The 115343-nt window shown below is 65.8% G+C and carries 84 protein-coding genes and 2 rRNA genes (2 of these 86 cut by a window edge); 32 read left to right on the forward strand and 54 right to left on the reverse strand.

The annotated features are described in order from the left end of the window. Nucleotides 1-1724 (forward strand): 23S ribosomal RNA (locus tag PSEEN_RS12185) (it extends 1169 nt beyond the left edge of the window). A gap of 133 nt (nt 1725-1857) precedes the next feature. Continuing rightward, nucleotides 1858-1973: ribosomal RNA gene (rrf, locus tag PSEEN_RS12190) — 5S ribosomal RNA — on the forward strand. 153 nt (nt 1974-2126) lie between these two features. Here rrf and PSEEN_RS12195 read toward each other — a convergent pair. Further along, the gene (locus PSEEN_RS12195; protein WP_011533816.1) at nt 2127-2930 is read right to left on the reverse strand and encodes an isocitrate lyase/PEP mutase family protein; all 804 of its coding nucleotides are present in this window, start codon (nt 2928-2930) and stop codon (nt 2127-2129) included. Nucleotides 2931-3098: 168 nt separating this feature from the next. Then, nucleotides 3099-4013 carry a LysR family transcriptional regulator gene (locus tag PSEEN_RS12200; protein ID WP_011533817.1) on the reverse strand — a complete coding sequence of 305 codons (915 nt, stop codon included), beginning with the start codon at nt 4011-4013 and terminating at the stop codon, nt 3099-3101. Nucleotides 4014-4219: 206 nt separating this feature from the next. Here PSEEN_RS12200 and PSEEN_RS12205 point away from each other — a divergent pair, with 206 nt between their 5' ends. Continuing rightward, nucleotides 4220-5242, forward strand: a complete 1023-nt coding sequence (locus PSEEN_RS12205) for a zinc-dependent alcohol dehydrogenase family protein (protein WP_011533818.1) — start codon at nt 4220-4222, stop codon at nt 5240-5242. Between the two features lie 408 nt (nt 5243-5650). After that, on the forward strand, nt 5651-7141 hold the full coding sequence (locus PSEEN_RS12210; protein WP_011533819.1) for a hypothetical protein: 1491 nt from the start codon (nt 5651-5653) through the stop codon (nt 7139-7141). Here PSEEN_RS12210 and PSEEN_RS12215 read toward each other — a convergent pair. The 9 genes from PSEEN_RS12215 to PSEEN_RS12255 all read right to left on the reverse strand — a co-directional run bounded on the left by PSEEN_RS12215 (nt 7047) and on the right by PSEEN_RS12255 (nt 18829). Next, complete coding sequence (locus PSEEN_RS12215) at nt 7047-8102, reverse strand: hypothetical protein (protein WP_011533820.1); 1056 nt, start codon at nt 8100-8102, stop codon at nt 7047-7049. The two genes, PSEEN_RS12210 and PSEEN_RS12215, sit on opposite strands and share 95 nt — an antisense overlap. Nucleotides 8103-8191: 89 nt before the next feature. Then, complete coding sequence (locus tag PSEEN_RS12220; protein WP_011533821.1) at nt 8192-10588, reverse strand: hypothetical protein; 2397 nt, start codon at nt 10586-10588, stop codon at nt 8192-8194. Between the two features lie 10 nt (nt 10589-10598). Further along, nucleotides 10599-11753 carry a hypothetical protein gene (locus PSEEN_RS12225; protein WP_011533822.1) on the reverse strand — a complete coding sequence of 385 codons (1155 nt, stop codon included), beginning with the start codon at nt 11751-11753 and terminating at the stop codon, nt 10599-10601. Beyond that, nucleotides 11732-13168, reverse strand: coding sequence for an alkaline phosphatase family protein (locus PSEEN_RS12230; RefSeq protein WP_011533823.1), 1437 nt, complete (start codon nt 13166-13168; stop codon nt 11732-11734). Before PSEEN_RS12230 ends, PSEEN_RS12225 begins: the two co-directional genes overlap by 22 nt. After that, the gene (gene eboE / locus PSEEN_RS12235; protein WP_011533824.1) at nt 13155-14390 is read right to left on the reverse strand and encodes a metabolite traffic protein EboE; all 1236 of its coding nucleotides are present in this window, start codon (nt 14388-14390) and stop codon (nt 13155-13157) included. The genes PSEEN_RS12230 and eboE overlap by 14 nt, the downstream gene beginning before the upstream one ends. Next, on the reverse strand, nt 14387-15271 hold the full coding sequence (locus tag PSEEN_RS12240; protein WP_011533825.1) for a TatD family hydrolase: 885 nt from the start codon (nt 15269-15271) through the stop codon (nt 14387-14389). The genes eboE and PSEEN_RS12240 overlap by 4 nt, the downstream gene beginning before the upstream one ends. Nucleotides 15272-15330: 59 nt before the next feature. Next, nucleotides 15331-16071: an EboA domain-containing protein gene (locus PSEEN_RS12245; RefSeq protein ID WP_011533826.1), complete on the reverse strand. Its 741-nt coding sequence runs from the start codon at nt 16069-16071 to the stop codon at nt 15331-15333. Next, entirely contained in the window at nt 16068-16958 is an 891-nt protein-coding gene (locus PSEEN_RS12250) for a UbiA family prenyltransferase (RefSeq protein ID WP_011533827.1), read from the reverse strand. The genes PSEEN_RS12245 and PSEEN_RS12250 overlap by 4 nt, the downstream gene beginning before the upstream one ends. Beyond that, the gene (locus PSEEN_RS12255; protein ID WP_011533828.1) at nt 16955-18829 is read right to left on the reverse strand and encodes a 3-dehydroquinate synthase; all 1875 of its coding nucleotides are present in this window, start codon (nt 18827-18829) and stop codon (nt 16955-16957) included. Before PSEEN_RS12255 ends, PSEEN_RS12250 begins: the two co-directional genes overlap by 4 nt. 443 nt (nt 18830-19272) lie before the next feature. Here PSEEN_RS12255 and PSEEN_RS12260 point away from each other — a divergent pair, with 443 nt between their 5' ends. From PSEEN_RS12260 to PSEEN_RS12275, 4 genes are all read left to right on the forward strand, one after another. Continuing rightward, entirely contained in the window at nt 19273-20925 is a 1653-nt protein-coding gene (locus PSEEN_RS12260; protein ID WP_011533829.1) for a VRR-NUC domain-containing protein, read from the forward strand. Further along, a complete protein-coding gene (locus tag PSEEN_RS12265) occupies nt 20922-23177 on the forward strand; it encodes an ATP-dependent DNA helicase (RefSeq protein ID WP_011533830.1) in 2256 nt (751 codons plus the stop codon). The genes PSEEN_RS12260 and PSEEN_RS12265 overlap by 4 nt, the downstream gene beginning before the upstream one ends. Nucleotides 23178-23255: 78 nt before the next feature. Then, entirely contained in the window at nt 23256-24893 is a 1638-nt protein-coding gene (gene pgm / locus PSEEN_RS12270; protein ID WP_011533831.1) for a phosphoglucomutase (alpha-D-glucose-1,6-bisphosphate-dependent), read from the forward strand. A 219-nt stretch (nt 24894-25112) separates the two neighbouring features. Next, on the forward strand, nt 25113-26000 hold the full coding sequence (locus tag PSEEN_RS12275) for a pirin family protein (protein ID WP_011533832.1): 888 nt from the start codon (nt 25113-25115) through the stop codon (nt 25998-26000). Nucleotides 26001-26128: 128 nt separating this feature from the next. Here PSEEN_RS12275 and PSEEN_RS12280 read toward each other — a convergent pair whose 3' ends face one another. Both PSEEN_RS12280 and PSEEN_RS12285 read right to left on the reverse strand, forming a co-directional pair. Beyond that, nucleotides 26129-26545, reverse strand: a complete 417-nt coding sequence (locus tag PSEEN_RS12280; protein ID WP_011533833.1) for a RidA family protein — start codon at nt 26543-26545, stop codon at nt 26129-26131. Next, nucleotides 26545-27861 carry a flavin-containing monooxygenase gene (locus PSEEN_RS12285; protein WP_011533834.1) on the reverse strand — a complete coding sequence of 439 codons (1317 nt, stop codon included), beginning with the start codon at nt 27859-27861 and terminating at the stop codon, nt 26545-26547. Before PSEEN_RS12285 ends, PSEEN_RS12280 begins: the two co-directional genes overlap by 1 nt. Nucleotides 27862-28279: 418 nt before the next feature. Between PSEEN_RS12285 and PSEEN_RS12290 the strand changes: the two genes are divergently transcribed. Together PSEEN_RS12290 and argE are read left to right on the forward strand one after the other, a co-directional pair. Next, nucleotides 28280-28957 (forward strand): DUF1028 domain-containing protein, encoded by a 678-nt coding sequence (locus PSEEN_RS12290; protein WP_011533835.1) that lies wholly within the window; start codon nt 28280-28282, stop codon nt 28955-28957. Next, the gene (gene argE, locus PSEEN_RS12295; RefSeq protein ID WP_011533836.1) at nt 28950-30110 is read left to right on the forward strand and encodes an acetylornithine deacetylase; all 1161 of its coding nucleotides are present in this window, start codon (nt 28950-28952) and stop codon (nt 30108-30110) included. The genes PSEEN_RS12290 and argE overlap by 8 nt, the downstream gene beginning before the upstream one ends. 166 nt (nt 30111-30276) lie before the next feature. Here the strand turns inward: argE and PSEEN_RS12300 are convergent, their stop codons facing one another. Both PSEEN_RS12300 and PSEEN_RS12305 read right to left on the reverse strand, forming a co-directional pair. Further along, nucleotides 30277-30606 (reverse strand): hypothetical protein, encoded by a 330-nt coding sequence (locus PSEEN_RS12300; protein WP_011533837.1) that lies wholly within the window; start codon nt 30604-30606, stop codon nt 30277-30279. A gap of 74 nt (nt 30607-30680) precedes the next feature. Continuing rightward, nucleotides 30681-31331 carry a DUF998 domain-containing protein gene (locus PSEEN_RS12305; RefSeq protein WP_011533838.1) on the reverse strand — a complete coding sequence of 217 codons (651 nt, stop codon included), beginning with the start codon at nt 31329-31331 and terminating at the stop codon, nt 30681-30683. A gap of 167 nt (nt 31332-31498) precedes the next feature. On the opposite strand from PSEEN_RS12305, the gene PSEEN_RS12310 reads away from it, so the two are divergent. Further along, nucleotides 31499-32248 carry a FadR/GntR family transcriptional regulator gene (locus PSEEN_RS12310; protein ID WP_011533839.1) on the forward strand — a complete coding sequence of 250 codons (750 nt, stop codon included), beginning with the start codon at nt 31499-31501 and terminating at the stop codon, nt 32246-32248. 90 nt (nt 32249-32338) lie between these two features. On the opposite strand, the gene PSEEN_RS12315 is transcribed toward PSEEN_RS12310, so the two are convergent. The 12 genes from PSEEN_RS12315 to PSEEN_RS12370 form a co-directional block, all read right to left on the reverse strand. Then, nucleotides 32339-33919 carry an aldehyde dehydrogenase (NADP(+)) gene (locus PSEEN_RS12315; protein ID WP_011533840.1) on the reverse strand — a complete coding sequence of 527 codons (1581 nt, stop codon included), beginning with the start codon at nt 33917-33919 and terminating at the stop codon, nt 32339-32341. A gap of 143 nt (nt 33920-34062) precedes the next feature. Further along, nucleotides 34063-35616: a galactarate dehydratase gene (garD, locus tag PSEEN_RS12320; RefSeq protein WP_011533841.1), complete on the reverse strand. Its 1554-nt coding sequence runs from the start codon at nt 35614-35616 to the stop codon at nt 34063-34065. Between the two features lie 77 nt (nt 35617-35693). Continuing rightward, entirely contained in the window at nt 35694-37043 is a 1350-nt protein-coding gene (locus PSEEN_RS12325) for an MFS transporter (protein WP_011533842.1), read from the reverse strand. 115 nt (nt 37044-37158) lie between these two features. Further along, nucleotides 37159-38076 (reverse strand): 5-dehydro-4-deoxyglucarate dehydratase, encoded by a 918-nt coding sequence (gene kdgD, locus PSEEN_RS12330; protein WP_011533843.1) that lies wholly within the window; start codon nt 38074-38076, stop codon nt 37159-37161. 375 nt (nt 38077-38451) lie between these two features. Then, on the reverse strand, nt 38452-39261 hold the full coding sequence (locus PSEEN_RS12335) for a gamma-glutamyl-gamma-aminobutyrate hydrolase family protein (RefSeq protein WP_011533844.1): 810 nt from the start codon (nt 39259-39261) through the stop codon (nt 38452-38454). A 321-nt stretch (nt 39262-39582) separates the two neighbouring features. Further along, nucleotides 39583-41223 (reverse strand): hypothetical protein, encoded by a 1641-nt coding sequence (locus tag PSEEN_RS12340; RefSeq protein WP_011533845.1) that lies wholly within the window; start codon nt 41221-41223, stop codon nt 39583-39585. A gap of 358 nt (nt 41224-41581) precedes the next feature. Next, on the reverse strand, nt 41582-42373 hold the full coding sequence (locus PSEEN_RS12345) for an amino acid ABC transporter ATP-binding protein (RefSeq protein WP_011533846.1): 792 nt from the start codon (nt 42371-42373) through the stop codon (nt 41582-41584). A 24-nt stretch (nt 42374-42397) separates the two neighbouring features. After that, nucleotides 42398-43642: an NAD(P)/FAD-dependent oxidoreductase gene (locus tag PSEEN_RS12350; protein ID WP_011533847.1), complete on the reverse strand. Its 1245-nt coding sequence runs from the start codon at nt 43640-43642 to the stop codon at nt 42398-42400. 16 nt (nt 43643-43658) lie between these two features. Beyond that, the gene (locus PSEEN_RS12355; RefSeq protein WP_011533848.1) at nt 43659-44369 is read right to left on the reverse strand and encodes an ABC transporter permease; all 711 of its coding nucleotides are present in this window, start codon (nt 44367-44369) and stop codon (nt 43659-43661) included. Continuing rightward, a complete protein-coding gene (locus PSEEN_RS12360) occupies nt 44366-45085 on the reverse strand; it encodes an ABC transporter permease (RefSeq protein WP_011533849.1) in 720 nt (239 codons plus the stop codon). The genes PSEEN_RS12355 and PSEEN_RS12360 overlap by 4 nt, the downstream gene beginning before the upstream one ends. A gap of 167 nt (nt 45086-45252) precedes the next feature. Beyond that, entirely contained in the window at nt 45253-46005 is a 753-nt protein-coding gene (locus tag PSEEN_RS12365) for a transporter substrate-binding domain-containing protein (protein WP_011533850.1), read from the reverse strand. A gap of 26 nt (nt 46006-46031) precedes the next feature. Then, nucleotides 46032-46895, reverse strand: coding sequence for a MurR/RpiR family transcriptional regulator (locus tag PSEEN_RS12370; RefSeq protein WP_044488066.1), 864 nt, complete (start codon nt 46893-46895; stop codon nt 46032-46034). A gap of 143 nt (nt 46896-47038) precedes the next feature. Here PSEEN_RS12370 and PSEEN_RS12375 point away from each other — a divergent pair, with 143 nt between their 5' ends. The 8 genes from PSEEN_RS12375 (at nt 47039) to PSEEN_RS12410 (ending at nt 60917) form a co-directional block, all read left to right on the forward strand. Then, complete coding sequence (locus PSEEN_RS12375) at nt 47039-48064, forward strand: Ldh family oxidoreductase (RefSeq protein ID WP_044488068.1); 1026 nt, start codon at nt 47039-47041, stop codon at nt 48062-48064. A gap of 244 nt (nt 48065-48308) precedes the next feature. After that, nucleotides 48309-49505: an amino acid aminotransferase gene (locus tag PSEEN_RS12380; protein WP_011533853.1), complete on the forward strand. Its 1197-nt coding sequence runs from the start codon at nt 48309-48311 to the stop codon at nt 49503-49505. Between the two features lie 240 nt (nt 49506-49745). Next, a complete protein-coding gene (locus PSEEN_RS12385; protein ID WP_011533854.1) occupies nt 49746-51026 on the forward strand; it encodes a serine/threonine transporter in 1281 nt (426 codons plus the stop codon). A 168-nt stretch (nt 51027-51194) separates the two neighbouring features. Further along, nucleotides 51195-51695 (forward strand): thiol peroxidase, encoded by a 501-nt coding sequence (tpx, locus tag PSEEN_RS12390; RefSeq protein WP_011533855.1) that lies wholly within the window; start codon nt 51195-51197, stop codon nt 51693-51695. A gap of 246 nt (nt 51696-51941) precedes the next feature. After that, nucleotides 51942-53234: an MdtA/MuxA family multidrug efflux RND transporter periplasmic adaptor subunit gene (locus PSEEN_RS12395; RefSeq protein ID WP_011533856.1), complete on the forward strand. Its 1293-nt coding sequence runs from the start codon at nt 51942-51944 to the stop codon at nt 53232-53234. Beyond that, a complete protein-coding gene (locus PSEEN_RS12400) occupies nt 53231-56329 on the forward strand; it encodes an MdtB/MuxB family multidrug efflux RND transporter permease subunit (RefSeq protein ID WP_011533857.1) in 3099 nt (1032 codons plus the stop codon). The genes PSEEN_RS12395 and PSEEN_RS12400 overlap by 4 nt, the downstream gene beginning before the upstream one ends. Next, nucleotides 56326-59436 carry an efflux RND transporter permease subunit gene (locus PSEEN_RS12405; protein ID WP_011533858.1) on the forward strand — a complete coding sequence of 1037 codons (3111 nt, stop codon included), beginning with the start codon at nt 56326-56328 and terminating at the stop codon, nt 59434-59436. The genes PSEEN_RS12400 and PSEEN_RS12405 overlap by 4 nt, the downstream gene beginning before the upstream one ends. Continuing rightward, nucleotides 59433-60917: an efflux transporter outer membrane subunit gene (locus PSEEN_RS12410; protein ID WP_011533859.1), complete on the forward strand. Its 1485-nt coding sequence runs from the start codon at nt 59433-59435 to the stop codon at nt 60915-60917. Before PSEEN_RS12405 ends, PSEEN_RS12410 begins: the two co-directional genes overlap by 4 nt. 152 nt (nt 60918-61069) lie before the next feature. On the opposite strand, the gene PSEEN_RS12415 is transcribed toward PSEEN_RS12410, so the two are convergent. From PSEEN_RS12415 to PSEEN_RS12430, 4 genes are all read right to left on the reverse strand, one after another. Next, a complete protein-coding gene (locus PSEEN_RS12415; protein WP_011533860.1) occupies nt 61070-61381 on the reverse strand; it encodes a hypothetical protein in 312 nt (103 codons plus the stop codon). A gap of 114 nt (nt 61382-61495) precedes the next feature. Further along, nucleotides 61496-62800 carry an MFS transporter gene (locus tag PSEEN_RS12420; protein ID WP_011533861.1) on the reverse strand — a complete coding sequence of 435 codons (1305 nt, stop codon included), beginning with the start codon at nt 62798-62800 and terminating at the stop codon, nt 61496-61498. 307 nt (nt 62801-63107) lie between these two features. Next, entirely contained in the window at nt 63108-63317 is a 210-nt protein-coding gene (locus PSEEN_RS12425; protein ID WP_011533862.1) for a hypothetical protein, read from the reverse strand. A 248-nt stretch (nt 63318-63565) separates the two neighbouring features. Further along, nucleotides 63566-64198, reverse strand: coding sequence for a hypothetical protein (locus PSEEN_RS12430; RefSeq protein WP_011533863.1), 633 nt, complete (start codon nt 64196-64198; stop codon nt 63566-63568). Nucleotides 64199-64432: 234 nt separating this feature from the next. Here PSEEN_RS12430 and ppk2 point away from each other — a divergent pair, with 234 nt between their 5' ends. Further along, nucleotides 64433-65251: a polyphosphate kinase 2 gene (gene ppk2 / locus PSEEN_RS12435; RefSeq protein ID WP_011533864.1), complete on the forward strand. Its 819-nt coding sequence runs from the start codon at nt 64433-64435 to the stop codon at nt 65249-65251. A 216-nt stretch (nt 65252-65467) separates the two neighbouring features. Continuing rightward, complete coding sequence (locus PSEEN_RS12440; protein ID WP_011533865.1) at nt 65468-65686, forward strand: hypothetical protein; 219 nt, start codon at nt 65468-65470, stop codon at nt 65684-65686. A gap of 123 nt (nt 65687-65809) precedes the next feature. On the opposite strand, the gene PSEEN_RS12445 is transcribed toward PSEEN_RS12440, so the two are convergent. Together PSEEN_RS12445 and ahr are read right to left on the reverse strand one after the other, a co-directional pair. After that, on the reverse strand, nt 65810-66772 hold the full coding sequence (locus PSEEN_RS12445) for a ribonuclease Z (protein WP_011533866.1): 963 nt from the start codon (nt 66770-66772) through the stop codon (nt 65810-65812). A gap of 84 nt (nt 66773-66856) precedes the next feature. Then, nucleotides 66857-67876: an NADPH-dependent aldehyde reductase Ahr gene (gene ahr, locus PSEEN_RS12450; protein WP_011533867.1), complete on the reverse strand. Its 1020-nt coding sequence runs from the start codon at nt 67874-67876 to the stop codon at nt 66857-66859. Between the two features lie 146 nt (nt 67877-68022). On the opposite strand from ahr, the gene PSEEN_RS12455 reads away from it, so the two are divergent. Next, complete coding sequence (locus tag PSEEN_RS12455; RefSeq protein WP_011533868.1) at nt 68023-69039, forward strand: transporter; 1017 nt, start codon at nt 68023-68025, stop codon at nt 69037-69039. On the opposite strand, the gene PSEEN_RS12460 is transcribed toward PSEEN_RS12455, so the two are convergent. Together PSEEN_RS12460 and pmrG are read right to left on the reverse strand one after the other, a co-directional pair. Further along, a complete protein-coding gene (locus PSEEN_RS12460; RefSeq protein WP_011533869.1) occupies nt 68990-69823 on the reverse strand; it encodes a phosphatase PAP2 family protein in 834 nt (277 codons plus the stop codon). The genes PSEEN_RS12455 and PSEEN_RS12460 overlap by 50 nt on opposite strands. A 1-nt stretch (nt 69824) precedes the next feature. Then, entirely contained in the window at nt 69825-70511 is a 687-nt protein-coding gene (pmrG, locus tag PSEEN_RS12465; protein ID WP_044488071.1) for a lipopolysaccharide core heptose(II)-phosphate phosphatase PmrG, read from the reverse strand. Between the two features lie 295 nt (nt 70512-70806). Between pmrG and hflK (PSEEN_RS12470) the strand changes: the two genes are divergently transcribed. From hflK (PSEEN_RS12470) to PSEEN_RS12485, 4 genes are all read left to right on the forward strand, one after another. Continuing rightward, nucleotides 70807-72771, forward strand: coding sequence for a protease modulator HflK (gene hflK / locus PSEEN_RS12470; RefSeq protein ID WP_011533871.1), 1965 nt, complete (start codon nt 70807-70809; stop codon nt 72769-72771). 68 nt (nt 72772-72839) lie between these two features. Further along, nucleotides 72840-73790, forward strand: coding sequence for a protease modulator HflC (gene hflC / locus PSEEN_RS12475; protein WP_011533872.1), 951 nt, complete (start codon nt 72840-72842; stop codon nt 73788-73790). After that, the gene (hflK, locus tag PSEEN_RS12480; RefSeq protein WP_011533873.1) at nt 73783-74817 is read left to right on the forward strand and encodes a protease modulator HflK; all 1035 of its coding nucleotides are present in this window, start codon (nt 73783-73785) and stop codon (nt 74815-74817) included. The genes hflC and hflK (PSEEN_RS12480) overlap by 8 nt, the downstream gene beginning before the upstream one ends. Nucleotides 74818-74872: 55 nt before the next feature. Beyond that, nucleotides 74873-76810, forward strand: coding sequence for a heavy metal translocating P-type ATPase (locus PSEEN_RS12485; RefSeq protein ID WP_011533874.1), 1938 nt, complete (start codon nt 74873-74875; stop codon nt 76808-76810). 46 nt (nt 76811-76856) lie between these two features. On the opposite strand, the gene cprA is transcribed toward PSEEN_RS12485, so the two are convergent. From cprA to PSEEN_RS12510, 5 genes are all read right to left on the reverse strand, one after another. Beyond that, on the reverse strand, nt 76857-78014 hold the full coding sequence (gene cprA / locus PSEEN_RS12490) for a cationic peptide resistance protein CprA (RefSeq protein ID WP_011533875.1): 1158 nt from the start codon (nt 78012-78014) through the stop codon (nt 76857-76859). Nucleotides 78015-78392: 378 nt separating this feature from the next. Continuing rightward, nucleotides 78393-78821, reverse strand: a complete 429-nt coding sequence (locus tag PSEEN_RS12495) for a hypothetical protein (RefSeq protein ID WP_158020249.1) — start codon at nt 78819-78821, stop codon at nt 78393-78395. A 233-nt stretch (nt 78822-79054) separates the two neighbouring features. Beyond that, nucleotides 79055-80239, reverse strand: a complete 1185-nt coding sequence (locus tag PSEEN_RS12500; RefSeq protein ID WP_158020250.1) for a sensor histidine kinase — start codon at nt 80237-80239, stop codon at nt 79055-79057. After that, the gene (locus PSEEN_RS12505) at nt 80239-80928 is read right to left on the reverse strand and encodes a response regulator transcription factor (protein ID WP_011533878.1); all 690 of its coding nucleotides are present in this window, start codon (nt 80926-80928) and stop codon (nt 80239-80241) included. The genes PSEEN_RS12500 and PSEEN_RS12505 overlap by 1 nt, the downstream gene beginning before the upstream one ends. Nucleotides 80929-81087: 159 nt before the next feature. After that, nucleotides 81088-81279: a hypothetical protein gene (locus tag PSEEN_RS12510; protein ID WP_011533879.1), complete on the reverse strand. Its 192-nt coding sequence runs from the start codon at nt 81277-81279 to the stop codon at nt 81088-81090. Between the two features lie 244 nt (nt 81280-81523). Here PSEEN_RS12510 and PSEEN_RS12515 point away from each other — a divergent pair, with 244 nt between their 5' ends. Then, nucleotides 81524-84496 carry an RHS repeat-associated core domain-containing protein gene (locus PSEEN_RS12515; protein WP_011533880.1) on the forward strand — a complete coding sequence of 991 codons (2973 nt, stop codon included), beginning with the start codon at nt 81524-81526 and terminating at the stop codon, nt 84494-84496. Nucleotides 84497-84593: 97 nt separating this feature from the next. Here PSEEN_RS12515 and PSEEN_RS12520 read toward each other — a convergent pair whose 3' ends face one another. The 12 genes from PSEEN_RS12520 to PSEEN_RS12575 all read right to left on the reverse strand — a co-directional run bounded on the left by PSEEN_RS12520 (nt 84594) and on the right by PSEEN_RS12575 (nt 96859). Next, entirely contained in the window at nt 84594-85031 is a 438-nt protein-coding gene (locus PSEEN_RS12520; RefSeq protein ID WP_011533881.1) for a bleomycin resistance protein, read from the reverse strand. Beyond that, nucleotides 85015-86574: a sensor domain-containing diguanylate cyclase gene (locus PSEEN_RS12525; protein WP_011533882.1), complete on the reverse strand. Its 1560-nt coding sequence runs from the start codon at nt 86572-86574 to the stop codon at nt 85015-85017. The genes PSEEN_RS12520 and PSEEN_RS12525 overlap by 17 nt, the downstream gene beginning before the upstream one ends. Nucleotides 86575-86852: 278 nt before the next feature. Then, the gene (locus tag PSEEN_RS12530) at nt 86853-87335 is read right to left on the reverse strand and encodes a DUF2878 domain-containing protein (protein WP_011533883.1); all 483 of its coding nucleotides are present in this window, start codon (nt 87333-87335) and stop codon (nt 86853-86855) included. A 5-nt stretch (nt 87336-87340) separates the two neighbouring features. Continuing rightward, nucleotides 87341-88597 carry an SAM-dependent methyltransferase gene (locus tag PSEEN_RS12535; RefSeq protein ID WP_011533884.1) on the reverse strand — a complete coding sequence of 419 codons (1257 nt, stop codon included), beginning with the start codon at nt 88595-88597 and terminating at the stop codon, nt 87341-87343. Further along, on the reverse strand, nt 88572-89381 hold the full coding sequence (locus tag PSEEN_RS12540) for a DUF1365 domain-containing protein (protein WP_011533885.1): 810 nt from the start codon (nt 89379-89381) through the stop codon (nt 88572-88574). Before PSEEN_RS12540 ends, PSEEN_RS12535 begins: the two co-directional genes overlap by 26 nt. Then, the gene (locus PSEEN_RS12545) at nt 89378-90625 is read right to left on the reverse strand and encodes an NAD(P)/FAD-dependent oxidoreductase (protein WP_011533886.1); all 1248 of its coding nucleotides are present in this window, start codon (nt 90623-90625) and stop codon (nt 89378-89380) included. The genes PSEEN_RS12540 and PSEEN_RS12545 overlap by 4 nt, the downstream gene beginning before the upstream one ends. A 6-nt stretch (nt 90626-90631) precedes the next feature. Then, nucleotides 90632-91384 (reverse strand): SDR family NAD(P)-dependent oxidoreductase, encoded by a 753-nt coding sequence (locus PSEEN_RS12550; protein ID WP_011533887.1) that lies wholly within the window; start codon nt 91382-91384, stop codon nt 90632-90634. Beyond that, the gene (locus tag PSEEN_RS12555) at nt 91381-91803 is read right to left on the reverse strand and encodes a nuclear transport factor 2 family protein (protein ID WP_011533888.1); all 423 of its coding nucleotides are present in this window, start codon (nt 91801-91803) and stop codon (nt 91381-91383) included. The genes PSEEN_RS12550 and PSEEN_RS12555 overlap by 4 nt, the downstream gene beginning before the upstream one ends. 110 nt (nt 91804-91913) lie before the next feature. Beyond that, nucleotides 91914-93422 carry a DHA2 family efflux MFS transporter permease subunit gene (locus PSEEN_RS12560; protein ID WP_231845319.1) on the reverse strand — a complete coding sequence of 503 codons (1509 nt, stop codon included), beginning with the start codon at nt 93420-93422 and terminating at the stop codon, nt 91914-91916. A gap of 53 nt (nt 93423-93475) precedes the next feature. Next, a complete protein-coding gene (locus tag PSEEN_RS12565) occupies nt 93476-94606 on the reverse strand; it encodes an HlyD family secretion protein (protein WP_044488077.1) in 1131 nt (376 codons plus the stop codon). Between the two features lie 5 nt (nt 94607-94611). Further along, entirely contained in the window at nt 94612-95151 is a 540-nt protein-coding gene (locus tag PSEEN_RS12570; protein ID WP_011533891.1) for a winged helix-turn-helix transcriptional regulator, read from the reverse strand. A 157-nt stretch (nt 95152-95308) separates the two neighbouring features. After that, nucleotides 95309-96859 (reverse strand): winged helix-turn-helix domain-containing protein, encoded by a 1551-nt coding sequence (locus PSEEN_RS12575; protein ID WP_044488079.1) that lies wholly within the window; start codon nt 96857-96859, stop codon nt 95309-95311. A 196-nt stretch (nt 96860-97055) separates the two neighbouring features. Here PSEEN_RS12575 and PSEEN_RS12580 point away from each other — a divergent pair, with 196 nt between their 5' ends. Next, nucleotides 97056-97799, forward strand: a complete 744-nt coding sequence (locus PSEEN_RS12580; protein WP_011533893.1) for an SDR family oxidoreductase — start codon at nt 97056-97058, stop codon at nt 97797-97799. A gap of 40 nt (nt 97800-97839) precedes the next feature. After that, nucleotides 97840-98268 carry a cupin domain-containing protein gene (locus PSEEN_RS12585; RefSeq protein WP_011533894.1) on the forward strand — a complete coding sequence of 143 codons (429 nt, stop codon included), beginning with the start codon at nt 97840-97842 and terminating at the stop codon, nt 98266-98268. A gap of 16 nt (nt 98269-98284) precedes the next feature. Here PSEEN_RS12585 and PSEEN_RS12590 read toward each other — a convergent pair whose 3' ends face one another. Together PSEEN_RS12590 and PSEEN_RS12595 are read right to left on the reverse strand one after the other, a co-directional pair. Continuing rightward, nucleotides 98285-98878 carry a DUF4274 domain-containing protein gene (locus tag PSEEN_RS12590; protein ID WP_011533895.1) on the reverse strand — a complete coding sequence of 198 codons (594 nt, stop codon included), beginning with the start codon at nt 98876-98878 and terminating at the stop codon, nt 98285-98287. A 287-nt stretch (nt 98879-99165) separates the two neighbouring features. Beyond that, nucleotides 99166-100095, reverse strand: coding sequence for an NAD-dependent epimerase/dehydratase family protein (locus PSEEN_RS12595; RefSeq protein ID WP_011533896.1), 930 nt, complete (start codon nt 100093-100095; stop codon nt 99166-99168). Between the two features lie 649 nt (nt 100096-100744). Between PSEEN_RS12595 and PSEEN_RS12600 the strand changes: the two genes are divergently transcribed. The 3 genes in view from PSEEN_RS12600 to PSEEN_RS12610 are tightly spaced (each overlapping or abutting the next) and all read left to right on the forward strand, a layout consistent with a single transcriptional unit that may run on beyond the window. Next, nucleotides 100745-109717, forward strand: coding sequence for a non-ribosomal peptide synthetase (locus PSEEN_RS12600; RefSeq protein WP_011533898.1), 8973 nt, complete (start codon nt 100745-100747; stop codon nt 109715-109717). After that, entirely contained in the window at nt 109714-113829 is a 4116-nt protein-coding gene (locus PSEEN_RS12605) for a non-ribosomal peptide synthetase (protein ID WP_011533899.1), read from the forward strand. The genes PSEEN_RS12600 and PSEEN_RS12605 overlap by 4 nt, the downstream gene beginning before the upstream one ends. Next, nucleotides 113829-115343 carry the 5' end (the start) of a non-ribosomal peptide synthetase gene (locus PSEEN_RS12610; RefSeq protein ID WP_011533900.1) on the forward strand. It continues 7518 nt past the right edge of the window, so only the first 1515 of its 9033 coding nucleotides appear in the window; it begins with the start codon at nt 113829-113831; its stop codon lies beyond the right edge, outside the window. The genes PSEEN_RS12605 and PSEEN_RS12610 overlap by 1 nt, the downstream gene beginning before the upstream one ends.

Consider the following 115343-nt stretch of genomic DNA (forward strand, 5'->3'; position numbering starts at 1 on the left):
TGATGCGGTAGAGGAGCGTTCTGTAAGCCTGTGAAGGTGAGTTGAGAAGCTTGCTGGAGGTATCAGAAGTGCGAATGCTGACATGAGTAACGACAATGCGAGTGAAAAACTCGCACGCCGAAAGACCAAGGTTTCCTGCGCAACGTTAATCGACGCAGGGTTAGTCGGTCCCTAAGGCGAGGCTGAAAAGCGTAGTCGATGGAAAACAGGTTAATATTCCTGTACTTCCAGTTATTGCGATGGAGGGACGGAGAAGGCTAGGCCAGCTTGGCGTTGGTTGTCCAAGTTTAAGGTGGTAGGCTGAGATCTTAGGCAAATCCGGGATCTCAAGGCCGAGAGCTGATGACGAGTGCTCATTAGAGCGCGAAGTGGTTGATGCCATGCTTCCAAGAAAAGCTCCTAAGCTTCAGATAACTGGGAACCGTACCCCAAACCGACACAGGTGGTTAGGTAGAGAATACCAAGGCGCTTGAGAGAACTCGGGTGAAGGAACTAGGCAAAATGGCACCGTAACTTCGGGAGAAGGTGCGCCGGTGAGGGTGAAGCACTTGCTGCGTAAGCCCACGCCGGTCGAAGATACCAGGCCGCTGCGACTGTTTATTAAAAACACAGCACTCTGCAAACACGAAAGTGGACGTATAGGGTGTGACGCCTGCCCGGTGCCGGAAGGTTAATTGATGGGGTTAGCGCAAGCGAAGCTCTTGATCGAAGCCCCGGTAAACGGCGGCCGTAACTATAACGGTCCTAAGGTAGCGAAATTCCTTGTCGGGTAAGTTCCGACCTGCACGAATGGCGTAACGATGGCGGCGCTGTCTCCACCCGAGACTCAGTGAAATTGAAATCGCTGTGAAGATGCAGTGTATCCGCGGCTAGACGGAAAGACCCCGTGAACCTTTACTATAGCTTTGCACTGGACTTTGAGCTTGCTTGTGTAGGATAGGTGGGAGGCTTTGAAGTGGGGACGCCAGTTCTCATGGAGCCATCCTTGAAATACCACCCTGGCAACCTTGAGGTTCTAACTCAGGTCCGTTATCCGGATCGAGGACAGTGTATGGTGGGTAGTTTGACTGGGGCGGTCTCCTCCCAAAGAGTAACGGAGGAGTACGAAGGTGCGCTCAGACCGGTCGGAAATCGGTCGTAGAGTATAAAGGCAAAAGCGCGCTTGACTGCGAGACAAACACGTCGAGCAGGTACGAAAGTAGGTCTTAGTGATCCGGTGGTTCTGTATGGAAGGGCCATCGCTCAACGGATAAAAGGTACTCCGGGGATAACAGGCTGATACCGCCCAAGAGTTCATATCGACGGCGGTGTTTGGCACCTCGATGTCGGCTCATCACATCCTGGGGCTGAAGCCGGTCCCAAGGGTATGGCTGTTCGCCATTTAAAGTGGTACGCGAGCTGGGTTTAGAACGTCGTGAGACAGTTCGGTCCCTATCTGCCGTGGACGTTTGAGATTTGAGAGGGGCTGCTCCTAGTACGAGAGGACCGGAGTGGACGAACCTCTGGTGTTCCGGTTGTCACGCCAGTGGCATTGCCGGGTAGCTATGTTCGGAAGAGATAACCGCTGAAAGCATCTAAGCGGGAAACTTGCCTCAAGATGAGATCTCACTGGAGCCTTGAGCTCCCTGAAGGGCCGTCGAAGACTACGACGTTGATAGGTTGGGTGTGTAAGCGCTGTGAGGCGTTGAGCTAACCAATACTAATTGCCCGTGAGGCTTGACCATATAACACCCAAGCAATCTGCACATGAACGCAGATTGTGGTGGTGAAGACGAAAGAACCGAAAGTTCGCAACATCACAAATCACATATCCGAATTCGCTGGAGTATCCATCTGGATCTTCTGGCAACAGAATTTCTTGACGACCATAGAGCATTGGAACCACCTGATCCCATCCCGAACTCAGCAGTGAAACGATGCATCGCCGATGGTAGTGTGGGGTTTCCCCATGTGAGAGTAGGTCATCGTCAAGATTCATTTCGCAAAACCCCTATCTGCGCATGCAGGTAGGGGTTTTGTCTTTGCGCCCAAGAAACACGCGCCCGTTGTAGGAGCCGGCTTGCCGGCGAACACCGGCCATGCCGGTGCCATCCACCGCGGCGCGGCCTTCGCCGGCAAGCCGGCTCCTACAGAGGGGCCATCAGCGAATTCAGCTCGCCGTAGGTATGGGCTTTCAAGGCATGGGTGTCGAGTTGCCCACTCTCCAGGAAGCTGCGGGCCAACCCGCCCATGGCGCCATACAAGAACTCGGCGATGCTCGAACCGGCACTCAGGCGCCTGACACCAAGGCGTTGCAGTTGGTCGGGAGCGGCCAGGCCTGTGCGCCAGAGCAGGTTGACCGGCAAACTCGACTCTCGGCACACGGTGGCTATTTCATGCGGTTCGACCACACCGGCGGCGAACAATCCGTCCGCGCCAGCGTTGGCATACTGTGCAGCGCGTTTGAGGAGTTCTTCGAGGCGTTGCTCGGCCGGCACCAGGTTTTTCAGGTAGACGTCGCAGCGCACATTCACAAACAGGTTGACCCCGTGCTGATTGGCAACCCTCCTGGCGGCGTCAATCTTGTGCACGAGCAGCTCGGGCGAGGCCACGCCGTCTTCGATATTGACGCCAACCGCACCCGAGGCGATGACGGCCTCGACGACTTTGGCGACCTGTTCGGGATCGTCCGAATAGCCCCCTTCGATATCCACCGTCAGGGGTACGCCGAGTACCCGAGTCATCGAGCCGATGGTGGCACTGAGCAACTGCAGCGGAAGCTTGTTGCCGTCCTGGTAGCCATGGGACCAGGCCATCGCCGCGCTGCTGGTGGCGACGGCCTTGCTGCCCAGGCGCTCGACGAGGCGCGCGCCGCCAGCGTCAGCCACGTTGGCCAGAACCAGCAACCCTTGCCGGTGCAGACCATGAAAAACGTTATCCAGTGCTGCCATGAAATCCTGCTCCTTTGAACATCATGTTGATGGATCACTGCGTGCGAATTCAGTGCTCAAGGCTCTCGTTCAAGCGAATTGCTGGCTCAAGCGAGGTCCCAGATGTGGATTGTCCATCGGCGGTTCAATGGAAATGCCAGCTGTTCCGACCAGTACGTGGAGGGCGCTTTACAGACTGTCCGGGTCGCCAAAGAACATCTGTATCCGCGACCTCAACCATTTCTCCGCCGGATCGTTGTCCTGCGCCCCGCGCCAGGCCATGTGCAATTCGAACGTCCGCACCTCCAGCGGCAGGTCCTCCGCCCGCAACCCGCCCGCCGCCGTCAGCGCATCGGCCGTGTAGTCCGGCACCGTGGCGACGATATCGGTTCCCGCCAGCAAGCTCCCCAGACCGTTGAACTGCGGCACCGCCAGCACCACATGGCGCTTGCGGCCGATCTCGTCCAGCGCTTCGTCGATGAACCCCGACAGGTCGCCGGCGAACGACACCAGCGCATGGGGGCGTTCGCAGAAATCGTCCAGAGTGATGCTGCCGGGCATGCTGTCGGCGCGCAGCAGCTTGGGCATGCTGCGGCGCAGCACCTTGCGCTTGGCGTTGGCGGGCAGTTCGCTGGTGTAGCTCACGCCCACCGAAATCTCGCCCGAGGCAAGCAGGGTGGGCATCAGCAGGTAGTTGACCCGCCGTACTACCAGCACGATGCCGGGGGCTTCGGCGCGGATACGCTTGAGTAATTGCGGCAGCAGGGCGAATTCGGCGTCGTCGGACAAGCCGATGCGGAACACCGCGTTGCTGGTGGCCGGGTCGAACTCGGCGGCGCGGCTGACGGCGGTGGAGATCGAGTCCAGCGCCGGCGACAGCAGGGCGAAGATCTCGTGGGCCCGGGCAGAAGGCTCCATGCTGCGGCCGGTGCGCACGAACAACGGGTCGTCGAACAGGCTGCGCAGGCGCGACAGCGCGGCGCTGATCGCCGGCTGGCCGAGGAACAGTTTCTCGGCGGCGCGGGTCACGCTGCGTTCATGCATGAGCGTTTCGAACACGATCAGCAGGTTGAGGTCTACGCGACGCAAGTCGTTACGATTCATTCGATGCGGCTCGCTTTAGTGGGGCAGGGGTGAATCTTAAGGCCAAAGGCTGGTACCCTGCACCGATTTCCGGGTGCCAATGCACAGATTTGTCAGGGGCCCAATCAATGACAGGCATGTCGACTATTAACAGCCACTGATGGCCCAACCGTGAAAGCCCGGATAAAGTCCGTGGTAATACGAGATTCACATAGGCGAGGTATGCGATGTCCCGCATGATCCGTTTCCACAAGTTCGGCCCGGCCGATGTGCTCCGCTGCGAGGAGCAGGCCGAACCGACCCCGGCTGTCGGCGAGGTGCAGATTCGCGTCGAGGCCATTGGCGTGAGCTGGTACGACGTGCTCTGGCGGCAGAACCTGGCACCGTCCCAGGCGCACCTGCCGGCAGGCATTGGCCATGAGATGGCCGGTGTGGTCACGGCAGTCGGCGCCGGCGTGGATGATATTGCGGTGGGCGACCGGGTTGCCAGCTTCCCGGCCACCAGTGCCAACGACCACCCGGTGTACGGCGACGTCATTGTGCTGCCGCGCATGGCCATCACCCGTTACCCCGATGTGCTGACCCCCATCGAGGCCAGCGTGCACTACACGCCGCTGCTGATCGCCTATTTCGCCTTCGTCGACCTGGCCCGGGCCAAGGCCGGGCAGACGGCGCTGGTCACCGATGCCAGCCACTGCGCGGGGCCGGCCTTCGTGCAATTGGGCAAGGCGCTCGGGTTGAAAGTGTTCGCCGCCACCAAGGAGCCGGAGCAGCGCGATTATCTGCTGGGCCTGGGCGCGGACAAGGTGATCGTCACCGAAGAGCAGGACCTGCTGATGCAGATCGGCAAGTACACCGATGGCCGTGGCGTGGACATGGTCCTCGACGGCATGGGCGGGCCGCAGATGTCGCTGCTTGGCGATGTGCTGGCACCCCGTGGCAGCCTGGTGCTGTATGGCCTGCAGGGCGGCAACCAGACACCGTTCCCGGCCTGCGCGGCGTTCAAGAAGAACATTCAGTTCCACGTGCACTGTATCGGTAACTTCACCGGCAAGCCGGAGCTGGGTATCGACCAGGACCAGGTTGCCTTGCAACGGGCCTTGCGCGATATCAACCAGTTCACCGCCGATCATCTGCTGACGCCGCAGATCATCAAGGTGTATCCGTTCGCAAAAGTGGTCGAGGCTCATCGCCATATGGATGAATGCCCTTGTGGCGGGCGGGTGGTGTTGGATATGAAGGCGTCCTGACAGGTATCGAACTTCGCTCAGGTACTCCAGATACGCCAGATGTTCCAACTTGATGGGGCTGCTTTGCAGCCCTTCGCCGGCAAAGCCGGCTCCTACGGATGTTTGCACAGCCCGAAGGCGACGCGTCACCTGTAGGAGCCGGCTTTGCCGGCGAAGGGCCGCAGGGCGGCCCCATTCATTTTAACGAATCAGTAAGGTGTTTAAGTTAAAGGAAACTTATAGGATGCGTCCTACAAACTCAGGATGGATTAAGCAGCGTATGTCGGTCCTCTCCGCTAGTTTGAGATTATTCAATAATTACCTAAGCGTCTTACTTTAGTTTAGGAAGTTTCCTTCAAGCGCAACGCTATATTCATCTGCCAGAATTTACGCTTCAGCCTGAACCGTTCAGGCAAGTGGAGCGAACGCATGAGTAATACCCACGACCAAGCCATGCACTATGTTTACCAACAGGTCCTGCAACGCCTGTTCGAGCATATGAACCAGGCCCAGCGCGCGTCGGTGCAACTGTTGATCCAGCGCTTGCTGGTGGTGGCAGGTGGCCATGAGCACGTCGGCCGATTCCAGCTGATGGTGCTGCACGGGGCCGATCGGCGCAGCGCCCATTTGCTGGCCTGCCTGCGCGCCGCGCAACTGAGCATTTCCCTGCGCTATGTCGACACCTTCCGGATGAGAGTGTTGGTGGCCAGGCATCCGACCCTCGACGACACCACCCTGGCCAGTCACGAGCGCTGTTTCAGTGCGCTGTTCCTGCACGACGACCCGCGGGTCGAGCTGCTGCGTACCGACGGTGGCCAGATCGGACGATTCAGCGCCCGCCCGAGCTGTTCGTCCGAACAACGTGCCGCCAGCGGCAAGGCCTGGTTGCTGTTTGGCCACCTGACGGGAGGTCAGCCCGAAGCGGTGCTGGGCGCGAGGGCCTATCTGGAGTTGGCGGCAGGCCTGGGCAAGGCGTTGGCGATGCCCGGTGATGTCGATGCATTGGTGACTGTCGTGCCGGCAAGCCAACGCCGCCGCCTGCTGGCCTGGAGCAGGCATTGCCTGCGCCAGTTGGTCGAAGCGGGATACAGCGCGCCAGGCAACGACATCGATGCCCTCGCCGCAGGGCTGACGCGCCTGGGCCTGCTGCTGGCCGATCCCTTCGAGGCACCGACACCCCGCACACAGGACGGGGGCCGGCAAGGCTTGCGTGTGGTGACGGTCGAGGATGTGCTGCAGCATCTGGATGATAGTGGCCCCCTCGATCAGATGCTGGGGCGCCAGGACGCCTTACCGTGCTCGGCCCAGGGCCCGGCAGGTCTGTTCGATCCCCTGCCACTGGCACACCTGCATGGCCTGCAAGCGCAGCATGTCGGGGCGCGTGGTTATCGCGAGGGTGCCCAGGCATTCTTCCGAAGCCTTGAGCCAGCACAGGAGGCTTGGCCTCAGGGCCAGGCATTGCGCGAAGTGGCCCAGGCGCGCCTGTTCGATGCCTATGGCGTGGGCGAGGATCAACTGGTCTGCCAGCTGTTTTGCCCCTTCGAAGCCAGGGGCCGCAACCTGGAGGCGTTCGTGCAACGTTGCCATCCAGGCATGCGCGTCGCCTTGCCTTACCTGCACCAGGCGTTGCAGGGCCGGCCTTGCCCGGAGCCGGTCAGGCAATGGCTGATCGACACAAGCGGCCTTGATTTGACGCTACTGCGGTCAATCTACGCAGGCCGGCCGGGGGCGACGATCCAGCACCTGCTGCAGATGCTGGGCAGGCGTGACAGGTGGTTGCGGGTCATGCAAGTCAGTGGGGGACCCATGGCGCCGTCGTCGGGCGTCAGAGCGGTACCCGGCGCAACCGCCCGTCCAGTGGCACCACTCGACCCTCGGGCGTCGGCAGCGGACGGCCCGACAGGCCCATGCCTTCGCTGACCACCACCGCACCCTCCACCAGGCACAGGTTCGACGGTGTATCCAGCTCGCGGGCCAGGATGCTCACCACGCCGCTGTGCAGGTCGCAATGCAGCAAGCGGCCGCTGAAACGGGTGAAACCGCCATGCAGCGCCTCGCCGTTCCAGTCGGCGCGCAGGGGTTGCTGCAGGCTGGCGCAGAGCTCCAGGACCAGCACGTTGCCCTGCGGGTCCAGGGCCAGGCCGGTGGGCAGTTGCAGGCCGTCGATCAGCACCTCGAGGCGCCCGCTGGCCGGCCACACCCGGATCACCTGGCCGGCCTTGTCGGCGAAGTCCACGCCTTTGCGCGCCGGGTCGCAATGCAGCTCGCCGGAGAACAGGCTGACCAGCACCGCCCCGGTTGCCGGCTCGTATACCAGGGTGACAGGCACGGCCTCCTGGTTCTGCTCCAGGTGCGGCAGGTGCACCAGCACCTGTTCTTGCGCGCCGGGGCGCAACTCCACCAGCTCGTTGGTATCCGGTTTGACCGCCAGCCAGCTGCGCCGACCGGGGTGGTAGCACAGGGCATTGAGGTTGCCCTGGCTGTGACACACCGGTTCGGGGGGGCTGTATCGCAGGTCGAGGAGTTTCGAGCCTGTGACGTAATCAGTCTGGCTGACCAGGCAGCGACCGTCGCCACAGGCGATGTCCGACAGGCCCATGATCTCGTCGCGCAGCATGCGTGCCTGCATGTTCATGGCACGGAAGCCCTGGGCGAGGGTTTCGCGGGGCAGGTACGCGCCTGGCTTGCCCGGGTCGACAGGCAGGCGGCTGATCCGCCCGGTGAACGGGTCGCCGGGCAGGCCGCTGCCGGCTTCGACCAGCAGCAGGCTGCCGTCGTCCTCGGCATGGATGCCGCGGGGGTTGAGCAGGCCTTCGGCGATGATCGAGGTGGGGCGCAGGGTTTCGCGGGGGTGGTGCGGGATATGGAGTGTTGTTGGCATGGATCCTTCCTGTCGCGGGGGTTCTTGAGCCTTGTTCCCTGAATCATGAAAAGCGCCGGGCGACATCACTGCCACCCGGCGCTCGTGCCTCAGTTGATCTTCAGGTGGTTGTAGTCATCCATGGTCAGCTGCTTCGGTGGGTACTTCAGTTGCACCAGCTTCTGCGCCCAGAGCTCGAGCACTGAACGACGGCTTTGCGGCATATCCCGAGTGATCGGCATGGCCACGGTGCTTTCTTCCTGGTACGCCTTGCTGATCAGGCGGGTGAGCTGGTCCACCGCACCCTCGATGCGCGACAGGTCATTGAGCGGCATGTACTTGCCCATGATCGGGTACAGGTAGTAGTAGGGCTCGAAGATCCTCGGGTAGATGAAGCTGTCCCAGATCAGTTGTCCCGCGTCGGCTTTCAGATAGACCTTGTTCCATTGGTCGACGAACGCCTGCTTCAGCGTGGGTTCCTCCGGCAGCACCCGCAGTGGCGCGAGGAAGTCCACGTAGGCGGTCAGGTAGTTGAAGCTGAAGACGATATCGGCCTTGCCGTCTTCGTTGGGGTAGAAGCGCAAGGTCGGGAAACCGGGAAGCTTGCCGGTGACCGTCACGCTGGCGATACCGTTGTCGTCGGTGGTGATCGGCAGGTAGTTGTAGGTCACCTGTTCGTTCGCCGGCTCCTGCAGGTACCGGGTCTGCGTTTTGGCGCCCTCGAAGACCAGGCAGGCGGCTAGCGATATGCCGGCGGGGGTGGTCTTGTACTGCTGGTACGTCACCTCCGTGCCGACATCGTTCGCCACCTCGCTGCGCAAGCCCACCAGCTTGCGTCCCGCGCCCTCGGTTGCCACGGCATCGACTTCAGGGGCTCCGACGAACTGCGGCCAGACTTCGGTGTTGTGCGTGCGATCAGCCGGGAAGTCCTTGAACAGGGTAAAGTCCGGGTTGTTGCTGAAACCCAGGTAGTAGCTGGAGGTGCCCAGCAGATAGGGGTTGTTGTATTCCGCCACCAGCAGGTTGGTGTTCTTCGCGGGTACGCCATTCTTCTGCACCATGATCTGCAGGGTCCTGGTTTCGCCTACGTCGATGAAACTGCCGCTCTGGATCACTTCGGCAGTCCAGGTCGCCTGCTTCGAGGTCGGGATCCCGGTCGCCTGCTGTTGCAGCGCCAGCGGCGCGCCGCTGGTCAACTGCGCCTGCTGGCTCTCGGTGAGCAGCAGGTCAAGGATGCCCGAGCGCTGCTCGAACATGCTCTGTTGGTAGTCCGCGTAGGTGAAGCTGGTCACCGGGACGAACGTGCCACCCTGGTCGATGCCCACGTCGAAGCTGCCGAGGTCGAGTTTTTCTGCCGTCGGGATATCGGGATTCTGACCTGCTTGTGGTGTGGCGGGCTTGAACGGGAAGGTATTCATCAGGTCCAGCGACAAGATGCTGTCGTGAACCTGCGCCGAGACGACACCCAGCTGTACCTCGGGCGGAGACTCGAAGTTGTACTGCGCGGGCACGGCCACTGCAATGTCAGGCACCAGGCGCACGCCGGCCGGCGCGGTCGGGTACTCGTCATCCAGCCACAGGCCCAGGACACCGGAAGTGCAGCTGTAGGCCGGGTTGAAGAAGATGCCCGCGGGGTTGCTCAGGCCTTTCTGGTACAGCGCCTGGACCTTGGCCATGTCCAGCGGGTCCTGGGATTTGGCACTGATGGGTGGCTGGTCGTTGAACACGCCGTTCTTGTCGTAGAAGGTCAGGTAGGTGCAGAAGCGGAACATCAGGCCCTGCACGCCCGGTGTGTCCAGTTGCGCCTGGAGGTTCTTCAGCAGCACCGAATCGCCGACCACCCAGCTCAGGTTTTCTTTCGGGAAGCAGGTCTGCCAGGTGGTGGTGACATAGTTCAGCCCGCCGAAGGCGCCCCAGTTGAAGTTGAGGAAGCGATCGAGCATGCGGAACTGCCGCTTGGCGGTCAGGCCGCAGGTGGCGTCGCCCAGGACCAGCCTGTCGAAGTACAGCGCGGTGAAGGTGTTCTGCCAGGGGCTGACGTCGACGAAGCGCGCCGGGCTCGGGTTGGTGCTGCCGAACGGATTGCCATACAGGTTGTAGGGTAGGGTGATCAGCGGGTCGCTTTTGACATAGCCACCGGTGGGCAGTTCGCCGCCGATGATGGTGGAGGTGGTCTCTTTGTAGGTGACGGTGCCGCAGCCGTTGTCGCCGAACAGATCCCACTCGGCGGGCATCATGACGGGGTAACGATTGCGCGGGGACGGCGCATTGGGCGGCGCCTGGGTGACATAGTCCGGCGCCTCGTGGAGCGCCCGGGGCGTGATCATCCAGTTCAGCAGCAGGTCACCGGCATTGTCCTTGTTGATGTTGTAGTACTGGAGAAAGCGCCAGTTCATCTCCATGTTCACCGCGTCGTACAGGGGGAACATATCGTTGTTGTTACCCGTGGGCGGGTTCCAGAACATGTGGCCTTTCAGGTAGATGCGGGGGAAGTTCAGTACGCTCATGTCGTGCTCCTTAAGGACGCTGCCACTGGGCGCGCTTCAGCGACCAGACAAAATCGAGTTTGTTGTAGCCCTTGAACTCGGACGCGGGCACCGGCTCGGTCGGGTAGACGATGCCACCCTGGCCGGCCTCGCCGCCCCGGGCGAAGTTGAAGTAGCCGTCGTTCTTCGAATAGGCCGCCGTGCCGTGGCAGGCAAAGCACGAGGACTGGGTCTGGAAGGCCGACTCCAGCTGGGAGTTGGCCAGCAGCGTGGGGCTGGTCTGCAGTTGCGTGCCGATCAGCGCGTAGCGCGACAGGTTCCCGTACCAGCCCTGGAACTGTGTGTTGACCGGGATGGCCGCGGGCGTCGGCCCGGTGCTGTTGGTCATCGGCTGGGACGGCACGGCGTTGGTCACGGTGTACAGGTGATTGTTGACGTTCTCGAAGGTGGTCCAGACCCAGCCGGTGACCAGCTTGTTGATCACGTGCAGGGCCGTGAGCGCGGCGTAGCCGACCTCGTAGGTGCCGTCCTTGTTCTGGTAGTAGGCCTGGGCGATGTAGTAGCCGTCCTTTTCCAGTTGCGCCTGGTAGGTGGCGTCGCTGCCGATCCACAACCAGCCGGCCTTCACTTCCCAGGCGGTGGCCGGGAAGTCCAGGCCGGTGGTAAGGGCGTCCTGGCCATTCATGTTGTAGACGCCCTGGTCGACGATGTAGTTGAAGGTGGACTCGCCCATCAGCAACTGGAAGCGCACGGGCTTGCCTTGTTGCGATGCCGGTACCGCCCCGCCCATTTCCAGGGACAGGCCATCCACCTGCTGGGTGGCGTTGAGGTTGTGGAAGGCGCGCTTGAGGTTCATCCCCGCAATCGTGGCGGCCTGTTTCGTCACGTCCTCCGGAGGGGTGAAGGGCGTGCCGTAGGGCGTGGGTTTGGCGCCATTGGCCAGGTACACCTGGTCCGACGGCTTCATGGTTTCCCAGACCCGGTCCAGACCGTTCGGCGCCAGCTGGTTCAGGCAGTTGAACCAGTTCCAGCTCAGGGTTTCCTTGCTCGTTTCGAGCAGGGCCTGGGCCTGGGCCTGATTGCCGTTGAAGGTCAGGAAGTTGCTGCAACTGAAGGTGTTGGTGTTATCAGCCTGGGCCAGTCCGGCCAGTGTACTGAGAACGGTTATCGAGATGGCTCGCCGCATGTGTGCTCCTTGGCATTGGCCAGGTCAGTTGGGTTCTGCTCCAGGAAATGCAGAAGCAGCAGGTGCTTGACCGCCGTTGCCGCAATGCGCCGCGGCAGCGGTACGTCGCAATCGGTGATCAGCAACGGGCCTACCTGCTCGCTGGCGGGTGGGCGGCCGTGGCTGCCACGGACCAGGCCGCTGTCCAGCGGGATCAGGTCCATGTAGTAGCGCATGCCGAGCTTCTTCTGTAGCAGACGGCGCGCCACCTTCAGCTTGGGGAAGCGAATGGCCGGGTCGACGAACAGCTCCACCGGGTCGTAGCCGGGCTTGCGATGGATGTCCACGGTGCGAGCGAAGTCCGGCGCCTTGCGCTCGTCGAACCAGTAGTAGTAATCGAACCAGAATCCCGGGGCGGCCAGCGCCACCAGTTCGCCGCTGCGAGGGTGGTCCAGTTGCCAGGTGCGCTGCTCGGCCCGATCGAGCACCTGCTCGATGCCGGGCTGGCGCTGCAGAAGGGCCTTGATGCGCGGAACATCCTCCTCGCGCCTGACGTAGACATGGGCGATCTGGTGATCGGCCACCGCGAAGGCCGCGCTGGCACCGGGGTCGAGCAGTTCCCAGGTCAGCGACTGGCGCACCTGCAACAAGCCTTGCTCGCGCAGGACGCGGTTGATGGACACCGATTGCCCGACCGCCTCGATGCCGTACTCCGACAGCAGCATCACCGCCGCGCCCTGGTCCCGGGCGAAGCTCAGCAGGCGCCCGACTTCATGGTCGATGGCCCGTACCTCAGCGGCGATCGACGGGTGCTCGGGGCCGACCCTCTGCAGGCTGTAGTCGAGGTGGGGCAGGTAGACCAGTTGCAGGTCGGGGCGATTGAGCTGGAATTCGAGCAGGGCGCAATCGACGATCCAGCGGCTCGAGGCGATGCCCGCCGCCGGCCCCCAGAAGCCGGGGAAGGGGAACTCGCCGATCTGTGCTTCGATCCGTTCGTGCAGGCCCGGCGGCGACGAATACAGCCCGAAGAGCTTGCGCCCGTCGGCCGGATAATGCGGGCGCGGGGTGATCGAGGCATCGACGTTGGCGTACATGTTGTACCACCAGAACAACTGGCTGCAGCGAAACCCGGGCAGTGCGCGCTTGAGCGTGTCCCAGACCTTCTCGCCCTGGATCAGCGCGTTGGGTTGCAGCCAGAAACGCACCTCGGCCTGGTCGCGAAAGTACCAGCCATTGCCGACGATACCGTGCTGCGACGGCGCTGCCCCGGTCAGGATCGAGGCCTGCACCGTGGAGGTCACCGCCGGGAATGACGGTTGCAGGCTGGCCATCTGCGCGGCTTTCAGCAGTGCGTTGATATGCGGCGTGTTCGGCCCCAGCAGCGAGGGCGTCAGGCCGACCACGTTGATCAACAGCAGGGGTTTACGGGCAGGCATCGGCATGCCCCTCGTGTATTGGCGCGCGCAGCAGACGACGCTGGCGCAGTTGTGACTCGACCCAGTGCAGTTCGGCGGCGATGCCGCGCAGTTGGGCCTGCTCGTCGCTCGGCCGCAGTTGTGCCGGCAGGACACCCCAGCTGTAGGTTTCCACCTCCAGCACCGGGCGCAGGTCGTCGTGGGCAGCCAGATAGTCGAAGGTCTGCCCCAGTGCGACCTGGCTGCCGCTGAGTTCGGGCAGCAGAAGCTGCTCGCTGAACAGCGGGACGTGGAAGTGAATCCGCAACTCGCCATAGCGCCCGGGATCACTGGCGCAGTCGGCCAGTGCGGCAGGCAGGTCGGCCCAGGCCACCAGGCGCCCTTGATGGTCCCGCGCCTTGACCTGATGCAGGTAGGTGGCTTCGCAAAACTGGCCGAGCACGTCAAAGACCTGCGCGAAACGCTGCGGGTCATTGGCCGGCAGGCGGCAGATCATGGCGTTGGACAGCTGGATCTTGCCGATCGGCACCCCGGCCAGGCGCAGGCGGTCCAGCGAGCGATAGCAGTCCTCGAACATCACGGCCTGATGGCAGACGTCGAAGCACAGGGCCAGGTATTCATGGTGCGGATCACTGGCTTGCCAATGGGCGAAGAAGGCGATGGCCTGGTCGGTGTTTTCCAGTACGCAGTCCGGCTCCATTTCCAGGCAGAACACCACCTTCCTGCCGCACTCGCGATGCAGCCGGGCCAACTCGGCGGTGAGCTGGCGCAACTGCTGTTCGGCGCGCTGCTGCAAGGCCGGACTCCAGTTGGCGGCGTAGCCCAGGGGCACGGTGGAAATCACCCCTTGTCGGCAGTCCGCCGGCAAGGCCTGCGCCAGGATTCGTGCGAGGTTCAGGCTGTAGGCCAGGCGCTCGGGCATGGACCAGTCGGGCATGTAGACCTCGGCCTTCACCGCGCCCTCATGGAACTCGCCATAGGGAAAACCGTTCAGCGAGGTAAGGCGCAGCCCGGTGTCCTGTAGCAGGTCGAGAAAGCGGCCGCATGCCGACGCGTCCTGCAACGCGTCGGCGGCGCGGGCGCAGATCCACAGGCCGCTGTCCTGTTCGTGCAGCCCGCGCAGGTGGCGCACGCCCTGGAAGTGGCGCTCGATCGAGGCGCGCAGCCCGGCCAGGTCGCGGGTCGGGTGCACATTGGCGCAGTAACCGAGTTGTGTGGGCGTCCAGCACGCGGCGGCGCTCATTTGATCACCGGGTCCTGGCCGCGCAGGGCCGAGTTTTCCTGCCAGGTCTTGCGTTGGTCGATCGGCAATGGCGTGCTGACCAGGGCCTTGTCCAGTTGGCCGCTCTGGGCGAAGAAGTCGACCGGGTTATGGAACAGCACCTGCTCGACCTGGGCTTCGCTGAAACCGGCTTCGCGCATGGCCTGGCCGGTCTTCGGCACTTTCAGCGGATCGCTGACGCCCCAGTCGGCGGCGCTGTTGACGATCATTTTCTCCGTGCCGTATTGCTGCAGCAGGGCGACCATGCGCTGTTCCGACATCTTGGTGTTGGGATAGACCGAATGGCCGCGCCAGCAGCCGGTCTCCAGCACCAGGGGCAGGGTCAGCTCGTTGAGGTGGTCGATCACCACCAGGTGCTCGGGGATGCCGACTTCGCGGATCACCGCCAGGGTGCGCTTGGTGCCGCCGATCTTGTCGCGGTGCGGGGTGTGCACCAGCACCGGCAGGCTGAACTGTTTGGCCAGCTCCATCTGCAGGGCCAGGAAACGGTCTTCCTCCGGGGTGATGTCGTCGTAGCCGATTTCGCCGACCGCCACCACGCCATCCTTGACCAGGTAGCGCGGCAGGATGTCCAGCACTTCCTGGGCCAGCCGCAAGTTGTTGGCTTCCTTGGGGTTGATACCAATAGTGCAGAAGTGGTGGATGCCGAACATGCTGGCGCGAAAGCGCTCCCAGCCCAGCAGGGTGTCGAAGTAGTCGACGAAGCTGCCGACACTGGTCCGCGCCTGGCCCTGCCAGAACGCGGGCTCGATCACCCCGGTGATGCCGGCGGCCGCCATGTTCTGGTAGTCGTCGGTGGTACGGCTGACCATATGAATGTGCGGGTCGAAATACGTGGGCATGGTGAATCCTCATCAAGGGCAAGGAGATGTCGGTTGTGCGGGGGCCGGCGGTGGATCGGTCAGCTGCCGAAGAGGTGCTCGTGCCACTCCGTCGGCAAGCGTTGCTGCTGGTACAGGTCTGCCAGGTGCTTGCGCTGCGGCGGGCTGAGCAGGCCGAAGGCGATCAGCCGGGGCAGGCTGGGTGATACCGGGCGCCCGGCGGCGAGCTGTTCGTCCATCAGGTCGAGGGCCAGCTGGTTGAGGGTCGCGCCCTGGCGCTGCGCCAGGCCGACCACCCGTGCGGCATCCAGGCCCATGCCCAGCGCCTTGAGCACCAGTTGATGGAAGGCCCGCTCCGGGTAGTGACGGGACGCATAGGGTGAGTCCAGTGCCAGGGCGGCGAACACCCGCGGGTTGCTGGTGCGGCCGGCGAACAGGGCCAGCTCAAGGCAGCGGCCGGCGCTGTCGAGGTCATCGAGGACCTTGAGCAGGACCGCCTTTTCCTGGTCGTCGCCCCATTGGAACAACTGCTCCAGCAGCGCCGGGCGGGCCGCTTCGTGCTGCAGGCCGACGACACAGGCCAGCAGCAAGGCGCGGACCAGCTCGATGGTGCTCCAGCCATCGGCGCCGGGCACCGCCTGGTCACGCAGGTGGCGCTTGCATTGGCTGCTGAGCAGGGCGGCGGTGTTGGCGTCCGGTGATTGCCGCAGGCGTTCCTGGGCCTGTTGCCACCAGCGCTTTTCGGTTTCGTCGAGCAGTTGATCCAGGGCCCGGCTGTGTTCGGCCAGCCGTGGCTGGGGCACGCTGACGTCCATGTTCATGTCGGTTTGATCCAGCGTTGAAAGTGGGGAAGCAGGAAAAACATCAACACGCAGAACAGGCTGCCCAGGGGCTGGTTGGCCACGGCCATCACCAGGGCGTCGAACAGGGGCAGGGCGGCCAGGCCGGCACCGATGAAGGCGCGGACCTTCAAGCGCTGCGGATTGGCCAGGTGCAGCCAGTAATGGCGACCGAGCCAGCCCAGCCAGAGCAGCAGCAGCGGCCAGAACCACAGGGTCTCGGCGTAGATCGCCAGGGCCAGCGGGCTGAGCATCAGCAGCAGGGGCAGGCGGCTGAGCAACTGGTTGCGGTGCTCCTGGCTGGCCAGGTAGGTCAGCCCGCTGATGTACACGCCAAGCAGGATCGCGCAGAGCCAGATGGGTTGCGGCGGCACCGTCAGGCTGGCTGCTGCGGTGAGGTACAGCGCCGAGCGGCAGGCCCCCATCAGCCAGACGCTGTGCACGTACTTTTTATGCAGCAGGTTGTAGCCGAGGATGCAGCCGACCAGCACGGTGATGCTGCCCAGCAACCACTGGGGCTGCTCGGTCAACTGGCTCAGGCCCAGTGCCGAGGCCCCCGCCAGGGCCAGCAGGAGCAGGGTCGCAAGCCGTACGTGCCGGCTGCTGACCAGGCCCAGGGTAATCGGGCGGGGGTTGCTGTGCCGCTGGTCCCAATCGGCGTCCAGCAGGTCGTTCAGTAGCATGCCGGCCAGGTAAAGGAGCGACAGCGTCACCAGCAGCAGCCCCCACACCAGCGCTGACGGTGGCGCCAGGGCACCGGTGCTGCTGGCCAGGAGGCCGGCGGCGAGGGCGTTGGTCCACACCGTTGGCAGGTTGGAGACCCGGCCCAGGGTCATCCAGGTCTTGAGGCTTGCCTGGGGCTGGTTCATTGCGCGCACCCCTCGCTCAAGGAGAAGGGGGCCGCGTCGAGGCTGGAGAGGCGCAGCAGGGCCTGCTGCATCAGGCGCTCATCGATTTCATGCAGGTCGACCGAGGCACCGATGCGGCTAAGCAGGGGGATCGACAGCTGACCGCCCAGATGCTGACGGAACTCCTCCAGCCCAAGCATGACCTGGAAGCGTCCCAACTCGTCTTTGAAGGTCAGTTCCGCCGGGCACAGATTGAACCCGAGCGTTTGCAGGAGGCTCACCACCCGCTCGCTGTCGGTATCGCTCAACAGCCCCAGGGCATTGGCATAGAGCGCGTCGAGGGCCATGCCAACGGCGACCGCCTCGCCATGGCGCAGGCGGTGCTGGCTAAGGTTTTCCAGCTTGTGCGCGGCCCAATGGCCGTAGTCCAGCGGCCGGCCGTTGCCGCGCTCGAACGGGTCGCCGGCGCCGGTGATATGCCCCAGGTGCAGTTGGGCGCAGCGGAAAATGGCATGGCGGCTGGCCGGATGATCGAAGCGGGCGAGGGCGGCGGCCTGTTCCTCCATCCACTGGAAGAACGCCGCGTCCTTGATCAGCGCCACCTTCACCGCTTCGGCCAGGCCGGCGATCTGGTCACGGCGGCTGAGGCTGGTCAGCAACTGGAAGTCGTTGATCACGGCGGTGGCGGGGTAGAAGGCGCCCAGCAGGTTTTTCTGGCCGAAGGCATTGATGCCGTTCTTCACGCCGATGCCGGCGTCGTTCTGCGCCAGCACCGTGCTCGGCAGGCGGATCAGGCGGATGCCGCGGTGGAAGGTGGCGCAGGCGTAACCCACCGAATCCAGCAAGGCGCCGCCGCCCATGGCCAGCACGTAGCAGTGCCGGTCGAGACCGTGCTCGAGCATGTCGGCGTACAACTGCTGGAGTACCTGCGCGGTCTTGCTCTGCTCACCGGCCGCGACGGCGATCGGCGCGGCCAGTAGGTGCAGGTCGCGGGCATGGCTGGCGAACCAGGCCTCGATCTGTCCGGACAGCTGTGGATTGCACTGCAACAAGTGCTGGTCGGCGAAGACCAGCACCGTCACCCGGCCGTGCTGCCCGGCGGTGAGCTGCTGGTGCAGGCAGGGGTTGCGCAGGTCGAACAGATGATCGGTAAAGCGCACCGGATAGTCGTAGCTGACCTCGAAGCGGCCGTGCAGCACCTCAGGCGTGGCGGGTTTGCGCAGCCTCTTGAACAGGCTGTAGCCGGCAATGAACAGCCCCGGCAGGACCATGCTGGCGAGGAGCGTGACCAGCAGCGCGTTCTGCTCGATGAGGAAGCTGCCGATGGCGCAGTAGGCCAGGGCCAGGCCCATGTTGGCCAGGGTCGTGACCAGGACGAAGGCGCGCAGCGGATAGTGCTGCATGCCGGCGGCGACCACCGAGGTCTCCGCCAGTACCGGCACACCGCGCAGGCAGATCAACGACAGGGTGCCGAGCTTTTGCCCCAGCTGTCCGGGTTTGCGTTGATGCAGGCCGAGGCGGCCGGACAGCACACGCAAGTAGCCGGCGCCCAGGGCATAACCCAGCCAGGCGCCAAGGCACAGCCCCACGAAAATCACCAGGTAGCCACCGACGCTGCCCAGGGCGGCCACGGCGAGCAGCGCCACCACGCTCGAAGGCACCGGCAGCACGACGTCCAGTGCCAGCAAGGCGATCAGCAGCAGGGCCAGGTGGGCTTTGCGGGCGGGGCTATCGGGCAGGTAGAGCTCAAGGTGGGCCAGGAAGTCCTGGATTTGTTGCTCGAACAACAGAAAGCTGGCGATCAGCAGTGCGCTGAAGCAAACCAGTGATACCCAGAAGTATTCGGCAGGCGCATTGTTGCCGAGCACACGATGCCACAGGCTGCGCTTCATCAAGCATCCCTCTTGATATTGTTATGACTGATTTCCGCTTCAGTTTTCGGGGCAGCGCGTTAATGCTTGGACGGAATAAAAAGCTCCAGACTGCGTGATATTGTTTTGATGGCTAATTCGACGGTTTTAAAAAAATTAGACGCTCGGCGGGCTTTTGCAAGACGGGGTTGAACGATTTTTTGCTTCAGCTGTCCGCGGCGCCCGAAGCACTGTCTCCTGCGCATTCCCTTCACCTCTTAAGCGCCGCTTATCGGAAGTTTGCTTGCGTACCCGGGTGTACGCCTCGGATCAGCTGCGTGGAGGTTTGCGGGCCACCGCGTGCATTTCAATTTCTATAGAAGAATATTGGTTCTTTGATGACCGCCGACTTGATCCCCGGCACTTGCCCGTGGGATGGGTCTGTATGTATAACCAGTGTCCATCCTCAATGTTCGCCCCCTCCCATGATCGCCCATTCCGTCGACGACCCCTTTTACTACCTGCACAACTTTCGCCAGGTGTTGAGTTGGGTCGAGCAGCGTTACGCCGACTTGCTCGACAACGATGAGCGCCATTTCATCCAGGCCTTTTCCGTTCTGTCTTCGCCAACCCAGGCCCTGCTGGTGCGCATGGTCATGCGCAAGGGCGAGCTGTTTCGTAGTGACAAGCTTGAGTACGCCGAAATCGGCGATACGGGCACGGCCCTGGCGCCGTTACTGGCATTGGGCTGGGTGGCCGACGACACGCCGCTGACGGTCGCGCAGTTATGGGCACTGCTGCGCAAGGAGGAGGTGGTGCAATGTTTCGCTGGCCAGCTTGCCCGGCCCCGGGCGGGCAAGGCCGAGCTGCTGGTCCAGTTGCAAGCGCTCGCGCTTGAGCCTAGACCGCTAAGTGAGTGGTTCCCGACGTTTCCTGCACGCATTGTACATTGGCGGCTACAGCCCCTGTGCGATCGGCTGCGCCTGCTGTTCTTTGGCAACCTCTATCAGGACTGGTCGGATTTCGTGCTGACTGATCTTGGTGTGTTCCGTTATGAGCAAGTCAGCTTCAGCGACGACTCGCGGGCCTTGCGCCAGCGTGCGGATGTCGACCTGGCCATGGCCTTGCACCAGTGCGCCGAACGGTTGGAGCAGGGCGAGCCACCCGCTGGGCTGCTGGCAGCCCTCGACGGGCTGGACAGCGCCAACCCCTGGCTTGCCCGGCGCCGCGCACGCTTGTTGTTCAGCCTGGGCCAGCAAAGCGAGCGCCTGGCCGACTGGGACTTGGCCCTGCGCATCTACCAGGCATGCGAACACCCCGAGGCCCGTATTCGCCAGGTGCGGGTATTCGAACGCAGCGAGCATTGGCCGCAGGCTCATGCGCTGGCCATGCATATGGCCCAGGCGCCGGCCAATGCCCTGGAGCGGCAGGCGCTCGAGCGTATGTTGCCGCGCCTGGCACGCAAGCTGGGTGGGCCGCCGCAGGCGCGCCGGCGCACGAGCGATGTCGAGCTGATCGGGCTGGACTTGCCGGCTGAGCTGGCGGTGCACGGTGTGGAGGAAGCAGTTCGCCTGCACCTGGAGCAACAGGGAAGCGTTGCGCATTACGTCGAGAACACCCTGTTCAACAGCCTGTTCGGGCTGCTCTGCTGGGAGGCGATCTTCGCCCCGGTGCCGGGTGCGTTCTTCCACCCTTTCCAGGCCGGGCCGCAGGACTTGCACGACAGCGATTTCCAGGCACGGCGGGCGGCGCTGTTCGAGCGTTGCCTGGGCCGGCTTGATGATGGCAGCTACCCTGAGGCGATTCGCGCCTGCTTCACGGCCAAGCAAGGGCTGCAGTCGCCGTTCGTGTTCTGGCAGATGCTCGATGAGGACCTGCTCGAAGACGCCTTGGCCTGCCTGCCGGCCCAGCACCTGAAGGCCTGCTTCGTGCGGTTGTTGCAGGATATCCGTAACAATCGCGCCGGCATGCCCGACCTGATCCAGTTCTGGCCCGCAGAAGGTCGCTATCGCATGGTCGAGGTCAAGGGGCCGGGCGACCGGCTGCAGGACAACCAGCTACGCTGGCTCGACTTCTGCCAGGCGCATGGCTTGCCGGTGGTGGTGTGCCACGTGCGCTGGAAGGCCGGGCAGGCATGAGTTACACCGTCGCCGTGCGCGCCCTGTGCGAGTTCAGCGCCAAGGTCGGCGACCTGGACCTGCGCTTCACCCCATCGCCCACGGCGCAGGAGGGCATTGCCGGCCATCGCCGGGTGGTGGCAAGGCGCGGCGCGGACTACGAGGCGGAGGTGGCCCTCGAAGGCGAGTACCTGGGGTTGCGCGTGCGTGGCCGCGCAGACGGCTACGACCCTGCGCGCAATCGCCTGGAAGAGATCAAGACCCACCGTGGCGACCTGGCAAAGCAACCGGCCAACCACCGGCAGCTGCACTGGGCCCAGGCCAAGGTCTACGCCTGGCTGATCTGCCAGGCGCGGCAGTTGCAGGAGATCGACGTCGCGTTGGTCTACCTGGACGTGGACAGCGACGGCCAGACGGTGATCAGCGAGTGCCATGCGGCCGACGACCTGCGGCGTTTCTTCGAGGTGCAGTGCCAGTGTTTCCTGGCCTGGGCCAGGCAACAGGAGCAGCGCCTGGGCGAGCGCGACCGTGGCTTGAACGCGCTGAGCTTTCCGTACCCCGAATTCCGCCAAGGGCAGCGCCAGCTGGCGGAAACCCTGTACAAGGCGGTGAGCACCGGCCGTTGCCTGATGGCCCAGGCCAGCACGGGCATCGGCAAGACCCTTGGGACGTTGTTTCCGTTGCTCAAGGCCGTGGTGCCGCAGCAACTGGACAAACTGTACTTCCTCACCGCCAAGACCCCCGGTCGCGCCCTGGCCCTGGATGCTCTGCGGCAAATCACCCAAGCTTCGCCGCAACCCGCCCTGCGCACCCTGGAGCTGATCGCGCGCGACAAGGCCTGCGAGCACCCCGACAGCGCCTGCCATGGCGAGTCCTGCCCGCTGGCCCAGGGGTTCTATGATCGCCTGCCTGCCGCCCGTGAGGCCGCCGCACAAGTGCCCGTGCTCGACCGCGCCAGCCTGCGTGAGGTGGCGCTGACGCACCAGGTCTGCCCCTATTACCTGGGGCAGGAGATGGCGCGTTGGGTCGACCTGGTGGTGGCCGACTACAACTATTACTTCGATGCCCACGCCATGCTGTTCGGCCTGGCCCAAACCCATCAATGGCGCACGGCGGTTCTGGTGGACGAGGCACACAACCTCGTCGAGCGGGGGCGGCAGATGTACAGCGCCAGCCTTGACCAGGGCCAGTTGCAGGCCCTGCGCCAGAGCAAACCTGCGGGGCTGGGCAGCGCCCTCGAGCGGCTCAACCGCCAGTGGAACGCGCTGTACAAGCAGCAGGTCGCGCCCTATCAGGCGTCCGAGCAGTTGCCAGAAGCCTTCATACAGGCACTGCAACGTTGCACCGGGTTGATCCAGGAGCGCATGAACGAAGCGCCGGCCGAGGTCGAGCCCAAGGTGCTGGAGTTCTTCTTCCAGGCATTGCAGTTCAGTCGTATCGCCGAGCTGTTCGATGAGCACTTCCTGTTCGATATCAGCCAGCGCAACGGCGCGCGCGGGCGTCGCCTGGCCACGCTGTGCCTGCGCAACGTGGTGCCGGCGCGGCTGCTGGGGCCGCGAATGAGCGCGGCGCGCAGCGTCACGCTGTTTTCCGCCACGCTCAATCCACGCCGCTTCTATACCGATCTATTGGGCATGCCCGCCGACACGGCCTGGCTGGAGGTCGCCGCGCCGTTTCGCGCCGAGCAGCTGGAAGTGCGCATCGTCAGCGCGGTGTCCACGCGCTTCCAGCAGCGTCAGGCATCGCTGGCGCCGATCGTCGAGCTGATCGCCGGGCAGTTTCAGCGCCAGCCCGGCAATTACCTGGCGTTCTTCAGCAGCTTCGAGTACCTGGAGCAGGTGGCACAGTTGCTGGCCGAGCGCTATCCGTCCCTGGCCCAGTGGCGGCAGGCCCCGGGCATGGATGAGGCGGGGCGCGAGGCGTTTCTCGCCCGCTTCGTGGCGGATGGGCAGGGTGTGGGCTTCGCCGTGCTGGGTGGTGCGTTCGGCGAAGGCGTGGACCTGCCGGGCACACGCCTGATCGGCGCGTTCGTCGCCACCCTGGGGCTGCCCCAGGTCAACCCGGTCAACGAGCAGTTCAAGCAGCGCCTGGGCCGGCAGTTCGGTGCGGGTTTCGACTACGCCTACCTCTACCCGGGTGTGCGCAAGGTGATCCAGGCCGCCGGTCGGGTGATTCGTGGCGACCAGGACCGTGGCGTGCTGCTGTTGATCGACGAACGCTTCGCCGAACCGAGGGTGCGGCAGATGTTTCCCGACTGGTGGCAATGTAGGTGATCGCCCCCATCGCCTGGCGATGAAACTCTCAGTACACTGCGCGTTCCAACCCAACATTCGTTGATTTCGAGGTTTTGCATGACGCTCAGTTCCTTGGCAGGCAAGCCGGCTCCGGCCAGCGTGCTGGTCGATATTCCCCGCCTGGTGACCGCCTACTACACCGGCCGCCCCGACGCCGCCGTGGCCGCCCAGCGCGTGGCCTTCGGCACTTCGGGCCACCGCGGCACCTCGTTCGAGCTGAGCTTCAACGAAGACCACGTGCTGGCGATCACCCAGGCCATCTGCCTGTATCGCCAGGAAAAGGGCATCGACGGCCCGCTGTTCATCGGCGCCGACACTCACGCCCTGTCCGCCCCGGCTGCGGCCAGCGCCCTGGAAGTGCTGGCGGCCAACGGCGTGCAGGTGATGCTGAGCAAGGATGACGAGTACACGCCCACGCCGGCGGTGTCCCACGCCATCCTCTGCTACAACCGTGGCCGCCAGCAGGGCCTGGCCGACGGCATCGTCATCACCCCGTCGCACAACCCGCCACAGAGCGGCGGCTTCAAGTACAACCCGCCCAATGGCGGCCCGGCCGACAGCGATGTCACCAAGTGGATCGAAGGCAAGGCCAACGAACTGCTGGCCGCGGGCCTGGCGGGCGTCAAGCGCCTGGACCACAAGCAGGCGCTGGCGGCCCCGACCACTCAACGTCACGACTATGTAAGTCACTACGTGGCGGACCTGGAGAACGTCATCGACTTCGACGTAATCCGCAGCGCCAAGCTGCGCCTGGGCGTCGACCCGCTGGGCGGGGCAGGGGTGCGCTACTGGTCGGCCATCGCCGAACACTACAAGCTGGACCTGGAAGTGGTGAACACCGAGGTCGATCCGACCTTCCGCTTCATGACCGTCGACTGGGACGGCCAGATCCGCATGGACCCCTCTTCGCCGTATGCCATGCAGGGCCTGATCGGCCTGCGCGAGCGCTTCGACGTGGCGTTTGCCTGCGACCCGGACCACGACCGTCACGGCATCGTCACCCCCGACGGCCTGCTGCAACCAAACAACTACCTGGCCGTGGCCATCGACTACCTGTACCGCAACCGCCCGCAATGGCGCAAAGACGCGGCGGTGGGCAAGACCGTGGTGTCCAGCGGCCTGATCGACCGCGTCACCGCCGCGCTGGGCCGTGACCTGTACGAAGTGCCGGTGGGCTTCAAGTTCTTTGCCCAGGGCCTGTTCGACGGCTCGCTGGGCTTTGGCGGCGAAGAGAGCGCCGGCGCCTCGTTCCTGCGCAAGGATGGCTCGGTCTGGGCCACCGACAAGGACGGCCTGATCCCGGCCCTGCTGGCCGCCGAGATGACCGCCCGTACCGGTCGCAACCCGAGCCAGATCTACGCCGACCTCACCAGCAAGCTGGGCAAGCCGTATGCCACCCGGGTCGAGGCCAAGGCCGACGCACGGCAGAAGGCGTTGCTGAGCAAGCTGGCGCCGGAGCAGGTCAAGTCCACCGAACTGGCCGGTGAGCCGATCACCCAGATCCTCAGCCATGCGCCGGGCAACAACCAGGCCATCGGCGGCCTCAAGGTGATGACCGAGAACGGCTGGTTCGCCGCGCGGCCATCGGGCACCGAGGACATCTACAAGATCTACGCCGAGAGCTTTATCGACGAAGCGCACCTCAAGCGCCTGGTCGAGGAAGCCCAGGTGCTGGTGGACGCGGCGATCGCCTGATCGCGTGTCATCAGGTCGATGCGGTCCTTGTAGGAGCGGCTTCAGCCGCGAACACCGGCGCAGCCGGTGCCAGGCACCGCGTCGCCTGATTCGCGGCTGAAGCCGCTCCTACAGGATTGTGTGGTTGTTCCATCAGTGGGACGATCCATGCCATTTCCTCCATCTACCGCTCAATTAGCCTCCTCGATAAGGTTATTCCTATCCAAGAGGAGGCTTCTCATGAAAAACATCCAAGGCATCCACCGCAGCCCCCACGCCCACTGGGTGGGTGACGGCTTCCCGGTGCGCAGCCTGTTCACCTACGATCACTTGGCCCGGCACATCAGCCCGTTCCTGCTGCTGGACTACGCCGGCCCCCACGACTTCACCCCCACCAACGCCCGTCGTGGCGTCGGCCAGCACCCGCACCGGGGCTTCGAGACGGTGACCATCGTCTACCAGGGCGAGCTGGAGCATCGCGATTCCACTGGCGCCGGTGGCCTGATCGGCCCGGGCGACGTGCAGTGGATGACCGCCGCTGGCGGCATCATCCATGAAGAGTTCCATTCACCGGCCTTTGCCCGCAGCGGTGGCACGCTGGAAATGGTCCAGCTGTGGGTCAACCTGCCGGCCAAGGACAAGCGTGCCGCAGCCGGTTACCAGACCTTGCTGTCGAGTGATATCCCCGTGGTGACGCTGGCAGGCGAGGCGGGCAGCCTGCGGGTGATTGCCGGGCGCTATGCGGACCACCAGGGGCCCGCCCGGACCTTCACCGAGATGGATGTGTGGGATATCCGCCTGAAGGCCGGTGCGGTACTGGACCTGCCGGTCGCGGCCGGTCGCAATGCGGCGTTGGTGGTACTGCGCGGCAACCTGCGGGTGAACGGCGAGCGTGAAGCCGGCCCGGCCAGCCTGGTGCTGTTCGAGCGCGGGGGGCAATCGGTGCGGGTCGAGGCGCTGGAGGAGGTCAGCTTGCTGCTACTCAGCGGCGAACCGATCGATGAGCCCATCGTCGGCTATGGGCCGTTCGTGATGAACAGCCAGGCGGAGATCGCCGAGTCGTTCGACGATTTCCACGCCGGGCGGTTTGGCCAGGTGGGTGGCGTCGAGCACGCCACCTGGGTTTAGCCTTTCAGGTCCTTGGGGCTGCTATGCAGCCCTTTCGCGACACAAGGCCGCTCCCACAGGGGAATCGCGCAATCCTGTAGGAGCGGCCTTGCGTCGCGAAAGGGGCGCAAAGCGCCCCCAGGGCTCTGTCACTCCGCGCCTGGCACCACCGCAATCACATCGATCTCCATCAACCACTCAGCCTGGGCCAGTCCCGCCACTACCAACCCGGTGGAAATCGGGAACACCCCCTTCAGCCACTTGCCCACTTCCATGTAAACCGGCTCGCGGAAGCGCGGGTCGGTGATGTAGGTGGTGGTCTTGACGATGTGCGAAAGGTCCGAGCCTGCCTCTTCGAGCAACTGCTTGACGTTCTTCATCGCCTGCTCGGCCTGGGCCCGCGGATCACCCAGGCCCACCAGCCGTCCTTCGAAGTCGGTACCGACCTGGCCGCGCACATAGATGGTGTTGCCGGCCCGCACCGCCTGGCACAGGTCGTTGTCCAGGGTCTGGTTGGGGTAGGTGGCCTTGGTGTTGAACATGCGGATGCGAGTGTGGGTAGGCATCAGTGGGCTCCGAAAGTGCTGACATTGCTGATCGTGGATTGCTGTTCATCCGCTGCGCGCTGCTCGCGGTCGCGGTAGGCCAGGTAGGTGCGTTGGGTGGCGATATGGCCGGCGACGTGCTTGGCGTCGTGCCACACCCCCCAGATGAACGACGAGCCGCGGCGCGACAGCCAGGGCAGGCCGAGGAAGTACACGCCGGGCTCCTTCGACACGCCGCGCTGGTGCTGGGGCTTGCCGTTAGCGTCGAAGGCGTCGACCTGCAGCCAGCTGAAGTCCACGCCATAGCCGGTGGCCCAGATGATCGAGGTGACGTTGGCCTGGGCCAGGTCCAGCTCCAGCAGCGGCTTGCTGACGCAGTCCGGGTCGGGCAGGCGCTTGCGGGCCTCGGGCTCTTCCGGCAGGTCCAGGCCGTTGCGCTCGATGTAGGCATCGGCGGCGTCCAGCAGGGCCAGGTAGTTTTCGTCACCACGGTTGATGTTGTCGGCCAGGTTGTCCTGGAAACGTGCGACACCGCCTTCGAACGACTGGGTCAGGCCGACCAGGGTCATGCCCTGGTGGGCGAGGGCACGAAAGTCCACGGTATGGCCGCCGCGGGCGCCGGACACGGCGATGGTCACGTGCTCGCGGCCTGGCTTGGCAATCTCGGCATCCCACTCGCCCAGCACGCCCAGCCACCAGCAGAAATCACGGTTGCGGTAGCTGCGCGGCGGCCGGTCATGGGCGCCGACCGACAGGTAGACCTGGCGCCCGGCGCGCATCAGTTCCTCGGCGATCTGCACCCCGGAGGAGCCGGCGCCCACCACCAGCACCGCGCCCTCGGGCAGTTGCTGCGGGTTGAAGTAGGCGGCGGAGTGGATCTGGTGCAGGCGTTCGTCCTTCGGCGCGATGGCCGGGATCACCGGGCGCTGGAACGGGCCGGTGGCGGCCACCACCCGGTTGGCGCGGATCACGCCCTGGTTGGTCTCGATGGTGAAGCCGGGGCGGTCGGCGTTGCGCACCACCTGTTTCACCTCGACGCCGGTGCGCACCGGCAGGTTGTACTTGCGCACGTACTGCTCGAAGTAGTCGGCGACCTGGTCCTTGCCGGCGAAGGCGTCGGCGTCGAGGTCGAATTCCAGGCCCGGGAAGCGGTCGTGCCAGACCGGGCCGTTGGCCACCAGCGAGTCCCAGCGGCCGGTGCGCCAGGCTTCGGCGATGCGCTTGCGCTCCAGCACCAGGTGCGGCACGCCGAGCTTGCTCAGGTGTTCGCTCATGGCCACGCCGGCCTGGCCGGCGCCGACCACGAGGGTGTCGATTTCGATGTTGTTCAGTGTCATGTCCAAGCCCTTCTTCAGCGGCGTTCTTGTTCAGGTCGGTGGGGACCGCCTTTGCCTGGGGCCAGACTAGGGAGGGTGGGGGAATCGCGAAAATAGTATTTAGCTGGGGCTTGCCGATAAATTGGCGAAGGGTGCGGGGAGCAACGGTCTTGCAGAGTATTCGTCGTTTACGGTTGCCCTTGTGGGAGCGGCCTTGTGTCGCGAAAGGGCTGCGTAGCGGCCCCAGGATTTCAGTGCTGAGCAAATATCGCTGGGGCCGCGTTGCGGCCCGTTCGCGACGCAAGGCCGCTCCCACAGGTTCCTCGTGAACCAGGGCATCTTCGTATAGTTTTTTCCTGCTCTGTGCCGAGGAAAATGTTGGTTTCGCAGCACCCGAGGCCCGCCGAGAATGCCGGTAACTCAAAACAGGAGCTGCACCATGACCTTCTCCATCATTGGCCGCTGCGCGGAAACCGGCCAGGTCGGCATCGCCATCAGTTCGTCCAGCATCGCCGTCGGCGCCCGTTGCCCCTGGGTCCGTGCCGGGGTCGGCGCGGTCGCCACCCAGAACATCACCTTGCCAGCCCTCGGCCCGCAGATCCTCGACGCCCTGGAGCAAGGCCAGCTGCCGCCCGCCGCGGCGCTGGACCGGGTGCTCAGCGCCAATGGCTGGAGCGAGTATCGCCAGGTCACGGTGATCGACAGCCAAGGCCAGGTGGCCCTGTTCACCGGCAAGGAGGCGCTGGGCGTGCACAACGCGGTGGCGGGTGAGCAGTGCGCGGCGGCGGGCAACCTGTTGTCCTCGCGCGCGGTGATCGAGGCCATGGTCGCGGCCTTCGAACAGACCGGTGGCCACCTGGCCGACCGCCTGCTGGCGGCCATGCACGCGGCGATGGCGGCCGGTGGCGAGGCGGGGCCGGTGCACTCGGCGGCGCTGAAAATCGCCGGCGAGCTGACCTGGCCGCTGGTGGACCTGCGCGTGGACTGGGCCGAGCAGGACCCGATCGGTGCCCTCGACAACCTGTGGCAGGCCTACCGCCCGCAGATGCAGGATTACGTGACCCGTGCGCTCAACCCGACCGCCGCGCCCAGCTATGGGGTACCGGGTGATGAGTGAGTGGTCCAGTCGCGCACTGCTGGAGCGGCTGGTGGGCTTTGCCACGGTCAGCCGCGATTCCAATCTGGCGCTCATCAGCTTCATCAAGGACTACCTGGCCAGCCTAGGCGTGGAAAGCGAGTTGTTCCATAACGCCGAAGGCACCAAGGCCAACCTGTTCGCCACCATTGGTCCCCGTGATCGGGGTGGCGTGGTGCTGTCGGGCCACACCGATGTGGTGCCGGTCGACGGGCAGGCCTGGACCTATGACCCGTTTCAGCTGACCGAGCACGATGGCCGCCTTTACGGGCGGGGCACCGCCGACATGAAGGGTTTCATCGCTTCGGTGCTGGCGGCCGTGCCGGCGTTTCTCGCGCAGCCGCTGCGCCTTCCCGTGCACCTGGCGTTCTCCTACGACGAGGAGGTCGGTTGCCTGGGCGTGCGCTCTTTGCTCGCCGCGTTGGCGCAACGGCCGAACAAGCCGACCCTGTGCCTGATCGGCGAGCCTACCGAGCTCAGGCCGGTGCTTGGCCACAAGGGCAAGCTGGCCATGCGCTGCCAGGTGCATGGCGCAGCCTGCCATTCGGCCTACGCACCCTACGGGGTCAATGCCATCGAGTACGCGGCGCGATTGATCGGCAAGCTCGGCGAGATCGGCGAGGACCTGGCCATGCCGCAGCACCACGACCCACGCTTTGACCCGCCGTTTTCAACCGTGCAGACCGGCGTGATCAAAGGGGGGCGGGCGCTGAACATCGTGCCGGAGGAGTGCGAGTTCGACTTCGAGGTGCGTGCCCTGCCGGGGTTCGAGGCCCAGGCGGTGGCTGACCAGTTGCAGACTTACGCCGAGGCCGAACTGCTGCCGCGCATGCGTGCGGTCAGCGCCGCCAGCGACATTCGGCTGCAACCCCTGAGCGCCTATCCGGGGCTGGCCACGCCGGCCGACAGCGAGGCGGCGCAGCTGGTAGCGTTGCTCAGTGGGTCGAGTGAGTTCGGCACCGTGGCGTTCGGCACCGAAGGCGGGTTGTTCGAGCAGGCCGGCATCCCTACGGTAGTGTGCGGGCCGGGGAGCATGAATCAAGGGCACAAGCCGGATGAATTCGTCAGTGCGGAGCAGTTGCAGGGTTGTGACGCGATGCTGCTGCGGTTGAGGGATTATCTGACGGCTGTGTAAGGGCCTGGAGCGTCTGGGCCAGGCAGGACGCTCCATTGGAGGTCTTACATCAGATATATGATGTAAATTATTGTTTTTATTGAATTTTCAGTTCAGAGGGATGCCCTTGATTCAATATGCTAACCAACATGATAAAAGTTATATATCTACTTGATATTAAACAAATTTATCTTTTGGCGACGGCGTGCTGCGCGCATTGCTCGTAGTACGTCTGCTTGATCGCCGCAGGCTTGAGCTGCGAGCGGCTGTTGTAGGTCTGCTCGGTGATGCCGAAGGCCGTCATGCGCATCCAGGGCTTGTCGAATTTGCGCGCCTGAAGGCGCTTGCGGGTAGCGTACAGGGTAACCCCGGAGAGCTTGGCTTGCTGCGCCTCGGCGGCGATCTGCGAGCCCCAGCCGCACACTTGACGCTCGTTCTGGCTCAACGCCCGGGCCTGGGCGGCGAAGGCGGTGGTGGCCAGCAGGCAGCCGGCCACGGTTGCTAGAAATACTCGCATGTTGCTGTCCTAAGCATCTGAAGGAGAAAGGAGTTTGCCGTCACTTCAGTGGCCTGGGGGCCAGCAAATTGCCGTCAGGCGATGGCCATGCGCAGTGGATTGTGATGCACGGTGCGCAACGAAGACCAAGCCAATGTGGCCACCCAAAGCACCGAAACACCGTAGTTCAAGCGCTGGTACAGGCCGAACAACTGGCCGTTCTGCGCGGCCTGGGCCATCAGCACCACCGTGATCACCGCCAACACCGAGCACAGCAGCGACCACCCGGCCAGCGCCCTGGAGCGGGCCTGGCGCTTGCCCAGCCAGATCCACAGCACGCTGGCCAATGTCAGTGAAAGGAACATCAGCAGCCCACTGAGGTTGTGCATCTGCTGCGAGAACGATGGGGTAATGGGGGCGCAACTTTGGTCGCAGGCGAACCAGCCGGTGCCCAGGCTGCCCACGCCATGCAGCAGCACCAGCAGCGCGCTCAGCTGTGCCAGCTTCGATTGTCGCCAGCGCCGCGCCAGGCCCCAGGCGAACAGGGCGAACAGCACGGCAAGGGGGAGATTGTTGACCCAGGGCGACCATGAGTGGGTGGGCGCGCCAACTGCGCCAAGTTGGCTCATGGCTTGCTGCAGGTGGTCGTAGCCAGGATAGGCCAGGGCGGTCAGGCCCACCCCCAGCAGCAGCCAGCAAGGGATGAGCAAGCCGCAGGCAAGCAGCAGACGGTCGAGTGTCTTCATGTGGGGTTCCTTCCTTGGTATCGACACGGGGCAAACTCGCAGACTACAGCGCTGGTGTGGCTGTCCGCCAGCGTCCTGACACGCATGAAAACCCTGGCGGATGTATGTGATCGTACAACTGCTTGCGGTATCATCTCGCCTGTCTTTCACAACCCGACGCACAAGGCATGACAGAGCAGCAGGTACAGGCACGGACCCGGCGCAAGCCGCGCAGTCTGGCCCAGGAACTGGTCACGGTGCTGACCGAGCGCATTCGCAGCGGCCAACTCAAGCGCGGCGACAAGCTGCCCACCGAATCGCAGATCATGGCCGAGGAAGGGGTCAGCCGCACCGTGGTGCGCGAGGCCATCTCGCGGTTGCAGGCGGCCGGCCAGGTCGAGACCCGCCACGGCATCGGCACCTTCGTGCTGGACGCCCCGAGCACCGGTGGTTTTCGCATCGACCCGGCAACCATCGTCACCCTGCGCGAGGTGCTGGCGGTGCTGGAGCTGCGTATTGCCCTGGAGATCGAGTCGGCGGGGTTGGCCGCGCAGCGGCGCAGCGACGAGGAACTGGCCGGCATGCGCGCCGCGCTGGACGAGCTCAACGAAGGCGCTGCCCATGCCTCGGACGCGGTCTCGGCGGACTTCCAGTTCCACCTGCGGATCGCCCAGGCCAGTGGTAACCATTACTTCGCCGACATCATCAACCACCTGGGGACCAGCATCATCCCGCGCACCCGGTTGAACTCGGCGCGCCTGGCCCATGATGACCAGGCCCATTACCTGGGGCGGCTGATGCACGAGCACGAGGCCATCTACGAGGCGATTGCCCGGCGTGACAGCGAAGGGGCGAAGATGGCCATGCGCCTGCACTTGAGCAATAGCCGCGAGCGCTTGCGCCAGGCCCATGAAGAGGCCGAGGCGCGCGTGAAGTAGGCGTGAAGGCCTGTTCGCCGGCAAGCCGGCTCCTACGGGTTCGGCGCGGTACCTGTAGGAGCCGGCTTGCCGGCGAAAGGGCCGGTACTGTCAGATCGCCCCGTCGCGCCACTGCCCATTCACCAGGCGCCGCAGCCCCAGCGGATTACTGTCGCGCAAGGCTTCCGGCAACAACGCCTGCGGATAGTTCTGGTAGCACACCGGCCGCAGGAAACGGTCGATGGCCAGGGTCCCGACCGACGTGCCACGGGCATCGGAGGTGGCCGGATACGGCCCGCCATGGACCATGGCGTCACACACTTCCACCCCGGTCGGGTAGCCGTTGACCAGGATCCGCCCGACCTTCTCCTCCAGCAACGGTACCAGCCAGGCAAAGGCCTCGAAGTCCTCCGGCTCGCCAATCAGCGTGGCGGTCAGTTGGCCGCGCAGGCCTAGCAGGGCGTCGCGCAATTGCTGGTCGTCCTGCACGGCGACAGCCACGGTGGCCGGGCCGAAGACTTCTTCCTGCAACAACGGGTCGGCGTTCACCAGCAGGCGTGCATCAGCCTGGAACAGCTGGGCCTGAGCTTGACCGCCTGCCTGGGCCTGACCGGCCAGGTGCCGGATGCCAGCATGGGCTTGCAGGTGCTCCAGGCCCCCCACGTAGCTGCGCAGACCGCCCGCGTTGAGCAGGGTCTGGCCGGGTTGTGCGGCCAGGTGCTGGCCAAGGTCTGTGAGCAACTGGCTGAACTGCGGCGATTGCAGGCCGATGACCATGCCGGGGTTGGTGCAGAACTGCCCAGCCCCCAGGCACACGGAGCCGGCCAGTTCGCGGGCAATGGCATTGCCACGCTTGGCCAGGGCGCCGGGCAGGACGATCACCGGGTTGATGCTGGACATCTCGGCGAACACCGGGATTGGCTGCGGGCGCTCGGCGGCCATGCGGCACAGGGCGTCGCCACCCTTGAGCGAGCCGGTGAAACCGACCGCCTGGATGGCCGGGTGCTTGACCAGCCACTCGCCGACACCGCCCCCGAAGACCATGTTGAACACGCCCTTGGGCATGCCGGTACGTTCCGCGGCGCGCAGGATGGCGCAGGCCACCAGGTCGGCAGTGGCCATGTGGCCGCTGTGGGCCTTGAACACCACCGGGCAACCGGCGGCCAGGGCGGCGGCGGTATCGCCACCGGCCGTGGAGAAGGCCAGCGGGAAGTTGCTGGCGCCGAACACGGCGACCGGGCCGACGCCGATGCGCATCTGGCGGATATCCACCCGAGGCAGGGGCTGGCGTTCGGGCTGGGCCAGGTCGATGCGCGCGCCGAGGTAGTCGCCACGGCGCAGCACCTGGGCGAACAGGCGCATCTGCCCGCTGGTGCGGCCACGTTCACCCTGAATGCGCGCGGTCGGCAGGGCGGTTTCACGGCAGACGATGGCGACGAAGGCATCGTCCAGTTCGTCCAGCTCGGCGGCGATGGCTTCGAGGAACTCGGCGCGGCGTGCCGGTGGCAACTGGCGGAACGCGGCGAAAGCAGTGGCCGCGGCGCGGGCGGCCTGGTCGACTTCACCTTCGGTGGCCTGGGCGAAGCTGCAGGGCAGGGCCTCGCCGGTGGTGGCGTCCAGGCTCTGCAGGCGTTGTGCGCCGGCGGCGCTGCGCTGGCCGGCGATGAAATTGTGGCCGAGGATCTCGGGCATGGAGTGCTCCTTTACGTGAGAAGGGAAGACGGCGCGCCGACCTGTAGGAGCGGGTTTACCCGCGAACACCCGCGAAGCGGGTGCCAGACAACGCGGTGTCTGATTCGCGGGTGAACCCGCTCCTACAGGGTTCGGTTGCACTTTCAGGTGATGGGGGCGGGGTTGAACAGGGTGATGTCGTTGTGCAACCGGTGCTTTTCGGCCCAGGTCTGCCGGCGACCGCTGGCGACGTCCAGGTAGTAGTGGAACAGCTCCCAGCCCAGCTCTTCGATGGTCGCCCGGCCAGTGGCGATGCGCCCGGCGTCGATGTCGATCAGGTCGGGCCAGCGCTGCGCCAGTTCGCTGCGGGTGCACACCTTGACCACCGGTGCCATGGCCAGGCCGTAGGGGGTGCCACGGCCGGTGGTGAACACGTGCAGGTTCATCCCGGCCGCCAGTTGCAAGGTGCCGCAGACGAAGTCGCTGGCCGGTGTGGCGCAGAACACCAGGCCCTTGTGCGTAACCCGCTCGCCCGGGCCGAGCACGCCCTGGATGGCGCCGCTGCCGGACTTGACGATCGACCCCAGGGCTTTCTCGACGATGTTCGACAACCCGCCTTTCTTGTTACCCGGTGTGGTGTTGGCGCTGCGGTCGGCCGCGCCCTGCTGCAGGTAGCGGTCGTACCAGTCCATCTCGCGCACCAGCGCGTCGGCCACTTCCGGGGTTTCGGCGCGGGAGGTGAGCATGTAGATGGCGTCGCGCACTTCGGTGACTTCCGAGAACAGCACCGTGGCGCCGGCGCGCACCAGCAGGTCGGCGGCATAGCCCAGCGCCGGGTTGGCGGTGATGCCGGAGAAGGCGTCGCTGCCGCCGCACTGCATGCCGAGGATCAGTTCGCTGGCCGGCACGGGCTCGCGGCGGCGCTGGTCGAGCTTTCTCAGACGGGTTTCGGCCAGGGCCATGATCTGCTCGATCATTTCGACGAAGCCCAGCGAGGCATCCTGCAGGCGATACAGCCAGGGTTCGCTGAGGTCCACCGACGGGTCGTCGTCGTGCATCACCTGGCCGGCCTGGAGTTTTTCGCAGCCCAGGCTTATTACCAGGGCCTCGCCACCGAGGTTGGGATTGCGCGCCAGGTTGCGCACGGTGCGGATCGGGATGTACGCGTCGCGGGCGTTGATCGCCACGCCACAGCCGTAGCTGTGGGTGAGGGCGACCACGTCGTCGACGTTGGGGTACTTGGGCAGCAGTTCGCTGCGGATGCGCTTGACCGCATGATCGAGCACGCCGGTCACGCACTGCACGGTGGTGGTGATGCCGAGGATGTTGCGGGTGCCGACGGTGCCGTCCTGGTTGCGGTAGCCCTCGAAGGTGAAGCCTTCCAATGGCGGCAGCGCCGCAGGCACGGCGTCGCAACGTGGCAGGCTGTCCAGTTCGGGCGCGGCCGGCATGCGCAGTTGGTCTTCCTGCACCCAGCTGCCCTGGCGCAGGTCTTCCAGGGCATAACCGATGACCTGCCCGTAGCGGCGCACCGCTTCACCCTGACGGATGTCGACGGTGGCCACCTTGTGGCTCTGCGGCACGCCCTCGACCAGGGTCAGGCCATCGGCAAAGCGCGCGCCTTCGCCCAGGCCGCCGTCGTTGACCACCACCACGACGTTGTCGTCGGCGTGCAGGCGGACGTAGCGGGGCGACTCGGAATGTTCGATCAACTGCATGGTCAGGCCCTTCTTGTCATTCATTCAGGCTTCGTTCTGCTGCCAGCGCCTGGGGTGCAGGCGCCGACGTGGTTCGCTTACGGGCGTGCCAGCTCAGCGCCGGGCGCGGGTTGCTCCTTTGGGGGCTGTTCGAGCTCGATGCGTTTGATCGGGCCGACGATCACCAGGTAGCTGAACACCGCCACCAGCGCGTTGGCGCCCACATACACCAGGGCCCACTTGAACGAGCCGGTGGCACTGATGATGTAGCCGATGACGATGGGGGTGGTGATCGAGGCGATGTTGCCGAAGGTGTTGAACAAGCCACCCGACAGCCCGGCGATCTGCTTGGGCGAGGTGTCGGCGACCACCGCCCAGCCCAGCGCGCCAATGCCCTTGCCGAAGAACGCCAGGGTCATGAAGCCGACCACCATCCACTCGGCGTCGACGTAGTTGCAGAACACCATGGTGGTCGACAGCAGCAGGCCGCAGACGATCGGCAGCTTGCGCGAGAAGGTCAGCGAGTGGCCACGGCGCAGCAGCCAGTCCGAGATCACACCACCCAGCACGCCACCGATGAAGCCGCACACCGCCGGCAGCGAAGCGATGAAGCCGGCCTTGAGGATGGTCATGCCGCGCTCCTGCACCAGGTACACCGGGAACCAGGTCAGGAAGAAGTAAGTAATGGCGTTGATGCAGTACTGGCCCAGGTACACGCCCAGCAGCATGCGGCTGGTCAGCAGCTGCTTGATGTAGCCCCATTTCGGGCCGTCGTTGCCGCGCTTCTGGTCCATGTCCACCAGGCCGCCGTTGTGCTCGATGTGGTCGAGCTCGGCCTGGCTGATGCGTGGGTGCTGGCGTGGGTTGTGGATGGTCTTGAGCCAGACCATCGAGAACACGATGCCCAATGCCCCCATGACCACGAACACGTGCTCCCAGCCGAAGGTGAACACGATCCAGCCCATGATCGGCGCGAACAGCGCCGTGGCGAAGTACTGCGCCGAGTTGAAGATCGCCGAGGCGGTGCCGCGCTCCTGGGTCGGGAACCAGGCCGCGACGATACGGGCGTTGCCGGGGAACGACGGCGCTTCGGCGAAACCTACCAGGAAGCGCAGGGTGAACAGGGTGACCACCGCCCAGGCCACCGGCAGGCCGCCGACGAAGCCTTGCAGCAGGGTGAACAGCGACCAGGTGAAGATGCTGAAGGCGTAGACGTTTTTCGAACCGAAGCGGTCGAGCAGCCAGCCGCCAGGGATCTGCCCGGCCACGTAGGCCCAGCCGAAGGCGGAGAAGATGTAGCCGAGGGTGACCGCGTCGATGCCCAGGTCTTTCTGCAGGCTGGAGCCGGCGATGGCGATGGTGGCGCGGTCGGCATAGTTGATGGTGGTCACCAGGAACAGCATCAACAGGATCAGGTAGCGCACATGCGTCTTTTTCGTCGCTTGCATGCTGTGTACTCCCACTCGTTATTTTTATGCGGGCTTGTAGTCGTCATTTTGTTGCGCCAAGGCAGGGCGCGAGGGCCGGGGCGATCAGCGGGTGGGCGAAGCACCCCGGGCCTGGTTACACGGTTTGCGGGCCCATCTTGTCCATCAGCGCGGCGAGCATCTCGTACTCCTGCGCGGTCAGGTCGGTCAGCGGCGTGCGCACGGGGCCTGCGTCGTAGCCGGCGATCCTGGCCCCGGCCTTGACGATGCTCACGGCGTAACCGGCCTTGCGGTTGCGAATATCCAGGTACGGCAGGAAGAAATCGTCGATCAGCTTGGCCACGGTGGCGTGATCGTCGCGGGCGATGGCGTGGTAGAAGTCCATCGCCGTCTTCGGCACGAAGTTGAACACCGCCGAGGAGTACACCGGCACGCCCAGGGCCTTGTACGCCGCAGCATACACCTCGGCGGTGGGCAGGCCACCCAGGTAGCTGAAGCGATCACCCAGGCGGCGGCGAATCGACACCATCAGCTCAATGTCGCCCAGGCCGTCCTTGTAGCCGATCAGGTTCGGGCAGCGCTCGGCCAGGCGTTCCAGCAGGTCGGCGTTCAGGCGGCAGACGTTGCGGTTGTACACCACCACGCCGATGTTGACCGCCTTGCACACCGCCTCGACATGGGCGGCGACGCCGTCCTGGCTGGCTTCGGTCAGGTAGTGGGGCAGCAGCAGCAGGCCCTTGGCGCCCAGGCGTTCGGCCTCCTTGGCGTATTCGATGGCCTGGCGGGTCGAGCCACCGACGCCGGCGAGGATCGGCACCGAAGTGGCGCAGGTGTCGACCGCGGTCTTGATCACCTGGCTGTATTCGCTGGCGGCCAGGGAGAAGAACTCACCGGTGCCGCCGGCGGCGAACAGGGCGCTGGCGCCGTAGGGGGCGAGCCATTCCAGGCGCTTGACGTAGCCGGCCGGGTTGAAGTCGCCCTGGGCGTCGAAGTCGGTGACGGGGAACGACAGCAGGCCGTGGGAGAGGATGGATTGCAGTTCTTGTGGGGTCATTGTTGTAGGCATCCTGTGGCGCTTGGAAAAGGAAGGTGAACCAAGGTTAGAGGTAAGTTATCGTACAACATGTGCGATGACTAGACCCTCGCCACAGAATTTTTGCAGATGCCTCATCGCGGATGAATCCGCTCCTACAGGATCGCGCCAGTCTGTAGGAGCGGATTCATCCGCGATGAGGCCACCGCAGACGGGATGACTTTCGCAAGTCATCGTATCTCTTGATGAGGGGGAAGGAAAAAAAAGATCGCGGAGACAGGCACAAACCCGCCGCCCGCTTCCACGGGATATGTTCTGGGACCAGCAGAGGGTGACCGGGGAAACGGGGGCGGCCTTGCGCCGCCCCGCGATCAAAGCTAACGAAGCTTCGGTGGATCAGGCAGCCTGGTGGTGCTTGACCTGGGCCTTGCGAACCTGCGCGCGGCAGGCGTCGCCGAAGGCCTGGAACATCTTGATCGAGTCAGGGTTCTTCGCCGCCTGCCACTCGGGGTGCCACTGCACCGCGAACAGGAAGGGCGAGAGTGTCGGGGCGTGAATGGCCTCGACCAGGCCGTCCTCGGCGTGGGCGATCGGCTCGATGCCAGCACCCAGGTTGCGCAGGCCCTGGCCATGCAGCGAGTTGACGCGGATCTCGTCGGTGCCCAGGGTGTCGCGCAACCAGCTGCCAGGCTTGATCTTCACGCCATGGACCGCCGCGTACTGGACATCGACCGGGTCTTCCGGGTTTTCCCGGTGGTCGTTGAAGCCTGGCTCGGCGTAGACCTTCTGGTAGATATCGCCACCCAGGGCCACGTTGATTTCCTGCATGCCGCGGCAGATGCCGAAGATCGGCAGGCCGCGCTTGATCGCCGCCTTGACCAGTGGGATGTCGAACAGGTCGCGGTTCTGGTCCTGGCCCTTGCCGGGGGTCTGGTTGTCCTGGCCGTAGAGCGCCGGGTCGATGTTGCTGCCGGCACCGGTCAGGTACACACCGTCGGCCATGTCCAGGTAAGTCTCGAGATCCTCGGTGCCGCAGCAGGTGGGCACCAGGACCGGGACGCAACCGGCGAACTCGACCAGCGGGGTGATGTATTTGTGGGTCATGACCTGGTAGTCATGGCCTTTGCGCTCTTGGCTGCCCATGGTCATCAGGACGACGGGTTTGCGCAGGGAGGGTTGCTTGTTGCCAATGTTGCTGTTGGACATATGTCACCTTGAGACAGGTCATGCCTGTCGTTGTTGTGCAGGCGCACGGCCGGGGCCATGGGTGCAGCCTGTAGCCCCGAGCACTGCCGGCTCACCTGGGGCGATGCCGGTCGGGGCATGACTCATAGCTTGCCAGAGCCGTTCGATATGTCAAACGAGTGGCAGGGGGCTCAGGCGCCGAGTTTCGGGGATTGGAGGGCGTCGGGGCCTTTGGCGACAAGGGTTTGACGGGGGTTGAAGTCAATAATACTTAACGACGCAGTCGGTTCATTGCACGGCTGCAATGAAGCCTGCCCGCCGTTGCGGCGGGCAGGCGCGCGATCAGTCGTCGAGGCGCTCGAGCACGCCGAAGCCATAGCCGCCCAGCAGGTCGGCACGGATGCGCTCGCCCAGCGGTTGCACGTGGTTTTGCAGCGGTGCCAGCCAGTCGATGGCGTGGCTGGCCAGGCGTGCGCTCAGGGCCAGGCTGTCGCCGCCCTGTTGCGGCAGGGCCGTGGCCGGCACGCTGGGCTTGCCGGCCAGCCATGGCAGGCTGGCCAGCAGCAGCGTGTACAGCACCAGCAGCTTGACGTAGAGCCCCAGCGGCAGCGGCTGCACCAGGCGCACCAGGTAGGTCAGCGCCCTGAACAGGTGCACGGTCAAGCCACAGAGGGCCAGTAGCAGGGCCAAGGCAGGGGTGACCAGGTCACGGTAGCTGTCGCGGCCGAGCGTCGACAGGTCGTCCGCTGCCGCCACCCGCTGCTTCATCAGCTCGCGGGCATCGTGTTGCAGCGCTGGCTGGTAGGCCATGCGCGCGAAGGCGTCCTGGGTGAGATAGGCGTACAACGTGATGCCGGGCGGCAGGCTCAGGGCCTGGCGCCATTGTGCCTGGACTGCGGCCACGGCGAGGAACTCCGGGCGGCCCAGGCCGGGTTCGATCCAGCCGGCATCGATGCGTTCCTGGATCAGTTCGGCGTACTGGTTGCGCGCCTCGCGGCGTACCTGGCGGGCCACCGCCTTGTTGAAGCCGACGCGGTCCTCGGGTTGCCAGAGGTCGTTGACCGGTACCCCCATCTGCTCGCGCAGCACATGGCGAACAGGCTGCCATTCACTGACCGGCAGGTTCCACGGGTTGTAGTTGCGCCCGCGCTTGGTCAGCAGGCGCTGGTAGTCGGTCCAGGCCTGGCCCTGGCGCTGGAGGATCGCCATGCGGCTGGTGGCGCCGTAGTAGAACAGGCTGGCGCGCCGGTACTGGCGGTAGTTGTCTTCCAGCTTGGCGGTGGCCGCGCGGTAGTTGTCGTAGTTGCGCGCCAGGCCGCCGCGCTGGCGGTCGGCCAACTGTTCGAAGAACGCCTGCGGGGCCAGGCCCTCGATGGCGGGCAGCGGGGTGATGGCCGGCAGGCGCAGGGCCAACTCGGCCAGGCGCAGCTTGCCTTCGGGGCTGCGCAGATCGGCCGCGGTGGCGCTTTGGCCGTCCAGGCGCAGGTCATGGTTGAGCATCTGGTTGAACAACGGGATACCGAATGCCGCCTGGGCTTCCTGCTGCGGGCTGGCGCGCTCGACCAGCGCATCCACCAGCAGGCGCTGGGCATGGTAGCCCAGGTACACACTGGTGCCGCAGATGATCAGCGCCCACAGCAGCGTGCGGCCGAAGCCCCAGGCCTGGCGCATGCTCTTGCGCAGCAGGCAACTGAGCACCAGCAGGCCGACCGACGCGGCGGTCAGCCATTGGCCGTGCACGGCGAGCTGTTGCAGCCGGGTGTGGTAGGCCAGGGTGCCGACCACATCGGTCAGGCGTGCGCAGAAGGCGAGGGTGACCAGCAGGTAGGCCAGGGTCGGCAGCAGCATCACCTGCGCCAGGCGGCGTTGCTGGTCGCGGGTCAGCGGCAGGTTGCCGCCCCACAGGGCCAGGGCCAGGCGTTGCAGGGGCGAACGTTCATGGCTGGCGGGGTAGGCCGAGCGGCGGAGCAGGGCGCCGATCATCGGGCGTTACCGGATGAATGGGCGAAGCAGGAAAAGGCAAGGCTGACCGAAGAGGTCGCAGGGGTGTTCACGCGCGGCGTTCCTTGTCGAGGCAATGGTGCGTCCAGGGTTGCCGCGCGATAGTAGCATGCTGATGGCGGATTCGTGCCGCAGTAGGCACGATCCTTGTGGGAGCGGCCTTGTGTCGCGAAAGGGCCGCAAAGCGGCCCCAGCAATCATTGTATCGACTCTAAGATCCAGGGGCTGCTACGCAGCCCTTTCGCGACACAAGGCCGCTCCCACAGCATCCAGAGCTCACCGCATACCTGTAGGAGCCAGCCTTGCTGGCGAACACCGGCAAAGCCGGTGCCACCGTTCGCTAATGCAGGATCTGCTTGAGAAACGCCTGCGCCCGCGCCGTACGCGGTTGCCCGAAGAACACCTCTGGCGGGCTGTCCTCGATGATCTGCCCTCCCTCCAGGAACAGCACCCGCTCGGCCACCTGGCGCGCAAAGCCCATTTCATGGGTGACACAGAGCATGGTCATGCCGGTGCCTGCCAATTGCACCAGCACATCCAGCACCTCGGCGACCATCTCCGGGTCCAGCGCCGAGGTCGGCTCGTCGAACAGCATGATCCGCGGCTTCATGCACAGCGCCCGGGCAATTGCCACGCGCTGCTGCTGGCCACCGGACAGCTGGCTGGGGTACTTGTGCGCCTGGCTCTCGATGCCGACCTTGCTCAGATACATCCGCGCCCGCTCCTCGGCGTCCTTGCGTGACAGCCCACGCACGCTCATCGGCGCCAGCAGGCAGTTGTCCAGCACGCTCATGTGCGGGAACAGGTTGAAATGCTGGAACACCATGCCGATCTCGCTGCGTACCTGGGCGGCCTGGCGCGTGGTGGTGGCGAGGTCGATGCCGCCGACCTGGATGCGGCCTTGCTCGGCTATCTCCAGGCGATTGATACAGCGGATCAGCGTCGACTTGCCCGAGCCGGAAGGGCCGCAGAGCACGATGCGCTCGCCCTCGCGCACCGACAGGTCGATATCGTGCAGCACATGGAAGGCGCCGTAGTGCTTGTTCAGGCCCTCGATGCGGATCAGCTCCGGGCGCGGGTCGGGTGCCGGGTGCAACGGGGCAAGGCTGGCAAGACTGGAGGATGCGGACATCGTTGTTGTTCTCCCGCTCTGGTTTCAGTCGAAGCGTGCGGCGCTGTAGGGCGCAGGGTCGGTGAAGGGATGCTGGCCGGTGAGCAGTTCCGCCAGCAGGCGGCCGCTGACCGGGCCCAGGGTCAGGCCGTGGTGGGCGTGGCCGAAGTTGAACCACAGGCCTTTGTGCCGTGGCGCGGGGCCGATCACCGGGCGCATGTCCGGCAGGCAGGGGCGCCGGCCCAGCCAAGGCTTGTCGTCCAGGCGCTCGCCCAGGGCCGGGAACAATTTGCGGGCCAGGGCTTCGCAGCGCCGCAGCTGGATTTCATTGGCGGCCGCGTCGCTGGCGGCGAACTCGATGCCGGTGGTCAGGCGTACGCCTCGGGCCATGGGCGCCAGCACATAGCCGCCCTGGGTGTCGCACACCGAGTGGCGCAGCTCGGCACCGTCGCGGGTGGCGTAGTGCATGTGGTAGCCGCGCTTGATCCCCAGGGGGAAGTCATAGCCCAGCGCTTCATAGAGCTCAGCCGACTGCGGCCCGAGGCAGGCCACCACCTCGTCGGCACGGACCGGGCCACGCTGCGTGTCCACCTGCCAGCCGCCGTCGACCTGGCGCAGGGTGCGCGCATCGCCGTGCAGGAACTGCCCGCCGCGCTGGACGAACAACCCGGCATAGCCACGGGTGAGGCCGCCAGGGTTGCTCACGGTCTTCGGGTCCAGCCAGTGGATGCCGCCGACCACGCCACCGTCGAGCTGCTGTTCGCGAGCCTGGAGTTGATCATGCTCGAGGATTTCGTAGCGCAGCCCATAGCGGGCCAAGCCAGGCAGTTCACGCTTGGCCTGTTCGAACAGCGCGCTGTCGCGGTACACCTCGATCCAGCCCTTGGCTTGCACGAGGTCCTGCAACCCGGCGGCGTCGATCAGCGCGTCGTGTTCCTCGACACTGCGCTGCACCAGCGGCAGCATGTCCGCGGCGGCCTTGGCCAGGCGCCCCGGCGCCGACTGCTGCCAGTAGCGCAACAGCCAGGGGGCGGCCTTGGGCAGGTGCGTCAGGCTGTAGCGCACGTCCGGTTGGCGGTTCAGGCCGTAGCGCAGCAGTGCGCCGAACTTGCGTGGGAAGGCGTAGGGGATCACGCTGGAGCGCTCGATCAGGCCGGCGTTGCCGTGGCTGGTGCCGCAGCCGGGCTCGTCGCGGTCGACCAGGATCACCTGGCGGCCACGCGCCTGCAAATGCAGCGCGGTGCTGACGCCGACGATGCCGGCGCCCAGAACGATGGTTTGGCAATGCATGGAGCGGTTCCTTCGGTCAGTTCAGGTGGCGGCCCAGGCGGGCCTCCAGATGTTTCAGGGTGCGGCGCACGAGCTCTACGATCAGCAGGTAGAGCACCGCCGCCCACAGGTAGATCTGGAAGTCGAAGCTGCGCGAGAAGGCCAGCTTGGTCACCCCCATCAGGTCGTAGATCGTCACCAGCGAGGCGATGGCGCTGGCCTTGATCATCATGATCAGCTCGTTGCCCAGCGGCCCGATGGCCACCAGCAGCGACTGCGGCAGGACCACCTTGAAGAAGGTGGTGGAGCGCTTGAGGTTCAACGCCCTGGCCGCCTCGTACTGCCCGGGTGCGACCGCCATCAGGCTGGCGCGGAATATCTCGGCCTGGTAGGCGGCGGTGTTGAGGGTGAAGGCGAGCAGGGCGCAGTACCAGGCCTCGCGGAAGAACCACCACAGCCCGACGTCCTGCCAGAAACCTTTCAGCGAGCCCAGGCCGTAGTACAGCAGGAACAACTGGGCCAGCAGCGGTGAGCCACGGAAAAAGTACACATAGCCCGCGGCCAGGCGTTGCAGCACACGGCTGCGCGACAGCCGCGCCAGGGCCAGCAGCATCCCCAGCAGCGCGCCGAGGGTGAACGAGATCGCCACCAGCTTGGCGGTTACCAGCAGGCCGTCAATGAAACGCGGGCCATAGCGCTCCAGCAGGTCCGGGTCGAGCACATAGGCCAGCAATTGCTCGAGGCTCATGGGCGGGCTCCTTGCAGGTGGCGGTTGTTGCGCCGCTCGAGCAGGGCGAAGACCCTGCCCGACAGCGCCGAGAACAGCAGGTAGACCAGGCAGGCGACGCCATAGAAGAACATTGGTTCCTTGGTCACGCTGACCGCCAGGTTGGTCTGGCGCATCAGGTCGATCAGCGAGATGGTCGAGACCAGCGAGGTGTCTTTCAGCAAGCTCAGCCAGTTGTTCGACAGGCCCGGCAGGGCGATGCGCGCCAGTTGTGGCAGCACCACCTTGAAGAACCCCGTACGCCGGCCCAGGCCGAGGGCCGAGCAGGCTTCCAGCTGACCCTTGGGCAGGGTCTTGAAGGCCATCAGCCAGATTTCGCTGGAGAACGCCGCGAACACCAGGCTGAAGGCGATCATCGCGGCTAGGAAAGTGTTGATCAGCACTTCGCCCGGGTAGCCCAGGGCGGCGAGGATCTTCTGCGCGGCGATCTGGCAGCCGTAGTAGATGATCAGCAGCGTGAGCAGTTCGGGCAGACCGCGGAACACCGTGGAGAAGGTGGTCGCCCAGGCCCGTGGCAGGCGCTTGCGTGAGCGGGCGGCCAGTGCCACGACCAGACCCAGCGGCAGGCCGATGGGCAGGCAGGCCAGGGCCAGCGACACGGTCACCAGGGCGCCGGCCAGCAGCGCCTGGCCCCAGCCGCCGCTGGCGAAGGAGAGCAGGGAGAGTTGATCGAGCATGAATTCACCCTCAGGTTCGGCATGTTTGGGGGCGCGCTGCGCCCCTTTCGCGACGCAAGGCCGCTCCCACAGATGCGGTGTACTCCCTGTGGGAGCGGCCTTGCCGAGGCGTCGGACCGGTCGGAAAGGGCTGCGCAGCAGCCCCAAGGTCCTTTCAGTCAACTGGATCAGTTGTAGATATCGAAGGCGAAGTACTTGCCCGCGATCTTCTGGTACGTGCCATTGGCCACGATCGCCGCCAGCGCCTCGTTCAACCGAGCGCGCAGGGCCTCGTCCTCCTTGCGCACGGCGATTGCCGCGTCGGCCTTGGTATTGGCGACATCCCCGAGGATCTTGCAGCAATCCTGGCCGTTCTTGCTCAACCACTCATGCAGCGGGAACTTGTCGGCGATCACCCCGTCCAGGCGCCCGGCGGCAAGGTCGGCGTTGGCTTCGTCCATGGTCGGGTACAGTTTCACCTCGGCGCCGGCCTTGCCGTACACGTCCTCGGCGTAGATGGCCTGGGTGGAAGAGGACTGGGCGCCGACCGTGTAGCCCTTGAAGTCGGTCTGCGCGTCGCTGATCTTGCTGTCCTTGGCCACCGCCACGGTCAAGGGGGTGCGGTAGTAATGGTCGGTGAAGGCGATCTTCTTGCGCCGCTCCTGGGTGTCGATCATCGAGGCGACCACGGCGTCATACTTGCGCGCCATCAGCGCCGGGATGATGCCTTCCCAGTCCTGCGCCACCAGGGTGCACTCCACCTTCATCTGCTCGCACAGGGCATGGGTGATATCGATGTCGAAGCCGTGCAACTGGTTATTGGCGTCGACGTAGTTGAAGGGCGGGTAGGCCCCCTCGGTGGCGAAGCGCAGGGTCTCGGCGCTGGCGTTGCCGGCCAGCCACAGGGCGCACGCACCCACCACAGCCATGGTTCTTTTCATCTCGCACCTCGGTCGTTGCACTCTTGCTATTGTTGTTTGCCCGCCGTGTAGCCGACGAACTCGTTATGTAGAGCGGCAGTTGCTTCCAAGCGTCTTTCAACATCCGGTCCGAGCTGCTTGCAGACCTCGTTGACCATCAGGTGCACCCACGACAGCATCGTCGCGGTGGATTCCCAGAACAGGTTGAACTCACTGGGGATGCGGAACACCTCGTCGGCGTTGGCATCGGCCCAGTCACAGAAGGTGTCGGTGACCAGCGTCACCGGGATGCCCAGCGCGCGCGCCTTCTGGCACAGCTGCAGGGCATGGCGTGAGTAGCGGCGCGCCTCGAACACCACCAGCGCGCAGTGTTCCGGGCGGCCCAGCAGCACTTCGCCGAAATGCCCGGCGCTGCCATCGACCAGCTGCACGCCGTCGCGCAGGTACTGCAGCAGGTGGCTCATGCACATGGCGATGCCGCGCTCGGTCTGGAACCCGGCGATGAATACCCGGGGCTTGTCGGCCAGGCGCCGGGCGACCTGTTGCCAGGCTTCGCCGCGGCTGTACTCGTGCACGCGCACCAGCGCGGCCATTTCCAGTTCCAGGCTGCCCGAGCGCTGGTCGTCCTCGGGTTGCTGGCGGAACTCCTGCAAGCGGTCACCCACCAGCCAGGGGCCGTCGCCCAGGTCGTTCTGCAGGTCCTGCTTGAGCGCCTTGAGGTGGGCGTAGCCGAGGGCGCGGCAGAACCGGCCGACGCTCGATTCGCTCACGCCCAGCTTGCCGGCGATGCTCGCCGAGGTCTGGAACGGCAGCTCGTGGAGGTTGGCGAGCATGTAGCTGGCGATCTGGCGGCCTGAGGCGGCTGCGGTGTGCAGGCTGCTTTCCAGGCGTTGCTTGATCGATTGGCTCATGGACGGCTCCGGCTGATTTCTGGCGTGAGAAAGAAAATGGATGTTTTCTGTCATCAAGTCAATATTTGACAGGTTGCTGTCATTGGCGGGAAAGTCTGTGCCGTTGCGCTGTAGCTATTCCAATTCCAAGAAAGGAGCTTCAGATGTCCTCACCGTCCACCGGCCCTGTCGTGCGCGTAGCCTTCAACGAATTGCAGGTGCTCTTGCAGTCGATCTTCGAGCGTCATGGTTGCAGCGCGGCGGTGGCCGCCGTGCTCGCCCACAACTGCGCCAGCGCCCAGCGCGACGGCGCCCATAGCCATGGGGTGTTCCGTATTCCCGGTTATGTCTCGACCCTGGCCAGCGGCTGGGTCGATGGCCGCGCCGAACCGCAGGTGACCGACCTGGCATCTGGCTATGTGCGGGTCGATGCCAAGGGTGGTTTCGCCCAGCCGGCGCTGGCGGCGGCTCGGCCGCTGCTGATGGAGAAGGCCCGGGCGGCGGGCATCGCGGTGCTGGCGATCCACAACTCCCACCATTTCGCCGCGCTATGGCCGGATGTCGAGCCCTTCGCCGACGAAGGCCTGGTGGCCCTGAGCGTGGTCAACAGCATGACCTGCGTGGTGCCCCATGGCGCGCGCAAGCCGCTGTTCGGTACCAACCCCATTGCCTTTGCCGCGCCATGCGCCGGGCATGACCCGATCGTCTTCGACATGGCCACCAGCGCCATGGCCCACGGCGACGTGCAGATCGCCGCCCGTGCGGGCGAGCAACTGCCGCCGGGCATCGGCGTGGATGCGGCCGGCCAGCCGACCACCGACCCCAAGGCGATTCTCGAGGGCGGGGCGCTGTTGCCGTTTGGCGGGCACAAGGGCTCGGCGCTGTCGATGATGGTCGAGTTGCTGGCCGCGGCGCTGACGGGGGGGAACTTCTCCTGGGAGTTCGATTGGGCGCAGCATCCGGGGGCGAAGACGCCGTGGACCGGGCAGTTGATCATCGTCATTGACCCGAGCAAGGCCGAGGGGGAGCGGTTTGCCCTGCGCAGCCGTGAGCTGGTGGAGCAGATGCAGGTGGCGGGGTTGACGCGCATGCCGGGGGAGCGGCGTTATCGGGAGCGCGAGGTGGCTGGGCGGGAAGGGGTGGCGTTGGGTGAGCGGGAGTTGGCGGAGTTGAAGGCGCTGGCGAGGTGAGGTTGGCCTGACGGGGGCCCTCAGGCGCCAGACGCAGTAGTTGCATCGCCTATCAGATCGAGCGCCGCCCGCGCGGCGCTCGATCTCAAGAGCGCCACTCGGCTCCCACCGCCCCCTTGAACCCCCGCACCTTTGCACCCCTGCACCGACCGCTTGCGCATCGGTGATGTTCCTGACGCCCGACTGCAGGTATCCTCGCCAGAGCCTTTCCCGAACTGTCCTGATTTCCAAGGAGCTGCACGCTGTGTTCAAACATGTCGATGCCTATGCCGGCGACCCGATCCTCTCGCTGATGGAAACCTTCAAGGCCGACCCGCGCGCCGACAAGGTCAACCTGAGTATCGGCCTGTACTACGACGAAGCCGGCGTGGTGCCGCAACTGGCGGCGGTGGGCGAGGTGGAAAAACGCCTGGCCGGCCAGCCCCACGAAGCCTCGCTGTACCTGCCGATGGAAGGCCTGGCCACGTATCGCCAGGCGATCCAGGCGCTGCTGTTCGGCGCCGACCACCCAGCCGTCACCGACGGCCGCGTGGCCACGGTGCAGACCGTCGGCGGTTCCGGCGCGCTGAAAGTCGGCGCCGACTTCCTCAAGCGCTACTTCCCGGGCTCCGAAGTCTGGGTCAGCAACCCGACCTGGGACAACCACCGGGCGATCTTCGAAGGCGCGGGCTTCAAGGTGCACACCTACCCGTACTTCGACCAGGCCACCCGTGGCGTGGACTTCGCCGGCATGCTCGCCGCCTTGCAAACACTGTCGGCCAACAGCATCGTCCTGCTGCACCCGTGCTGCCACAACCCCACCGGCGCCGACCTGACTGCCCAGCAGTGGCAACAGGTGGTCGAGGTGGTCAAGGCGCGTCAGCTGATCCCGTTCCTCGACATCGCCTACCAGGGCTTCGGCGAAGGCCTGGTGGAAGACGCCTTCGCCATCCGCGAGATGGCCCGTGCCGGCGTCCCCTGCCTGGTCAGCAACTCGTTCTCGAAAATCTTCTCGCTGTACGGCGAGCGGGTAGGGGGCCTGTCGGTGGTCTGCGACGACGCCGCCACCGCGGTCAGCGTGCTGGGCCAGCTCAAGGCCACCGTGCGCCGCAACTACTCCAGCCCGCCCGCGTTCGGCGCGCAACTGGTCGCCGGCGTGCTCGGCGAAGCCGGCCTGAACGCCCAGTGGGAGGCGGAGGTCGAGGTGATGCGCAAGCGCATTCTCGAAATGCGCCAGGGCCTGGTCGATCTGCTCGGTGAACTGCTGCCGGGCCAGGACTTCCAGTTCTTCCTGCGCCAGCGCGGCATGTTCAGCTACACCGGTTTCAGCGTCGAACAGGTGCGCCGCCTGCGCGACGAGTTCGGCGTGTACCTGATCGACAGCGGCCGCATGTGCATGTCCGGCCTGCGCCCGGCCAACCTGCGCCAGGTGGCCGAGGCGTTCGCCGCCGTGCAGAAGTAACCAAGCCGTTCGCCGGCAAGCCGGCTCCTACGCGCCCTGTAGGAGCCGGCTTGCCGGCGAACCCGGCTACCCGCGTTTTCCCCTTCTTGTAAAGACAAGTGCAACCGTCTCTCGGACGGGGCTTCCCCAAGTGCAACCTTTGCATGCACAATCGCGCCCCTCTTCCCCGGTTGAGTTAGGCGAATCGTCTAGTTCGCCATTCTCAGCCTGTTGCAGTCTTGCGAGTGGAGCTTCACCCGGATGAATGAGCAGGCCCCAAGCGTTGAACAACGCTTTGTAGAATCGACCCCCGCCACCCTCGGCAGCTGGTCGCGTCACGACACCACCTGGATGCTGGGCCTGTTCGGCACGGCCATCGGCGCCGGAACCCTGTTCCTGCCCATCAACGCCGGCCTCGGCGGTTTCTGGCCGCTGCTGGTCCTGGCCGTGCTGGCCTTCCCCATGACCTACTTCGCCCACCGCGGGCTGACCCGCTTCGTGCTCTCCGGCAGCAAGGGCGGCGACATCACCGAAGTGGTCGAAGAGCACTTCGGCATCAAGGCCGGCGCGCTGATCACCGTGCTGTACTTCTTCGCCATCTTCCCGATCCTGCTGATCTACAGCGTGGCCCTGACCAACACCGTCGGCAGCTTCCTGGAGCACCAGCTGCACATCGCGCCACCGCCGCGGGCGATCCTCTCGTTCGTGCTGATTCTCGGCCTGCTGGCCATCGTGCGCTGCGGCGAGCAGGCCACGGTCAAGGTCATGAGCCTGCTGGTGTACCCGTTCATCGTCGCCCTGGCGCTGCTGGCCCTGTACCTGGTGCCGCACTGGACCGGCGGCATCCTCGACACCGCCGCGCAAGTGCCATCGGGCTCGGCGTTCCTGCACACCGTGTGGCTGGCCATTCCGGTGATGGTGTTCTCGTTCAACCACTCGCCGATCATCTCGGCCTTCGCCGTCGACCAGAAGCGCCGCTACGGCGACCACGCCGACGAGCGCAGCGGCCAGATCCTGCGCCGCGCCCACCTGCTGATGGTGCTGATGGTGCTGTTCTTCGTGTTCAGCTGCGTGCTGACCCTGAGCAGCGCCCAATTGGCCGAGGCCAAGGCACAGAACCTGTCGATCCTGTCGTACCTGGCCAACCACTTCGAGCAGCCGGCGATTGCCTTCGCCGCGCCCTTGATCGCCTTCATCGCCATCGCCAAGTCGTTCCTGGGCCACTACATCGGTGCCAGCGAAGGCCTCAAGGGCATGATCGTCAAGACCGGCCTGCGCCCGGGCGCCAAGGCCCTGGACCGCATGGTCGCCGCGCTGATGCTGGTGGTGTGCTGGATCGTCGCCACCCTCAACCCGAGCATCCTGGGCATGATCGAGTCGCTGGGCGGCCCGATCATCGCCGTGCTGCTGTTCCTGATGCCGATGTACGCCATCCGTCGCGTGCCGTCGATGCGCAAGTACAGCGGCGCGCTGTCCAACGTATTCGTGGTGGTCGTCGGCCTGGTGGCCCTGACCTCGGTGGTGTACGGCCTGCTGGCCTGATCCACGCCTGAGCGATACAAATGCCCGGGGCGGTTGTCGCCACCCGGGCATTTTTTTGTCCACAGGAATTGTCCGGCAATAGAACAATTTCATGTTTGCTTATAGGCACTTGCGCGGCTTCATGCTTAACTCAGGGTCTTTTTCAAAACCCGCATAAGGAATTCCGCCATGGCTCAAGTGACTCTCAAAGGCAACCCGGTTCAGGTCAAAGGCGAACTGCCGAAGGCTGGCGCCGCGGCACCGGCGTTCTCCCTGGTCGCTGGCGACCTGTCCGACAAGTCGCTCAAGGACTTCGCCGGCAAGCGCAAGGTGCTGAACATCTTCCCAAGCGTCGACACCCCGACCTGCGCCACTTCCGTGCGCAAGTTCAACGCCCAGGCCAATGACGTGGCCAACACCGTGGTACTGTGCATCTCCGCCGACCTGCCGTTCGCCCAGGCACGCTTCTGCGGCGCCGAAGGCCTGGAGAACGTGAAGAACCTGTCGACCCTGCGCGGCCGCGAGTTCCTGGAAAGCTATGGCGTGGCCATCGCCGACGGCCCGCTGGCCGGCCTGGCCGCACGTGCCGTGGTGGTGCTGGACGAAAACGACAAGGTGCTGCACAGCGAGCTGGTCGGTGAAATCGCCAACGAGCCGAACTATGAGGCGGCGCTGGCTGTCTTGAAGTAAGCGTTCGCAGGGTTCGCCGGCAAGCCGGCTCCTACAGGACACAGGTAGGAGCTGGCTTGCCGGCGAACCAGGTAACACCCGGTAACGGCCTGGACCCTGTTCCAGGCCGTTTTCATTTAAAGTTCACCGTCTTTTCAACGTCAGCCGAAGGTAAAGCGCGGGTAAAGCCACTTTGCTAAACCGATGCCAGTGCTTATCGTTCAGGCTCTCCACGCCGTCTTTCTCTGAACAAGGTTCGTTCGACCCATGCAAGTCTCCAATTCCCGTTCCCTCCGTCGCTGGCTGTTCGGCCTGCTGATCCTGCTGCTGGTGGCCGTATTGGCCTGGTGGCAGTGGCCCGCGCCGTCGGCCCACCACGAAGCCACGGGCGGCCGCCCGGGCCGGGGCGCGGGGATGGGCATGGGCGGCCGTCCAGGCTTCGGTGCCTCCACCGAGGCGGTGCCGGTGCGCGTCGAGCCGGTGCGGGTCGGTGATTTCCCGCTGTACTACAAGGCCCTGGGCACCGTGACTGCCACCAACACGGTCAACGTGCGCAGCCGGGTGGCCGGTGAGCTGGTCAAGATCCACTTCAAGGAAGGCCAGCAGGTCAAGGCCGGCGACCTGCTCGCCGAAATCGACCCGCGCTCGTACCGCATCGCCCTGCAGCAGGCCGAAGGCACCCTGGCGCAGAACCAGGCGCAATTGAAGAACGCTCAGGTCGACCTGGCCCGTTATAAAGGCCTGTACGCCGAAGACAGCATCGCCAAGCAGACCCTCGACACCGCCGAAGCGCAGGTGGGACAGTTCCAGGGGCTGGTCAAGACCAACCAGGCGCAGGTCAACGATGCCCGCCTGAACCTCGATTTCACCCAGATTCGCGCACCGATCAGCGGTCGCGTGGGCCTGCGCCAGCTGGACCTGGGCAACCTGGTGGCGGCCAACGACACCACCGCCCTGGTGGTGATCACCCAGACCGAGCCGATCAGCGTCGCCTTCACCCTGCCGGAAACCCAGCTCGACACCGTGCTCGCCCGCTACCGCAGCGGCGCCAGCCTGCCAGTCGAAGCCTGGGACCGTGGCGACCAGAAGCTGCAGGCCAGTGGCGTGCTGGGCAGCCTCGACAACCAGATCGACACCACCACCGGCACCTTGAAGTTCAAGGGCACCTTCCAGAACAAGGACCACGCCCTGTTCCCCAACCAGTTCGTCAACGTGCGCCTGCTGGCCGACACCCTCAAGCAGGTGGTACTGGCCCCGGCCGCGGCGATCCAGTTCGGCAACGACGGCACCTTCGTCTACGTGGTCAACAACGAGAGCAAGGTCAATATCCGCAAGCTCAAGGTGGGCGCCAGCGATGGCGAGCACACGGTGATCGTCGAGGGCCTGGCCGCCGGCGACCGCCTGGTGCTCGAAGGCACCGACCGCCTGCGCGAAGGCACCAAGGTCGAGGTGGTCGAGGACAGCTCGCAAGTGCCGACCACCCCAGGCCAGCACCTGCAAGGGCAGGGCGCGAAGGGTTCGGCCCAGGCCGGTGAACCGAGCGACAAGGCGGGCGCATGAACCTCTCGCGCCTGTTCATCCTTCGCCCGGTCGCCACCACGCTGAGCATGCTGGCCATCGTCCTGGCCGGCCTGATCGCCTACAAAATGCTGCCGGTGGCGGCCTTGCCCCAGGTCGACTACCCGACCATCCGCGTCATGACCCTGTACCCCGGCGCCAGCCCGCAGGTGATGACCAGCGCCGTCACCGCGCCGCTGGAGCGCCAGTTCGGGCAGATGCCGGGCCTCACGCAGATGGCCTCGACCAGCTCCGGCGGCGCCTCGGTGCTGACGTTGCGCTTCAGCCTCGACATGAACATGGACGTCGCCGAGCAGCAGGTGCAGGCCGCGATCAACGCCGCCAGCAACCTGCTGCCCAGCGACCTGCCGGCGCCGCCGGTGTACAACAAGGTCAACCCGGCCGACACCCCGGTGCTGACGCTGGCCATCTCCTCGAAGACCATGCCGCTGCCCAAGCTCAACGACCTGGTCGACACCCGTGTGGCGCAGAAGATCGCCCAGATCAGCGGCGTGGGCATGGTCAGCATCGCCGGTGGCCAGCGCCAGGCGGTGCGGATCAAGGTCAACGTCGACGCCCTGGCCGCCAACGGCCTCAACCTGGACGACGTGCGCACCCTGATCGGCGCTTCCAACGTCAACCAGCCCAAGGGCAACTTCGACGGCCCGACCCGGGTGTCGATGCTCGACGCCAACGACCAGCTGCGTTCGCCCGAGGAATACGCCAACCTCATCCTCAAGTACAACAACGGCGCGCCGTTGCGTCTGAAGGATGTCGCCGAGATCGTCGACGGCGCCGAGAACGAGCGCCTGGCCGCCTGGGCCAACCAGAACGAAGCGGTGCTGCTGAACATCCAGCGCCAGCCCGGCGCCAACGTCATCGAGGTGGTCGACCGGATCAAGGAACTGCTGCCGTCGATCACCGACAACCTGCCGGCGGGCCTGGACGTCAGCGTGCTCACCGACCGCACCCAGACCATCCGCGCCGCCGTGCGCGACGTGCAGCACGAACTGCTGTTCGCCATCGCCCTGGTGGTGATGGTCACGTTCCTGTTCCTGCGCCGTGTCTCCGCCACCATCATCCCGTCGATCGCCGTGCCGCTGTCGCTGATCGGCACCTTCGGGGTGATGTACCTGGCCGGATTCTCGGTCAACAACCTCACCTTGATGGCCCTCACCATCGCCACCGGCTTCGTGGTCGACGACGCCATCGTCATGCTGGAGAACATCTCCCGCCACATCGAGGAAGGGCAGACGCCGCTGCAGGCCGCGCTCAAGGGCGCCAAGCAGATCGGCTTCACCCTGATCTCGTTGACCTTCTCGCTGATCGCGGTACTGATCCCGCTGCTGTTCATGGCCGATGTGGTCGGGCGGTTGTTCCGCGAGTTCGCCATCACCCTGGCGGTGGCGATCCTGATCTCGCTGGTGGTGTCGCTGACCCTGACCCCGATGATGTGCGCGCGCCTGCTCAAGCGCGAACCGAAGGAAGAGGAACAAGGCCGCTTCTACCGCGCCAGCGGCGCCTGGATCGACTGGCTGATCAAGCACTACGCCAGCGCCCTGACCTGGGTGCTCAAGCGCCAGCCGCTCACGTTGCTGGTCGCGGTGGCCACCCTCGCGCTGACCGTGGTGCTGTACCTGATCGTGCCCAAGGGCTTCTTCCCGGCGCAGGACACCGGGGTGATCCAGGGGATTTCGGAAGCACCGCAGTCCACCTCGTTCGCCGCCATGAGCGCTCGCCAGCAGTCCCTGGCCAAGGTCATCCTCGAAGACCCGGCGGTGCAGAGCCTGTCCTCGTACATCGGCGTGGACGGCGACAACGCCACCCTCAACAGTGGCCGCCTGCTGATCAACCTCAAGCCCCACGGCGAGCGCGACGTCACCGCCGCCCAGGTCATCAGCCGCCTGCAGCCGCAGCTCGACAAGCTGGTGGGCATCCGCCTGTTCATGCAGCCGGTGCAGGACCTGAGCATCGAGGACCGGGTCAGCCGCACCCAGTACCAGTTCAGCCTCAGCTCGCCGGACGCCGAACTGCTCGCCCAGTGGAGCGGCAAGCTGGTCCAGGCCCTGCAGCAGCGCCCCGAGCTGCGCGATGTGGCCAGCGACCTGCAGGACAAGGGCCTGCAGGTGTACCTGGTGATCGACCGCGACATGGCCAGCCGCCTGGGGATCAACGTTTCGCAGATCACCAGCGCGCTCTACGACGCCTTCGGCCAGCGGCAGATCTCGACCATCTACACCCAGGCCAGCCAGTACCGCGTGGTGCTGCAGTCGCAGGCCGCCGCAAGCCTCGGGCCGCAGGCGCTGGAGTCGATCCACGTCAAGGCCAGCGACGGCGGCCAGGTGCGCCTGTCGGCGCTGGCGCGCATCGAGCAGCGCCAGGCGCAACTGGCCATCTCGCACATCGGCCAGTTCCCGGCGGTAATGATGTCGTTCAACCTGGCCCATGGCGCGTCGCTGGGCGAGGCGGTCAAGGTGATCGAGCAGGTGCAGCGCGACATCGGCATGCCGATCGGCGTGCAGACCCAGTTCCAGGGCGCCGCCGAGGCGTTCCAGGCTTCGCTGTCGAGCACCTTGCTGCTGGTCCTGGCCGCCGTGGTGACCATGTACATCGTGCTCGGCGTGCTCTACGAGAGCTATATCCACCCGGTGACCATCCTCTCCACGCTGCCGTCGGCGGCGGTGGGCGCCTTGCTGGCGCTGCTGCTCAGCGGCAATGACCTGGGGATGATCGCCATCATCGGCATCATCCTGCTGATCGGCATCGTCAAGAAGAACGCGATCATGATGATCGACTTCGCCCTGGAGGCCGAGCGCCACCAGGGCATGAGCCCGCACGACGCCATCTACCAGGCGGCGTTGCTGCGCTTCCGGCCGATCCTGATGACCACCCTGGCCGCGCTGTTCGGCGCCGTGCCGCTGATGCTCGCCACCGGTTCCGGCGCCGAGCTGCGCCAGCCGCTGGGCCTGGTGATGGTCGGCGGGCTGCTGGTGAGCCAGGTGCTGACCCTGTTCACCACGCCGGTCATCTACCTGTACTTCGACCGCCTGGCGCGCCGCTGGCGCCCAGCCACCGAGCAACAGCAGGCCGAAGCATGAACCTGTCCGGACCGTTCATTCGCCGGCCGGTAGCCACCATGCTGCTGAGCCTGGCGATCATGTTGCTGGGTGGGGTGAGCTTCGGCCTGCTGCCGGTCTCGCCGCTGCCGCAGATGGACTTCCCGGTGATCGTGGTCTCGGCCAACCTGCCTGGCGCCAGCCCGGAGGTCATGGCCTCCACCGTGGCCACGCCGCTGGAGCGCAAGCTGGGCGCCATCGCCGGCGTCACCACCCTGACCAGCAGTTCCAACCAGGGTTCGACCCGGGTGATCATCGGCTTCGACCTGGGCCGTGACATCGACGGCGCGGCGCGCGAGGTGCAGGCGGCGATCAACGCCACCCGCAACCTGCTGCCCAGCGGTATGCGCAGCATGCCCACGTACAAGAAGATCAACCCGTCCCAGGCACCGATCATGGTGCTGTCGCTGACCTCCGATGTGCTATCGAAGGGCAAGCTGTACGACCTGGCCGATACCATCCTGTCCCAGAGCCTGTCCCAGGTCAGTGGAGTAGGGGAAGTGCAGATCGGCGGCAGCTCGCTGCCCGCCGTGCGCATCGAGCTGGAACCGCAATTGCTCAACCAGTACAGCCTGTCGCTGGACGACGTGCGCACCGCCGTGGCCAACGCCAACCAGCGCCGGCCCATGGGCTTCGTCGAGGATCAGGAACGCAACTGGCAGGTGCGCGCCAACGACCAGCTGGAAAAGGCCGAAGACTACAAGCCGGTGGTGATCCGCCAGGCCAACGGCGCGATCCTGCGCCTGTCCGACGTGGCCAAGGTCACCGACGGCGTGGAGAACCGCTACAACAGCGGCTTCTTCAATGACGAAAGCGCGGTGCTCTTGGTGATCAACCGCCAGACCAACGCCAACATCATCGAGACCGTCGGCCAGATCAAGGCCGAGCTGCCGGCCTTGCAGTCGCTGTTGCCGGCCAGCGTCAAGCTCAACGTGGCCATGGACCGCTCGCCGGTGATCAAGGCCACGCTCAAGGAGGCCGAGCACACGCTGTTGATCGCCGTGGTGCTGGTGATCCTGGTGGTCTACCTGTTCCTCGGCAACCTGCGGGCTTCGCTGATCCCCAGCCTGGCGGTGCCGGTGTCGCTGGTGGGCACCTTCGCGGTGATGTACCTGTGCGGCTTCTCGTTGAACAACCTGTCGCTGATGGCCTTGATCCTGGCCACCGGGCTGGTGGTGGACGATGCCATCGTGGTGCTGGAGAACATCTCGCGGCATATCGAGAACGGCGAGAAGCCGATGCGCGCCGCCTACAAGGGCGCGCAGGAGGTGGGCTTCACCTTGCTGTCGATGAACGTCTCGCTGGTGGCGGTGTTCGTCTCGATCCTGTTCATGGGTGGCATTGTCCGTGGGCTGTTCAAGGAGTTTTCCATCACCCTGGCGGCGGCGATCATCGTCTCGCTGGTGGTGTCGCTGACCCTGACCCCCATGCTCTGTTCGCGCTGGCTCAAGGTCCATGGCCCACAGCAGCAGACCCGCCTGCAACGCTGGAGCGACCGTGTTCACCAACGCATGGTGGCGGGCTATGACCGGAGCCTGGGCTGGGCATTGCGCCACAAGCGCCTTACCCTGTTCAGCCTGCTGGCCACCATCGTGCTCAACGTCGCGCTCTATGTGGTAGTGCCCAAGACCTTGATGCCGCAGCAGGACACTGGCCAGTTGCAAGGTTTCATCCGTGGCGACGACGGCCTGTCGTTCAGCGTGATGCAGCCGAAGATGGAAATCTACCGACGCGCCTTGCTCAAGGACCCGGCCGTGGAGAGCGTCGCGGGTTTCATCGGCGGCAACAGCGGCACCAACAACGCCTTCGTGCTGGTGCGCCTCAAGCCCATCAATGTACGCAAGGAGGACGCGCAGAAGGTGATCGACCGCCTGCGCAAGGAACTGCCCAAGGTCCCGGGCGGGCGCCTGTACCTGATGGCCGACCAGGACCTGCAACTGGGCGGCGGTGGCCGTGACCAGAGCACCTCCGAGTACCTGTACACGCTGCAGAGCGGCGACCTGGCAGCCTTGCGCGAGTGGTTCCCGAAAGTCACCGCCGAGCTGCGCAAGTTGCCGGAGCTGACCGCCATCGATGCCCGCGACGGCGCCGGCACCCAGCAAGTGACGCTGGTGGTCGACCGTGACCAGGCCAAGCGCCTGGGGATCGACATGGACATGGTCACCGCCGTGCTCAACAACGCCTACAGCCAGCGGCAGATCTCGACCATCTACGACAGCCTCAACCAGTACCAGGTGGTGCTGGAGATCAACCCCAAGTTCGCCTGGGACCCGAGCACCCTGGAGCAGGTGCAGGTGATCACCGCCGACGGCGCCCGCGTGCCGCTGTCGACCTTCGCCCGCTACGAGAACTCCCTGGCCAACGACCGTGTCAGCCACGAAGGCCAGTTCGCCTCCGAGAGCATCAACTTCGACGTGGCCGAGGGCTACAGCCCCGACCAGGCCCTGGCGGCGCTGGAGCGCGCGGTGGCCAAGCTCGGCCTGCCCGAATCGGTGATCGCCAAGCTGGGCGGTACGGCCGATGCCTTCAGCAAGACCACCCAGGGCCAACCGTTGATGATTCTCGGCGCCCTGGTGCTGGTGTACCTGGTGCTGGGCATCCTGTACGAGAGCTACATCCACCCGTTGACCATCCTCTCCACGCTGCCCTCGGCCGGTGTCGGCGCCTTGCTGGCGCTGTACCTGACTGGCGGGCAGTTCAGCCTGATCTCGTTGCTGGGGCTGTTCCTGCTGATCGGCGTGGTGAAGAAGAACGCCATCCTGATGATCGACCTGGCCCTGCAGCTGGAGCGCAATGAGGGCCTGTCGCCGGAAGCGTCGATCCGCCGCGCCTGCCTGCTGCGCCTGCGGCCGATCCTGATGACCACCCTGGCCGCCATGCTCGGTGCGCTGCCCTTGCTGCTGAGCAGTGCCGAGGGTGCCGAAATGCGCCAGCCGCTCGGCCTGACCATCATCGGTGGCCTGGTGTTCAGCCAGGTGCTCACCCTCTATACAACGCCCGTGGTCTACCTGTACCTCGACCGCCTGCGCCACCGATTCAACCGTTGGCGCGGCGTGCGCACCGACGCTGCCCTGGATACCCCGCTATGAATTTTGCCCAGACCCGCCTGCACCGTGCCCTCAAGCTGCTGACCGAGGGGCGCGGCTCGCGCCTGCTCGGTGCGGGCTTGTGCGTGGCAATGCTCAGCGCCTGTACCCTGAGCCCCGACTACCACCGCCCCGAGCTGAGCACCCCGGCGCAGTTCAAGCAGGCCGAAGGCTGGACCCAGGCCAACCCGTCGGATGCCATCGCCCGGGGCGCCTGGTGGGAGATCTATGGCGACCAGCAGCTCAACACGCTGGTCGAGGAGCTCAACCGCAGCAACCAGACCGTCGCGCAGTACGAAGCCCAGTACCGTCAGGCGCAAGCCCTGGTGCGCAGCAGCCGCGCCGCGCTGTTCCCTTCGCTCGACCTGACCACCACCAAGAACCGGTCAGCCCAGGGCACCGGCAGTTCCAGCTCCAGCCTGTCGAACAACAGCAGCGGTATCCGCAACACCTACAACGCCCAGCTCGGCGTGAGTTGGGAGATCGACCTGTGGGGCAAGCTGCGCGAGACGATGAATGCCAACGAGGCCAGCGCCGAGGCCAGCCTCGCCGACATGGCGGCCATCCGCCTGAGCCAGCAGTCGGAGCTGGTGCAGAACTACCTGCAATTGCGGGTGATCGATGAACAGAAGCGCTTGCTGGAGGCCACCGTGGCCGCCTACGAGCGTTCGCTGAAGATGAACGAAAACCAGTACCGCGCCGGCGTGGCTGGCCCCGACGCGGTCGCCCAGGCGCGCACCCAGCTCAAGAGCACCCAGGCTGACCTGATCGACCTGGCCTGGCAGCGGGCGCAGTACGAGAACGCCATCGCCGTACTGATGGGCAAGGCCCCGGCCGACTTCGCCCTGGCCGCTACCAACGCTATCCCGGCCTTGCCGCAGATCCCTGTGTCGCTGCCGTCGCAGTTGCTGGAGCGACGGCCCGATATCGCCTCGGCCGAGCGCAAGGTCATGGCGGCCAACTCGAACATCGGCGTGTCCCGGGCGGCGTACTTCCCGGACCTGTCGTTGAGCATGAGCGGCGGGTATTCCAGCAGCAGCTTCAGCAACTGGATCGAGTTGCCCAACCGGTATTGGTCGGTCGGGCCGCAGCTGGCTTTGAACCTGTTCGATGCCGGCAAGCGCAGCGCCGAGGTGGACCGTACGGTCGCGGTGTATGACCAGACCGTGGCGCAGTACCGCCAGACCGTGCTGGATGGGTTCAAGGAAGTGGAGAACTACCTGGTGCAGCTGAAGGTGTACGCCGACGAAGCCGGGGTGCGCCAGGAGGCCCTGGCGGCGGCGCGGGAGTCGCTGCGGTTGACCGAGAACCAGTACAAGGCGGGGTTGATCGGCTACCTGGATGTGGTGAACGTGCAGACCACGGCGCTCAGCAATGAGCGCAGCGTGCTGAACCTGCTGCAGGGGCGGTTGGTGGCGAGTGTGCAGTTGATTGCGGCGCTGGGGGGCGGTTGGGATGCCCAGCAGGCGTTGGCGGAGCAGTGACCAATTTCACGGGCTTTGGGTCATGTGTGTTCCTGGCCGGTTGGCGCCTGCCCTCAGAGCGCATTCGCCGGCAAGCCGGCTCCTACCGGGTGGAGTACGCCAACCCTCTGTAGGAGCCGGCTTGCCGGCGAACCTGGGGTGCGCCCCCGTACTCAGCGACTGTCCTGATCTTCGGCCGTCCCGCCCGAAGCCCCCGCGCCACTGCCCGTGGCTTCACCGGTATTGTTCGACCCACCCGTGCTGCTGTCCGCAGCATCGGAATTACTGCCGGTATCGCTGGCATCGTTATCCTTGCTGCCACCCGGGCTGTTGACACTACTGCCTTCACCCGCCGTCTTGCCCTGAGGGCTCTCGGCCTGGGGCTTGCCGTTGGCGGCCTCCATTTCGGTCACGGCGTGGCTGGCGGTGGAGGCGATCCCCAAGGACAAGGCGAGGAGCAGCGTAAGGGGGCGAATGCGGACCATGATGCGTCTCCTTTCGGATGATTTGTCATGGTTTGGGCCGCTGTCACAGGGTTGAGGTGCCCATCGGGCGACGGGCGGTTGTGCGGAGGCGATGACCGCCTCCGCAGCGCAGGCTCAATGGGCATCAGGCCGTGGTGCTGGCGTCGCCACGCCACCATCCATCGCATCCAGCGTCGGATGCTCCTGCGCCGCTTGGCGCAGATCCTCGGTCACCCGCAGTTCGGCGCCGCTCGGCGAGAAGGTTGCGGTAGGCGCGAACGGGGCAGGGTGTTCCGGTGCCGGGCGCTTGCCGCGGCGCCAGAGGAAGAAGCCGACCATGGCCAGGTTGATCACCGCAAAGGCCCAGAACAGGCCGACTTCACCGTAGGAGATCATCATTGGCGAGATGGCCAGCGGTGCCATGGCCGAGCCCAGCGAGTTGATCAGCAGCAGACCCTGGATCATCGGCACCAGGGCATCGGCCGGCGCCCGGTCGGCCGCGCTGCTGACCGCCACCGGGTACAGCGCGAACACACCGCCGCCCAGCAGGAACAGCAATGCCGGCAGCAGCACGGTGTCGGTGGGCAGCAACACGATGAGTACCGACAACACGACGCACGCGGCGGCCAGGGTGATCAGCACGTCCTGGCGGTCCTTGCGGTCGGACCAGCGCCCGACCGGGTATTGCAGCAGCATGGCGCCGAGGATCACCCAGGCCATCATGTCGCCGATCTCGCCGATGTCCAGGCCGATGCGCTGCAGGTACAGCGGCAGCAGGGCATAGATACCCGCGATGGCGACGCCCGAACCGAAACAGCCGACCAGCCCGGTGGGCGCTACGCCCAGCAGCTGGCGTGGCTTGAGCGGCTCGACCTGGTCCAGCAACGGCGACACGCGGGGCAGGATCACGATCGGCAGCACCGACAGGGTTGCCAGCATGCCGGCGAGCATGAAGGGCGCGGTGTCGCCCCAGCTGGTGATTTCGCCGAGGGTGGCCTGGGCGATCACCCCGGCGCCGTAGAAGGCGATCATGTACAGCGCCAGCAGGCGACCACGGATCTTGGCGTCGCCGGCCAGCAGCAGCCAGCTCTCGATCACCAGGAACACGCCCACCGCGGCCCAGCCGTTGAGCAGGCGCAACACAGACCACCAGGTAGTGTCGTAGAACAGCCCTTGCAGCAGGATGGTCGCGCCGATCAGCGCGGCGAAGCTGCTGTAGGCGCGGATATGGCCGATGCGCAGGATCAGCCGGTCGTTGAACACCGCGCCCAGGGTCAAACCGATGAAGTAGGCCGAGGACACCACGCCGATGGTGGTGGCCGACTCGCCGGCAGCGCCCAGGCGCAGGGTGGTCAGGGAAGACATGAAGCCATTGCCCAGGGCAATGATGAACAGGCCGAGCAGGGGTGCCAGCGCCATCGCCAGCAAACGCGGAGACATACGTACCTCAAGGTTGGAAAACGCGGATGTGCGCCTTTTCGGCTACAGCCGGCGAGCCGGGGCGGGCTGCAACCTGGGCAAGGGTCAACCGCTGGGCCTGTTGCGGGAAAGGCCGGGCGGGGGCGGTTGAGCCTGGTGCACATGGGCGATGTGGCGAGGCACGGACGCGGTCCTTGCGGGCGCTGGCCACCGGGGTGGGCGACGGGCGAAAAGGAAGCGCGATTTTACGGGCTGTGGGGGATTTGAAAAGGGGGACCTGGCTGCGACGAGAGGCCGCAGGTCCCCCTGTTGTTCACCGGGGTGCCAGTCAGCTCGATGAGCGGTCGGTGTTGGTGCGTGCTTCTGCCTGTGGCGGGGCCTGACGCAGGCTTTCTTTTGCCACGGTCTCCTGGGCTTGCTGGCGTTGCAGGGCCCACTGGTCGCTGCGCTCCTTGAGGCGGTCGGCGCCGCCCTCGGCAAATGCCGTGGTCATCGAGGTCATGGTCAGCAGGGCGAGGGCACAGAGCAGGGGTTTCATCGAAGTCATCTCCATCATGGGTGGTCAGTGCAGTCGGGTAGCGACCGGTTGACGGCCATGATGGCGGGGCAGGATTTTCCCCGGATTAAGAAGCAGGATCAGCGCGGCACCTGTAGGAGCGGCCTTGAGCCGCGAAAGGGCTGCGTAGCAGCCCCAGGATTTCAGCCTTGATGCAGAAAATGCCGGGGCCGCTTTGCGACCCTTTCGCGGCTGAAGCCGCTCCTACAGGAATCGAGCCAGTCTCACGATCACCGGGTGATCAACCGCTCATGCACCCACCCCTGGTCGGTCAACACCATGGCGCGGGTCTCCTCGAGCGGCTTCGCGGCGCTGCCGGCAGCCTGGCCCAGGCCGATGACGCCGGCCTGCACCGCTTCATCGCCGGCCCAGCCCGGCAGGTCGGTGACCTGGTAGCGGTAGGTCACCTGCGAAACCTTGCGGCCTTCGCGTTCGGCAGGCTTGCTGAACGCGGAGATGTCGGTGAGCCGGGCCTTGCCGAAGCACAGCCCGCCGGTGCTACCGCCGTCCGCGCGTTTCACGGCGTCGGCGCGGTAGTACTTGCGGCCCTCGTCGGTGAGTTCGTAGGCGTAATAGATGTCGGTGCGAGCCGGCTGCCACAGGCGCTCGGGCACCTCGGTGCGGGAAATCTCCCGTTCGCTGACCACGCCGACCTTGGCCAGGGCACGCAGCGCCTTGTTGGTGCCGTCGACGTCGAAGTCGCGGGTGCGGGCGGGGAAGGCGGTAATCACGAAGCAGTGCGGGTACTGGGTGTCGAGGTAGGCCTGGGCGGCCTGGCGAAAGCTGGCTTCGCGGGTGTCCTGGCCGGCCGAGCAGCCGAACAGCGTGGCCAGCAGGGCCAGCGGTACGATCTTCCTGTTCATCGTAAGGCTTCCTTGTAGTTGCCAATTGCGCAGCGAGCACCGGCCAAGCCGGTCGGGTCGGGATTAAAACCTGCAAGCCAGAGCGGCCGCAATCATGGCATCTGGACATATTGGTGGGGTTGCGCGCGCCATCGCCGGGTGTTGGGGCGGGTGAAAAACCTGGGGTCATCCATACTGCTCTGATCCGCCCCGGCGTCACCGGGGTGACCGGGGACCTTCCAGGAGAGCAGGCAGATGGCCAAGGCCGAGGGCAAGAAACGCAAGGGTGACGACGGCAAGCGGTTGGGGCGCAAGGCGTATGAAAGCGAGCTCAAGCGCCTGCATGTGGAACTGGTGAAGCTGCAGCAGTGGGTGGTGGAGAAGGGCCTGAAGGTATGCATCGTCTTCGAAGGCCGCGATGGCGCCGGCAAGGGCGGCACGATCAAGGCCATCACCGAGCGGGTCAGCCCGCGGGTGTTCCGGGTGGTGGCGCTGCCGGCGCCGACCGAACGGGAGAAGACCCAGATCTACGCCCAGCGCTACCTCACCCACCTGCCGGCCGCCGGCGAAGTGGTGATCTTCGACCGCAGCTGGTACAACCGCGCCGGCGTCGAGCGGGTGATGGGCTTTTGCAGCGACGAGCAGGCGCAGAAGTTTCTCACCGTGGTGCCGATGTTCGAACGGATGATGGTCGAGTCGGGGATCATCCTGATCAAGTACTGGCTGGAAGTCAGCGCCGAGGAGCAGGCGCGGCGCCTGCAGGACCGCATCGACGATGGCCGCAAGCTGTGGAAGCTGTCGCCGATGGACGTGAAGTCCTATACCCGCTGGGATGACTACACCCGCGCCCGCGACGAGATGTTCGCCGCCTCGGACTCCTCCTGGGCGCCGTGGTACATGGCGCGCTCGGAAGACAAGCGCAAGGCGCGACTGAACATTATCAGTCACTTCCTGCAGCAGATCTCTTACAAGGATTTAAGCCAGGCGCACAAGGTCACGCTGCCCAAGCGCGGCAAGATCGGCAAGTACAAGGCTGCGCCTTATCCGTTCAAGATGGTCGCGCAGCGGTTCTGAAACCTGTAGGAGCGGCTTTAGCCGCGATCACCCGCGAAGCGGGTGCCCCGTGGTGCCTGCATCGCGGCTAAAGCCGCTCCTACAGCGGGTGCGGTATGGCAGGTTAAGCGCATCGAAGCAAAGCAGGAAAAGTTTCATGATGAACCGTCATCACGAAGCCTAGGATAAACACCAAAAGGCCATGTTCCCGCGCCTCAACGCCACAGGAAGTCAAAAATGATCGCTAACCTCGTCAAAGTTTCACTGGTGGCCGGTGCTGTGTTGTTGAGCGCCTGTTCCGGTGTGAGCACCCGAAACGACTACTCGGTCGACTCCGTGGCGCCGGCGGGGTTTGGTCCGGGGCCGACGCACAGTGGACAGCAGATGAATTTCCACGGTAACGCGTTGAGCAACAGCTTTGGCGAGTACAGTTCCGGGCTGCTGCACGACGACTGATACGCGTGCGGTAAAGAAAAGGGGGACGCTCACGGTTCTGAAGCTGTAGGAGCGGCTTTAGCCGCGATCACCCGCGAAGCGGGTGCCACCAGCGTGTTGCCTGCATCGCGGCTGAAGCCGCTCCTACAAGACCTCGACCAACCGGCCATCACGCGCCAAGTGATAGCGCTGCAGATCCTGCGCCAGAACCAGATTGCCGCGGTAATGCGCCAACGCTTCTTCGCGTACATCCTCGATCGAGCTGCCACGTGCCGCGCCAGCGCCCTGATACCGCGCGCTGAAATGGGTCAGCACCAGGTTCGGCACCTGCGCCGCTTCGGCAAACCGCGCCACCGCGGCGGCGGTGCTGTGGCCGAAGGTGGCCTGGGCGCGCTCGACCACAGGCTCGGTAAAGGTCGACTCGTGCACCAGCACGTCCACGCCTTTGGCCAGCTCGGCCAGCAACTCCGGGCGGTCGTTGTCGCCACAGACGATGATGCGCTGTGGCGGGCGCTGGGGCTGGAGGTAGTGCTGAGGATCCAGTTGGCGTCCTTCATGCTCCACCGTCATGCCACGGGCCAGCTGACCCCACAGCGGCCCGGCCGGCACGCCGTCGGCCTGCAGGCGCGCGGTGTCCAGCCGTGGCTCGGGGTCCTGTTCATCGAACACGAAACCGTAGGACGGCACCCGATGGGACAGTTCGACCTTGCCGACCTGGATATTGCCGCAGGTAAAACCGTCGAACGTTTCGAGGGCCTGCAGTTGCAGCTCGAACGGCAGGTAGGTGTCGCTGGCCGCCAGGCCCTGGCGCACCCAGTCGTGCAGGGCGGTGGGCATGATCAGTGGCAGCGGCGCCTTGCGCCCGGACATGCCCGCGCTGGCCAGCAGCCCCGGCAGGCCGAAGCAGTGGTCGCCATGGACATGGGTGATGAAGATCGCGCGCAGGTCGCGCATCGACAGCGGGCTGCGCAGCAACTGGTGCTGGGTGCCCTCGCCGCAATCGACCAGGTACCAGCCGTGGCCGGTGGCTTCGATGACGGCGGTTGCGCTTACATTGCGGGCCTTGGTGGGCACACCGGAGGAGGTGCCCAGAAACTGCAGGTCCATTGCCTGACTCCTTGACGTTTACGACGCGCCGCATTGCGCGGCGCGCGCGGAGGCTAGCACGGCTGCGGCTGCGAGCAAAGCGTGTCAGCGGCTGGCGTCCAAGACTATCCGGTAGCGCGCCTTGCCGCTGCGCAGGTGGTCGATGGCCTGGTTGACCTGGCTCATGGGGAACTGCTCGACCTGCGGCAGCACCTGGTGACGGGCGCAGAACGCCAGCAGCGTGGCCATGTTCGCGGGCGAGCCCACGGGCGAGGCGGACAGGCTCTTCTGCTGCGGCATCAGGTTGAACACATGCACCGGTATGGCGCTGGGCACCACCCCGACGAAGTTGACCCGGCCACGTGCGCCCAAGGTGCCGATCATCGCCGTCCAGTCCAGGTTGGCGTTGGCGGTGACCAGCAGGAAGTCCAGGGTGCCGGCGATCGCCTCGAGCGCCGCACTGTCGGTGGACGCCACCACCTTGTGCGCGCCCAGCGCCTGGGCCTCGGCTTGCTTGGCCAGCGATGAGGTGAAGGCGGTCACCTCGCAGCCCCAGGCGTTGAGCAGGCGCACGGCCAGGTGACCGAGCCCGCCGATGCCGACCACGCCAACCCGGTGGATGGGTTTGACGTCATAGGCCAGGATCGGGTTGAACACCGTGGAGCCCGCGCAGAACAGCGGGCCGGCCAGGGCCGGGTCGAGCGTGTCGGGCAGCGGCACGGCCCAGGCCCAGTGGGCGCGGATGTGGTCGGCGAAACCGCCGTTGGCGCCGATGATCGTCGGGCGCACCGAGCCGCACAGGTTGTGCGAGCCGGCCATGCACGACGCGCAGTGCATGCAACTGCCCTTGTACCAGCCCACGCCCACCCGCTGGCCGGCGTCGAGCCCGCTGACCTGCGCGCCAGTGCGCACGATGCGGCCCACCACTTCATGGCCGGGAATGAACGGGTAGCGGCTCAGGCCCCACTCGTTGTCGATCATCGACTGGTCGGAGTGGCACACGCCGCAGTACTCGACGGCGATCTCCACCTCGTCGTCGGGCAACGGGCCCGGATCGTAGCGGTAAGGTTGCAGCGGCGCGCCGGGCGCGGTGGCGGCCCAACCGGTGAACGTGGGATTGCTCATGGGGACACCTCCAGGTAGGCAAGGTGATGCAGGCAAGGCGTGGAAAGTGTAGTGCAGCCTGGCGGGCGGGCAGGGCCGTGAAACTGTCATGCACTTGTCATGAGGCTGACTCTAGGATGCCAGGACACTTCCGGATCGCATCGCGCATGCTCAACACCACCACGCCCCACCATGAAGCGGACCTGCACGGCCTGCTCTACGCCTATGTATTCCGCCCCGGCCTGCCGGGCCGCGAGCTCGACGCGGCGCAAGCGACGACGCGCCTGCTCGCGCCCGACCACAGCGACGAGTTCCTCTGGTTGCACCTTAACCTCGCCCACGCCGCCTGCGAGCGCTGGATGAAGAGCAACCTCGACCTGCCGGAAACCTTTTTCGAGACCCTGCGCGAAGGGTCGCGCTCCACGCGCATCGAGCACGTCGATTCGGCCTTGCTGGCGGTGATCAACGACTTGGTGTTCAGCTTCGGCCTGGTATCGTCCGATGTATCGACACTCTGGGCCTGCGCACGCAGCCGGCTGCTGGTCAGCGCCCGGCTGCAGCCGTTGCATTCGGTGGACGAGTTGCGCTCTTCGGTGAAGCGCGGGGAGTGCTTCGGCTCCACGGTGGAACTGTTGGTGCATCTGGTCCGCGACCAGAGCGACCTGCTGACCCAGGTGGTGCGTGAAACCACCCTGAAGGTCGACCGCATCGAAGACCAGCTGCTATCGCTGCGCCTGAGCGACAACCGTGCCGAGCTCAGCAGCCTGCGCCGCGTGCTGGTGCGCCTGCAGCGCCTGCTGGCCCTGGAGCCCGGTTCGTTGCTGCGCCTGCTCAACCGCCCGCCCGAGTGGCTGGGCGAGCAGGATATCCGCCAGTTGCGGGCCTCCACCGAGGAGTTCTCGGTGATCATCAACGACCTGACCAGCCTGGGCGAGCGGATCAAGCTGCTGCAGGAAGAGATCGCCGCCAAGCTCACCGAGGAGAACAACCGCACGTTGTTCACCCTGACCGTGGTGACGGTACTGGCCCTGCCGATCAACATCATCGCCGGCTTCTTCGGCATGAACGTCGGTGGCGTGCCGCTGGCGGACGACCCTCACGGTTTCTGGGTGCTGGTGGCGCTGGTGGTGACCTTCACGGTAATTGCAGGGCGCTGGGCGTTTCGCAAGCGCGGGGACTACTGACCTCGGCGGCGGCCGACGCCTGCAGCGCGGGCCGGCCGTAGAACACCAGCGCCGTGCCCCAGCTGGTCAGCCAGACGAAGATCCCGGCCCAGAAGGTGTGGGACATGTAGTGCCAGCCCTGCAATACCCGGGTGGTGCCATAGATGAAGCCGACCACCAGGATTGCCAGCAACAGCTTGCGGGCGTGGGGCCAGCGGTGGCGCAGGGCGACGAAGTACAGGGCCAGCAAGGTGAAACCACTGGAAGCGTGGCCGCCCGGCCAGCAGCGGCCAGGCCCGGCCTTGTCCAGCCAGGTGAATTGCTGGTACCACTCCAGATGCGCCTCGCTGCCCCCGTACAGGGTGGTTTCCACGGGGCAGTACACGCCAGTGTGGCTCTTGAGGTAGTGGATGACGCCAGTGCACAGGGCGAAGGCCACCACGACATACAGGAAGTCGCGCCGGTGATCGGCAGTGAAGCGCAGCAGCGGTGCGACGCGGATGCCTTCGACGGCGCGGGTCGCTGGCGCGTAGCGGCGCAACAACGGCCACAGCAATGACAGCAGCAGGCCGATGACGGCCAGTTCGCCGGTCCAGTCAGGGAGAATCCGCGGCCACTTGTGGGTGGCTTTCTCGAACCAGGCATTGTGCTGGAAGACGAACTGGCCGGTCGCCGGATCCAGCAACAGGTTGCTGAGCCAGCGGTCCAGGCTGGTCAGGTCGAACAGCATGAACACCAGCGCCGACAGTAGCAGCGGCAGGCCGAGGTTGTTCAGGTAGAAACGAGAACGCGGTGTGAATGGCATGTCAGGCTCCCTTGCCGACTTCGAGCTTGCGCCACTGGGTGGCGTTCATCTGGCCAAGGATCCGGGCCTTGCCATTGCTGCCCAGGGTGACGAACAGGGCGCTGGCGTAGCTGCTCGAACGTTCGCCGCCAGCGACCCCCAACGTGCGTTCGAGCTGGTCGATGCAACCGCTGTGGGTGACCAGCACCAGGTTGTGGCCGGCACGCTTGTGGGCGAAGGCCGCCTGGCTGAATTCCTGGTCACATTGCGCCAGCCATTCCTGGGTGGCAATGGGCTTGGCAAACATGAAGGCGGCTGTCTGTTGGGTGCGCACCTCGGGGCTGGCGAGCAGGTCGGCGCTGTCCAGGCCCAGCTGGCGCAGGCCAGCGCCGACCCCTTCGGCGGCCTGGCTGCCGGCAACGGTGATACCGGTGGGGTCGTTCAGGCAGGCCGCACGGGAGCGGTCGCAACGCTCGGCATGGCGCACCAGGACGAGCATCGAACCCGCTGCCCATTCGCCGTACACACCCTGGCTGCGCATCTGCTGCGCGCTGCGCAGGTCGGCGACCTGCGTGGAAGTTGCCCAGCGGGTCGCCGCCACCAGTGCCAGCAACGCACACAAGCCGACCACGACAAGTGCCAGGGAGGACCAGCGGAACACCTTGGGTGTTTTCAGCGTGGCGGTTTTATCGAGGGTGCCCTGCAACATGCAAACACTCCGTGAAAGCGCAAGGAGCGGACAAGGCGCGCTAAGGCAGCCCATCCGAAAGTGGCTGCACTGTAAGAAGGCAGATGTTGGCGAAGGGTGAGGCGGATGTGAAAAAAGTGCGGGGCCGGCCCGGCGGCATACCCGCGTCACGGTTGTGGAAGGAAGGGCGTGAGCGGGATGAACGGGCAGACGATATTTTCACGTGCGTCGCTATAACATAACGAAATAAACTCGCCCGTCGTCACATGCACGGCCGCTATTTCCCGTTCGGCTGCGCACCAAGCCTGGAGCCCCCATGAGCGTCAATCTGGACACCGCGGACCTGGACCTGGAGGGCATGCCACGCTTCCAGCAATCGCTCGGCCAGGCGCGCCGCCTGGTACTGCTCAGCCACTGCACCTTGCTGGGCGCGGGCCTGTTGTGGTTGCTGGCTTTCCTGGTCGGGTTGTTCGCACCTGTCAGCCACTGGACCGTGCTGCTGGCCGTCAACGCTGCGGCGCTCATGCTGCTCGGCGCGGTGGCGCAGTCCGTGTGGACGCCGGTCAGTTGGCGGGCCGAGGCCCTGGGCGAGCGGCCGGCGCAACTGGCGTTCTGGCGCGCCCAGGCACCCGAGGACGAGCCACCGGCGAATGCTTATGAACGTTGGCTGGCGCGTATCGGTGATGCCTGGCGCAAGCAGTTGCAGCGGGTCGGCCATGATGCCTTGCGCCTGGCGGCCCTGGCGTTGCTCGCCCTGGTCGTGCTAGCGGGTGCCTGGCGTCTCGACCTGCCGGCGCCGGCGCTGGCGGGGCAACCTGGCTGGGTCGCGATGGCAGTGTTCGGTGCCATCGCTTTCGGCTTGCTGGTGTTCGAGCGTCACCTGATGGCGACCGCTGCGTCGGACTGGCCGGAGGCCGGCGCCCTGGCTGCGGTGGTGCGGCTGGTCATCGCCGTCCAGGTGCTGTCCATTCCCTGCCTGGTGTTCGCCGACGGCCTGCGCCTGTGGCCAGCGCGGTTGGCGGTGCTGATCGCCATCCTGCCCGGCCTGCTGGCCCTGGAACTGTTGCTTCGGGCCGTGCTATCGGTGTTCCGCCCACAGCGCCCGCGCGAGGAGCCGACGTTGGTGGCGAACAGCCTGACGGCCGGACTGCTGCAGTGGCCACCACGGCCTCTGGCGTTCCTCCAGGGCGAATTGCAGCAACGCCTGGGTATCGACCTGCGGCAGGTCTGGGCATTCGGCTTCATGCGCCGGGCCTTGCTGCCGGTGGCTGGGCTGGTGGCGCTGGTGGGGTGGCTGCTGACGGGCGTGGTGCAGGTGCCGATGAACGGCCGCGGGGTGTACGAGCGCTTTGGCGCCCCCGTGGCAGTCTATCCGCCCGGGCTGCATGTAGGCTTGCCCTGGCCGTTGGGGCGGGTACTGGCGGTGGACAACGGCACGCTCCATGAACTGGCCACCTCGGGTGACGCCGGGTTGGCCGACCCGCTGAGCGATGCCGAAGGGCCACCGCCTGTCAGCGCCAACCGCCTGTGGGATGCCGCCCACGTTGCCGAAAACGCCCAGGTCATCGCGGGCAGTGACGGCGGCCGGCAGAGCTTCCAGATCGTCAACATGGACGTTCGCTTCATTTATCGCATCGGCCTGGACGATGCCTCGGCAATCGCCGCCACCTATCACACCCGCGATGTCGCGCAACTGGTGCGCAGCATTGCCAACCGGGTGCTGGTCCACGATTTCGCCAATCGCTCGCTGGACGGGCTGCTGGGCGCGCAGCGCGAAGCCCTTGGGCGGGACATCGGCAACGCCGTGCAAGCTGACCTCGACCGTCTGGACAGCGGCGTGCAAATACTCGCCACGGCGGTGGAGGCGATCCACCCACCGGCCGGCGCGGCCAACGCCTATCACGGCGTGCAGGCGGCGCAGATCGGCGCCCAGGCGTTGGTCGCCGAGGAGCGTGGCCAGGCCGCCCGGCAGGCGGCCCTGGCCCGGCAAAACGCCGCTGTGCAGACCGACAAGGCCAGCGCCGATGCCCACGAAATCACCGCCAGGGCACAGGCCCAGGACATCGCCTTCAAGGCCGAAAGCGCGGCCTGGCGCCAGGCCGGCCAGGCCTTCATCCTCGAGCAGTACCTGGCGCGCCTGAGCCAGGGGCTGGCCGCCGGCAATGCCTTGATCATCGACCACCGGTTGACCGCGGCCCAGGCCCCGACCCTGGACTTGCGCACATTCGCCTCGCCGGTCGACCCGACCACTTCCAGACCTCAGCAGGAGCGCGCCCATTGAGCTCTCACGCCCCCCATGCCCACCACGCGTGTGGCCACGATCATGCCCATGACCACGACCACCCTGAGATGCCACCGGCGAAGGGTGCGCGCTGGCGGGTGCTTGCCGCTTTACTGCTGGTGCTGGTACTGGCCACGGCGGCGTGCTTCGTCCAGGTCCGGGTGGGCGAAGCCACGGTCATCACCCGTTTCGGCAACCCGTCGCGGGTGCTGATCGAGCCTGGGCTGGCCTGGCGCTGGCCCTTGCCGTTCGAGAACGCGGTGCCGGTCGACCTGCGCCTGCGCACCACTTCCAGCGGCCTGCAGGATGTCGGCACCCGCGATGGCCTGCGGATCATCGTGCAGGCTTATATCGCCTGGCAGGTCGCCGCCGACCCGCAGAGCATCCAGCGCTTCATGCGCGCGGTGCAGAACCAGCCCGACGAAGCGGCGCGGCAGATCCGCACCCTGGTGGGCTCGGCGTTGGAAACCAGTGCCAGCGGCTTCGAGCTGGCGGATCTGGTCAATGTCGATGCCAGCCAGGTGCGGATCGACGCCTTCGAGCAGCGCCTGCAGGCGCAGATCGAGCAGCAACTGGCGCAGACCTACGGCATCAAGGTGGTGCAGGTGGGTATCGAGCGGCTCACGTTGCCCAAGGTGACCCTCGAAGCCACGGTCGAGCGCATGCGCGCCGAGCGCGAGACCATTGCTACCGAACGTACCGCCGAAGGCAAGCGCAAGGCCGCCGAGATCCGCTCGGCGGCGGAGCGTGATGCGCGCATCCTCGAAGCCGACGCCAACGTCAAGGCGGCGCAGGTCCAGGCCCAGGCCCAGGTCGAGGCCGCGCAGGTCTACGGCAAGGCCTACGCCAGTGCGCCGGAGCTGTACAAACTGCTGCGCTCGCTCGACACGTTGGGCACGGTCGTCACCCCCGGCACGCGCCTGGTGCTGCGCACCGACGTGGCGCCATTCCGCGCCCTGGTCGATGGGCCACCCGTGCCTTCGAGCACTGGCAATGGGGCAGGGCACGGCCATGACTAGCCCCGGTCGGATGGATGCCACCGACAACCCCTGGCTGCAATCGGCGCGCATCGGCTTCATCGCCTTGTACGGGGTGACCCTGGTCGCGGCGCTGGGCTGGTTGTTCGGCAATGTTCGCGAAGTGGGGCCCGACAGCCGAGCGGTGGTACTGCGGTTGGGTGCCGAGCAACGTATCCAGGAGGCCGGCTTGCTGCTGGCCTGGCCGCGCCCGTTCGAACAGGTGCTGATGCTGCCCTCGGCCGACCGGGTCAGCGAACGCCGGGTCGAGCTGCTGCTGCGTTCGGAACTGGCGCTGAAGTCGGACAAGAACGGCACCCTGGCCAGCGACGCCACGGCCGGCTCCGGCTACCTGCTGACCGGCGACGCCGGCATCGTGCAGCTGGACGTGCGGGTGTTCTACAAGGTCAATGCGCCCTATGCCTTCACCCGCCAGGGCGCGCACCTGGAGCCGGCGCTGGACCGTCTGGTCGAGCGCAATGCCGTGCAGGTCTGCGCCTCCCGCGACATGGACACGATCCTGGTGGCGCGCCCGGAACTGGTCGGCGCCGACGCCCAGGTCGCCGAGCGCCGCGAACGCCTGCGCGGCGACCTGCAGCGCGGCATCAACCGCAGCCTCGCCGCGCTCAAGGCGGCCGGCACCGACCTGGGCATCGAGGTGGTGCGGGTCGATGTGCAGTCTTCGCTGCCGTTGTCGGCGGTGGGGGCGTTCAATGCGGTGCTCACTGCCAGCCAGCAAGCCGAGAAAGAAGTGGCGCAGGCGCGCAACGAGGCTGCCCGGCAACTGCAGCAGGCCACCCAGGCCGCCGATCACACCGTGCAGGTTGCCCAGGCCCAGGCCCGCGAGCGTTTGGCCCGGGCCAATGCCGATACCGCCACCATCGCCGGCCTGGCGCAGCAGCAAGACCCTGGGCTGATGCTGCGCCTGTACCGGGAACGCATGCCGGCGATCCTGTCCCGGGCCGGGGCCGTCACCACGGTCAACCCCGAGGACAGCGGGCACCTGATCCTCGAGGGCCCCAAGCCATGAACCGCGATCTTCGCCAACCGCACCTTGCGACCACTTGCCCCCGGAGCCGACTGCGATGAGCGCTCATCACCATCATCACCACGGCCATCACCACGGCCACCTGCACTTCGGTGCCGGGCTATTGTCCGCTGACGAGCGCCGGCAGGCGGGGCAACAACTGACCTTGGCCATGCTCGCCCTTGGCCTGCTGGCACTCGGGCTGATCTGGCGCTGGCTGGCCCCTTCACAGGACGGCGTGGCACAGCTGCTACTGGGGGTGGCATCGCTGCTGGTGGCCGTGCCGGTGCTGCGTTCGGCCTGGCACAGCCTGCTGCAACCGTCCCTGCACGGTGTCACCGACCAGTTGATCGCCCTGGCCATGCTCGGTGCCTGGGCCACCGGCGACCTGGCCACCGCGGCGCTGCTGCCGATCATCATGATCCTCGGCCATGTGCTCGAAGAGCGCAGTGTGCTCGGCTCCCAGGAGGCCATCGGTGCCCTCGGCCGGCTGACCCGCAGCCAGGCCCGGCTGATCGGCGCGGGCGGCGAGGTACGGGAGGTCGACAACGCCAGCCTGCAACCCGGCGACCAGGTGGAAGTGCGCGCCGGCGACCGGGTGCCGGCCGATGGCCGCGTGCTGCACGGGCAGGCCAGCCTGGACACCGCGCCGATCACCGGTGAAGCCTTGCCCCAGGAAGTGGATGTCGGGGCGCAGGTGTACGGCGGCGCGATCAACCTCGATGGCCTGCTGCGCGTCGAGGTCACCGGCATCGGCGACGACTCCACGCTGGGCAAGGTGATCGCCCTGATGCAACGCGCCGAGCAGGCCAAGCCACCGATCACCCGCCTGCTCGAGCGTCATGCCGGGCGCTACCTGGTGCTGGTGCTGCTGATCGCCGCCGCCACCTGGTTCGTCACCGGCGATGCCCAGGCCATGCTCGCGGTGCTGGTCGCCGCCTGCCCGTGCGCGTTGGTGCTGTCGGCGCCGGCCACGGCGATTGCCGGGATCGCCGTGGCCGCGCGGCACGGCATCCTGATCCGCGGCTCGGCGTTTCTCGAGGAACTGGCCGACCTGTCGTCGCTGGTGATCGACAAGACCGGTACCCTGACCCACGGTGCGCTGCACCTGCAGCGGGTACTGCCGGGCGAACCGTGCTTGGCGCAAGACCAGATCATCCGCCTGGCCGCCAGCCTCGGCACCGCCAGCAGTCACCCGGTCAGCCGGGCCCTGGCCAGCCGGGTGGCTCATGACCAACATCTGGCCGTCAGCGAGCTGCATGAGCGCCAGGGCTTCGGCGTGGTTGCCCGCACCGAGCGGGGTGAAGCGGCGCTGGGGCGTCCTGAGCTGTTCACGCGCCTGGGCATCGAGATCCCGCCGGTGCCGGAACACGATGGCCCCATCGCCGGGCTGGCCCTGGACGGTCGCTTCCAGGGCTGGTTGCTGCTGGCCGACAGCATCCGCCAGGAGGCGCCGCAAGCACTTGAGCAGCTTCGCGAACTGGGGCTGGGCCGGCAGTTGCTGCTTACCGGCGACCGGCGCAGCGTCGCCGAGGCGGTCGCCAGCCAGACCGGAATCAGCCGTGTGGTCGCCCAGGCCTTGCCCGAAGACAAGCTGCGCCACGTCAACCAGGAGATCCACGCCGGTTTCCGGCCGATGGTGGTCGGTGACGGCATCAACGATTCATTGGCGCTCAAGGCCGGTGTGGTCGGGGTGGCGATGGGCGCGGGCGGCACGGACATCGCCATGGCCGCGGCGGATATCGTGCTGATCAACGGCGACCTGCGCCGCCTGGCCACCTGCATTCGCCTCAGCCGCTTGTGCCGGCGCACCTTGCAATGGAACGTACTGATCGGCCTGGGCTGGACGCTCGGCATCATGCTGGCGGCGGCGTTTGGCTTGCTCGGGGCGGCGGGGGCGATGATCGCGGCGTTACTGCACAACCTCAGCACCTTGCTGGTGCTGGGCAATGCCGGGCGCTTGCTGCGCTATGACGAAAGGGACATGAAGGGCTGAGAGGTGAGAAGCCGCGGGCAGTTACCCGCGGCTGCGAGGGGTATCGTTACTTGAAGTCCCACTGCATCTGGGTGGCGATGCTCACGCCGCTGGACGACCTGACGCAGACATCCAGGTAGTCGGTGAAGCGCGGTGGCACCGCGATCCCTTCCTCGAGCAGGCGGCTGTTGTCGAACAGGTAGTTGAGGTCGGCGAAGCCGCTGTACAGGCGCAGGGCACGCAGCACCAGGCGTGGGTTGGCCGGGCCGATGCGGGTTTCGAAGCTGCTGGCCAGCGACTTCAGGTCGTCGACATCCACCTTGCGGTAACGCTCGCCCACCGGCTGCGCGCCATTGGCCAGGGCGAAGGCCTCGTCGATCTCGGCGAAGGTGCAGGCCGAACCGTGGCCGGCGGAGATGTGGTAGAGGTCGTGGCCCAGTTGCGGCTTGAGCGCCAGCCCGATCAGCGCCTCGGCGCAGTAGTCCACCGGGATCACGTCGATCTGCTCGTCCAGGCCACAGGTGAAGCTTTCCAGGGCGAAGCCCATGCGGAATACCCAGAAGATACTGCCGGAGGCCTGGCAGCCAAGGCTGCGGTGGCCGACCACGATGGACGGGCGCGCCACCACCAGCGGCAGGCTCGGCAGCTGTTCGCGCATGCGTCGTTCGATTTCCGCCTTGGACGCGGTGTAGTCCACCAGTTGCTGCTCGGCCTCGGGGAATTCCCACGATTCGCTGATCGGCGATTCGCGCTCCGGGCCGCAGCACATCGCCGTGCCGACATGCAGGAAACGTTTGAGGCGCTTGGAGCGGCTCATCACCTCGGCGAAAGCGTAGGTGCCTTCGACGTTCACTGGCCAGATGGTCGGGTTCTTCGAGAACGATGCCACGGCCGCGCAGTTGATCACCCGGTCGACCTGCATCAGGCGTGGCGTTTCGCGGGGCAGCCAGGTGGTGTCGAGGAAGTCGCCGCAGATGATCTGCTCTTCGCCCAGCGCCAGGTTGTCAGCCTGGCTGACACCGTGTTGCAACAGGTTGTCGCGCAGCCGCTCGAGACCTTGCTGGCGGCTCTCGGCGCGCACCAGGAAGCACAGGTTGGCCGCTTGGCCATCGGCGATCAGCTGGGCGGTGACCGAGCCACCGAGGAAACCCGTGGCGCCGGTCAGCAGGATGCGTTCAGGAAGTTGATGCAGGGCGTGTGGCGCACCCGTGACGTGGGAATTCATATATGTCCTCGGCAACTTAGTTGCCCGCGTAACGACGCAAAGTTGATGTTAAAACTTTGTGAAAAGTGGGTCGTTCTTTCGGTTGCAAGGTTTTTATCAAACCTGTTGACTCGCCGCGCCTTGCGCGTGCTGGCGGCCAATAAGGGCGCCGGGTTTAAGTGGCTACTTGCTGCCGACCGGATGGGCAGCAGAACAGGCGCTTCAAAGTGAGCGGTGGGGCATTTTCTCTGGCTCGGCGCCGGTTTTCAATTGCCTGGCCTGTTACAGACGGGTGTTTTTGGTGAAAGAATTTTAATGAGTGTTGGGAAATGCGTGGTTTTGTATGAAAGATGTAAATTTGTTTAAAGTTCGCCAGTGAAGTTTTAATTGTTAGCGTGCTTACGATGGCGGTACTTCAGGCCCTGATATTAAGGATGTGAGGCAGCCGGACACATCGCGGCTGTCCAGAAGTTCGCCCCGATCACCTTTCAGGAACAGGGTCGGCGTGCCATTCCAGTCACCCTCGAACACGCCATAGACCTGGTTGGCTGCGAAGCGATCATGCTGCAGTTCGACCACGCAGCCGCGGTCATGGGGAGGCCGTTGGCGCAGGTGCACGGCCAGCCGATGGGCGCCCGGCGCCACGCCGACGTGCTGCGCATCGACAATGGGCGTGCCATCGACTGCCGCCAGGTTGACCTGGTGCACAGAGGGTACCGGGTAGAGTTTGATCAAGGCCTGCTCGGGCGCCGGTCGGGTCAGCAGAGAGCAGGCGGCCAGCAGGGAACAGCCCAGGAGGGCGAGGGCAGGGGCGAAAGGTCTTGGCATGAGCATCACAGCACCGGATTGGAGGAAGCCGCAGGCGGCGCCAGCCTTCATGGCTGACGGTGGGCATGCTAATGACGGTTGCTGAAGGTGCTGTTCAGGGATTATGAAGATTCGGTCAAGGGACGTGCGGAATCGTCAGGCAGGACAGCACCTGTAGGAGCGGGTTTACCCGCGAAGCAAACGCTGCGGTGCCTGGCACCGGCCTTGCCGGTGTTCGCCAGCAAGGCTGGCTCCTACGGGTTCGAGCCGGGGTGAAGGGGCAGCGACACCAGTAGCGCCAACCCACCCTCATCACGCCGCTGCGCGGCGATATGCCCGCCATGGGCTTCGCAGATCGCCTGGGCGATCGACAGCCCCAGGCCGCCGCCGCCGGTTACCCGCGCGCGGGACTGCTCGGCCCGCCAGAAGCGCACGAACATGTTGCCCAGGTCCTTCTGTGCGAGGCCCTGGCCACGGTCGAGGAACTCCAGACGCAGCCATGCACCTTCGCGACGCGCTGTAACCTCCAGCGTACGTCCGTCGGAAGCGTACTTGATGGCATTCTCGATCAGGATGTTGATCAACTGGCCCAGCCGGCTCCTGTCTGCTTCGATTTCCAGTGCGCCGGGCAGGTGCGAGGAGACCTTCATTTCGGTCGCCTCGAATTGCGGCGCGAACCAGTCCAGGCGTTCCTCGACCAATCGGGCCAGGGAAAACCCGGTGACGTGCAACGGCAACTGACCGGCGTGGGCCAACGACAGCAGGTGCAGGTCGCCCACCAGGGTATTGAGGTTGTTCAACTGGCTCTGTACCAGGCGCAACTGCTCCGGGCTCATTGGGAACACATCGTCGAGCATGCCCTGCACCCGCCCCAGCGCGGCGTTGAGCGGCGTGCGCAGTTCATGGGCGAGGTTGGAGCTGGACTGCGCCACCTCCCGTTCGTACAGCGCCAAGCGCTCGACCATGCTGTTGAAGTCGCCGCACAGGCGCTGCATTTCCGCCGGCTGGCCCGGGTACTGCACCACCCGCACTTCGAGGTCGCCACCGGCCACCTGGCGCGCTGCCTGGGCGAGCTTGCGGAACTGCCGGGACAAAGGCCGGGTCAGCCACAGCGCGATGATGATCACCAGCGGGATGACCAGGGCGACGAAGCTGTACAGCGCCAGCCAGTCGGCGTCGTTGCCGATATCGGGCAGGAAGCTCTCGACGTCGTAGTAGCGTTGCAGCAACTGCCACAGCACCCCCTCGTGCTGTTTCACGTCGGCCAGCGCGGCGATGTACTGGGCACGGTCGGCGGGCGTCATCGAGGCCATCACGTGGTACTCGACGAAGTGGTAGTACAGGTACATGCAGCCGACGACGGTGAACACCGCGCTGATGGCCAGCACCGTCATGCGCGAGCCGACCCAGGCCCACAACGAGTTCCTGCCCAGGGCCATCAGTGGAACCGGTAGCCCACCGAGCGCACTGTCACCAGCACCTCGGTGATGCCCACCGCCTCGAGCTTGCGCCGCAGGTTGTGTACATGGGTGTCGATGATCCGCACCAGCGCATCGCTGTCGGGCATGCACAGCTCCAGCAGCGCCTCGCGGCTGAAGGCCTTGGACGGCGCGCGCAACAATGCGGCAAGCAGCAGGAACTCCGAGCGGGTCAGGTCCAGAATCGTCTCGTCGCCGTTGGCCTGGCGCACTCCGGCGACGATGCGTTCGTTGTCCACCCACACCCCGGCGCACTCGACGCGTTGCTGGGTGGCGGCGGACGCGCCGTAGCGGCGCAGCACGGCATGCACCCGGGCGACCACCTCACGGGGGTTGCAGGGCTTGACCACATAATCGTCGGCGCCGTAGCGCAGCGCGCCGATCTTGTCCGGCTCGTCGCCGATGGCCGTGACCATGATCACCGGCGTGTTGTGGTTGCGACGGATCTCCGAGAGCAGTTCGGGGCCGGAGAGCTTGGGCAGCATCATGTCCAGCAGGACGATCTGCGGCGACCATTGGCGAAACAGCGCCAGGCCCCGGGCGCCGTCCTCGGCCACCGCCACCTCGAAGCCGTCCTTGCGCAGGTAGGCCTCGAGGATGCTGGCGCCGTCGGCGTCGTCCTCGACTATCAATACGCGCTTGGGGAGCATGTCGTTCCTTCGGGGGCATGGGGTAGGGCGGCGCAGCTTAGCATGGCCAGTAGCCAGGTTGCGCCCCACAAGGTCGACGCCAGACCGGTAGGCGCCGGCGTTGCCGGCGAAAGGGCCAGCACAGGCGTGATCCGCCTGGTGCAGCCCATCAGCAAGCAATCAGGCGAAAAATGGCGGACCCGAGGAGGCCTCGTCCTGAGGCTCCTGCGCCTGGGTATCCTGCAGCACGTTGAGATAGACGGCCGCGCCGCACAAGCCAGCCAACCCGGCACTGGCCATGAAGATATCGCCCAGTAATACACCGACGACCAGTGCCAGCAGGCTGAGACGGCTGAGGGTTGCCACGTTCATGCCCAGTGCGCTCCGCAAGGAAGGTGACGACCACCATAACGCCCAGGGAAGGATTGCACAGCCAAGGGGGGACGGCTTGGCACTAAGTGCCGATGTTTTGGCCGATCCGTCTCCAACCGGCCTCGCTGTGTTGGTCGCACGAATGTCATTGGATTGGGGCTGCTGCTGCAACAAAGGCCTTTTTCTCCCGTTACCTATAATTTCGCTGCAGGCCCGCCTGCGCCGGAATCAACAGGAGAACGCAATGGACGCTTCATTGTTCAGCAACACACCCGTGGTCACGGTCTTCGATGGCCGAGGCCTGATGGTGCGCGGTATCGAGTACCACCGTCACCCCGAGACACCAGACGACGGCACGGTGCGCATCACCCACCACCGGTACGATGGCCGGGGCTTGCTCGCCCGCAGTGCCGACCCACGTCTGCACGAGGTCGGGCTTGCCAACTTCAGCTACCTGACCGACCTGCGCGGTAACGCACTGCGTACCCGAAGCGCGGACGCCGGTACCTCGCAGACCCTCAATGACATGGCGGGCCGACCGCTGCTGGCGGTGAGCAGTATCCGCACGGATGAACACGACGAGGATGACCACTCCCAGGCCGTCTGGCGTACCTGGCGGTACGAAGGCGCGGATCTTCCAGGTCGGCTGACAAGCGTCGCGGACCAGGTGGCCGGCGAAGAGGAGCGGATCAGCGAGCGCTTGCTTTATGCCGGCAATACCGCGGCGGAAAAGGGCCTGAACCTCGCCGGGCAGTGCGTCAGCCATTATGAAACGGCCGGCCTGTTGCATACGGACAGCATCGCACTCACCGGCGTGCCGCTCTCCGTTACGCGGCGGCTGCTGGTGGACGCCGACAACCCGGACATCGTCGCGCACTGGCAGGGAGAGGATGTCGACGAGTGGGATGCGCTGCTTGCGCCGCAGACCTACACCACCCAAAGCCAGGCGGACGCAACGGGAGTGACGCTTTCCACCACCAATGCAGCAGATCACCAGCAGCGTCTGGCCTACGACGTGGCAGGGCGGCTCGCAGGTAGCTGGCTGACGCTGAAGGGCGGCAAGGAGCAACCGATCGTCGTATCCATGCAGTATTCCGCTGCGGGGCAGAAGCTGCGCGAAACGCATGGCAATGGGGTGGTCACCACCTACACGTACGAGGCGCGTACACAGCGGCTCACCGGTATCACGGCGGTGCGCGTGAAAGACGCCAAGGTCTTGCAGGACCTGCGCTATGCGTTCGATCCAGTAGGCAATGTGATAAGCGTGCGCAACGATGCGCAAGAAGCCCGATTCTGGCACAACCAGAAGGTGGTGCCCGAAAGCACTTATCTCTATGACAGCCTGTACCAACTGGTCCAGGCCCAAGGGCGAGAAATGGCAAGTGCTGGTCAGCAAGGTCCGCAACTCCCTCCGGTAATAGTCCCCATCCCTGTCGACAACTCTGCCTACACCAACTACACGCGTACTTATCGCTACGATAACGCCGGCAACCTCACGCAGATTCGCCACAGCCCGGCCACGGGAACCGGCTATACAACCGACATGACGATCAGCGACCGCAGTAACCGTGGCGTCCAGCGCGCATTGACAGATAACCCTGCCGAAGTGGATGCCTTGTTCACGGCAGGCGGGCAGCAAATATTGCTGCAACCGGGGCAGCCCCTGAGTTGGACGCCACGCCTGGAGCTGTTGCAGGTGAACGGTGTGACGCGCGCCAAGGCCGAGGATGACCGCGAAAGTTACCGTTATGACAGCGCTAGCCAGCGCATCTTGAAAGTGGGTTTCAAAGTGTCGAGTGGCGTTACGCACACGCATCAAACCCTCTATCTACCGGGCCTAGAACTACAGACCAAGGCGCTCGACGGTGCACAAACCGAGCATCTGCACGTGATCGTGGTGGGTGAGGCGGGGCGTGCACAGGTGCGGGTGTTGCACTGGGAACATGGGCGGCCGGGAGGGCTTGATAACGATCAGGTGCGTTACAACCTGGCTGACCTTGTGGGCAGCAATACCATGGAAATCGACGCCGAGGGACAGCTCATCAGCCAAGAGGAGTATTACCCGTATGGTGGAACGGCCCTCCTGGCCGCGCGCAGTGAGCTGGAGGTGGGCTACAAAACAATCAGGTATTCAGGTAGGGAGCGAGATTCCACGGGGCTCTATTATTACGGCTTTCGATATTACCAGCCGTGGGCCGGGCGTTGGCTGAGCCCGGATCCGGCCTGGACTGCGGACGGGCTGAATCTGTATCGGATGGTCAGGAACAATCCACTGACGTATAGAGACAGTGAAGGGCTGAACAGTACGCCTAACTCGACCAGGCTCGAACCCAGCGTTCCATCTGCGCCACCACCACCACCGCCCTCTGGCATGAGGCTGCCGCCTCCACCGCCACCTCCAGGAATGGGCACCCCCCCGCCGCCACCTCCAGGAATGGGACTGCCGCCCCCTCCACCGGGTTTGCGTCCTCCGCCTCCAGGGCCAGGTGCAAGTGGTTCGGGTGCAGGCGTGGGTAAAGTCTTCGACCCCATCCACCTGGTCGCCCCAGGAAATACGCCGGGCAAGGCATCAATGCCCTGGGTGGCAGGAGACTTTGTGGACACAAAGCAGTTGGAGGCAACTATTTTCGAACTCTTTGGTGTTGCCAGGCCGATAGCTATCCACAGCGTTCAGCATGAGGACGTCTATCATACAATGAGAAAGTACCCGAAGTATGAGGACTACCCAGCTGTTTTGGTGGATAAAGGGGAGTCGCCTCCCGCGTGGACCTCGCCGGATGGCCAAATATATATTGGGGTGACGGCGCCGGACTACAACGTTGACGGGGTACTGGACGTGGACAAGATACGGTCCACCATCGTCCATGAAAGCTTGCATGCCGCGTCCCATCGGCATGAAGGTTTTCAGCCGGAAACGGATACCAGTGTAGACAACCTCAATTACGATGAGTATGTCACGGACTATATGGCGAAGCAGGTATTTGACAAGTTGTTTCCTGGGGCAACTTACAAGACTCGCTATTTCACGAACTTTGGAGACCGCTTCGTGCAGTGGGGAGGAAACTTGCCAAAATTCATGATTGACTCGGGGCATACCACCCGGGCGGAACTTGAAAGTGGTTACTTCAAGACAGGAAAACTTCCTGCGCTCAAGGGAAAACTGCTGGATGACTGGAAGCGTATCGCTAAAAGAGCAGGGGGCGGATTGAAATATTAGGCGCTCCAGGAACCGCCGCCGGCAAGCGAATGTGGCCGATGCTGCTGTTTTCCACCGCTTGTAAGAGTGTGTACCCGGCGGCGGTGCCCCCTCGATCTCACATGGGCACCGCACGGCCAAGTGGGCGCTCCCCGAGTCGCTCGCCAAGCCTGAGCAGGTAACCATCAGGGTCCTGAACCAGAAACTGACGCTGGCCCACCTCTACGTCCCCAGCCCGGTACCACGCATCCTCACAGGCCTGGAACAGCGGCCACCCGGCGTGGCGCAGGCGCTCGATGACGGGCGCGACTTCGGTGACCTCGATCTGAAAGTTGATACCCCTGCCCAACGGCACTTCCAACCGGCCGGTGATCCACTGGTCATCAAGGTTGATCTGTTCGAGCATGAGCTGGGCCCCCTGCAGATCCAGGTAGGCGAATCCCTCCTCGGGGCGTCGGTAAGCCACCTGGAACCCCAGCAGTGACACCCAGAACGCCAGGCTTCGTTCAAGGTCGGTCACGATCAGTTCGGGAACCAACTTATTGCGAACAAACATTTGATCCATCCTTGGGTAATGTGGGTAAATCGATTCGCTCGCATTCGCCGACGTGCAAGCAGTCACGGCCGGCGTCCTTGGCACGGTAGAGCGCCTGGTCCGCGGCGGCGAGCAACGATTGCCAGCCATCCAGTTGTGCCCCTGGGGCGCTGCTGACGCCGACACTGACCGTTACCCGGCCAAAGGGGCTGCCTGGATGATCGATCGTCTCGTGCGCCAAGCGTTCGAGCATCAATTGCGCGACCACCGCCGCACCGCCACTGTCGGTGTCGGGCAGGATCACCGCCATTTCCTCGCCACCGTAGCGGGCCAGCAGGTCGGACGGGCGGCGAATGCACGTCGCCAGCACCTTGGCGACCCGCTGCAGGCAGGCGTCGCCGGCCGGATGGCCAAAGGTATCGTTATAGCGCTTGAAGTGGTCGATATCGATCATCAGCAAGGCCAGCGGCGTGCCGTTGCGCTGCGCCCGTCGGGCCTCCAGGACCAGTGTTTCATCGAAGCAGCGCCGATTGGCCAGGCCCGTCAGCGCATCGATGTTCGCCAGGCGTTCGAGCTGCTGGTTGCTGTCGAGCAACTGTTGCTGTGCCACCCGCAACTGTTCCTGCACCGCAATGCGCCGGCGGATCGCGCGGATCAGCATCCAGCCGATGACCCCGGTGAGGACGAGCAGGCCGGCGACCACCAGCAGCGACAGCAACGCTTCCAGCCGCCAGGCCGCCAAGGCCTCGCGCTTGCCCAGGGCCACCGTGGTCAGCAGTGGCAGCCGGTCGCTCTTGCGGAAGGCGTACAGCCGTTCGACACCGTCCAGGCTGGAGGTGAACGAGGCGGTGCCCACCGACTGGTCGACCAGGTACTTGGCGTAGATCGGCGACTTGGAAAAGTTGCGGCCCATGTCCTGCTCGCGGAACGGGTAGCGCACCAGCAGCGTGCCGTCGGTATGCGACAGGCCGATGGCGCCGTCCTGGCCCACGTCGATCTTGCCGAACAGGCGCAGGAAGTTCTCGATGCCCAGTGTCACCGCCACCACGCCGGCAAACTCGCCCTGCGGGCCATTGAAACGGCGGCTGACGGTGACCACCCACTCCTGGTTGGCACGGCTGCGGATCGGCGGGCCGATGAAGGGCTCGCGGGAGGGATCGTCGCGGTGATGGATGAAGTAGGCTCGGTCGCTGCTGTTGGCGCCAGCCGGTATCGGCCGGTTGGAGGACATCAGCCAGTGGCCGTCGCTGGCGTAGACGGTGACACCGCTCAGTTGCGGCATCAACGGCTGCTGGCGGCTCACCAGTTGGGTCAGCCGCTCGATCTGCGCCGGCCCGCTGCCTTCGGTTTCCAGGCGTTCGACCAGGCCGAGCAGCAACAGTGAACTTTGCCGGACGATGCCTTCGGAGTAGGTGGCGAGTGCCTGGGTCAGGTTAAGGCTGTGGGTGTCGATGTCTTCCAGGGCCTGTTTGCGCGAAGCCATCACCTTCCACAGGGTCAGTGATGCAAGCGAACAGCCGATGACCAGTAACAGAAGGACTACGAGGTGGATGTCACGCTTCACGTCAGTACCTGATGGGGAGTCCGGGGCCGTTGCTGGCGATCATGGGGCGAAAACCATGGCAGAAGGCCATTTCTGGCCCGTGCAAGGATACAAGGACTTCGACAAGGCGCACAGCGATGCTCTCATGGGCATGACGGGGCCGAACATTGTGTTGATTGCACGGGCCTGTTCGCCGGCAAAGCCGGCTCCTACAGGTGGATGCGGTCCTTGTAGGAGCGGATTCATCCGCGATGCGCCGCGCGCGCGGCGCTCGATCCCCCAGACGCTGCAGCAGATCGCTAAGCGGCCATCCGCAAGAAGAGGGGCATGAACAAGGCCCAGAGCGGCGCCAACAGCAGGGCGGTAACCGCAGGCCCCAGCGGCAGCTCGACACCCGCCAACCTGGCACCGGCCAGGTAAGCCAACGGCCCGCCCACCAGGCCCAGCAGCGCCGCCCGCCAATACGCACGTGCTGCCCACGCCAGGCTATGGCGCAGGCCGCTGGCGAGCACCAGCCAGAGCAATGCCAGCCACAGGGGCAGGGGCCACTGCCCGAAACGGAAAACCTCCAATGCCCCCAGTAAACTGTCCAGCAGCCAGCCTGCCGGGGCCACGCACAGCAACGCGCGTACTTCTCCAAGGCGGTCCGGGCAACGCCAAAGGTGCACGAGCAAACCCAGCGGCACGATCGGCAGCAGCCATGGCAAGCTGGCCCCAAGCACGCAGATCCACCAACCGGCTTGCAGCCACAGGGCGTTGCCAACCAGCCAGCGGTTGCTCATCCTCATCAACCCGGCAATGCAGCCCGGCGCGCCATGGGTGCCGCCCACAGCAACTGCGCTACACCGATGGCGCGCTCTTCGAAGCCGCCCTGGCAGTAGCACAGGTAGAACTCCCACAGGCGCTGGAAGGTGTCGTCGTAGCCCAGCTCCGCCAGCGCCGTGCGCGCCTGGCGCAGGTTGTCGCGCCAATGGCGCAGGGTGCGCGCATAGTCCAGGCCGAAGTCCTCGAGGTGCACCAGATTCAGCGCCGTCTGCCGACTGGCGGTGGCAAGCAGCACGCTCAGCGAAGGCAGTGCGCCGCCGGGGAAGATGTAGCGCTGGATGAAATCCACCGAGCGCCGTGCCTGGGCGTAACGCTGGTCGCGGATGGTGATGGCCTGCAGCAACATCAGGCCGTCGTCCTTGAGCAGCGCGGCGCATTGGCGGAAATAGGTGGGCAGGAAATGGTGGCCGACCGCCTCGATCATCTCGATCGACACCAGCTTGTCGAAGCGTCCCCGCAGTGCGCGGTAGTCTTCGCACAGCACCGTGACACGCTGTTCCAGGCCAAGCCTGCGCACCCGTTCAAGCGTATGAGTGTACTGCGCCGTGGAAAGGGTCGTGGTGGTGACCCGGCAGCCGTGATGGGTGGCGGCATGGATGGCCAGGCTGCCCCAGCCGCTGCCTATCTCCAGCAGGTGCTCGTGGGGCTTGAGCTCAAGCTTCTGGCAGATGCGTTCGAGCTTGTTCAACTGGGCCTGTTCGAGGGTTTGCGCCTGGCTGTCGAACTGCGCGGCGGAATACATCATGGTCGGGTCCAGCAGCCGTTCGAACAACGCGTTGCCCAGGTCGTAGTGCGCCATGATGTTGCGTCGGGCTCCACGCTGGCTGTTGCGGTTGAGCCGGTGCAGCAGGCGCAGGAGCGGGCGCCCGAGGCTCGCCAGCCCGCCTTCCATGGCGTCGAGCACCTCCAGGTTGGCAACGAACAGACGGGTGACGGCTGCCAGGTCCGGGCTGCGCCAGTAACCGTGGATGTACGCCTCCCCTGAACCAATCGAGCCATTGCTGGCCACCAGGCCCCAGGCTGTGTCATCGAGGATCTCCACTTCGGCCTGCAAGGGGCTGGCGGGGTCACCGAACGCCCATTGCCGGCCGCCGTCGACCAGCCGCAGATGGCCATGACGCAGGTGACGCAGCTGGGCCAGCACCGCCACCCGGGCCAGCCCACCCAGCCATGGGCTCAGCACCGCCGACTTGCTAATGCTCAGGGTCGGATCGGGCATGATCGGGGTCCTCGCAAGGGTGGCCGGGTGCCAAGTCGCCCTGGCTGGCCGTGTGGTTGTGGACGGGGATGCGTTTGAGCAGCAGGCGCAGGGCCTGCCAGTAGATGCCCGATAGGGTGCGCAGGCTCATCCATGGAAAGCTCAGGATGTGCTGGTGCAGGGCTGCGCGATCCAATGGCTGGCGGTGCAGTGCCAGGTCGGCGGTGAACACCCGCTGCCCGCCACGCCAGTTCTCCATGTGGATGCGAATGCGCTGGGCATCGAGGGAAAATCGCAGGCGGTACTCCATGTCCATCGGCATGAACGGCGAGACATGCAGGGCCTTGGCCATGGCGAACGAACGTGCGAGGTCGCCATCCACCGGCAGCACATAGTGGAAGCGCTCACGCCAGGGTGTGTTGCGCACCTCCAGCAGGATCGCCGCCAGCTGTTCATCGCGGTCATGGCAGAAGTAGAAACTCACCGGGTTGAACGATAGCCCCCAGCAGCGCGGCTGGGTCAGCAAGTGCACGGCGCCCTCGGGTTGCCGCCCGGTGGCCTGGGCCACCAGCGAGCGCACGGCCTGGGCCAGCGGCTGCCCCTGGCGGGTCAGTGCCGGCAGGTAATCGGTTTCGCGCCAGCTCAACGGTGCCCACCATGAGCGCCCCAACCAGCGGGACAGGCCGAGCAGTCGGTGTTGTTCATCCAGATCCACATGGAACATACCGATCCGGTAGCGGAAGGCATGAGGGCGCGGGGTCATGCGACAGTGGCTGACCCACCCCCGGCACAGGCTGCTGTTCACAGCCGCTCACCAAAGTGTTCGGCCACCTTCAGCGCGCTGAGCACGCCGTCCTCGTGGAAGCCATTGCCCCAGTAGGCTCCGCAGAAAAAGCTGTGCCGGCGCCCCTGCAGTTCGCCTTGGCGGGCCTGGGCGGCGAGGGCCGCGATGCTGTATTGCGGGTGCGCATAGTCGAAGCGAGCGAGGATCTGCGCCGGGTCGATCAGTGGTGTCTGGTTGAGGCTTACGCAGAAGGTCTCCGGCGCTTCGATTCCCTGCAGGATGTTCATGTCGTAGGTCAGCGCGGCAGGGGCCTGCTCCGGGCCGCCGAGGCGGTAGTTCCAGCTGGCCCAGGCCCTGCGGCGACGCGGTAGCAGGCGGGTGTCGGTATGCAGCACCACGTCATTGTTCGCATAGGCGATGGCGCCCAGCACGGCGCGCTCATCCATGCTCGGTGTCTCCAGCAGCGCCAGGGCCTGGTCGCTGTGGCAGGCGAATACCACCGCATCGAAACGCTCCGGGCCTGACGCGCTGAGCAAGGTGACGCCGCCGTCGTCACGGCTGACCCGGTGCACGGGGCAGTTGAGCCTGATCCGCTTGGCAAACGGACGGCACAGCGGCTCGACATAGCCTTGCGAGCCGCCCTCGATCACCCGCCATTGCGGCCGCCGGCTGACCGACAGCAGCCCATGGTTGCGGCAGAAACGCACGAAGAACTGTAAGGGAAAGGCGAACATGTCAGCGCGCGACATCGACCAGATCGCCGACCCCATGGGCACGATGTAGTGCTGGATGAACCGCTGGCCGTAACCCTGCGCCTGCAGGTAGCCGCCAAGGGTGGTGTCCTCGTCGATACGCTGCTGGTCGAGGTCGGCCAGGGCCTGGCGGTTGAAGCGCAGGATATCCCGCAGCATGCCCCAGAAGCCGGGCGACAGCGCGTTGCGACGCCGTGCGAACAGGGAGGCGAGGGTGTGGCCGTTGTACTCGAAGCCGCTGAGCGGGTCATGCACGGAAAAACTCATCTGGGTGGGCTTCGAGGTGACATTCAGCTGGTCGAGCAGCCGGATGAAGTGCGGGTAGGTCCAGTCGTTGAAGACGATGAAGCCGGTGTCCACCGCATAGCGCCGGTTACCCTGCGCAACCGTGACGGTATGGGTATGCCCGCCGATCCAGTCGGCCGCCTCGAACACGGTCACCGGGTGCCGGCGTGACAGCAGGTAGGCACAGGTCAGGCCGGCGATGCCGCTGCCGATGATGGCGATGCGCATGGTGGTCTAGCCCTTCGGGTTGCGCGCCAGGCGCTGGCCCAGCTTCAGCCGCCAGCGCACCGGCAGCGCGCCAAGCAGGCGCAGCAGCAGGGTGAAGGCGGTGGGGAAATTGATCTCCAGGGGCCGCCGTGGCAGGCGCGCGGCGATGTGCTGGGCGGCGTGCTCGGCACTCCAGAGCTGGGGCATGGGGAAGTCGTTGCGCCGGGTCAGCGGGGTGTCGACGAAGCCTGGGTTCACAAGGGTGGCATCGATACCTTCGTTGGCCAGGTCGATGCGCAGTGACTCCAGCAGGTAGCGCACGGCCGCCTTGGAGGCGCCATAGGCACCGGCACGCGGCAGGGCCAGCCAGGTGACCGAGCTGGCCGTCACCACCAGGTGCGGCCGCTTACCGAGCCGCAGCAAGGGCAGGGCGGCGGCGAGGCAGTAGCTGACGGCGAACAGGTTGGTGCGCACCACACGCTCCAGCAGCGCCGGGTCGAATTGCCCGGGCTCGAGGTACTCGCAGGTGCCGGCGTTGAGGATCACCAGGTCGAGCGCGCCCCAGTGGCGGGTGATCTGCTCGGCGATCTGTGCCACTTGTTCAGGCGCGTCCAGGTCACCGATGGCCAGTAGGACCTGCCCTGGATACCGCGCCACCAGTGGCGCGAAGCTGTCAGGCCGACGAGCGCCCAAGGCCACCTGGTGCCCTTGCTCCAGCAGGCGCCTGGCCAGTGCCGCGCCGATGCCGCTGCTGGCGCCGGTCAGCCAGCAACGGCTCATGCCAGCCGTCCCTTGAGCCAGCGGACCGCGCCGCCCATGACCGGGACATGCTCGTAAAGCAGGGCGCCGACGTCGAAGTAGTCCTGGTGGAAGTGGACCCGGTCGCGCCATTGCAGGTGACTGCAGCCTTGCAGGTGGATCGTGCGGCCGTTGGCCAGGCGCGGGTGATGAAACTGCAGGGACCATTGCAGGTAACCCCGGCCAGGCTGCACTTCATCGAGGTTGGTGAAGGTGTAGTGGATGCCGTGGGTGTTGGCATACAGCTGGGTGAAGTACGCCCGCAGGGCGGCCAGGCCGTGGACCTGGTGCAACGGGTCCTTGAAGGTCACATCCTCGCTGTACAGGGTTTCAAGGGTATCGAGGCGCTGCCCGTCAAGGCTGGCGAAGGTTTCGGCGAAGCGCTGCAGATACGCTGACATAGGCCGCTCCAGGTAAACCTGTACAGCGAGGTGATTTTGTACAGGTATAGGAAAAGCCTAGGTCAATATCTGTACAGGTCAATAGTCTTGTACAGGTATTTGTTCTCGCATCAGTGGGCATCCGTCGAAGGCTGCCTCGGCGGCTGGACCTTACGCATCAACGGCACCAGCAAGGTCGCCACGGCGAAACACAGCATGATTACCCTGAACGCATCGGCGTAGGTCAGCGTCTGCGCTTCACGCCAGGTCAACGCCCAGAGCTGGCGCAAGGCGGCCTGACTGGCGTCGAGGCTGCCCAGGCCCAACGCCTGGGCGTTACCAGTGAGTTGCTCGAGCCAGGCGTTCATGCCTTCGTTGCGTACGTTCAGGTGTTCGGCCAGGCGCAAGAAGTGCAGGTTGGTGCGATCGTTGAGCACTGTGGCGCATGCGGCGATGCCGATGGCACCGCCAAGGTTGCGCATCAGGTTGAACAGGCCCGACGCCAGCTTCAGCCGGGCGGGCGACAGCGCACCGAGCGTCAGGGTCACGGTGGGCGGCACTGCCATTTGCTGGGCAAAGCCGCGAATGGCCTGGGGCAGCAACAGTTCTTTGGCGCCCCAGTCGTGGGTGATGGGGGTGAAGTCCCACATCGAGATGCCGAACAACGCCAGCCCGAACATGAGTATCCAGCGCAGGTCCACGCGGTTGGCGAGGAAGGCGTACACCGGGATGGCCAGCAGCTGGAACACGCCGGTGGAAAACACCGCCAGGCCAATGTCCAGCGCGCCATAGCCGCGCACGCGGCCCAGGAACAGCGGTGTGAGATAGATGGTGGCGAAAATGCCGATCCCGGTGATGAAGGAAAACAGGCAGCCCAGGGCAAAATTGCGGTCGCCCAGGGCGCGCAGGTCGACGATGGGGTCGGCGATCTTCAGGCTGCGCCAGATGAACAGCACGCCACAGGCCCCGGCCAGCCAGGCGGTGGTGGTGATGGTGGCGTCGCTGAACCAGTTCCAGCGCGGGCCTTCTTCCAAGGTGTACTCCAGGCAGCCGAGGAACACTGCCATCAACCCCATGCCCAGGTAGTCGGCGCCCTTGAGCAGCCCCGGGTTGGGGCGGTCGACCTTGACCAGCAGGGGGACGGCGACGGTGACGAACAGGCCTGGCACCAGGTTGATGTAGAACAGCCAGTGCCAGGAGGAAATGTCGGTGATCCAGCCGCCGACCGCCGGGCCGAGGGTGGGCGCGAGGGAGGCGATGGCGCCGATCACCGAGGCGGCGATCACCCGCTGCTTGCCACTGAAGTAGATGAACGCCGTGGTGAACACCAGCGGGATCATCGAGCCCCCGAGAAACCCCTGCAGGGCGCGAAAGGCGATCATGCTCTGGATGTTCCAGGCCAGGGCGCACAGCAGGCTAGTCAGGGTGAAGCCCGCCGCGGACGCGGCGAACAGCCAGCGGGTGCTCATCACCCGGGACAGCCAGCCGGAGAGGGGGATGACGATGATTTCCGCGATCAGGTAGGCGGTCTGCACCCAGGCGGTGTCGTCCGCGCCGGCACTGAGACCGCCGCCGATGTCCTTGAGTGAGGCGGAGACGATCTGGATATCGATCAGGGCGATGAACATGCCCACGCACATCGTGGCGAAGGCGGCGACCTTCTGTGCCGGGGTGAGGGCCGGCAGTTCGCTGTTCAAGGCCGGCCTGCCACGGCAACGTCGGGTTGTGGCTGGGGCCTGGTGTCGATCTCGGCGATCACCGAAAGGCCGGGGCGCAGGGCACCGAAGTCGGCATCAGTGCCTTCAAGACGAACGCGCACGGGCACGCGCTGGACGATTTTGGTGAAGTTGCCTGTGGCATTCTCCGGGGGCAGCACGCTGAACTGTGCGCCGGTGGCCGGCGCGATGCTTTCGACGCGGCCATGGAAGGTGCGCCCCGGCAGAATGTCGGCGGTGACGCTCACGGCTTGGCCCACCTGCATGCGCGCCAGTTGGTCTTCCTTGAAGTTGGCATCCACCCACAACCCATGGGCGGGCACCACCGCGAGCAACTGGCTGCCGGCCGCGGCGTAGGCGCCGAGCTTGGCCCGGCGGTTGCCCACGTAGCCATCCACGGGCGCGCGCAGCTCGGTGTAGCCGATGTTCAGCCGTGCCTGTTCCCGCTCGGCCTCGGCCTGGGCCAGGGCCGCGCGGGCCTGCTGGCGCTGGGTGCCGATCACCGCCAGTTGCTGGCGCGCCCCGAGCAGGCCGGCCTCGGCATGGGCGCGGTCGGCCTGGGCGGTCTTCCAGGTGGCTTCCACCCGTTGCGCGCTTTGTACCGATACCGCCTGGCTGCCGACCAGGGTCTGGTAGCGCACCCTGTCGTACTGGGCGCGTTGGGCTTCGGCGCTGCGCGCGTCGATCTGTGCCTTGGCCTGGCTGATGACAGCCTGTTGCAATTGTTCGACGGCATCGAGGTTGGCCAGGCGTGCCTGCTGGGCGGCGACAGCGCCGTCGGCCTTGGCCAGGGCGGCCTGGTAGTCGCGCACATCGATTCGGGCGAGCAGGTCGCCGGCCTTGACGAACTGGTTGTCCATCACCGCGACTTCGGCGATGTAGCCGGGCACCTTGGCGCTGATCACGGTGACGTCGGCACCCACGTAGGCATCATCGGTGTCTTCGATGAAGCGACCACTGGACCACCAGTGGCTGGCGTAGCTTGCGGCGGCGACCACTGCGAATGCCAGGGCAGCGATACGCAGCACGGTTTTCCCACGCGCCGGTTTGTGCACGGCGACCACGTTGCTTTCGGCGGTATCGGGGGCTGCGCCAACCTGAGCGTTCATGACGGTCACTCCTCCTGGGAGGCTTGGCTGGGGAAAGGGGCCACCCACGTACTGCCCAGGCGATGCGCCTTGCCGGTCTCTGCGCGCCAGTGGGTCAGCGGGTCGGCATCGGGGGCGATGCGCAGGCGGTGGTCATCCACCGTGATGCGCTTGCCGGTGTTGCTGTCCACCAGTGCCAGGGCGACGGGTTCGCCGGTGTGCTCGTCGGCCAGGTAGACCTTGCGCGAGCCTTCGGCATGTTTCGCGCCCCAGGCCATCAGGGTCAGGATCACCGGGCGCAGGTCGCGACCGGCCTCGGTCAGCAGGTATTCGAAGCGCGGTGGGTTGTGCTGGTACGGGCGACGTTCGAGCAGGCCGCTGGCGAGCAGGTCGCTGAGCCGGCGGGTGAGGGTGTTGGTGGCGATGCCCAGGCTGTGCTGGAACTCGTCGAAGCGGCGCAGGCCGTAGAACGCATCGCGCAGGATCAACAGGCTCCAGCCATCGCCTATGTGCTCGAGGGCGCGGGCTACGGGGCAGGGCATGGGTTGGAAGCTGGCTTTTTTCATGGCGGCGGGCTCGGGGGGGGTGAGGTCAATATTTCATTGTCACTTGCATAATGCAAGTTACAGGGCCAGCCGCTTGTCTGGAGAGATGGGCCGTCTATGAGATCGAGCGCCGCCCGCGCGGCGCTCGATCTCCTGGGCACCACAACTTTCCCGGCGATCACTCTGCCAGCCCAGCCCCCCTCAACCCTTCAGCCAGACGCTTGAAATCCACGTCCCGGTGGATCGGCAACCACTCTCTCAACCTGGACACACATAACGTCGGTGCCAACCGCTGGACGACCGCCAACGCCTGCCGGGCCTCGGCCTGGCGCCCCTCCAGGGCATGGCAGGCGGCGACCAGCGCCTGTGCCGGGAGCAGGGCCGGCAGGTTGTACAAGGCCTTTTCCGCCCACCCGAGGGCCGTATCGAGGCGCCCGGCGAAGAAGTGAGCGATGGCCATGCCCACCTGGATGCGGAACATCTCCAGGTCCACCGGGCTCAAGCGCGCGGCATGGGCGAGGTTCTCGATCGCCACCTCGGTCTCGCCACGCAGCGCACGCAAGATCCCGCCCAGGTACCAGGCGGGCGCGAGGTTGGGGTTGAGCAGGCGCGCCCGGTCAAGCAGGGCGATGCCGCCGTCGAGGTCGCCGGTCAGGTGGGCCAGGGCGTGGCCGGCGCGGGTCAACGCCACCGCATCGTCGCGGCCGAGCTCCACCGCCAGCCTCGCCAGGCGGGTACCTTCGGCGATCTCCAGGGGGCGATCGACCATCCAGCCGTTGAGCTTGCGCCAGAAGTGGCACCACGCTGCCATGCCGTAGGCCGACGCAAACTCCGGGTCCAGCTCGATGGCCTGGTGAAACAGTGGCAAGGCCGCCTCGATGGCTTCGCGCGTGCCCTGATGCAGCTTCGCGGTGCCTCGCAGGTAGTAGTCGTAGGCGCAGAGGCTCGCGGTGGGCTTGCGCTTGGCCCGCTCGATCTCGGCCCGCTCGAGTTGCGGGGCGATCGCGCCCACCACGCTCTCGGCGATCCGGTCCTGCAATTCGAAAAGGTCGTCGAGTTCCCCCTCGAAGCGTTCGGCCCACAAATGTGCGCCACGGGTGGCGTCGATCAGCTGGCCGGTGATGCGGATCCGGTTACCGGCCTTGCGCACGCTGCCCTCAAGCACATAACGCACCCCGAGCTGGCGACTGACGCTGGCGATGTCCACGTGCTGGCCTTTGTAGGAGAAGCTGGAGTTGCGAGCGATCACGAACAGCCAGCGGATCCGCGAGAGTGCGGTGATGATGTCCTCGACCACGCCATCGGCGAAATAGTCCTGCGTGGGATCGCCACTGAGGTTCTGGAAGGGCAGCACCGTGATCGAAGGCCCGTCCGGGCATTCGAGACGCGGTTCCGGAGGTTCGTCGCCCAGGTCATCCGGGATCTGCCGGATATCGCCGATGAAGCGATAGCCTTTGCGGGCAACCGTGCGCAGCAGCCGCTGCTGCGAGCCTGAGTCGCCAATGGCTCGGCGTACCGCGTTGACATGGCTGGTGATGGTCGACTCGGAAACGATGCGGCCGCTCCACACCGCGTCCAGCAGTTCCTCCTTGCTGACCACGCGGTCCTGGTTGCCGACCAGCTGCAGCAACAGGTCGAAGGCTTGCGGAGTGATGGTCACGGCTTGCCCGCGCAGGGTCAGCTCCCGGCGTTGCTGGTCGAGCACGTAGTCTTCGAACATGAACCGCACGGCCGTTCCCCGACTGAATGATATCGACCCTCGATCATAAGACACTGCGAGACTGCCTGCAGCGGCGCTGACCAAGGGCCGGAAATGGACAGGCCCTCAAGCAATCTCCAAGGAAAATCCAAGGTCGGCACAAGGACTCTGCGGTGGCTCTGGCGCATCGTGCAGGGGCATTCAGTCGAACCTGCGGAGAGCACCCATGAAACTCGTCGTCATCGGAGGCACCGGCCTCATTGGATCGAAACTGGTCGCGCGTCTGCGCGGCAGCGGCCACGAGGTGGTCGCCGCGGCACCCAGCACCGGCATCGACAGCATTACCCGCCAGGGCCTGGCCGAGGCCATGGACGGCGCCCAGGTGGTCGTCGATGTCGCCAACGCGCCGTCCTGGGAGGACCAGGCCGTGCTCGACTTCTTCCAGACTGCCACCGGCAACCTGCTGGCGGCGGAGAAGGCTGCCGGCGTCGGGCATCACGTCGCCTTGTCGATCGTCGGTTGCGAGCGCCTGCCCGAGAATGGCTACTTCCGCGCAAAAGTGGCGCAGGAGGCGCTGATCAAGGCATCCGGCATGCCCTACACCTTGGTGCGGGCCACCCAGTTCTTCGAATTCGTCGGCGGCATCGCCGAGGCGGCTACCGAGGGTAATGAGGTGCGTGTGTCGCCCGCGTTGATCCAGCCGATGGCCTCGGACGACGTGGTCGCGGCCCTGGCCGAGGTGGCGCTTGCCGCGCCCGCCAACGCCACCCAGGAAATCGCCGGCCCGCAGGCTTTGCCGCTCGATGAGCTGATCCGTCGTTACCTGCGCCTTTCCGGCGATCCACGCAAGGTGGTGCCCGACGTCCATGCCCGGTACTTCGGCGCCGAACTCGACGACCAGTCGCTGACCGCCGGCCAGCACGCCCGCCTTGGCGTGACGCATTTCGAGGACTGGCTGGCGCGGTCTTGACACGGCCAGCCCACACTCATCCGATCGAAGGAGTTACACCATGTCCAGAAAAAAACTGACGGCCGCCACCTTGATTGCGCTCACTGTCGCCGCCGTTCCGGCTTGGGTGGTTGCCGCTGATTCACCCCCGGCGAGCAAAGTCTCAGTGGTTTTCGACCAGCCGCTACCCAACGTCCCCGGCAAAAGCATGAAGGGCGTGATCGTCGACTACGGGCCGGGCGCGGCGTCACCCTCGCACCGGCACCCGAAATCGGCCTTCATCTATGCCACCGTCCTCGAAGGCGAGGTCCGCAGCAGTGTCAACGGTGAGCCGGCGCGCACCTACAAGGTCGGGGAAAGTTGGTACGAAGCGCCCGGCGCGTTCCATGGGGTCAGCGCCAATGCCAGCGATTCCAAGCCTGCGCGGCTGATGGCAGTGTTCGTACTCGACAGCAGCGAGACCGAGCTGGTGACCCCGAGCGCGAAGTGATCAGCTGGCGCCCTGCTTATTCCTGGGCGTGGCGGGCTTGCCACTCGTCCAGGTAGGCCTGGTAGGCGTCCTGGCGGGTTTCGACGACCTGGCAGCGGTAGGTGGCGAACAGCACGCCCGGCAGTTGCAGGCCGCGTTTGCGCAGTGTCGCCAGGTCCGGTACGAACTGATCGGCGAATGGATCGAAGGCGATGCTGTAGGTGCTGAAGTCGCCTTCAGTGAAGCGCCGCACCAGCTGGGCGTAGAAGATCGCGTCGTCCTTCTGCGCATCGTCCGCGCTGGAATGCCACCACCCCTGGCCATACCAGTAGAGCAGCAAGGCGGTCCCGGCGTCGCACAACGGGTGGGCGAGGATCGCCCGTGGGGCAATCAGGCCGTCGTCCCAGTTCAGGTGTGACGCCACGTAGTGCAGTTCCTCCTTGCTCTGCAGGTCTGCCACGCAGACCAGGTCCTCTGGCGCCTTGTAGAGTTGCGCGCTCCAGTAGCTGAGTGTCTCGCGCATATCGGGGTCTTCGAGCTGGGCGAGCAGGGTGGCGCGGTCGGGGATGCCGTTGAGTTCGGCGCATTCGAAGGCGCGCAGGAACTGTTCCTGGGTGAGGCGCAGGGGCATGGGAGTGTTCATCCTTGAGCGGTAATGGGGAGCGCTTGATAACCCTGATGCGTGGAGAAATCAAGGGGTTGTGGTGCTTGTCTGAATAGGTGTGGCGTTTATGAGATCGAGCGCCGCCGGCGCGGCGCATCGCGGATGAATCCGCTCCTACATGTATTGCAACGTGCCGCACCTGTGAGGCCATGGTTGCCGAAACAAACCTGTAGGAGCGGATTCATCCGCGATGCGCCGCGCCGGCGGCGCTCGATCTCGAGAACGCTGCAACTCGCCCGCCGAACCCTCAATGATCAAGAAATATTCCCGGCCAAAACCTGCTCCAGCCCACGCCGATAGCTCGTCACTCCAAACGCCGGAAAACGCTCGCTGAACTTCGATGAATCGAACAGGTTGTCATGCGCATAGCGCGGCAACAGCTCCCGCAGTTCGCGTACTTGCCGGGAGACCAGCCCGGCGGCCGTCAACGTCCACTTGCCCAGCACCTTGTACGGGAGGTCCCTGCCGCAGATCTCGCTGGCCAGCGCCACGAGCTGGCGATAGGTCAGGCGATTGTCGTCGCAAGGCAGGTGCCAGGTGCTGCCATAGGCATCATCTGCATTGCCCAGCGCCGCCAGCGCACGACTGGCGTCGGGCGTCCAGATCAGCGTGCGCCGGGTGTCGTCGCGCACCGGCACGCGTGGCACCTTGCCGGCCTTGATGTTGTCCAGCACCAGGGTGTTGGTGATGCTCTGGGTCTTTCCGGGCCCATAGAACTCCGGTGCCCGGCCAATGAGCACCGGGATATCGCCACGGGCCATTTCCTCAAGCACCAGGTTCGCCATCGCCGCGCGCACCTGGCCCTTGCGCCCGACCGGAGCGAACGCCGTTTCCTCGGTCAGCACGCGAGCATCCTGCGGATACATGTAGGTGTTGTCGAAGTAGACGAACCGGGCGTTGGCCGCCCGGGCCGCGTCGAGGGCATGGCGCAGCATGACCGGGAACTGCGTTTCCCAGAGCGTGGTGTCCGGTGGCAAGCCTGCGGTGAAATAGACAGTGCTGCTGCCTTTGACGGCATCGACGGTCTGTCGGGCATCCAGCAGATCGGCCTTCACCAGGGTGTCGGTGGCGTTGACCTTGCGCGGGTTGCGGCTGACCAGGCGCAGGTCCTGGGTGTAGTGGGCGGCCAACTCGCGTGCCAGTTCCACGGCAATCTGGCCGGTCGCGCCCAGGATGGTTTGCATGCTGTGTCCTTCGATCTGTCAGGAAGGTGGGGAGGAGCGTAGTTGCCGGTGGTGAACGGCGGTGCTCGGACAAGACCTTAACCTTAAAGGCCACTTTAAGGTCAAGGGCGCAATGGCAACTTCATGATCTTCTTTAGGTTTTAAGTTAAAAATATAAAAAACAATGATTTAAATGTTTATTTTCATGTTGTTTCGACGTGGTGGGTCAGGCTTGGACATCCAGATGGATCCCATAAAGTTTTTCTTTTTGTTGCCTTGCCGCCGAGCCTCGTGGTTATCATCCGCCTGCGCTGGCGCCAGCAGCCCGGCGCGTAATGGAATGTCGACGGCCCACAGGCCAGCGGCACCGCAGCCGAAGGGACCACCCAGGCTCAACGCTTGTGGCCCTTCCACGCCCCCCCATAAGGATGGTGAGGTTTCAATGGGTCTCGCAGTTTGGAATCGTCGATGTGGCGGGCCGCTTGCCCGTCGTCGCCAGTCTTCCCCCCGCGTGCGCAGCCGCCTGGCAGCACGACGCCCCGCCCACCGCTCACGCCTGGCCCTGGGTGTGTCTTCCCCCTGATCGCCCCCGATTGATCGACCCTTGACTGGCTGGACGCCCGTCGTCCTGCGCGCATCACCAGAACAATAATCACGGACGGTAGCCTCGATGCCCGACACTTCCTCCTTGCGCGCCAACGCCTGCGCGCACCTCGCCGTATTACCCGAGAACTGGCACCACGACGTGCCGTTCGATACCGCTTTGTGCATGCACGGCCTGTTCGAAGCCCAGGCGCGGCGGGTGCCAGGCGCCATCGCCGCGCGCTACGGCCAACAATCGCTGGGTTATGGCGAACTCAACGCCCAGGCCAACCGCCTGGCCCATCACCTGCGCACGCTCGGCGTCGGGCCGGATGTACGGGTCGGGCTGTGCCTGGCGCGTTCACTGGACATGCTGGTGGCGGTGCTCGCCGTGCTCAAGGCCGGTGGCGCCTATGTGCCGCTGGACCCTGGCTACCCTCGGGCGCGCCTGGCGCACATGCTCGCCGACAGCGCCCCGGCGGTGCTGCTCAGCCATGGCCCGGCACGGGCGGCGCTCGACGGGCTGTCGCTGCCGCCCGGGGTGCTCGACCTCGACGACAGCGTGGCCTGGGCCGACCGCCCAGCCCATGATCCGGACCCACAGGCCATCGGGCTGACGCCCCGGCACCTGGCCTATGTGATCTACACCTCCGGCTCCACCGGCACGCCCAAGGGGGTGATGGTCGAGCACCGTGGCCTGGTTGCCCTCAGCGCCGCCTGGGCACGGCTGTACCCGTTGCAGGCACCGCTCAACCACCTGCAGATGGCCGGCTTCTCGTTCGATGTGTTCAGCGCCGACCTGATCCGCGCCCTGGGCTTTGGCGGCACCCTGGTGCTGTGCCCGCGCGACACGCTGATGGACCCGCCCGCGCTGTACCGCTTGCTGTGCGAAGCCGAAGTGGGCTTCGGCGACTTCGTGCCGGCGGTGCTCAACCCGCTGCTGGACTGGGCCGAAGCCAACGGCCGGGACCTGTCGTTCCTGCGCACGGTGGTGTGCGGCTCGGATGTCTGGACCGCCCACAGTGCCCGCCAGCTGCGCCGCCTGTGCGGCGAGCGGGTGCAGGTGGTGCAGGCATACGGCGTCACCGAGGCGAGCATCGACAGTACCTGCCACGAGGTGCCTGCCGAGGTGGCCGAGGGGGCGTTGCCCATCGGTCGGCCGCTGGCGAACTGCCGTGTCTATCTGTTCGATGCCCAGGGCCAGGCGAGCGAGGAGGGTGAGGTGTACCTTGGCGGCGTCGGCGTTGCCCGCGGTTACCTGAACCTGCCGCATCTGACCGCCGAGCGTTTTGTCGATAACCCCTTCGTCGCCGGTGAGCGCCTGTACCGCACCGGCGACCTGGCGCGCCTGCGCGCCGACGGCCAGCTCGAATTCCTCGGGCGCAACGACCACCAGGCCAAGTTGCGTGGCCTGCGCCTTGAATTGGGCGAGATCGAGGCGCGCCTGGCTGAGGTCCCCGGGGTACGGGAAAGCCTCGTGCAGTTGCGCCAGGACACGCCGGGCGAGCCACGCCTGGTGGCCTACTACGCCCGGCACGAGGGGGCTGCGCTGACCCCGGCCGAGCTGAGCCGACAGCTGCGTATGCACCTGCCGGACTACATGGTGCCGAGTGCCTTTGTGCAATTGCCCGCCTTGCCGCTGACCGCCAATGGCAAATACGACCGCAACGGCTTGCCCGCGCCGGATGCCAGCGCCTTTGCCCAACACGTCTACCAGGCCCCGCAAGGCACGCTGGAGAGCGCCCTGGCGGCGATCTGGAGCGAGGTGCTGGGGATCGCGCCCATCGGTCGTGAAGATCACTTCTTTACCCTGGGCGGTCACTCGCTGCTGGTCATGCGGGTGCTGGCCAAGGTGCGCCAGGACCTGGCCCTGGACGCGCCGCCCTCGGCACTGTTCGAAAGCCCGCGGCTCATGGACTTCGCCCTGAGGCTGCAGGCCACCCAGAATGAGGAGCGCCTGCCGATCAGCGTCGTCGAACGCAGCGGCGCGCAAACGTTGTCGTCCGCCCAGCAGCGGCTGTGGTTCCTGGCGCAAATGGAGGGGGGCAACGCGGCCTACCACATGCCGCTGAACCTGCGCTTGCGCGGCGTTCTGCAGGTGCAGGCGCTGGCCGACAGCCTGAACCGCCTGGTGGCGCGCCATGAAGCGCTGCGCACCACCTTCGTCAGTGTCGAAGGCGAAGGCCGCCAGTGTGTCGGTGGCCCTGACCAGGGAATGGCGTTCACCCAGGTCGACCTGCAAGGCCTGCCCGCCGCCTCCGCACGTCTTGAAGCGTTGATCGAGGAGGAGGGCGCGCGGCCATTCGACCTGACCCAGGGGCCACTGATGCGCGCGTGCCTGGTGCATCTGGCGCAGGATGAGCATGTGCTGTTGCTGACCCAGCACCACATCATCTCCGACGGTTGGTCGGTTGGGGTTTTCACCCGCGACCTTGAAGCCTTGTACAGCGCCGCGCTGCTGGGCCAGGAAGCGGACCTGCCGGCGCTGCCGGTGCAATACGTGGACTACACCGCCTGGCATCGCCAATGGCTGAGCGGCGAACGCCTCGAGGCCCAGCGCCGCTACTGGCGCCAGGCGCTGGAGGGGGCGCCGCCGCTGCTGACGCTGGGGACCGATCACCCGCGCCCGGCCGTCCAGGACTATCGCGGTGGCTTCGTGCCGCTGGTGCTGGATCAGGCCCTGACCACGCGCCTGAAGGCCCTGTGCGGCGCCCACGACACCACGCTGTTCATGGCCTTGCTGGGCGCCTGGTCGCTGCTGTTGATGCGCCTGTCCGGGCAGGATGACGTGGTGATCGGCGTGCCCTCGGCCAACCGCCCGGACCCAGCACTGGACGGGTTGATCGGTTTCTTCGTCAACACCCTGGCCCTGCGCATGACCCGTACGGGAGCACCGTCGCTGGCCGAATGGCTGCATCAGGCGCGGCAGGTGACGTTGCACGCCCAAGCTCATCAGGACTTGCCGTTCGAGCAGGTGGTGGAGCTGCTGAACCCGCCACGCAGCCTGGCCTACAGCCCGCTGTTCCAGGTGCTGTTCGCCTGGGAGCAGGACCAGGGCCAGACCCTGGCCTTGCCCGGGTTGGAAATCACGCCAGTGCACGCCAGCCAGCACGTGGCCAAGTTCGACCTGCAACTGGCGCTGAGCGAACGCGATGGGCAGATCGTCGGTGGGTTGGAATACGCCTGCGGGCTGTTCGAGCGCGCCACCGTGGTGCGCATTGGCGAGTACCTGTGCCGTCTACTGGAGGGGATGGTCGGCACTCCAGGGCGGTCGATCGCCACCCTCGAACTGCTGGACCCGCAGGAGCGTGTGCAGGTGCTGGATACCTGGAACCGCACGGCCCGCGACACCGCCAGCCAGCCTGGCTGCCTGGCGCGCCTGGAGGCTGTCGCCCGCCGCATGCCGGATGCCGCAGCGCTGATCGCCGACGGCCAGGCCCTGAGCTACGCCGAGCTGAACTGTGCGGCCAACCGCCTGGCCCATCATCTGCTCGCCCTGGGCATCGGCCCCGAACAACGGGTGGGCTTGTGCCTGGAGCGCTCGGCGCACATGGTCGTCGGCCTGCTGGCCATCCTCAAGGCAGGCGCTGCCTATGTGCCGTTCGACCCGGCGTACCCGGCCGAGCGCCTGGCCTTCATGCTCACCGACGCTGCGCCAAGCCTGCTGCTGACCCAGGCCTCGCTGCGCCCGGGCCTGCCGCCAGCCGTCGAACTGCTGTGCCTGGACAGCGACGCGGCGCGCTGGGCCGACTGCCCGGGCAACGACCCGCAGGTGACGGTGAACCCCGAGCACCTCGGCTACGTGCTCTACACCTCCGGCTCGACCGGCCGCCCCAAGGGCGTGGCCCACAGCCGTCGTGCCCTGGACAACCTGATCGCCTGGCAGTTGGACGAGACGCCCATGGTGTGCCGTGTGCTGCAATTCGCCTCGCTGAACTTCGACGTGTCGTTCCAGGAAATCTGCAGCACCCTGTGCCAGGGTGGCACCTTGCAGTTGATGAGCGAGGCCGGGCGCAAGGACCTCGCCACCCTGCGCCCGACCCTGGTGGCCCAGGGCGTGGGGCGCGCGTTCCTGCCGTTCGCCGTGCTGCAGCAGTTGGCCGCCGTGACCGAGCCCGACGCGCCGACGCCGCCTGCTGGCTGCGAGATCGTTACCGCCGGCGAGGCGCTGCAGGTCAACGACGCGCTGCGCGCGTTCGTTCGCGGCCTGGGTGGCACGCGCCTGTGCAACCAGTACGGGCCGACCGAGACCCATGTAGTCAGCCAGTTCAGCCTCGATTGCGCCGACGCCGGCCACTGGCCGGAACTGCCCCCCATCGGCAAGCCGATCGCCAATGCGCGGCTCTATGTGCTGGACGGTGACCTCAATCCACAGCCGGTGGGCGTGCCCGGCGAGTTGTACATCGCCGGCCACTGCCTGGCCCGCGGCTACCTCAATCGGGCACCACTGAGCGCCGAACGCTTCCTGCCCGACCCGTTCAGCCCCGCGCCGGGCGCGCGCATGTACCGCAGCGGCGACCTGGCCCTGCTGCAGGCCGACGGCAACGTACAGTACCTGGGGCGCGTGGACCAGCAGGTCAAGCTGCGCGGTTTCCGTATCGAGCTGGGCGAGATCGACAGCCTGTTGCGCCAGCAGCCAGGCGTGCAGGATGTCGCCGTACTGCTGCGCGAGGACGTTGCCGGCGATCCACGGCTGGTGGCCTATGTGGTGGGCACGGGCGATGCGCAAACCCTGCGCGCGGCCTTGCAGCGCCAACTGCCCGAGCACATGCTGCCCACGGCGTGGGTCAGCCTCGCGCAGCTGCCGCTGACCCGCAACGGCAAGCTCGATCGCCAGGCCCTGCCGGCGCCCGAGCGGGGCGGCATGGCGGACTATGAAGCGCCGCGCGACGAGACCGAGCGGCGCATGGCGCAGGTCTGGGCCGAAGTGCTCAAGTGCGAGCGGGTCGGCATCCGCGACAACTTCTTCGACCTGGGCGGTCACTCGCTGCTGGCCACGCGCCTGGTCTACGCGATCAACCAGCGCCTGGGCGCGCAGTTGTCACTGAGCAGCTTGTTCCAGGCGCCGGTGCTGATGGACCTGGCCGCGCAGGTCACGGTGCTGGAGGAGGGGCAGGCCGAGCCGCAGCTCCAGGCCCTGCAGGCCGACCCCGCCGGGCGCCACGCGCCGTTCCCGCTGACCGACATCCAGCAGGCCTATTGGTTCGGCCGAGACGCCAGCATCAGCCTCGGCGGTGTCAGCGCCCACGGTTACGAAGAGTGGCGTATCCCCGACCTGGACGTGCCTCGCTTCGAGGCCGCGCTGAACCGCATGATCCGTCGCCACGACATGCTGCGCGTGGTGTTCCTGGATGACGGCACCCAGCAGGTACTGGAGCAGGTGCCGACCTACACGCTTGCCCGCAGCGACCTGCGCGGGATGAGCGCCGAGGAAGCCCAGGCCGCCCTGATGGCCACCCGTGAGCGTCAATCGCACCAGGTGCTCGACGCCAGCCGATGGCCGTTGTTCGACTTCAGCGTGACGCTGCTCGACCACAACATCAGCCACTTGCACATCAGTCTGGATGCCTTGGTGGTCGACGCCGCCAGTACGCAGATCCTCGCCCGTGAGTTGATGGCGTTCTACGACATGCCCGGCCTGCAACTGCCCGAACCGGGCGTGACCTTCCGCGATTACGTGCTTGCCGAGCGACGGCTGCGCGATGGCTTGCGCTATGAGCGAGCCCTGGCCTACTGGCGCGATCGCATCGAGAGCCTGGCGCCGGCCCCGGACCTGCCGCGGGTGTGCCAACCGCAGAGCATCGCCAACCCGCACTTCACCCGCCGTGACCGCGACATGCCGGCCGCGCAATGGCGCCAGCTCAAGGCCATGGCCCGGCAGTTCGGTGTCACCCCATCGGTGATGCTGCTCACCGCGTTCAGCGAAGTCCTGGCGCTGTGGAGCCGCCAGCCGCGGTTCACCCTGAGCCTGCCGCTGTTCAACCGCCTGCCGCTGCACCCGCAGGTCGACGCGATCATCGGTGACTTCACTTCCCTGGTGCTGCTGGAGGTGGCCATCGATGGCAACGCCAGCTTCACCGACAAGGCCCGTGCCGTGCAGGCGCGCCTGTGGCAGGACATCGACCATTCGGTGGTCAGCGGTGTGCGCGTGCTGCGCGAGCTGTCCCAGGCCCGCGGGGTGCAGCAGACGGCGATGCCGATCGTGTTCAACAGCACCTTGTCGGAGGCGGCACCCGAGCTGGCCGAATTCAACCTGGGCGACGCCCTGGGCGCGACGCTGGAACACAGCATCACCCAGACCCCGCACGTGTGGCTCGACCACACCCTGCTCGAACTCGAAGGCCGCCTGCTGTTCAACTGGGACAGCATCGACGCGCTGTTCCCCGAGGGCATGATCGGGCAGATGTTCGCCGCCTACAACGCGGTGCTTGACCAGCTGCTTGCACCTGAGGCCTGGGCTGCCAGCACACCGCAGTTGCTACCGCAGGCACGCCTGCCACAAGCGCCGCCAGCGCCACGCGACCTGCCGCTGATGCATGAGCTGTTCGAGCGCCAGGCCCTGGCCACGCCACAGGCCGTCGCTGTGCTGGGGGCCCGTGAACTGAGCTACGGCCAGTTGCGCCAGGAGGCCCGTCAACTGGCGGCACAGCTGCAGGCTCGTGGCGTACAGCCCAACCGACTGGTCGCGGTGGTAATGGAGCGCGGCTGGGAGCAGGTGGTGGCGACGCTGGCGATCCTCTATGCCGGCGGCGCCTACCTGCCCATCGACCCGAACCTGCCCGCCACGCGCCTGCGGCACATTCTCGAACGCGCCGAGGCCACCCTGGCGCTGACCCAGCCGTGCCTGCTGGGACGGGTCGCGTGGCCGGCGCAGGTCACCGCCCTGGCGGTCACCGAGCAGCCCGGCAGCCAAGTTGAACCGCTGCGCGACGTTCAGGTTGGGCCCGATGACCTGGCCTATGTGATCTACACCTCCGGCTCCACCGGCACGCCCAAGGGCGTGGTGATCGACCACCAGGGCGCGGTCAACACCTTGCTCGACATCAACCGCCGCTTTGCCGTGGGCCCGCAGGACCGGGTACTGGCGATCTCGTCGCTGAGCTTCGACCTGTCGGTGTACGACTTCTTCGGCACCCTGGCGACGGGCGCCGCGGTGGTCATGCTCGAACCGCAGCTGAGCCTGGACCCGGCGCACTGGGCCGAGCTGATCGAACGCCACCAGGTGAGCTTGTGGAACTCGGTGCCGGCACTGCTGGGCATGCTGGCCGAGTACCTGGAGGGCGAGGGCAGGGTGCTGCCGACGAGCCTGCGCCTGGCCATGCTCTCCGGCGACTGGATCCCGCTGGCGTTGCCCGAGCGCGCCTGGGCACTGCGCCCGGGGCTGCAACTGATGAGCCTGGGCGGGGCCACCGAGGCGTCGATCTGGTCGATCGGCTACCCGATCACCCAGGTCGACCCGGCCTGGCGCAGCATCCCCTATGGCCAGGCGCTGGATCACCAACGCTTCCATGTGCTGGACGACGCGCTGCAGGTGCGCCCGACCTGGGTCACCGGCCACCTGTACATCGGCGGTATCGGCCTGGCCAAGGGCTACTGGCGGGACCCGGCGTTGAGCGCCAGGAGCTTCTTCGACCACCCACTGACCGGCGAGCGCCTGTACCGTACCGGCGACCTGGGGCGCCGGCTGCCGGATGGCAACATCGAGTTCCTTGGCCGCGACGACAACCAGGTCAAGGTCCAGGGCTACCGCATCGAGCTGGGCGAGATCGAAACGGTGCTCAACCGTCACCCGGGCGTGCACAGCGCGGTGGTGCGTATCCTCGGCGAGGCCCAGGCGCAGAAACGCCTGGCCGGCTACGTGCTCAAGGCCGACCCGGCGCTGCAGGCCGGCGACTTCAACAGCTACCTCGCCGACAAGCTGCCGGCGTACATGGTGCCGTCGTCGTTCACCTTCGTGGAAGCCTGGCCACTGTCGGCCAATGGCAAGGTCGACAAGAGCCGACTCCCCGAGCCCGACCAGGCTCAGGCCGGTGGTCTGCAACTGCAGGTCGAAGGGCCGCTGGAACAGCGCCTGGTGGCGATTGTCCAGCAGGTGCTGGGCCAGCCAGGCATCGCCGCCGACGCCAACCTGCTGAGCCTCGGCGCCACATCCATCGATATCGTGCGCATCAGCAATGCACTGTCGAGCGAACTGCGCTTCCGCCCTCAGGTGGCGCAGCTGCTGGCGCAGCCAACCCTGCTCAATCTGCTGGCGCTGTATCGCCAGCGTGCGCCGCGCCAGGAAACGCTGAGCGCAAGCGTTGACGAGGTACTGGAAGACCCGCAGCAGCGTGCGGCTTTCAAGGCCGAGCAACGCGCGCGACGGCGTTTCGCCAACGACACGCCGCAGGTGGCCCTGGCGCAGCCGGTCGATCCGGCCTTCGCCCAGCGCTACCGCGACTACCGTTCGGTGCGCCAGTACCTGGAACAACCGATTGCCGCGCAGGCATTCGCCGAGCTCCTGGCGGTGCTGGCCCAAGGGCAGCTGGACGGCGAGGCGAAGTACCTGTTCCCGTCGGCGGGCGGCGCCTACCCGCTACAAACCTACCTCTCCATCAAGCCTGGCCGGGTGCTTGGCGTACCCGGCGGCGCCTACTACCACGACCCGGTGGGGCATCGCCTGGTGGCCGTGGGCGAGGGTGTGCTCGACCCGGACACCTACGACTACTTCGTCAATCGCCCGGTGTACGAGGGCGCGGCCTTCGCGCTGTTCTTCGTCGCCGACCTGGCGGCGATCCGGCCGTTGTACGGCGAGGGCAGCCACGACTTCTGCCTGATCGAGGCGGGGGCGATGGCGCAACTGCTGACCATGGCCGCGGCCGACCAAGGGTTGGGCCTGTGCGGCGTCGGCTCGGTGGAACCCCGGCAGCTGGCCTCGCTGTTCGACCTGGGGCCCAGCCATTCGCTGGTCTATTCGATGGTCGGCGGCCTGCGTGGGGGCCATGTGTCCCATCGCCCACAACCGGAAACGCTTGCCATCACGGCGCAGGACGACACTGACATGGAGGAATTCGAAGTATGAACGCCCATCAACTGCTGGCGTTTTTCGATCGCCATGGCGTTGCCCTCGAGGTGGACGGCGACAAACTGCGTTGCAAGGCGCCCAAGGGCTTTCTCGACGAGACCCTGCTGCAGGCCCTCAAGACCCACAAGCAGGCGCTGATCGCCTTGCTCGCCCGGCCTGACGACAATGCGCCGATCCCGCGCCGCGCGGACGAGCAGGCCCATTGCCCCCTGTCGTTCTCGCAGCGCCAGTTGTGGTTCCTCGACCAGCTGGAGCCCGGCAATCCGTTCTACAACGTGCCCTCGGCGCTGACACTCAAGGGGCCGTTGGACGTGGTCGTGCTGGAGCGGGCGCTCAATCTGCTGGTTGAGCGCCACGCCATGCTGCGCACCACCTTCGTCAGCGTCGACGGCGAGCCGCGCCAGGTGGTGCACGCGAGCAGGCCGCTGACCCTGGCCCTGCTGGATCTGCGCGACCTGCCCGAGACCGCGCGCCAGGCCCGCCTGGCCGAGCTGGTCGAGGCTGACGCCCGCGCACCGTTCGACCTGGTGAACGGCCCGTTGCTGCGGGCGATGCTGGTGCGCCTGGCCGATGATGAGCATGTGTGGCTGTACAGCGTGCACCATATCGTCGCCGATGGCTGGTCGATGGGCGTGATCCTGCACGAAGTCGCCACCCTCTATGGCGACCTGCTGGGCGGCCGGCCCCCAAGCCTTGCGCCGCTGCCGGTGCAGTACGCCGACTATGCCTGCTGGCAACGGCAACGCCTGGACGACCAGGCGCTGCAGGGCCAGCTCGACTACTGGCGACGCACCCTGGCCGGCGCGCCCCCCCTGCTGGACCTGCCTGGCGACCGCCCGCGCCCACGGCAGCAGCGCTTCGTCGGTGCCACGTTCGGCTCGACGGTGGATGGCACCACCCTGGCCGAGCTCAATGCCCTTGCCCGACATACCCAAGGCACGCTGTTCAATGTGTTGCTCGCCGCCCTGGACGTGCTGCTGTGGCGCTACAGTGGCCAGCGCGACCTGTGCGTGGGCACGCCCTTCGCCAACCGGGGCAGGGCAGAGCTGGAACCGTTGATCGGCCACTTCATCAACACCCTGGTGATCCGCCAGCGGCTCGACCCCGCGCAGACGTTCGCCGAATTGCTGCGTGAAGTCCGCGCCAACCTGCTGGAGGTCCACGGGCACCACGACGTGCCGTTCGACCGTGTGGTCGAGGCGCTGAACCCGCCGCGCGACCCCGGCCATTCGCCGCTGTTCCAGGTGATGATGGTGCTGCAGAACACCCCGGGCGCGGCGGTCGCCATGCCGGGCCTGGCGCTGTCGGCCCATGGCACCGGCAGCGCCACGGCCAAGTTCGACCTGGCGTTCGAGTGGGTCGAGCGCGACGGTGCGCTGCACCTGCTGGTCGAGTACAACACCGACCTGTTCGACCGCGCGACCATCGAGCGCCTGAGCCATCACTACCGCCATCTGCTCGCCCAGGTGGCCGCCGAGCCCAAGCGGGCGCTGCATGAGTTGTCGTTGCTGGACGAGCGCGAGCGCGAGCAGGTGCTGCATGCCTGGAACGTGTCTCCCGCCTTGCAGGCCCCCATCGATTGCGTGCACCGCCTGGTCGAAGCGCAAGCCGCACGCCATCCCCAGGCGAATGCCGTGACATTCGAGGATCGGCGGCTGAGCTATGCCGAACTCAATGCCCAGGCCAACCGCCTGGCCCGCCACCTGCGCACCCTGGGCGTCGGTCCGGACGTGCGCGTGGCCGTCTGCGTGGAGCGCGCCCTGGAACTGCCCGTGGCGTTGCTGGCGGTACTCAAGGCCGGTGGCGCCTATGTGCCGCTGGACCCGGACTACCCGGTCGGGCGCCTGGGCCACATGCTGGGTGACAGCATGCCTGCCGTGCTGCTGACCTTGGGCCCGGCCCAGGCCATCGTGCGCCAGGCCATGCAAAGCGCGGGCTGGGAAGCACCGATGCTCGACCTGCAGGCCGATGCGGCCAGCTGGGGGCACCTGGCCAGCGACAACCTGGCCCCCCATGAAGTGGGCGTGACCCCCGAGCACCTGGCCTATGTGATCTACACCTCCGGCACCACCGGCTTGCCCAAGGGCGTGATGGTCGCGCACCGAGGCCTGGGTAACCTGCTGCTGTGGTGCCTCGGTGTCTGCGGCGAGGCTGGGGCGATGCTGCACAAGATCCCGTTCGGCTTCGATGCCTCGGCCTGGGAAACCTTCTGGCCGCTGGCGACCGGCGGACGGCTGGTCATCGCCCGGCCCGGCGGGCATTTCGAGCCGGGCTACCTGGCGGACGTGGTGCGCGAGCAGCAGGTCACGGCAATGGTCTTCGTGCCGGCGATGCTGCACCTGTTCCTGGAAACGGAGGCGGTCAGCCAATGCTACAGCCTCAAGGACGTATTCTGCGGGGGCGGCGAGCTGTCGCCGGCCCTGGCGCGGCTGTTCCAGGCACGCCTGCCCCATGCCCGGCTGCACAACGTCTACGGCCCCACCGAAACCACGGTCATCAACAGTATCTGGACCCTGGCGCCGGGCGACAAGATACCCGCGTTGCGCCTGCCAATCGGCCGCCCCATCGCCAACAACCGTTTCCATGTGCTCGACGATTTCGATGCCCCGGTGCCGGCCGGTGTCACCGGCCACCTGCATATCGGTGGCGTGGGCGTGGCCCGTGGCTACCTGGGGCTGCCGGCGCTGAGCGCCGAGCGTTTCATCGACAGCCCGTTCGTGCCCGGTGACCGGCTGTACCGCAGCGGCGACCTGGCGCGCTACCGTGCCGACGGGCAGCTGGAGTTCCTCGGGCGCAACGACTTCCAGGTCAAGCTGCGCGGCGTGCGTCTTGAACTCAGCGAGATCGAGGCCCGGCTGCAGGCCTTCCCCGGCATTGCCGCGAGCGTGGTGTTGATGCTCGGCGACGAGGCCCAGCATCAACGCCTGGTAGCCTGCTGCGTGGCGGCCCAGGCGCCGGAAGAGCAGGCGGTGCGCGCGCACCTGGCCCAAACCCTGCCCAGCGCCGTGCTGCCCAACGCCTACCTGTGGCTCGACAGCCTGCCGCTCACCGCCAATGGCAAGGTCGACCGCCAGGCGCTGGCCGAGCGCGCCGACCACGACCTGGCGGCGCGCCAGGTCAACCTGAGCAGCCCACGCGACCATATCGAGCTGACCCTCTACCAGATCTGGAAAGGCCTGTTGCTGGCCCCGCACATCGGCATCCGCGACAACTTCTTCGCCGTGGGTGGCACGTCCATCGCCGCGATCAAGATGGCCTACCAGATCGGCCAGGCCTTCGCTGTCGACGTGCCGGCGCGGGTGGTGCTGGGCCACCCGACCATCGAGGCGCTGGGCGGCTGGTTGCGCGCGGGGGCCAACCCCCATCAGGACAACAGCAACCTGATCACCTTCAGGTCAGGGGACGGCCAGCGCAACGTGGTGTGCATCCACCCGGCTGGCGGCACCGCGTTCTGCTACCTGTCGCTGGCCAAGGTGCTGCCCGAGGCGGTCGGCGTGTACGGCGTGCAGTCGCCGGGGCTCAACCCGGGGGAGGCCACCGAGCCCACGGTCGAGGCGATGGCCGAGGCGTACTTGCGGCTGATCGAGCCCCTGTTGGACCGGCCACTGGTGCTCACCGGGCTGTCGTTCGGCGGCCTGGTGGCCTACGAGATGACCCGGCGCCTGCGGGCGGCCGGGGGTGGCCAGGTCAGCGTGGTGCTGCTCGACACCCAGGGCTCGGACGACCCGGCCTTCCGCGCGCAGATCAGCACCGTCGACATGGCGGAGTTCCGCGACAAGCTGGTGCGCTTCAACGGCATGTACCCCGGCATCGAGGATGCCCAGGTCGAACGCTACTACCACCTGTACAACCACAATCGCCTGGCCATGGCGGCCTATGCCTGCCCAGCCGGAGGGGGGCGGGTGGTGCTGGTGCAGGCCCGGGAAGACCTGGCACGCGGTCAATTGCGCGCGCTGCGCGGGTTCTGGCGCCGTCGCGCCGCAGGTGGCTACCTGGCCACGCTGGTGCAGGGCGGCCACTGGGACATGCTGGAAAGCGCCGAGATTCATCGCGTTTCACGGACGATCAATCGCGAGCTGCAACGTTTCGATGCCCAGGAGGGGAAATGATGAGCGTGTTCCAGGAAACCGTGCTCGCACGCTTTGCCGCCCAGGTGCGGCGAGACCCGCAGGCCCTGGCGGTAATCGATCAGCAAGTACACCTAAGCTACGCCGAACTGGCCAGCGCCAGTGAGCGCATCGCCCGTGGCCTGAAAGCGCGGGGGCTGCTGCCGGGCCAGGCGTTGGCGCTGTACCTGCCTCGCGGCTGGCAGTGGGCCGCGGCGCTGCTCGGGGCGCTCAAGGCCGGGGCCGTGGTGATGCCGCTGGACCGGGCCAGCCCCGCCGAGCGCCGCGCGCTGATGCTCGCCGATGCCGACTGCGTGGGAGTGCTGAGCCTCGCCGACGCGCCACAGGGGCTGCCCGGCCCATGGGAAGCCAGTGTCGAGGCGCTGCTGGACCACCCGGACGAACCCGCCCAGCCGCTGGCCGGCACCTTCGCCGAGGTCATGTGCCTGTTCTACACCTCCGGCACCACCGGCGTGCCCAAGGGCGTGGAAGTGGGCGAGCGCGGCGTGCTGCGACTGGCGCAGGCCGGCAGCTACATCGATATCCAGCAGGGCGATCGATTTGTCTGCCTGTCGAACCCGGCCTTCGATGCCTGCAGCTTCGAGCTGTGGGCGCCCTTGCTCAATGGCGGCTGTTGCGTGATGGTCGCCGACGACGACCTGCTCGATGCCCGGCGCCTGGCCCAGGTGCTGGAAACGCAGCGGGTCGATACCTTGTTCATCACGGTGTCGCTGTTCAACACCTTGAATGCGCAGTACCCGGCCTGCTTCGCCAGCCTGCGCCAGGTACTGACCGGCGGCGAGCAGGTCAGCCCGGTGGCGGTGCGGGCCTGGTACCAGGCCAACCCGGACAGCGCCTGCCGCCTGTTCAATGTCTACGGCCCCACCGAATGCACCACCTTCGCCCTGTGCCACCCTATTGCGCGGGACTTCGCCGCCGACACCGTGCCCATAGGCCAGCCCTTGCCGGACACCGGCATGCGCGTGCTCGACGCGCAGCAGCAGCCGGTGGCGCCAGGCGAAATTGGCGAGCTGTACCTCAGCGGCAGCGGCGTGGCCCGTGGCTATCGCAACCGCCCCGAAGAGACTGCCCGTTGTTTCGTGCGCCTGCCTGCGCTGGAAGGTGGCGATGAGGTGCATTACCGCACTGGGGATCTGGTCCGGGTCAACCCCGAAGGGCAGGTGGAGTGCCTGGGGCGGGTCGACCGGCAGGTCAAGGTGCGCGGCTTCCGTATCGAGCCGGGCGAGGTGGAACAGTGCCTGCTCGAACACCCCCAGGTGGCCCAGGCCTATGTCTGCAGCCGCAGGCAAGCTGCCGAGGACCACCAGTTGCTGGCCTTCGTCGTGCCGCGCGAAGCGCTGGACTATCGCGAGTTCGACGCCTACCTGCGCGCCCGCCTGGCGCCCTGGATGCGCCCGCACCATCTGTTCCAGGTGCCACGCCTGCCGCTGACGGCCAACGGCAAGATCGACCAGGGCAGCTTGCTTGCCCAGGCCGGTGCACCCTGGCGGCCGGCA

The organism is Pseudomonas entomophila L48 (genome assembly GCF_000026105.1).
In the GTDB taxonomy this organism is placed as follows: domain Bacteria; phylum Pseudomonadota; class Gammaproteobacteria; order Pseudomonadales; family Pseudomonadaceae; genus Aquipseudomonas; species Aquipseudomonas entomophila.

Excerpts from the sequence above, each read along its gene's own strand:
- PSEEN_RS12535 (WP_011533884.1), bottom strand. The coding sequence starts at position 88,597 with ATGCCCGATCCGACCCTGAGCATTAGCAAGTCGGCGGTGCTGAGCCCA.
- PSEEN_RS12365 (WP_011533850.1), bottom strand. The coding sequence starts at position 46,005 with ATGAAAAGAACCATGGCTGTGGTGGGTGCGTGCGCCCTGTGGCTGGCC.
- PSEEN_RS12200 (WP_011533817.1), bottom strand. The coding sequence starts at position 4,013 with ATGAATCGTAACGACTTGCGTCGCGTAGACCTCAACCTGCTGATCGTG.
- cprA (WP_011533875.1), bottom strand. The coding sequence starts at position 78,014 with ATGAATTCCCACGTCACGGGTGCGCCACACGCCCTGCATCAACTTCCT.
- PSEEN_RS12570 (WP_011533891.1), bottom strand. The coding sequence starts at position 95,151 with ATGAAAAAAGCCAGCTTCCAACCCATGCCCTGCCCCGTAGCCCGCGCC.
- PSEEN_RS12240 (WP_011533825.1), bottom strand. The coding sequence starts at position 15,271 with ATGCCCACGTATTTCGACCCGCACATTCATATGGTCAGCCGTACCACC.
- PSEEN_RS12195 (WP_011533816.1), bottom strand. The coding sequence starts at position 2,930 with ATGGCAGCACTGGATAACGTTTTTCATGGTCTGCACCGGCAAGGGTTG.
- PSEEN_RS12315 (WP_011533840.1), bottom strand. The coding sequence starts at position 33,919 with ATGCCCGAGATCCTCGGCCACAATTTCATCGCCGGCCAGCGCAGCGCC.
- PSEEN_RS12385 (WP_011533854.1), top strand. The coding sequence starts at position 49,746 with ATGAATGAGCAGGCCCCAAGCGTTGAACAACGCTTTGTAGAATCGACC.
- PSEEN_RS12500 (WP_158020250.1), bottom strand. The coding sequence starts at position 80,239 with ATGGCCCTGGGCAGGAACTCGTTGTGGGCCTGGGTCGGCTCGCGCATG.
- PSEEN_RS12405 (WP_011533858.1), top strand. The coding sequence starts at position 56,326 with ATGAACCTGTCCGGACCGTTCATTCGCCGGCCGGTAGCCACCATGCTG.
- PSEEN_RS12350 (WP_011533847.1), bottom strand. The coding sequence starts at position 43,642 with ATGCATTGCCAAACCATCGTTCTGGGCGCCGGCATCGTCGGCGTCAGC.
- PSEEN_RS12545 (WP_011533886.1), bottom strand. The coding sequence starts at position 90,625 with ATGCGCATCGCCATCATCGGCAGCGGCATCGCCGGCCTGACCTGTGCC.
- PSEEN_RS12260 (WP_011533829.1), top strand. The coding sequence starts at position 19,273 with ATGATCGCCCATTCCGTCGACGACCCCTTTTACTACCTGCACAACTTT.
- PSEEN_RS12345 (WP_011533846.1), bottom strand. The coding sequence starts at position 42,373 with ATGTCCGCATCCTCCAGTCTTGCCAGCCTTGCCCCGTTGCACCCGGCA.
- PSEEN_RS12220 (WP_011533821.1), bottom strand. The coding sequence starts at position 10,588 with ATGAGCGTACTGAACTTCCCCCGCATCTACCTGAAAGGCCACATGTTC.
- tpx (WP_011533855.1), top strand. The coding sequence starts at position 51,195 with ATGGCTCAAGTGACTCTCAAAGGCAACCCGGTTCAGGTCAAAGGCGAA.
- PSEEN_RS12360 (WP_011533849.1), bottom strand. The coding sequence starts at position 45,085 with ATGCTCGATCAACTCTCCCTGCTCTCCTTCGCCAGCGGCGGCTGGGGC.
- PSEEN_RS12425 (WP_011533862.1), bottom strand. The coding sequence starts at position 63,317 with ATGAAACCCCTGCTCTGTGCCCTCGCCCTGCTGACCATGACCTCGATG.
- PSEEN_RS12340 (WP_011533845.1), bottom strand. The coding sequence starts at position 41,223 with ATGATCGGCGCCCTGCTCCGCCGCTCGGCCTACCCCGCCAGCCATGAA.
- garD (WP_011533841.1), bottom strand. The coding sequence starts at position 35,616 with ATGCAGTTGATCGAACATTCCGAGTCGCCCCGCTACGTCCGCCTGCAC.
- PSEEN_RS12555 (WP_011533888.1), bottom strand. The coding sequence starts at position 91,803 with ATGTCAGCGTATCTGCAGCGCTTCGCCGAAACCTTCGCCAGCCTTGAC.
- PSEEN_RS12595 (WP_011533896.1), bottom strand. The coding sequence starts at position 100,095 with ATGCAAACCATCCTGGGCGCGACCGGCCAGATTGCCGTGGAACTGGCA.
- PSEEN_RS12550 (WP_011533887.1), bottom strand. The coding sequence starts at position 91,384 with ATGAGCCGTTGCTGGCTGACCGGCGCCAGCAGCGGCATCGGCGCGGCA.
- PSEEN_RS12420 (WP_011533861.1), bottom strand. The coding sequence starts at position 62,800 with ATGTCTCCGCGTTTGCTGGCGATGGCGCTGGCACCCCTGCTCGGCCTG.
- hflK (WP_011533871.1), top strand. The coding sequence starts at position 70,807 with ATGAGCGTCAATCTGGACACCGCGGACCTGGACCTGGAGGGCATGCCA.
- PSEEN_RS12585 (WP_011533894.1), top strand. The coding sequence starts at position 97,840 with ATGTCCAGAAAAAAACTGACGGCCGCCACCTTGATTGCGCTCACTGTC.
- PSEEN_RS12440 (WP_011533865.1), top strand. The coding sequence starts at position 65,468 with ATGATCGCTAACCTCGTCAAAGTTTCACTGGTGGCCGGTGCTGTGTTG.
- PSEEN_RS12460 (WP_011533869.1), bottom strand. The coding sequence starts at position 69,823 with ATGCCATTCACACCGCGTTCTCGTTTCTACCTGAACAACCTCGGCCTG.
- PSEEN_RS12230 (WP_011533823.1), bottom strand. The coding sequence starts at position 13,168 with ATGCCTGCCCGTAAACCCCTGCTGTTGATCAACGTGGTCGGCCTGACG.
- PSEEN_RS12290 (WP_011533835.1), top strand. The coding sequence starts at position 28,280 with ATGACCTTCTCCATCATTGGCCGCTGCGCGGAAACCGGCCAGGTCGGC.
- PSEEN_RS12375 (WP_044488068.1), top strand. The coding sequence starts at position 47,039 with ATGTCCTCACCGTCCACCGGCCCTGTCGTGCGCGTAGCCTTCAACGAA.
- PSEEN_RS12250 (WP_011533827.1), bottom strand. The coding sequence starts at position 16,958 with ATGAACCAGCCCCAGGCAAGCCTCAAGACCTGGATGACCCTGGGCCGG.
- PSEEN_RS12225 (WP_011533822.1), bottom strand. The coding sequence starts at position 11,753 with ATGCGGCGAGCCATCTCGATAACCGTTCTCAGTACACTGGCCGGACTG.
- PSEEN_RS12505 (WP_011533878.1), bottom strand. The coding sequence starts at position 80,928 with ATGCTCCCCAAGCGCGTATTGATAGTCGAGGACGACGCCGACGGCGCC.
- PSEEN_RS12245 (WP_011533826.1), bottom strand. The coding sequence starts at position 16,071 with ATGAACATGGACGTCAGCGTGCCCCAGCCACGGCTGGCCGAACACAGC.
- PSEEN_RS12485 (WP_011533874.1), top strand. The coding sequence starts at position 74,873 with ATGAGCGCTCATCACCATCATCACCACGGCCATCACCACGGCCACCTG.
- PSEEN_RS12415 (WP_011533860.1), bottom strand. The coding sequence starts at position 61,381 with ATGGTCCGCATTCGCCCCCTTACGCTGCTCCTCGCCTTGTCCTTGGGG.
- PSEEN_RS12255 (WP_011533828.1), bottom strand. The coding sequence starts at position 18,829 with ATGAAGCGCAGCCTGTGGCATCGTGTGCTCGGCAACAATGCGCCTGCC.
- PSEEN_RS12455 (WP_011533868.1), top strand. The coding sequence starts at position 68,023 with ATGCTCAACACCACCACGCCCCACCATGAAGCGGACCTGCACGGCCTG.
- PSEEN_RS12275 (WP_011533832.1), top strand. The coding sequence starts at position 25,113 with ATGAAAAACATCCAAGGCATCCACCGCAGCCCCCACGCCCACTGGGTG.
- ppk2 (WP_011533864.1), top strand. The coding sequence starts at position 64,433 with ATGGCCAAGGCCGAGGGCAAGAAACGCAAGGGTGACGACGGCAAGCGG.
- pmrG (WP_044488071.1), bottom strand. The coding sequence starts at position 70,511 with ATGTTGCAGGGCACCCTCGATAAAACCGCCACGCTGAAAACACCCAAG.
- PSEEN_RS12210 (WP_011533819.1), top strand. The coding sequence starts at position 5,651 with ATGAGTAATACCCACGACCAAGCCATGCACTATGTTTACCAACAGGTC.
- PSEEN_RS12325 (WP_011533842.1), bottom strand. The coding sequence starts at position 37,043 with ATGCAAGCGACGAAAAAGACGCATGTGCGCTACCTGATCCTGTTGATG.
- hflC (WP_011533872.1), top strand. The coding sequence starts at position 72,840 with ATGCCACCGGCGAAGGGTGCGCGCTGGCGGGTGCTTGCCGCTTTACTG.
- PSEEN_RS12395 (WP_011533856.1), top strand. The coding sequence starts at position 51,942 with ATGCAAGTCTCCAATTCCCGTTCCCTCCGTCGCTGGCTGTTCGGCCTG.
- PSEEN_RS12355 (WP_011533848.1), bottom strand. The coding sequence starts at position 44,369 with ATGAGCCTCGAGCAATTGCTGGCCTATGTGCTCGACCCGGACCTGCTG.
- PSEEN_RS12520 (WP_011533881.1), bottom strand. The coding sequence starts at position 85,031 with ATGTTTGTTCGCAATAAGTTGGTTCCCGAACTGATCGTGACCGACCTT.
- PSEEN_RS12590 (WP_011533895.1), bottom strand. The coding sequence starts at position 98,878 with ATGCCCCTGCGCCTCACCCAGGAACAGTTCCTGCGCGCCTTCGAATGC.
- PSEEN_RS12560 (WP_231845319.1), bottom strand. The coding sequence starts at position 93,422 with ATGTGCGTGGGCATGTTCATCGCCCTGATCGATATCCAGATCGTCTCC.
- PSEEN_RS12495 (WP_158020249.1), bottom strand. The coding sequence starts at position 78,821 with ATGCCAAGACCTTTCGCCCCTGCCCTCGCCCTCCTGGGCTGTTCCCTG.
- PSEEN_RS12265 (WP_011533830.1), top strand. The coding sequence starts at position 20,922 with ATGAGTTACACCGTCGCCGTGCGCGCCCTGTGCGAGTTCAGCGCCAAG.
- eboE (WP_011533824.1), bottom strand. The coding sequence starts at position 14,390 with ATGAGCGCCGCCGCGTGCTGGACGCCCACACAACTCGGTTACTGCGCC.
- PSEEN_RS12410 (WP_011533859.1), top strand. The coding sequence starts at position 59,433 with ATGAATTTTGCCCAGACCCGCCTGCACCGTGCCCTCAAGCTGCTGACC.
- PSEEN_RS12430 (WP_011533863.1), bottom strand. The coding sequence starts at position 64,198 with ATGAACAGGAAGATCGTACCGCTGGCCCTGCTGGCCACGCTGTTCGGC.
- PSEEN_RS12530 (WP_011533883.1), bottom strand. The coding sequence starts at position 87,335 with ATGAGCAACCGCTGGCTGGTTGGCAACGCCCTGTGGCTGCAAGCCGGT.
- pgm (WP_011533831.1), top strand. The coding sequence starts at position 23,256 with ATGACGCTCAGTTCCTTGGCAGGCAAGCCGGCTCCGGCCAGCGTGCTG.
- PSEEN_RS12370 (WP_044488066.1), bottom strand. The coding sequence starts at position 46,895 with ATGAGCCAATCGATCAAGCAACGCCTGGAAAGCAGCCTGCACACCGCA.
- hflK (WP_011533873.1), top strand. The coding sequence starts at position 73,783 with ATGACTAGCCCCGGTCGGATGGATGCCACCGACAACCCCTGGCTGCAA.
- ahr (WP_011533867.1), bottom strand. The coding sequence starts at position 67,876 with ATGAGCAATCCCACGTTCACCGGTTGGGCCGCCACCGCGCCCGGCGCG.
- PSEEN_RS12335 (WP_011533844.1), bottom strand. The coding sequence starts at position 39,261 with ATGTCCAACAGCAACATTGGCAACAAGCAACCCTCCCTGCGCAAACCC.
- PSEEN_RS12305 (WP_011533838.1), bottom strand. The coding sequence starts at position 31,331 with ATGAAGACACTCGACCGTCTGCTGCTTGCCTGCGGCTTGCTCATCCCT.
- PSEEN_RS12205 (WP_011533818.1), top strand. The coding sequence starts at position 4,220 with ATGTCCCGCATGATCCGTTTCCACAAGTTCGGCCCGGCCGATGTGCTC.
- PSEEN_RS12565 (WP_044488077.1), bottom strand. The coding sequence starts at position 94,606 with ATGAACGCTCAGGTTGGCGCAGCCCCCGATACCGCCGAAAGCAACGTG.
- PSEEN_RS12310 (WP_011533839.1), top strand. The coding sequence starts at position 31,499 with ATGACAGAGCAGCAGGTACAGGCACGGACCCGGCGCAAGCCGCGCAGT.
- PSEEN_RS12600 (WP_011533898.1), top strand. The coding sequence starts at position 100,745 with ATGCCCGACACTTCCTCCTTGCGCGCCAACGCCTGCGCGCACCTCGCC.
- PSEEN_RS12510 (WP_011533879.1), bottom strand. The coding sequence starts at position 81,279 with ATGAACGTGGCAACCCTCAGCCGTCTCAGCCTGCTGGCACTGGTCGTC.
- kdgD (WP_011533843.1), bottom strand. The coding sequence starts at position 38,076 with ATGACCCCACAAGAACTGCAATCCATCCTCTCCCACGGCCTGCTGTCG.
- PSEEN_RS12400 (WP_011533857.1), top strand. The coding sequence starts at position 53,231 with ATGAACCTCTCGCGCCTGTTCATCCTTCGCCCGGTCGCCACCACGCTG.
- PSEEN_RS12215 (WP_011533820.1), bottom strand. The coding sequence starts at position 8,102 with ATGCCAACAACACTCCATATCCCGCACCACCCCCGCGAAACCCTGCGC.
- PSEEN_RS12445 (WP_011533866.1), bottom strand. The coding sequence starts at position 66,772 with ATGGACCTGCAGTTTCTGGGCACCTCCTCCGGTGTGCCCACCAAGGCC.
- PSEEN_RS12300 (WP_011533837.1), bottom strand. The coding sequence starts at position 30,606 with ATGCGAGTATTTCTAGCAACCGTGGCCGGCTGCCTGCTGGCCACCACC.
- argE (WP_011533836.1), top strand. The coding sequence starts at position 28,950 with ATGAGTGAGTGGTCCAGTCGCGCACTGCTGGAGCGGCTGGTGGGCTTT.
- PSEEN_RS12515 (WP_011533880.1), top strand. The coding sequence starts at position 81,524 with ATGGACGCTTCATTGTTCAGCAACACACCCGTGGTCACGGTCTTCGAT.
- PSEEN_RS12280 (WP_011533833.1), bottom strand. The coding sequence starts at position 26,545 with ATGCCTACCCACACTCGCATCCGCATGTTCAACACCAAGGCCACCTAC.
- PSEEN_RS12285 (WP_011533834.1), bottom strand. The coding sequence starts at position 27,861 with ATGACACTGAACAACATCGAAATCGACACCCTCGTGGTCGGCGCCGGC.
- PSEEN_RS12605 (WP_011533899.1), top strand. The coding sequence starts at position 109,714 with ATGAACGCCCATCAACTGCTGGCGTTTTTCGATCGCCATGGCGTTGCC.
- PSEEN_RS12580 (WP_011533893.1), top strand. The coding sequence starts at position 97,056 with ATGAAACTCGTCGTCATCGGAGGCACCGGCCTCATTGGATCGAAACTG.